117 protein-coding genes, 2 tRNA genes, 1 pseudogene, 1 CRISPR repeat array and 2 other annotated features (2 of these 123 running past the window's edge) are annotated in these 115,343 nt (G+C 43.2%); of the genes and pseudogenes, 107 read left to right on the top strand and 13 right to left on the bottom strand.

The features are described 5' to 3' along the window. The 16 genes from rplE to G414_RS0103670 all read left to right on the top strand — a co-directional run. Positions 1-349 carry the 3' portion of a 50S ribosomal protein L5 gene (rplE, locus tag G414_RS0103740; RefSeq protein ID WP_022791524.1) on the top strand. The gene continues 194 nt to the left of window position 1, outside the view, so 349 of the gene's 543 nt are visible here — the last part of the coding sequence; its start codon lies beyond the left edge, outside the window; its stop codon occupies positions 347-349. Positions 350-392: 43 nt separating this feature from the next. Continuing rightward, positions 393-791, top strand: a complete 399-nt coding sequence (rpsH, locus tag G414_RS0103735; protein ID WP_022791523.1) for a 30S ribosomal protein S8 — start codon at positions 393-395, stop codon at positions 789-791. Between the two features lie 32 nt (positions 792-823). Next, complete coding sequence (gene rplF / locus G414_RS0103730; protein ID WP_022791522.1) at positions 824-1,360, top strand: 50S ribosomal protein L6; 537 nt, start codon at positions 824-826, stop codon at positions 1,358-1,360. A 91-nt stretch (positions 1,361-1,451) separates the two neighbouring features. Next, positions 1,452-1,808: a 50S ribosomal protein L18 gene (gene rplR, locus G414_RS0103725; protein ID WP_022791521.1), complete on the top strand. Its 357-nt coding sequence runs from the start codon at positions 1,452-1,454 to the stop codon at positions 1,806-1,808. 18 nt (positions 1,809-1,826) lie between these two features. Beyond that, entirely contained in the window at positions 1,827-2,330 is a 504-nt protein-coding gene (rpsE, locus tag G414_RS0103720; RefSeq protein WP_022791520.1) for a 30S ribosomal protein S5, read from the top strand. An 11-nt stretch (positions 2,331-2,341) separates the two neighbouring features. After that, positions 2,342-2,527 (top strand): 50S ribosomal protein L30, encoded by a 186-nt coding sequence (gene rpmD / locus G414_RS0103715; protein ID WP_022791519.1) that lies wholly within the window; start codon positions 2,342-2,344, stop codon positions 2,525-2,527. A gap of 38 nt (positions 2,528-2,565) precedes the next feature. Continuing rightward, positions 2,566-3,000: a 50S ribosomal protein L15 gene (rplO, locus tag G414_RS0103710; RefSeq protein ID WP_022791518.1), complete on the top strand. Its 435-nt coding sequence runs from the start codon at positions 2,566-2,568 to the stop codon at positions 2,998-3,000. Next, the gene (secY, locus tag G414_RS0103705) at positions 3,000-4,307 is read left to right on the top strand and encodes a preprotein translocase subunit SecY (RefSeq protein ID WP_022791517.1); all 1,308 of its coding nucleotides are present in this window, start codon (positions 3,000-3,002) and stop codon (positions 4,305-4,307) included. Before rplO ends, secY begins: the two co-directional genes overlap by 1 nt. Further along, the gene (locus G414_RS0103700) at positions 4,304-4,870 is read left to right on the top strand and encodes an adenylate kinase (RefSeq protein WP_022791516.1); all 567 of its coding nucleotides are present in this window, start codon (positions 4,304-4,306) and stop codon (positions 4,868-4,870) included. The genes secY and G414_RS0103700 overlap by 4 nt, the downstream gene beginning before the upstream one ends. Before the next feature lie 89 nt (positions 4,871-4,959). Continuing rightward, positions 4,960-5,178, top strand: a complete 219-nt coding sequence (gene infA, locus G414_RS0103695) for a translation initiation factor IF-1 (protein ID WP_022791515.1) — start codon at positions 4,960-4,962, stop codon at positions 5,176-5,178. A 34-nt stretch (positions 5,179-5,212) separates the two neighbouring features. Continuing rightward, the gene (rpmJ, locus tag G414_RS07570) at positions 5,213-5,332 is read left to right on the top strand and encodes a 50S ribosomal protein L36 (RefSeq protein ID WP_081634560.1); all 120 of its coding nucleotides are present in this window, start codon (positions 5,213-5,215) and stop codon (positions 5,330-5,332) included. Between the two features lie 43 nt (positions 5,333-5,375). Next, complete coding sequence (rpsM, locus tag G414_RS0103690) at positions 5,376-5,741, top strand: 30S ribosomal protein S13 (protein WP_022791514.1); 366 nt, start codon at positions 5,376-5,378, stop codon at positions 5,739-5,741. Between the two features lie 31 nt (positions 5,742-5,772). After that, positions 5,773-6,159: a 30S ribosomal protein S11 gene (rpsK, locus tag G414_RS0103685; RefSeq protein WP_022791513.1), complete on the top strand. Its 387-nt coding sequence runs from the start codon at positions 5,773-5,775 to the stop codon at positions 6,157-6,159. Between the two features lie 50 nt (positions 6,160-6,209). After that, complete coding sequence (locus G414_RS0103680) at positions 6,210-7,154, top strand: DNA-directed RNA polymerase subunit alpha (RefSeq protein ID WP_022791512.1); 945 nt, start codon at positions 6,210-6,212, stop codon at positions 7,152-7,154. A 37-nt stretch (positions 7,155-7,191) separates the two neighbouring features. Beyond that, positions 7,192-7,578, top strand: a complete 387-nt coding sequence (gene rplQ, locus G414_RS0103675) for a 50S ribosomal protein L17 (protein ID WP_022791511.1) — start codon at positions 7,192-7,194, stop codon at positions 7,576-7,578. A gap of 178 nt (positions 7,579-7,756) precedes the next feature. Next, entirely contained in the window at positions 7,757-8,035 is a 279-nt protein-coding gene (locus tag G414_RS0103670) for an acylphosphatase (RefSeq protein ID WP_022791510.1), read from the top strand. Between the two features lie 63 nt (positions 8,036-8,098). Here G414_RS0103670 and G414_RS0103665 read toward each other — a convergent pair whose 3' ends face one another. The 5 genes from G414_RS0103665 to G414_RS0103645 all read right to left on the bottom strand — a co-directional run bounded on the left by G414_RS0103665 (position 8,099) and on the right by G414_RS0103645 (position 12,943). Then, entirely contained in the window at positions 8,099-8,797 is a 699-nt protein-coding gene (locus tag G414_RS0103665; RefSeq protein ID WP_022791509.1) for a methionine ABC transporter permease, read from the bottom strand. Continuing rightward, positions 8,790-9,845: a methionine ABC transporter ATP-binding protein gene (locus G414_RS0103660; protein WP_022791508.1), complete on the bottom strand. Its 1,056-nt coding sequence runs from the start codon at positions 9,843-9,845 to the stop codon at positions 8,790-8,792. The genes G414_RS0103665 and G414_RS0103660 overlap by 8 nt, the downstream gene beginning before the upstream one ends. 66 nt (positions 9,846-9,911) lie before the next feature. Further along, entirely contained in the window at positions 9,912-10,745 is an 834-nt protein-coding gene (locus G414_RS0103655; RefSeq protein ID WP_022791507.1) for a MetQ/NlpA family ABC transporter substrate-binding protein, read from the bottom strand. A gap of 70 nt (positions 10,746-10,815) precedes the next feature. After that, positions 10,816-11,083 (bottom strand) — a binding site (T-box leader). A gap of 80 nt (positions 11,084-11,163) precedes the next feature. Then, the gene (locus G414_RS0103650) at positions 11,164-12,120 is read right to left on the bottom strand and encodes a phosphoglycerate dehydrogenase (RefSeq protein ID WP_022791506.1); all 957 of its coding nucleotides are present in this window, start codon (positions 12,118-12,120) and stop codon (positions 11,164-11,166) included. Positions 12,121-12,151: 31 nt separating this feature from the next. Next, positions 12,152-12,943 carry a glucose 1-dehydrogenase gene (locus tag G414_RS0103645; protein ID WP_022791505.1) on the bottom strand — a complete coding sequence of 264 codons (792 nt, stop codon included), beginning with the start codon at positions 12,941-12,943 and terminating at the stop codon, positions 12,152-12,154. A 266-nt stretch (positions 12,944-13,209) separates the two neighbouring features. On the opposite strand from G414_RS0103645, the gene G414_RS07240 reads away from it, so the two are divergent. The 22 genes and pseudogenes from G414_RS07240 to rplL all read left to right on the top strand — a co-directional run bounded on the left by G414_RS07240 (position 13,210) and on the right by rplL (position 34,654). Further along, positions 13,210-14,760 carry a nicotinate phosphoribosyltransferase gene (locus G414_RS07240; protein ID WP_022791504.1) on the top strand — a complete coding sequence of 517 codons (1,551 nt, stop codon included), beginning with the start codon at positions 13,210-13,212 and terminating at the stop codon, positions 14,758-14,760. Beyond that, the gene (nadE, locus tag G414_RS0103635) at positions 14,750-15,577 is read left to right on the top strand and encodes an ammonia-dependent NAD(+) synthetase (RefSeq protein ID WP_022791503.1); all 828 of its coding nucleotides are present in this window, start codon (positions 14,750-14,752) and stop codon (positions 15,575-15,577) included. Before G414_RS07240 ends, nadE begins: the two co-directional genes overlap by 11 nt. 168 nt (positions 15,578-15,745) lie before the next feature. Then, positions 15,746-17,440 carry an alpha-glucosidase gene (locus G414_RS0103630; protein ID WP_022791502.1) on the top strand — a complete coding sequence of 565 codons (1,695 nt, stop codon included), beginning with the start codon at positions 15,746-15,748 and terminating at the stop codon, positions 17,438-17,440. Further along, positions 17,433-19,394 (top strand): annotated as a pseudogene (locus G414_RS07235) (PTS sucrose transporter subunit IIABC). The gene G414_RS0103630 and the pseudogene G414_RS07235 overlap by 8 nt, the downstream one beginning before the upstream one ends. Positions 19,395-19,472: 78 nt before the next feature. Next, positions 19,473-20,741 (top strand): glycoside hydrolase family 32 protein, encoded by a 1,269-nt coding sequence (locus tag G414_RS0103620; RefSeq protein ID WP_022791501.1) that lies wholly within the window; start codon positions 19,473-19,475, stop codon positions 20,739-20,741. A 47-nt stretch (positions 20,742-20,788) separates the two neighbouring features. After that, a complete protein-coding gene (locus G414_RS0103615) occupies positions 20,789-21,703 on the top strand; it encodes a LacI family DNA-binding transcriptional regulator (RefSeq protein ID WP_022791500.1) in 915 nt (304 codons plus the stop codon). 169 nt (positions 21,704-21,872) lie between these two features. Next, positions 21,873-22,877, top strand: a complete 1,005-nt coding sequence (locus tag G414_RS0103610) for an ABC transporter ATP-binding protein (protein ID WP_022791499.1) — start codon at positions 21,873-21,875, stop codon at positions 22,875-22,877. Continuing rightward, entirely contained in the window at positions 22,877-23,827 is a 951-nt protein-coding gene (locus tag G414_RS0103605) for an ATP-binding cassette domain-containing protein (RefSeq protein ID WP_022791498.1), read from the top strand. The genes G414_RS0103610 and G414_RS0103605 overlap by 1 nt, the downstream gene beginning before the upstream one ends. A 2-nt stretch (positions 23,828-23,829) precedes the next feature. Beyond that, a complete protein-coding gene (gene oppB, locus G414_RS0103600; protein WP_022791497.1) occupies positions 23,830-24,789 on the top strand; it encodes a murein tripeptide/oligopeptide ABC transporter permease OppB in 960 nt (319 codons plus the stop codon). A 10-nt stretch (positions 24,790-24,799) separates the two neighbouring features. Then, positions 24,800-25,690, top strand: coding sequence for an ABC transporter permease (locus G414_RS0103595; protein ID WP_022791496.1), 891 nt, complete (start codon positions 24,800-24,802; stop codon positions 25,688-25,690). A 104-nt stretch (positions 25,691-25,794) separates the two neighbouring features. Further along, positions 25,795-27,591: an ABC transporter substrate-binding protein gene (locus G414_RS0103590; protein WP_022791495.1), complete on the top strand. Its 1,797-nt coding sequence runs from the start codon at positions 25,795-25,797 to the stop codon at positions 27,589-27,591. 139 nt (positions 27,592-27,730) lie between these two features. Then, the gene (gene cysS, locus G414_RS0103585; protein WP_022791494.1) at positions 27,731-29,149 is read left to right on the top strand and encodes a cysteine--tRNA ligase; all 1,419 of its coding nucleotides are present in this window, start codon (positions 27,731-27,733) and stop codon (positions 29,147-29,149) included. A 15-nt stretch (positions 29,150-29,164) separates the two neighbouring features. Further along, positions 29,165-29,587 carry a Mini-ribonuclease 3 gene (locus tag G414_RS0103580; RefSeq protein ID WP_022791493.1) on the top strand — a complete coding sequence of 141 codons (423 nt, stop codon included), beginning with the start codon at positions 29,165-29,167 and terminating at the stop codon, positions 29,585-29,587. Further along, positions 29,571-30,380, top strand: a complete 810-nt coding sequence (gene rlmB / locus G414_RS0103575; protein WP_022791492.1) for a 23S rRNA (guanosine(2251)-2'-O)-methyltransferase RlmB — start codon at positions 29,571-29,573, stop codon at positions 30,378-30,380. The genes G414_RS0103580 and rlmB overlap by 17 nt, the downstream gene beginning before the upstream one ends. A gap of 113 nt (positions 30,381-30,493) precedes the next feature. After that, positions 30,494-31,036, top strand: coding sequence for an RNA polymerase sigma factor (locus tag G414_RS0103570; RefSeq protein WP_022791491.1), 543 nt, complete (start codon positions 30,494-30,496; stop codon positions 31,034-31,036). Between the two features lie 83 nt (positions 31,037-31,119). Next, on the top strand, positions 31,120-31,269 hold the full coding sequence (rpmG, locus tag G414_RS07565) for a 50S ribosomal protein L33 (protein ID WP_081634559.1): 150 nt from the start codon (positions 31,120-31,122) through the stop codon (positions 31,267-31,269). 14 nt (positions 31,270-31,283) lie between these two features. Next, positions 31,284-31,454 (top strand): preprotein translocase subunit SecE, encoded by a 171-nt coding sequence (secE, locus tag G414_RS0103560; RefSeq protein WP_022791489.1) that lies wholly within the window; start codon positions 31,284-31,286, stop codon positions 31,452-31,454. 108 nt (positions 31,455-31,562) lie between these two features. Next, the gene (nusG, locus tag G414_RS0103555) at positions 31,563-32,120 is read left to right on the top strand and encodes a transcription termination/antitermination protein NusG (RefSeq protein WP_022791488.1); all 558 of its coding nucleotides are present in this window, start codon (positions 31,563-31,565) and stop codon (positions 32,118-32,120) included. A gap of 149 nt (positions 32,121-32,269) precedes the next feature. After that, positions 32,270-32,695, top strand: coding sequence for a 50S ribosomal protein L11 (gene rplK / locus G414_RS0103550; RefSeq protein ID WP_022791487.1), 426 nt, complete (start codon positions 32,270-32,272; stop codon positions 32,693-32,695). Between the two features lie 97 nt (positions 32,696-32,792). Continuing rightward, entirely contained in the window at positions 32,793-33,485 is a 693-nt protein-coding gene (gene rplA, locus G414_RS0103545) for a 50S ribosomal protein L1 (RefSeq protein WP_022791486.1), read from the top strand. 55 nt (positions 33,486-33,540) lie between these two features. Continuing rightward, positions 33,541-33,667: a sequence feature (ribosomal protein L10 leader region), on the top strand. A 26-nt stretch (positions 33,668-33,693) separates the two neighbouring features. After that, positions 33,694-34,200 carry a 50S ribosomal protein L10 gene (rplJ, locus tag G414_RS0103540; protein WP_022791485.1) on the top strand — a complete coding sequence of 169 codons (507 nt, stop codon included), beginning with the start codon at positions 33,694-33,696 and terminating at the stop codon, positions 34,198-34,200. Positions 34,201-34,288: 88 nt separating this feature from the next. After that, positions 34,289-34,654: a 50S ribosomal protein L7/L12 gene (gene rplL / locus G414_RS0103535; RefSeq protein ID WP_022791484.1), complete on the top strand. Its 366-nt coding sequence runs from the start codon at positions 34,289-34,291 to the stop codon at positions 34,652-34,654. A gap of 51 nt (positions 34,655-34,705) precedes the next feature. Here the strand turns inward: rplL and G414_RS0103530 are convergent, their stop codons facing one another. After that, positions 34,706-35,041 (bottom strand): bacteriocin immunity protein, encoded by a 336-nt coding sequence (locus tag G414_RS0103530; RefSeq protein WP_022791483.1) that lies wholly within the window; start codon positions 35,039-35,041, stop codon positions 34,706-34,708. A gap of 138 nt (positions 35,042-35,179) precedes the next feature. Here G414_RS0103530 and msrB point away from each other — a divergent pair, with 138 nt between their 5' ends. The 9 genes from msrB to G414_RS0103485 all read left to right on the top strand — a co-directional run bounded on the left by msrB (position 35,180) and on the right by G414_RS0103485 (position 44,691). After that, the gene (gene msrB, locus G414_RS0103525) at positions 35,180-35,623 is read left to right on the top strand and encodes a peptide-methionine (R)-S-oxide reductase MsrB (protein ID WP_022791482.1); all 444 of its coding nucleotides are present in this window, start codon (positions 35,180-35,182) and stop codon (positions 35,621-35,623) included. 175 nt (positions 35,624-35,798) lie between these two features. Next, positions 35,799-36,536 carry a metal ABC transporter ATP-binding protein gene (locus G414_RS0103520; protein ID WP_022791481.1) on the top strand — a complete coding sequence of 246 codons (738 nt, stop codon included), beginning with the start codon at positions 35,799-35,801 and terminating at the stop codon, positions 36,534-36,536. Positions 36,537-36,539: 3 nt separating this feature from the next. After that, a complete protein-coding gene (locus tag G414_RS0103515; RefSeq protein ID WP_022791480.1) occupies positions 36,540-37,391 on the top strand; it encodes a metal ABC transporter permease in 852 nt (283 codons plus the stop codon). Beyond that, positions 37,384-38,328, top strand: coding sequence for a metal ABC transporter substrate-binding protein (locus G414_RS0103510; RefSeq protein ID WP_022791479.1), 945 nt, complete (start codon positions 37,384-37,386; stop codon positions 38,326-38,328). Before G414_RS0103515 ends, G414_RS0103510 begins: the two co-directional genes overlap by 8 nt. Positions 38,329-38,547: 219 nt before the next feature. After that, complete coding sequence (locus G414_RS0103505) at positions 38,548-40,233, top strand: NAD(P)/FAD-dependent oxidoreductase (RefSeq protein WP_022791478.1); 1,686 nt, start codon at positions 38,548-38,550, stop codon at positions 40,231-40,233. A gap of 140 nt (positions 40,234-40,373) precedes the next feature. Further along, complete coding sequence (locus tag G414_RS0103500; RefSeq protein ID WP_022791477.1) at positions 40,374-41,708, top strand: dihydrolipoyl dehydrogenase family protein; 1,335 nt, start codon at positions 40,374-40,376, stop codon at positions 41,706-41,708. Positions 41,709-41,804: 96 nt separating this feature from the next. Continuing rightward, positions 41,805-42,761, top strand: coding sequence for an ATP-binding cassette domain-containing protein (locus G414_RS0103495; RefSeq protein WP_022791476.1), 957 nt, complete (start codon positions 41,805-41,807; stop codon positions 42,759-42,761). Beyond that, on the top strand, positions 42,751-44,283 hold the full coding sequence (locus tag G414_RS0103490; RefSeq protein ID WP_022791475.1) for an ABC transporter permease/substrate-binding protein: 1,533 nt from the start codon (positions 42,751-42,753) through the stop codon (positions 44,281-44,283). Before G414_RS0103495 ends, G414_RS0103490 begins: the two co-directional genes overlap by 11 nt. Positions 44,284-44,355: 72 nt before the next feature. Then, entirely contained in the window at positions 44,356-44,691 is a 336-nt protein-coding gene (locus tag G414_RS0103485) for a MazG nucleotide pyrophosphohydrolase domain-containing protein (protein WP_022791474.1), read from the top strand. A 68-nt stretch (positions 44,692-44,759) separates the two neighbouring features. On the opposite strand, the gene G414_RS0103480 is transcribed toward G414_RS0103485, so the two are convergent. Beyond that, positions 44,760-45,362 carry a TrmH family RNA methyltransferase gene (locus G414_RS0103480; protein WP_022791473.1) on the bottom strand — a complete coding sequence of 201 codons (603 nt, stop codon included), beginning with the start codon at positions 45,360-45,362 and terminating at the stop codon, positions 44,760-44,762. Further along, entirely contained in the window at positions 45,355-46,377 is a 1,023-nt protein-coding gene (locus tag G414_RS0103475) for an acyltransferase family protein (protein ID WP_022791472.1), read from the bottom strand. The genes G414_RS0103480 and G414_RS0103475 overlap by 8 nt, the downstream gene beginning before the upstream one ends. 156 nt (positions 46,378-46,533) lie before the next feature. Here G414_RS0103475 and G414_RS0103470 point away from each other — a divergent pair, with 156 nt between their 5' ends. From G414_RS0103470 to G414_RS0103425, 10 genes are all read left to right on the top strand, one after another. Then, a complete protein-coding gene (locus G414_RS0103470) occupies positions 46,534-47,376 on the top strand; it encodes an energy-coupling factor ABC transporter ATP-binding protein (RefSeq protein WP_022791471.1) in 843 nt (280 codons plus the stop codon). Continuing rightward, positions 47,352-48,215: an energy-coupling factor transporter ATPase gene (locus G414_RS0103465; RefSeq protein ID WP_022791470.1), complete on the top strand. Its 864-nt coding sequence runs from the start codon at positions 47,352-47,354 to the stop codon at positions 48,213-48,215. Before G414_RS0103470 ends, G414_RS0103465 begins: the two co-directional genes overlap by 25 nt. Further along, on the top strand, positions 48,208-49,020 hold the full coding sequence (locus tag G414_RS0103460; RefSeq protein WP_022791469.1) for an energy-coupling factor transporter transmembrane component T family protein: 813 nt from the start codon (positions 48,208-48,210) through the stop codon (positions 49,018-49,020). Before G414_RS0103465 ends, G414_RS0103460 begins: the two co-directional genes overlap by 8 nt. An 84-nt stretch (positions 49,021-49,104) precedes the next feature. Further along, positions 49,105-49,854: a tRNA pseudouridine(38-40) synthase TruA gene (truA, locus tag G414_RS0103455; protein ID WP_022791468.1), complete on the top strand. Its 750-nt coding sequence runs from the start codon at positions 49,105-49,107 to the stop codon at positions 49,852-49,854. 171 nt (positions 49,855-50,025) lie between these two features. Continuing rightward, a complete protein-coding gene (gene rplM, locus G414_RS0103450) occupies positions 50,026-50,469 on the top strand; it encodes a 50S ribosomal protein L13 (RefSeq protein WP_022791467.1) in 444 nt (147 codons plus the stop codon). Positions 50,470-50,494: 25 nt separating this feature from the next. After that, positions 50,495-50,887, top strand: a complete 393-nt coding sequence (gene rpsI, locus G414_RS0103445; protein WP_022791466.1) for a 30S ribosomal protein S9 — start codon at positions 50,495-50,497, stop codon at positions 50,885-50,887. A 946-nt stretch (positions 50,888-51,833) separates the two neighbouring features. Beyond that, on the top strand, positions 51,834-52,214 hold the full coding sequence (locus tag G414_RS0103440) for a GIY-YIG nuclease family protein (protein ID WP_022791465.1): 381 nt from the start codon (positions 51,834-51,836) through the stop codon (positions 52,212-52,214). After that, complete coding sequence (locus G414_RS0103435) at positions 52,153-53,571, top strand: DNA/RNA helicase domain-containing protein (protein ID WP_156713244.1); 1,419 nt, start codon at positions 52,153-52,155, stop codon at positions 53,569-53,571. The genes G414_RS0103440 and G414_RS0103435 overlap by 62 nt, the downstream gene beginning before the upstream one ends. A gap of 110 nt (positions 53,572-53,681) precedes the next feature. Further along, complete coding sequence (locus G414_RS0103430; RefSeq protein ID WP_022791463.1) at positions 53,682-54,095, top strand: MutH/Sau3AI family endonuclease; 414 nt, start codon at positions 53,682-53,684, stop codon at positions 54,093-54,095. Positions 54,096-54,248: 153 nt separating this feature from the next. After that, a complete protein-coding gene (locus tag G414_RS0103425) occupies positions 54,249-55,154 on the top strand; it encodes a PDDEXK family nuclease (RefSeq protein ID WP_022791462.1) in 906 nt (301 codons plus the stop codon). A gap of 61 nt (positions 55,155-55,215) precedes the next feature. On the opposite strand, the gene dcm is transcribed toward G414_RS0103425, so the two are convergent. Further along, positions 55,216-56,526 (bottom strand): DNA (cytosine-5-)-methyltransferase, encoded by a 1,311-nt coding sequence (gene dcm, locus G414_RS07230; RefSeq protein WP_022791461.1) that lies wholly within the window; start codon positions 56,524-56,526, stop codon positions 55,216-55,218. A 642-nt stretch (positions 56,527-57,168) separates the two neighbouring features. Here dcm and G414_RS07225 point away from each other — a divergent pair. The 25 genes from G414_RS07225 (at position 57,169) to G414_RS0103290 (ending at position 84,164) form a co-directional block, all read left to right on the top strand. Next, positions 57,169-57,537 (top strand): GntR family transcriptional regulator, encoded by a 369-nt coding sequence (locus tag G414_RS07225; protein WP_022791460.1) that lies wholly within the window; start codon positions 57,169-57,171, stop codon positions 57,535-57,537. A gap of 1 nt (position 57,538) precedes the next feature. Then, positions 57,539-58,252, top strand: coding sequence for an ATP-binding cassette domain-containing protein (locus tag G414_RS0103410; protein WP_022791459.1), 714 nt, complete (start codon positions 57,539-57,541; stop codon positions 58,250-58,252). Then, on the top strand, positions 58,249-58,986 hold the full coding sequence (locus tag G414_RS0103405; protein WP_022791458.1) for a hypothetical protein: 738 nt from the start codon (positions 58,249-58,251) through the stop codon (positions 58,984-58,986). The genes G414_RS0103410 and G414_RS0103405 overlap by 4 nt, the downstream gene beginning before the upstream one ends. A gap of 165 nt (positions 58,987-59,151) precedes the next feature. Further along, entirely contained in the window at positions 59,152-60,486 is a 1,335-nt protein-coding gene (gene fucP, locus G414_RS0103400; RefSeq protein WP_022791457.1) for an L-fucose:H+ symporter permease, read from the top strand. Between the two features lie 30 nt (positions 60,487-60,516). After that, complete coding sequence (locus G414_RS0103395) at positions 60,517-62,037, top strand: FGGY-family carbohydrate kinase (RefSeq protein WP_022791456.1); 1,521 nt, start codon at positions 60,517-60,519, stop codon at positions 62,035-62,037. Between the two features lie 38 nt (positions 62,038-62,075). Then, the gene (locus tag G414_RS0103390; protein ID WP_022791455.1) at positions 62,076-63,002 is read left to right on the top strand and encodes a sugar-binding transcriptional regulator; all 927 of its coding nucleotides are present in this window, start codon (positions 62,076-62,078) and stop codon (positions 63,000-63,002) included. A 173-nt stretch (positions 63,003-63,175) separates the two neighbouring features. Then, positions 63,176-67,135: a type II CRISPR RNA-guided endonuclease Cas9 gene (gene cas9 / locus G414_RS0103385; protein ID WP_022791454.1), complete on the top strand. Its 3,960-nt coding sequence runs from the start codon at positions 63,176-63,178 to the stop codon at positions 67,133-67,135. Between the two features lie 206 nt (positions 67,136-67,341). Beyond that, positions 67,342-68,229 (top strand): type II CRISPR-associated endonuclease Cas1, encoded by an 888-nt coding sequence (cas1, locus tag G414_RS0103380; RefSeq protein ID WP_027694522.1) that lies wholly within the window; start codon positions 67,342-67,344, stop codon positions 68,227-68,229. Continuing rightward, positions 68,214-68,534, top strand: coding sequence for a CRISPR-associated endonuclease Cas2 (gene cas2, locus G414_RS0103375; RefSeq protein ID WP_022791453.1), 321 nt, complete (start codon positions 68,214-68,216; stop codon positions 68,532-68,534). Before cas1 ends, cas2 begins: the two co-directional genes overlap by 16 nt. Further along, positions 68,531-69,199, top strand: a complete 669-nt coding sequence (csn2, locus tag G414_RS0103370; RefSeq protein WP_022791452.1) for a type II-A CRISPR-associated protein Csn2 — start codon at positions 68,531-68,533, stop codon at positions 69,197-69,199. The genes cas2 and csn2 overlap by 4 nt, the downstream gene beginning before the upstream one ends. Before the next feature lie 27 nt (positions 69,200-69,226). Further along, positions 69,227-69,725: a CRISPR direct-repeat array (repeat unit 36 nt; unit sequence GCTTTAGATGTATGTCAGATTAATGGGGTTTATTCC). 221 nt (positions 69,726-69,946) lie between these two features. Then, a complete protein-coding gene (locus G414_RS0103365) occupies positions 69,947-70,720 on the top strand; it encodes a (S)-acetoin forming diacetyl reductase (RefSeq protein WP_022791451.1) in 774 nt (257 codons plus the stop codon). Between the two features lie 91 nt (positions 70,721-70,811). After that, a complete protein-coding gene (locus tag G414_RS0103360) occupies positions 70,812-71,558 on the top strand; it encodes a hypothetical protein (protein ID WP_022791450.1) in 747 nt (248 codons plus the stop codon). 222 nt (positions 71,559-71,780) lie between these two features. After that, positions 71,781-72,275, top strand: coding sequence for an RNA polymerase sigma factor (locus tag G414_RS0103355; RefSeq protein ID WP_022791449.1), 495 nt, complete (start codon positions 71,781-71,783; stop codon positions 72,273-72,275). Positions 72,276-72,521: 246 nt separating this feature from the next. Beyond that, a complete protein-coding gene (gene rbsU, locus G414_RS0103350) occupies positions 72,522-73,400 on the top strand; it encodes a ribose/proton symporter RbsU (RefSeq protein ID WP_022791448.1) in 879 nt (292 codons plus the stop codon). Between the two features lie 47 nt (positions 73,401-73,447). Then, entirely contained in the window at positions 73,448-73,852 is a 405-nt protein-coding gene (gene rbsD, locus G414_RS0103345; protein ID WP_022791447.1) for a D-ribose pyranase, read from the top strand. A gap of 29 nt (positions 73,853-73,881) precedes the next feature. After that, on the top strand, positions 73,882-74,814 hold the full coding sequence (gene rbsK / locus G414_RS0103340) for a ribokinase (RefSeq protein WP_022791446.1): 933 nt from the start codon (positions 73,882-73,884) through the stop codon (positions 74,812-74,814). A 2-nt stretch (positions 74,815-74,816) separates the two neighbouring features. Beyond that, entirely contained in the window at positions 74,817-75,515 is a 699-nt protein-coding gene (gene rpiA, locus G414_RS0103335; protein ID WP_022791445.1) for a ribose-5-phosphate isomerase RpiA, read from the top strand. Between the two features lie 229 nt (positions 75,516-75,744). Next, positions 75,745-76,656, top strand: a complete 912-nt coding sequence (locus G414_RS0103330) for an aldo/keto reductase (RefSeq protein WP_022791444.1) — start codon at positions 75,745-75,747, stop codon at positions 76,654-76,656. 142 nt (positions 76,657-76,798) lie between these two features. Continuing rightward, on the top strand, positions 76,799-77,503 hold the full coding sequence (locus G414_RS07220) for a helix-turn-helix transcriptional regulator (protein ID WP_022791443.1): 705 nt from the start codon (positions 76,799-76,801) through the stop codon (positions 77,501-77,503). A 100-nt stretch (positions 77,504-77,603) separates the two neighbouring features. Continuing rightward, the gene (locus G414_RS0103320; protein ID WP_269082722.1) at positions 77,604-79,307 is read left to right on the top strand and encodes an oleate hydratase; all 1,704 of its coding nucleotides are present in this window, start codon (positions 77,604-77,606) and stop codon (positions 79,305-79,307) included. 279 nt (positions 79,308-79,586) lie between these two features. After that, complete coding sequence (locus G414_RS0103310; protein WP_022791440.1) at positions 79,587-80,015, top strand: Hsp20/alpha crystallin family protein; 429 nt, start codon at positions 79,587-79,589, stop codon at positions 80,013-80,015. 298 nt (positions 80,016-80,313) lie between these two features. Then, positions 80,314-81,084 carry a helix-turn-helix domain-containing protein gene (locus G414_RS07505; protein ID WP_022791439.1) on the top strand — a complete coding sequence of 257 codons (771 nt, stop codon included), beginning with the start codon at positions 80,314-80,316 and terminating at the stop codon, positions 81,082-81,084. A 131-nt stretch (positions 81,085-81,215) separates the two neighbouring features. After that, complete coding sequence (locus G414_RS0103300) at positions 81,216-81,539, top strand: hypothetical protein (RefSeq protein ID WP_022791438.1); 324 nt, start codon at positions 81,216-81,218, stop codon at positions 81,537-81,539. Positions 81,540-81,570: 31 nt separating this feature from the next. Beyond that, positions 81,571-83,550, top strand: coding sequence for a hypothetical protein (locus tag G414_RS0103295; protein WP_022791437.1), 1,980 nt, complete (start codon positions 81,571-81,573; stop codon positions 83,548-83,550). Continuing rightward, positions 83,547-84,164, top strand: a complete 618-nt coding sequence (locus G414_RS0103290) for an ATP-binding cassette domain-containing protein (RefSeq protein WP_022791436.1) — start codon at positions 83,547-83,549, stop codon at positions 84,162-84,164. The genes G414_RS0103295 and G414_RS0103290 overlap by 4 nt, the downstream gene beginning before the upstream one ends. A gap of 85 nt (positions 84,165-84,249) precedes the next feature. On the opposite strand, the gene G414_RS0103285 is transcribed toward G414_RS0103290, so the two are convergent. Beyond that, positions 84,250-85,635: a gluconate:H+ symporter gene (locus G414_RS0103285; RefSeq protein ID WP_022791435.1), complete on the bottom strand. Its 1,386-nt coding sequence runs from the start codon at positions 85,633-85,635 to the stop codon at positions 84,250-84,252. A 217-nt stretch (positions 85,636-85,852) separates the two neighbouring features. Here G414_RS0103285 and G414_RS07210 point away from each other — a divergent pair, with 217 nt between their 5' ends. Next, a complete protein-coding gene (locus tag G414_RS07210) occupies positions 85,853-86,890 on the top strand; it encodes an acrylyl-CoA reductase family protein (RefSeq protein WP_022791434.1) in 1,038 nt (345 codons plus the stop codon). Between the two features lie 49 nt (positions 86,891-86,939). On the opposite strand, the gene G414_RS07205 is transcribed toward G414_RS07210, so the two are convergent. Together G414_RS07205 and G414_RS0103270 are read right to left on the bottom strand one after the other, a co-directional pair. Next, entirely contained in the window at positions 86,940-87,923 is a 984-nt protein-coding gene (locus G414_RS07205) for a LacI family DNA-binding transcriptional regulator (RefSeq protein WP_022791433.1), read from the bottom strand. 49 nt (positions 87,924-87,972) lie between these two features. Continuing rightward, positions 87,973-88,269, bottom strand: a complete 297-nt coding sequence (locus G414_RS0103270; RefSeq protein ID WP_022791432.1) for a hypothetical protein — start codon at positions 88,267-88,269, stop codon at positions 87,973-87,975. Between the two features lie 197 nt (positions 88,270-88,466). On the opposite strand from G414_RS0103270, the gene uvrA reads away from it, so the two are divergent. The 6 genes from uvrA (at position 88,467) to G414_RS0103240 (ending at position 95,200) form a co-directional block, all read left to right on the top strand. Then, positions 88,467-91,316 carry an excinuclease ABC subunit UvrA gene (gene uvrA, locus G414_RS0103265; protein ID WP_022791431.1) on the top strand — a complete coding sequence of 950 codons (2,850 nt, stop codon included), beginning with the start codon at positions 88,467-88,469 and terminating at the stop codon, positions 91,314-91,316. Positions 91,317-91,396: 80 nt separating this feature from the next. Then, positions 91,397-91,513 carry a putative metal homeostasis protein gene (locus G414_RS07615; protein ID WP_022791430.1) on the top strand — a complete coding sequence of 39 codons (117 nt, stop codon included), beginning with the start codon at positions 91,397-91,399 and terminating at the stop codon, positions 91,511-91,513. A gap of 133 nt (positions 91,514-91,646) precedes the next feature. Beyond that, positions 91,647-92,528, top strand: coding sequence for an RNase adapter RapZ (rapZ, locus tag G414_RS0103255; RefSeq protein ID WP_022791429.1), 882 nt, complete (start codon positions 91,647-91,649; stop codon positions 92,526-92,528). Positions 92,529-92,532: 4 nt separating this feature from the next. Then, positions 92,533-93,558 carry a gluconeogenesis factor YvcK family protein gene (locus G414_RS0103250; protein WP_022791428.1) on the top strand — a complete coding sequence of 342 codons (1,026 nt, stop codon included), beginning with the start codon at positions 92,533-92,535 and terminating at the stop codon, positions 93,556-93,558. Beyond that, positions 93,558-94,517 carry a DNA-binding protein WhiA gene (gene whiA, locus G414_RS0103245; protein WP_022791427.1) on the top strand — a complete coding sequence of 320 codons (960 nt, stop codon included), beginning with the start codon at positions 93,558-93,560 and terminating at the stop codon, positions 94,515-94,517. Before G414_RS0103250 ends, whiA begins: the two co-directional genes overlap by 1 nt. Positions 94,518-94,591: 74 nt before the next feature. After that, a complete protein-coding gene (locus G414_RS0103240) occupies positions 94,592-95,200 on the top strand; it encodes an ATP-dependent Clp protease proteolytic subunit (protein WP_022791426.1) in 609 nt (202 codons plus the stop codon). Positions 95,201-95,307: 107 nt separating this feature from the next. Here G414_RS0103240 and rpmF read toward each other — a convergent pair whose 3' ends face one another. Continuing rightward, entirely contained in the window at positions 95,308-95,478 is a 171-nt protein-coding gene (gene rpmF, locus G414_RS0103235; protein WP_022791425.1) for a 50S ribosomal protein L32, read from the bottom strand. Between the two features lie 350 nt (positions 95,479-95,828). Here rpmF and G414_RS0103230 point away from each other — a divergent pair, with 350 nt between their 5' ends. From G414_RS0103230 to G414_RS0103145, 18 genes are all read left to right on the top strand, one after another. Beyond that, entirely contained in the window at positions 95,829-96,299 is a 471-nt protein-coding gene (locus tag G414_RS0103230) for a MarR family winged helix-turn-helix transcriptional regulator (RefSeq protein WP_022791424.1), read from the top strand. A gap of 63 nt (positions 96,300-96,362) precedes the next feature. Continuing rightward, a tRNA-Gln gene (locus G414_RS0103225) sits at positions 96,363-96,434 on the top strand. A gap of 165 nt (positions 96,435-96,599) precedes the next feature. After that, a complete protein-coding gene (locus G414_RS0103220; RefSeq protein WP_022791423.1) occupies positions 96,600-97,550 on the top strand; it encodes an L-lactate dehydrogenase in 951 nt (316 codons plus the stop codon). Between the two features lie 242 nt (positions 97,551-97,792). Beyond that, positions 97,793-99,949, top strand: a complete 2,157-nt coding sequence (locus tag G414_RS0103215) for an ATP-dependent Clp protease ATP-binding subunit (RefSeq protein ID WP_022791422.1) — start codon at positions 97,793-97,795, stop codon at positions 99,947-99,949. Positions 99,950-100,178: 229 nt separating this feature from the next. Next, positions 100,179-100,817, top strand: coding sequence for a CHAP domain-containing protein (locus G414_RS0103210; protein ID WP_022791421.1), 639 nt, complete (start codon positions 100,179-100,181; stop codon positions 100,815-100,817). 64 nt (positions 100,818-100,881) lie between these two features. Beyond that, positions 100,882-101,424, top strand: a complete 543-nt coding sequence (locus G414_RS0103205) for a C40 family peptidase (RefSeq protein ID WP_022791420.1) — start codon at positions 100,882-100,884, stop codon at positions 101,422-101,424. Between the two features lie 13 nt (positions 101,425-101,437). Beyond that, positions 101,438-101,719: a GNAT family N-acetyltransferase gene (locus G414_RS0103200; RefSeq protein WP_022791419.1), complete on the top strand. Its 282-nt coding sequence runs from the start codon at positions 101,438-101,440 to the stop codon at positions 101,717-101,719. 150 nt (positions 101,720-101,869) lie between these two features. Beyond that, positions 101,870-102,412: a dCTP deaminase/dUTPase family protein gene (locus tag G414_RS0103195; RefSeq protein ID WP_022791418.1), complete on the top strand. Its 543-nt coding sequence runs from the start codon at positions 101,870-101,872 to the stop codon at positions 102,410-102,412. A 12-nt stretch (positions 102,413-102,424) separates the two neighbouring features. Continuing rightward, complete coding sequence (gene radA, locus G414_RS0103190; protein WP_022791417.1) at positions 102,425-103,798, top strand: DNA repair protein RadA; 1,374 nt, start codon at positions 102,425-102,427, stop codon at positions 103,796-103,798. A 14-nt stretch (positions 103,799-103,812) separates the two neighbouring features. Continuing rightward, the gene (locus G414_RS0103185) at positions 103,813-104,925 is read left to right on the top strand and encodes a PIN/TRAM domain-containing protein (protein WP_022791416.1); all 1,113 of its coding nucleotides are present in this window, start codon (positions 103,813-103,815) and stop codon (positions 104,923-104,925) included. A gap of 68 nt (positions 104,926-104,993) precedes the next feature. Beyond that, positions 104,994-106,487 carry a glutamate--tRNA ligase gene (gene gltX / locus G414_RS0103180; RefSeq protein WP_022791415.1) on the top strand — a complete coding sequence of 498 codons (1,494 nt, stop codon included), beginning with the start codon at positions 104,994-104,996 and terminating at the stop codon, positions 106,485-106,487. A gap of 216 nt (positions 106,488-106,703) precedes the next feature. After that, positions 106,704-109,067 (top strand): preprotein translocase subunit SecA, encoded by a 2,364-nt coding sequence (gene secA, locus G414_RS0103175; protein ID WP_022791414.1) that lies wholly within the window; start codon positions 106,704-106,706, stop codon positions 109,065-109,067. Positions 109,068-109,141: 74 nt separating this feature from the next. After that, entirely contained in the window at positions 109,142-110,257 is a 1,116-nt protein-coding gene (gene prfB, locus G414_RS0103170) for a peptide chain release factor 2 (protein WP_022791413.1), read from the top strand. Positions 110,258-110,336: 79 nt separating this feature from the next. Further along, a tRNA-Lys gene (locus tag G414_RS0103165) sits at positions 110,337-110,409 on the top strand. A gap of 145 nt (positions 110,410-110,554) precedes the next feature. Then, a complete protein-coding gene (locus G414_RS0103160) occupies positions 110,555-111,610 on the top strand; it encodes a WxLIP family cell surface protein (protein WP_022791412.1) in 1,056 nt (351 codons plus the stop codon). 21 nt (positions 111,611-111,631) lie between these two features. Further along, entirely contained in the window at positions 111,632-113,695 is a 2,064-nt protein-coding gene (locus G414_RS0103155; RefSeq protein WP_022791411.1) for a mucin-binding protein, read from the top strand. A gap of 50 nt (positions 113,696-113,745) precedes the next feature. Further along, positions 113,746-114,465, top strand: a complete 720-nt coding sequence (locus tag G414_RS07200; protein WP_022791410.1) for a WxL domain-containing protein — start codon at positions 113,746-113,748, stop codon at positions 114,463-114,465. Between the two features lie 303 nt (positions 114,466-114,768). Further along, positions 114,769-115,343: the 5' portion of a KxYKxGKxW signal peptide domain-containing protein gene (locus tag G414_RS0103145; protein ID WP_022791409.1), read on the top strand. The gene runs 559 nt beyond the window's last position; 575 of the gene's 1,134 nt are visible here — the first part of the coding sequence; its start codon is at positions 114,769-114,771; the stop codon falls past the right edge of the window.

The following is a 115,343-nucleotide window of genomic DNA, read 5'->3' as shown; positions in this document are numbered from 1 at the left end:
GCCAGTTATTACACGTGCTAAGAAGTCAATCGCTGGCTTCCGGCTACGTGAAGGAATGGCAATCGGTACAAAGGTTACTTTGCGTGGTGAGCGTATGTATGACTTTTTGGATAAGTTAGTCAACATTTCATTGCCACGTGTTCGTGACTTCCGTGGAGTTTCACCAAAGGCCTTTGACGGTCGTGGAAACTACACGTTGGGAATTCGGGAACAACTTATTTTCCCAGAAATTGATTACGATAACGTTAACCGGGTTCGCGGTTTGGATGTCGTGATCGTCACGACAGCTAACACTGATGAAGAGGGTCGTGAATTGCTTGCTCAAATGGGCATGCCTTTTGCTAAGTAATCAAAAACTGATTTTCAGGAATAAAAAATAGGAGGCAACATCAATGTCAATGACTGACCCAATTGCAGACTTTTTGACGCGGATTCGTAACGCCAACATGGTGCGTCACGATTCTGTCGAAGTACCTGCATCTAAGATCAAGATGGACATCGCCGAGATTTTAAAGAACGAAGGCTTTGTTCGTGACGTTGAATACATTGAAGATGACAAGCAAGGTGTCATCCGTGTTTTCCTTAAGTATGGTGCTGACAAGGAACGTGCTATCTCTGGTTTGAAGCGTATTTCAAAGCCAGGTTTGCGTTCATATGTTAAGTCAGATGCTGTGCCAGAGGTCTTGAACGGATTAGGTATCGCTATCATCTCAACTTCTGAAGGTGTTATCACCGATAAAGAAGCGCGCGCCAAGAAAATTGGTGGCGAAGTATTAGCTTACGTCTGGTAATAAAAATTCTATAAAAAGGAGGTGTCTATCTCATGAGTCGTATCGGAAACAAAGAGTTGACTTTGCCTGAAGGCGTTGAGATCTCTGTTGATGGTAACCACGTTACTGTTAAGGGACCTAAGGGTGAACTTTCACGTGAAATTTCTAGTGAAATCGAAATGGTTGTTGATGGTAACACTGTTTCATTTAACCGTTCTTCAGATGACGGTCGTACTAAGGCACTTCACGGAACTACTCGCGCCAATGTTGCAAACATGGTTGAGGGTGTTACAGAGGGCTTCAAGAAGACTTTGAAGTTGGTTGGTGTTGGATACCGTGCAGCAAAGCAAGGTAGTGATCTTGTTTTGAACGTTGGTTACTCACACCCCGTTACCTTTGCTGATCGTGAAGGATTGACTGTTGAAGTTCCTGACTCTTTGACAGTGGTTGTTGGTGGAAATGACAAGCAACGAGTTGGCGATTTTGCCGCTGAAATTCGTGCCGTTCGGTCACCAGAACCATATAAGGGTAAGGGAATTCGCTACGAGAACGAACACGTTGCACGTAAGGAAGGTAAGACTGGTAAGTAATTTAAACCGAGTGTTTAACTGGAGCAGGCAACGTCTCCAGATTTACTTATTTAGTATATCTTTCAAATAAGAAAAAAAGAGGTTACGAACAATGATTACGAAGTCAGACAAGAACAAGGTGCGCCAACACCGGCACACACGCGTTCGTGGTAAGATTTCTGGTACTGCGAAGCGCCCACGCTTGAACGTTTACCGTTCTAACAAGAACATCTACGCGCAATTAATTGATGACGTAGCGGGTGTGACGCTTGCTAGTGCCTCAACTTTGGATGCATCAATTGCTGATGCACCAAAAACTGAACAAGCTGCTCAAGTTGGTGCATTGATTGCCAAGAATGGTCAAGCTGCTGGAATCGAAGAAGTTGTCTTTGATCGTGGTGGTTATTTGTACCATGGCCGGGTTCGTGCATTGGCTGAAGCTGCTCGCGAAGCTGGTTTGAAGTTCTAAGGGAAGGAGGAAATTAAAATGGCTAATATTGATCCAAACACACTTGGAGAATTAGAAGAAAACGTTGTGGCCATCAACCGTGTTACCAAGGTTGTTAAAGGTGGACGTCGTTTGCGTTTCGCCGCTTTGGTAGTTGTTGGTGACCGCAATGGGCATGTTGGTTTCGGTACTGGAAAGGCACAAGAAGTGCCTGAAGCTATCCGGAAGGCTGTCGAAGATGCAAAGCGTAATATCATTTCTGTTCCTACAGTTGGAACTACCCTCCCTCATGATACAGTAGGTGTCTACGGTGGTGGACGCGTCTTGTTGAAGCCAGCCCTTGAAGGTGCTGGTGTGGCCGCTGGTGGTGCTACGCGTGCCATCTTGGAATTGGCTGGGATTGCCGATGTGACTGCTAAGTCACTTGGTTCATCAACACCAATCAACGTTGTTCGCGCAACTTTTGCTGCTATTCAATCATTGAAGAGCGCAGATGAAGTTGCAGATACGCGTCAGGTCTCACTCGAGCACTTGGCAGATTAAGGAGGCAGAAAATGACCGATCAAGTAAAGGTTACACTTGTTAAAAGTGCTGCTCACCGTAAGCCAAATCAGCGTGCGATCGTAAAGTCACTTGGTTTAAACAAGGTGAACTCTTCAGTCGTATTGCCTGACAACGCAGCAACGCGTGGTGCACTGTTTAAGATTGCTCATTTGATTACGGTAGAAGTAGTTAAATAAGTCAATAACTAGAATGCTTAAAAGGAGGTAGAACCCTAATGAAGCTTAATGAACTCCAAACTTCTGCAGGTTCACGTAAGGTCCGCAATCGTGTGGGTCGTGGTGAATCATCCGGAAATGGTAAAACTGCAGGACGTGGTCAAAAGGGTCAAAAAGCACGTGGTAAGGTACGGATGGGCTTTGAAGGTGGTCAAATGCCACTCTTCCGTCGTAAGCCAAAGCGTGGCTTTACTAACATCAGCCGTAAGGAATACGCTGTTGTTAACCTAACTGCATTGAACCAATTTGATAACGGCACTGAAGTAACGCCTGACTTGCTAAAGTCAGCCGGTGTTATCAAGAAAACTTTGAGCGGCGTTAAGATTTTGGCTGATGGACAATTAGACAAGTCATTAACTGTTAAAGCAGATAAGTTCTCAGCTAAAGCTGTTGCAGCGATCGAAGCTGCTGGTGGTAAGACTGAGGTGATTTAATGCTAAAAACCGTGCTCAACTCTCTAAAAGAAAAAGACATTCGTAAAAAGTTGTTTTTTACTTTGTGGATTTTAGTTGTTTACAGAATAGGTGCGTTTATTACAATTCCTGGAGTTAATCCAGCCGCACTTAGTGACGTTGCAAATTCTGGGCTCGGCAGCATTTTGAATATGTTTAGCGGTGGTGGTTTAACGAATTATTCATTGTTCGCAATGGGCGTATCACCATACGTTACTGCGCAAATCGTGGTACAGCTCCTGCAAATGGATATTGTGCCACGATTTGTTGAATGGTCAAAACAAGGGGAAGTTGGTCGACGCAAGTTAAACCAGGTGACCCGTTACCTAACGATTGTTTTGGCTTTTGTTCAGTCAATTGGTATTACTGCAGGATTTAATCAATTAAGCCAGGTCGATTTGGTGACCACACCAAATATCCAAACATATCTGCTAATTGGCTTTATTTTGACAGCTGGATCGATGTTTGCGGTCTGGTTGGGTGATATGATTACTGAACGTGGGTTAGGTCAAGGTGTCTCAATGTTGATCTTTGCTGGTATTATTTCACAAGCGCCAGCTGAACTATATCAACCAATTAAAGAACACATTCTCGTTGATCCTAGTCAAGCGCGTGGCTGGGCCTTCGTCTTGGGCTTATTGATTATCTTAATCATCGTGATTGGCTTCGTTACTTGGGTTAACCAAGCCATTCGTAAAATTCCAATGCAATATACCCGTCAATCAAAGGGTTCTGGTAGCACATCCTACCTACCTTTGAAGGTCAATGTTGCAGGTGTGATTCCGGTTATCTTCGCCTCATCGTTGATGGTGACGCCGCAAACAATTTTACAATTGTTTGCTGGTAAATTTGGAGATACTGGTTGGTATAATACGTTAATGCAGTTTCTTAACATGCAAACAATGCAAGGTGGTATAGTTTATACACTATTAATTGTCCTCTTTACTTTCTTCTATGCCTTTGTTCAGGTTAATCCGGAGAAGGTGGCAGAGAACTTGCAAAAGCAGGGTAGTTATATTGTAGGCGTACGGCCAGGGAAAGCGACTGAACGGTGGTTGTCTTCCTTATTGATGCGTTTGTCTGTTGTTGGGGCACTGTTCTTGGGATTTGTCGCATTGGCTCCCATCCTAGCCACATTTTACCTTGGGTTGAGTAGCAATCTTGCTATGTCAGGTACGTCTGTCCTCATTGTTATTGGGGTAACGATTGATTTGATTAAGCAACTCGAAGGATTAGTAATGAAGCGGCAGTATGTTGGTTTTATTCAAGAAGGAGTCAAAACAAAATGAGCAAGAATATCATATTGCTGGGATTACCCGGCGTTGGTAAAGGTACTCAGGCTGCAAAGATCGTTGAGACTTATGACTTACCCCACATCAGTACCGGGGACATGTTCCGTGAGGCCATGGCCAATGAGACTGAATTAGGTTTACAGGCGAAGTCTTATATGGACGCTGGTAACTTAGTACCTGATGAGGTAACAAACGGCATTGTTGAAGAACGTCTAGCACAACCTGATACGCAGCAAGGCTTTATTTTAGATGGATTCCCACGAAATATTGCACAAGCACAAGCATTGGAAGCAATGTTAGCTAAGCATGCACGGTCAATTGATGCAGTGCTATACTTTACTGCTGATAACGATGTTCTTGTTAAGCGGATGCTTGCACGGGGACGGGCAGACGACACTCCTGAAGTTATTCAGAATCGTCTCGATGTCAATGGTAAGTTAACAGAGCCGATTGCAGAGTTTTATGCCAACAAGAATGTGTTGCATAAAATTGATGGGGCACGTGCCCTTGACGATGTATTCGCTGATGTAAAAAAGGTATTAGATAGCTTGGACGCGTAATCTGTTAGGCAAAGATATTGAAAAAGTCTGATATCTTGTGTTATAATAACTTGTTACGTTCTCCAATGTCACACTAAGGAGGCAGCAACGTGGCCAAAGATGTTATTGAAATTTCGGGCATTGTTAAAGAAACATTGCCAAATGCCATGTTTACCGTTGAATTGGAAAACGGGGCGTCAATTCTAGCGCACGTCTCAGGAAAGATTCGGAAGAACTTTATCCGGATTTTACCTGGGGATCGCGTGACGGTAGAAATGTCACCATATGATTTGACGAAGGGCCGTATTACATACCGCTATATTAAGTAGTCAAGCATCAAAAATCCAAGGGGAGGTAAATATCATGAAGGTTCGTCCATCTGTAAAGCGTATGTGCGACAGTTGTAAGATTGTCAAGCGTAACGGTCGTGTTATGGTGATTTGCTCAGCAAACCCAAAGCACAAGCAGCGTCAAGGTAAGTAATTATTCTTGACACACAAATTTTAGAAATAAGGAGGTAATCGTAATGGCTCGTATTGCTGGTGTTGACTTGCCTCGCGACAAGCGTGTCGTGATCGCATTAACATATATATATGGAATCGGTAACGCAACGGCGCAAAAGATTTTGAAGGAAGCAAATGTTTCCGAAGATGTCCGTGTTCGTGACTTGACCCCTGACCAAGAAGATGCCATCCGTGCTGTTGTTGACAGCATGAAGGTGGAAGGTGACTTGCGTCGTGAGATCTCAATGAACATTAAAGCCTTGCAAGAAATTTCATCATACCGTGGTATCCGTCATCGTAAGGGCTTGCCTGTTCGTGGACAACACACGAAGAACAATGCTCGTACACGAAAGGGCCCAGCTGTTGCAATTGCAGGTAAGAAAAAGTAATTAATTTTTAAGGAAAGGAGATTACTTCAATATGGCAGGTCGTACTAATCGTAAGCGTCGTGTAAAGAAGAATATTGAGTCGGGTGTTGCACACATCCACGCAACATTCAACAACACTATCGTGATGATCACTGACGTTCAAGGTAACGCCGTAGCGTGGTCATCAGCTGGTGCTCTTGGCTTCAAGGGTAGCCGTAAGTCAACTCCATTCGCCGCTCAAATGGCTGCAGAAGCAGCTGCAAAGAACGCAATGGAAGATGGCATGAAGACTGTTGCAGTAACTGTTAAGGGACCTGGTTCAGGTCGTGAGGCAGCTATTCGTGCGTTAGCCGCTGCTGGTTTGGAAGTAACATCAATTACTGATGTTACTCCTGTGCCACACAACGGTTCACGTCCACCAAAGCGTCGTCGTGTCTAATTGTTATTGCAACTAGTTCACACAATGCTTTGAAAGGGGTAACAAACAGTATGCTTGAATTCGAAAACCCAAAGATTACACTGGTTGAAGAGGATAGTAATTACGGTAAGTTTGTGGTTGAACCGCTTGAACGTGGTTACGGAACTACTTTGGGTAACTCCCTACGCCGTGTATTGTTGTCTTCATTGCCAGGTGCGGCAATTAACTCAGTACAAATTGATGGCGTTTTGCATGAATTTTCAACGGTCGAAGGAGTTGTTGAAGATGTCACGCAAATCATCTTGAACCTGAAAAAGGTTTCAATGCGTATCGACAGTGATGAAGAGAAAACGCTCGAAGTTAACGTAAATGGTCCAGCTACTGTGACTGCCGGTGATATTACTGGTGATGCTGATGTTGAAATCTTAAACGAAGATTTGCCCATCGCAACGGTTGCAGCTGGGGCAACGTTACATATGACAATGACTGCAGTTAGTGGTCGTGGTTATGTATCAGGCGACCAGAATAAGGAATTGCATGATGAAATGCCAATTGGTGTTCTAGCAATTGATTCAATCTTTACCCCAATCGAACGCGTAAATTATCAAGTTGAGGAAACGCGTGTTGGTCAACGTAATGACTTTGATAAGTTAACATTGGACATTTGGACTGACGGTTCATTAACAGCAACTGAGGCGATCTCATTAGCTGCACGAATCCTTTCAGATCATTTGAAGCCATTTGTTGAATTATCTGAGCGTGCTGTGGACACACAAGTTATGTTAGACAAGGAAGAACCAACAGCAAGTAAGCATGCTGAAGTGCCAATTGAAGAATTGGACTTGTCTGTTCGGTCTTATAATTGTCTAAAGCGGGCCGGTATTAACACAATTCAAGAGTTGACAGATCGCACTGAAACTCAAATGATGGGTGTTCGTAACTTGGGTCGCAAATCACTTGACGAAATCCAGGATAAGCTGGCAGTGCTCGGTTTAGGGTTCCGCAAGGAAGATTAGATTAAAGATAGAATTCCAAGAAAAGGAGGAGACACTCATGGGATACCGTAAGTTGGGACGCAATAGCGCACAACGTAAGGCGATGTTACGTGACTTGACAACTGCTTTGTTGATCAATGGTAGCATTCAAACAACTGAGGCACGGGCGAAGGAAGTTCGTCGGACTGCTGAAAAGATGATCACTTTGGGTAAGCGTGGTGACTTGGCTTCACGTCGTAAGGCCGCTGCTTTCCTACGTAATGTTGTTGCAGATGTTGACGTTACCGAGGATGATAACGTTAAGATTCAAAGTGCATTACAACACTTGTTTGACGATGTTGCACCTCGTTTTGAAGGTCGTGCCGGAGGATACACTCGTATCTTAAAGACTGACCAACGTCGTGGTGACGCTGCACAAATGGTTATTTTGGAATTGGTTGACTAAGACCAGGGTAACGCTTGTAGTTAAATAAACTATCGAATCTCTCATGTTTTGGGGTATAAACCGTTACGATGATGGCAATGAGCCAAGTCTAGGTTGAATGGCTTTTGTCGCACCCCTTAGCGTGTGAGGTTTTTTTGTGGTTTGAGGTAGACCCGACATAAGCTGTGAAGGGAAGGTTATGATGCAACGAACAGTGGAAATACGTGTAAACGGTCATGTACAGGGTGTAGGTTTTCGATATGCAACGAAAATGATTGCTGATAGATTAAGTCTAGTTGGTGAAGTTTATAACGCTGTTGATGGTTCTGTTCATATTATAGCCAGTGGGCCGGCTAATATAATTGCTGAGTTTATTAAGCAAGTACAAAGCTCACCCAGCCCTTATGGACGGGTCGATGAGCTAACGGTAGAGAACTTAAGTCATCCACTCTCAAATACAACTTTTAGCATTAAATAAAAAACGATAACATGTAGCCGGACTTTAGTAGGCTACATGTTATCGTTTTTTTTAAAGGTGTGTTTAGCTTCCGTGGTGTTGATGGCGAGCTAGGAAATCACCAACAAATTGAATAATTAAAATAAAGAGCAAGACTAGGATAGTGGCTAACCACATGACATCTGGTTGGAAGCGTTGGTAACCGGTTACGATAGCGGTGGTACCTAGTCCACCGGCACCAATGGCACCAGCCATTGCAGTTAAACCAACCAAACTAATTAAGGTGACAGTAGAAACACGAATTAATTCTGAATGCCCTTCGCGCAGATAAACTTCGCGAATAATGTCTGTATTAGATGCACCAAAGGATCGGGCAGCTTCAACCTTTCCGGGCGCCACATCTAAGAGAGCCACCTGAACTTGACGTGCAAAAAAAGGGAAGACACCTAGTGACAGGGGAACTAAGGCAGCGGTAGCACCAATGGTTGTACCTACTAAGACCTGGGTCACTGGTGAAATAATAACCACCATGATAATAAAGGGAATCGCACGGCCAATGGAAATAACCTTATCAAAGATTTGATAGGCTAGGGGGTGTGGACTAATGCCATCATCAGCAGTTAAGACAATGCCAATCCCAAAGGCAAGTCCAAGTAGGCCGCCAATTAAAGCCGCACCAAAGGTCATGTATAGAGTTTGAAAGATAGCAGTTCCCCAACCACCATCGCCAGTCCAACCCAAGGCATATATATTTGGGAAATGAACTTGAATCCAGTTAAGCATTAGTAGCACCTCCAAGCGTTAGAAAGGTTGTCTTTACAGAATGGTCGTTCAAACTATCAACGACAGTTTGAATGGCGGCTGGCTTACCCTTGAAGACGGCAATGCAAAGGCCGACGGGAGTATTAGCCAAAATTTCCATGTTGGAATACAAGAGATTAATAGAGACACCAAAGTCGGCATAGATTTTTGAGAGTAGGGGCTGCGCTGTATTAGCACCTACATATTGTACCTGTACTAATTTCTCATCGGCTGCTAATGGTTGCTCAGCCAGGAGGGTTTGTACATTGACTAGGGCTTCATCAAGATTAGTGGCGGTGTTAATAAAGTCACGGGTGAGTTGCTTTTGTGGTTGGGTGAAGATATCTAGCAAACTACCGCGCTCAATAATGGAACCGGCTTCCATAACGGCCACCTTATTGGCGATGGCTTTAACAGCTTGCATTTCATGCGTAATGAGCACAATGGTTAAACCAAGTTCAGCATTCAACTTTTTCAGTAAGGCTAAAATTTGGTTGGTTGTGCGAGGATCTAAGGCTGAAGTTGCCTCATCCGATAGTAGAATTTGCGGGTCGTTAGCTAGCGCCCTGGCAATGGCCACCCGTTGCTTTTGACCGCCAGAGAGTTGAGCCGGATAATTAGTGGCGCGGTCTTTTAAACCTACAAGGTCTAGGAGATGGTTAACCTTCGCTGTCAAAGCACTTGTCGTAAGATCAGCATGTTGTAAAGGTAAGGCTACGTTACCGAAAACGGTTAACTCATCCATTAAGTTAAAGTGTTGGAAAATCATACCGATTTTCTTCCGCTCGGTCCGTAATTCAGTTTCTGATAGTGAAAGCATATTGGTACCGTTAACAGTTACACTTCCTGAACTGGGCTTTTGTAAAAGATTAATTGTCCGTACAAGCGTTGACTTACCTGCTCCTGAATAACCGACGATGCCATAAATATCGCCTTGTTCAACTTTAAGTGAGGCATTGTTGACCGCTGTAATCGTCTTGTCCTTTTGTTTGAACGTAACATTAATGTTTTTTAAATCAATTACTGGCATTGAAATTCTCCTTGTAATGCGTCAAATCATAACGCTGTTAAGCAGATGACTAGCAGGGCTAGATCATTACTTTAATTTGAGATTCCAGGCAGGTATTTCAGCTTCACCCCAGTGTTGCTTGAGCACCTGTTCTGTTTTCTTCGTTTGATAAGCCTTTACCACCTGTTGGTAGGCCTTAGTTTTGGCCTTTGACTTTTTAGCGGCAATGACGTTAATCCATGGTGCCGCCTTCTTATTAAGGGGCTCAACATAAATTGCTGAGTCTAAGGGAATTTTAGCTTCTTGAGCATAGTTAGTATTAACAACCGCGGCATCAACACTACCTGACTTAAGAGCCGATGCTGCTTGGTCGGCCGCAACTTCCTTGATTTTCAAGGCCTTTTTATTTGCCTTAATATCTTTGGTCGTTGGTAGTTTAGATGATTTAAGATCGATTAAGCCGGCAGACTCAAGCAGGATGAGGGATCGTCCTTCATTGGTTGGATCATTTGGAATGGCAATGGTATCACCCTTCTTTAAGCTCTTAACACTCTTATAATCAGGAGCATAAAGACGAATTGGCGTAATAAAGGTCTTACCGATGGCTTTGACTTGGTTATGATTATGTTGATTCCAATTGTCTAGAAAGTAAACGTGTTGGAAGGCATTGAGATCAATTGAACCATCAGCAACGGCCTGGTTAGGTTGGTTATAGTCAGTAAAGGTCTTGGTTTTCACGGTAATGCCATATTTTTGCTTGGCTGTTTTAGCGACTTCCTTCCATATTGCTTGGTCACTTGTACCAACAATCCCGACAGTAACAGTTTTATCATCGCTGTGACCAATGTTAGGAACGACCGTGGCAACGGCAACAACCCCGGCGACAAGAGCAAGTGTAGTAATCAGTGTTTTCTTTTTCATAGTATAAACTCCTTTAATGTTAGCGAATAAAAAACCCGTTCCTACTAACCAGCATTTTAGATGCCGGTTAAATAGAAACGGGTTGTCCGTGGTACCATTCTACTTCGTCTAAGTAATCACTTACTTAGACCTTACAACGAGCAGGCAGGGAGCGAAATGATGCTGTGCCGATTCGTGTGTCTTGATAACGGTGACCACCCCGTCGTTAACTCACAGACTTGCTGCTCATTAACGCCAATCACAGGCCATTTTCAAATTAGTCCTTGTGAACAACTCTCACCAGCCGTTGTCTCTCTAAACACAGTCCTCAATTCTACTTTCCTGCTCAACTTGTTTAATCTCTATCATATTCCTTGTCGAGAATGTTAAGTGATATTAACTAGATTGTCAACCCTAAACATGAAATTTCTAAAAAGGGTTAATCAAGGGGTGTTGCAATGGGGTGATTGATTGGCCAGTTTGGTTGCTGACCGGATAGCACTTGAACGACATCCTTAGCAGCATCGACAGCCATGCAATCCATACACTCTTTACTATTCGAAGCGATGTGAGGTGTTAGGAGAACATTATCCAAGCGGTAGAGGGGACTAGTTAGTGGAAGCGGTTCCTGGTCAAAAACGTCTAAGGCTGCGCCAGCAATGGTTTTATCTTGCAGTGCTTGAACGAGGTCAAGTTGATTAATCAAAGCGCCTCTAGCCATGTTAATTAAAACCGCAGAAGATTTCATTTGCTTGAATACTGCGGCATTAATACTATGCCGGGTCTGGCTATTTACCGGCATATGTAAACTTAAAATATCAGCTTCATGTAGTAGTTCTGACCGACTAACTGCTGTTCCATATTCTGGATGGGTTAAGTTTGGTGAGTAAATCTTAATCTGCATGTCCAGCATACTAGCCTTTTTAGCTAGTCGTTGACCAATTCGACCATAGCCCATGATGCCAAGCGTTTTTCCGGCCAGGTCAAAGCCAAGGTGGTCTTGTTTATAGGTGAAATCGCCTTGTCGCATGGCCATAGAATTAGCTGTCAGCTTTTTTGAAAGGTCTAATATTTCTGCCAGGGTCGTTTCCGCTACCGTATCAGCATTGGCATCGGCGGTAATGGTCACCCAAATGCCTAAGGCGGCTAGCGCCTTTGGATCCAGATTATCATAGCCAACACCATGCCGAGCGACAATTTTTAGTTCGGGTAATTGCTTGGCAACGGCGGTTGGAAAAGGATCAGTCATTAAAATCAAACCTTCAGCCGCTTTACCTTTGGCGAGGATTATGTCAGCACTGGTCTTAGGAACTTCAATCAGACGATAACCGTGTTGAACTAAGTAGTCTTTGCCGGCATTTGCTAAATTAACTGGAACAATAACTTTTTGTGTCATGAGTGACCTCCTAAAAAAATCTTATGCATGTTTAACGGAGTAGATAACCACCATCAACCGGGATGACAGCACCTGTAATGTAGTTAGCAGCTGAGCTAGCTAAGAAAACAATAACGCCCATCAATTCAGTCGGGTCCCCCCAATGCTGGGCAGGAATGTGGGCTAGAATTTCTTGATTGCGTTTGGGATCGGCTTGTAAACTAGCGGTCATCGGCGTATCAATATAACCGGGAGCTAAGGCATTTACTTGAATGTTATCAGGAGCTAGTGCATCAGCATAGGCCTTAGTTAAGCCCACAATGGCGTGTTTGCTGGCAGTATAAGGGGAGATAAACTTACCGGCACGAAAGGACTGCATTGATCCAATATTAATGATTTTGCCGGCATGTTGGGGGGCCATTACCTTAGCAACTGACTGCGAGAGTCGATAGACAGCCGTTAAATTAATCTGGATAATAGCATCCCAGTCTGTTTCTGGAAAATCGATCCAGGAGTGGCGTCGTTGCAAACCAGCGTTATTAACCAAGATATCAATTTGGCCAAAATTAGCTAAAGCTGTTTGCACAATAGTAGTTGGAGCTAAGTCAGCTGTGAGGTCCTGTTTTAGGAAAGCAACTTGACCATCGACGGCTTGAGCAAATTCTTTAACAGTTGGCCAAGCTTCTGCTTTGCGACTAACGACGAGAACTTTGGCTCCAGATAATAAAAGGGCTTTTGTATAATAAAAACCTAAGCCACTGGCACCACCAGTTACAATGGCAACTTTGCCATCGAGTCGAAAATTTGTATTAGTAAAAGCCGTTTGCTGATGAGTGCTTGTCATGATGAAAACTCCTTTAACTTAAAAAGTTGAATGTGAAGCTACGAAGGGGATAGGTAAACGCTTACCTTATTTGAATTCACGGCCCAGCATAGTCTCCTTAGTTGTGAAAGTCAATGAAGCGCTTACAAATAAATTGATTGTTCTATCCGCTGGGTTGATAAGGTAAGGAGATAAGGGACTAGCGAAGCAAAAGAAGTATGGTAAAATTAGACTGTTTAGATAAAAACAGTTAGGTCTAGTACTGATAAAGATTTGGAGAATCAATCATGACGCAACAATTACCCGATGATAGCTTAGCCTTGCACACGGATGCTTATGAACTATCTATGATGCAGACCTATTTTAAAGAAGGGGTTTATCAGCGGCATGCTGTCTTTGAAATGTATTTTCGTAAACTACCTTTCAAGAATGGGTATGCTGTTTTCGCTGGTTTAGAGCGGATTTTACATTATTTAGAAAACCTGCATTTTTCAGCTAGTGATATTGACTACCTTCGGTCAACTGGCAAATTTGATAACGATTTTATCGATTACCTAGCTAATTGGCGCTTTAAGGGCACGGTACGCGCTCCGCGAGAAGGCGAACCAGTCTTTAATAATGAGCCGATTTTACAAGTTGAGGGAACAGTATTTGACGCCCAACTGGTTGAAACACCTCTCTTGAATATTATTAACTATCAAACATTGATTGCTACCAAGGCGTCACGGATGCGGATGGTAGTAGGTGATCAAGGCCTTTTGGAATTCGGTACTCGGCGGGCTCAAGAGCTTGATGCTGCCTTATGGGGCACCCGGGCTGCCTACATTGGTGGTTTTGATGCTACCTCAAATGTTCGGGCTGGTAAGCTCTTTGGGATTCCAATTTCTGGAACGCATGCTCATAGTTTGGTACAAATTTATCGTAGTGACTATGAGGCCTTTAAGGCTTATGCTCAAACCCATCATGATTGCGTTTTCCTAGTTGATACTTATGATACCCTGCGCTCTGGGGTCCCTTCGGCCATTGAAGTTGCCCGTGAGTTTGGCGACCAAATTAATTTTCAAGGGGTCCGAATCGATTCAGGTGATATGGCCTATCTGTCAAAGGGAGTGCGTAAAATGTTGGATGCCGCTGGTTTTCCAGATGCAAAAATTTATGCCTCTAATGACTTAGATGAAGAAACGATTACCAGTTTAAAACAACAAGGTGCCAAAATTGACGTTTGGGGGGTTGGTACCAAGTTGATTACGGCTTATGATCAGCCTGCTTTAGGTGGTGTTTATAAGGTTGTTTCAATTGAAAATGACCAGGGTGAGATGACGGATACCATCAAAATTTCCAGCTCAGCTGAAAAAATCTCAACGCCTGGAAAGAAACAAGTTTGGCGGATCACTTCAAATGAGGACGGTAAGTCACAGGGTGATTATGTGGCTCTGTGGGATGAAGATCCGCGAAACTATCCGGATGGTCTTTATATGTTTAATCCTGATTATCCTTATCTGAATAAAACCATTCATAACTACACGGCCCGTCCCATTCTCCAAGATGTAGTTGTTGATGGCGAGGTTGTTTATCACTCACCGGCCTTGAGCGAAGTTAAGGCCTATGCAAAGGAACGTTTGAGTGCTTTATGGGCTGAGTATCGGCGTAATCTTAATCCTCAAGTTTACCCGGTCGATCTATCAAATAAGGCTTGGCAAAACAAGATGAACCTGATTGATGAAGTGCGTGATTATGTGAAGGTGGTTAGTGATGCCTATGCAGTCGAGGATGCTGCCTACCAGGCTGAACATAGTCAGGGGGATGAGCCAACAACGGGGGAAGATAATGCGCAATAAACAAGCAGCGATAATTAAAACATTAGGTGTGCAGCCAACAATCGATCCAGCCTTAGAATTTCGGCGTTCTGTGGAACTACTAAAAGACTATTTAGAACAGACTGGGCAAAAAAGTTATATGCTTGGTATTTCGGGGGGGCAAGATTCAACCTTAGCTGGTAAGATGGCTCAAACCGCAATTAATGAGCTCCGGGCCCAGACAGGCGATAGCCACTATCAGTTTATTGCGATGCGCTTACCGTATAATCAGCAATCTGATGAACAAGATGCATTAGATGCCATCGCCTGGCAAGCGGCTGATCGGGTCATTCGGGTTAATATTCAACCGGTAACAGATGCGGTGGTCAAGGAGTTAGAAGCAGCTGGCGAAACCATTTCTGACTTTAATAAGGGCAATATTAAGGCCCGCCAACGGATGATTATGCAGTATGCCGTAGCTGGTGAGCATCAGGGCTTGGTGATTGGTACTGATCATGCAGCGGAAGCAGTGACGGGCTTTTATACTAAATTTGGGGATGGAGCGGCGGATATTACCCCACTATATCGACTTGATAAACGTCAGGGACGTCAAATCCTAGCCTATCTTGGTGCGCCCAAACACTTATATGAAAAGGTACCGACTGCTGACTTGGAAGAGGACCGACCAGCCTTACCAGATGAACAGGCCTTGGGGGTTACGTATCAGCAAATTGATGATTACCTAGAAGGACGCACGATTGATCCAATCGCGGCCGATAAAATTGAAGCCTGGTATGCACGAACTGAGCATAAGCGCCAAGCGCCTGTTAATTTAGTGGATACTTGGTGGCGGAACTAAACTATATATTAAGAGTGATAATGAAGCCTAGTAGCTTAGCTACTAGGCTTTTTTGGTCCTAAGAAAAAAACTTGACTTTATGAAAACGCTTACTTATACTAAAAACATAATGCTAAACGTTTAACATTTTTGGTTCGGGTCCGTGAAGAAATTGATAAAATGAGGTAAATGGAAATGCAAGTGGCAAATGAGTGGTGGCAAAACGAAGTTATCTATCAGATTTATCCAATGTCTTTTCAAGATAGTAACGGCGATGGTATTGGTGATATCCCGGGAATTATTAGTAGGCTAGATTATTTGGCAGAGATGGGCATCACGATGATATGGTTATCGCCAGTCTATCAATCACCAATGGTCGATAATGGTTATGATATTTCAAATTACCAAGCAGTTAATCCCATTTTTGGCACTTTAGAGGATTTGGAGGAATTAATCAGGCAAGCCCAGGTACGTCATATAAAAATCATGCTTGATTTAGTCGTGAATCATACATCTGACCAACATCCTTGGTTTAAAGCAGCCTTAGCTGATCCTAAATCTAAGTATCACGATTACTATATCTTTAAGCCTGGTCAGGGAGTAGGTGGTGAAAAGGCGCCAAATAATTGGCGGTCTAATTTTGGTAATGGTTCATCGTGGACTAAGGTTTCTGATCGTAATGAATGGTACCACCATGTGTTTTCACCACAACAACCAGATCTTAATTGGGAAAACCCAGCATTGCGACAAGCTATCTATGACATGATTACCTGGTGGTTGAAAAAAGGAATTGCAGGTTTTCGTGTTGATGCAATTACCTTTATTAAAAAAGATCAAGATTTTGCAGATATCACGCCTGACGGTAATGATGGATTAGGCAAGGTCAAACGAAAGGCGGAAAATCGGCCCGGCATTGCTGACTTTTTGCAAGAGTTAAATGCGACCACCTTTGCCCCCTACGGTGCAGTGACGGTTGGGGAAGCTTCGGGTGTGCCTTATGAGGAATATGATGAATTTATTGGAGCTAATGGCTACTTTTCAATGATTTTTGACTTTCACTATGCTGATATTGATATCTATTCTGGATCGGAAATGTATAAGCAACGTCCTTGGTCCATTAAAGAGTGGCGTGATCGTATTTTTAAGAGTCAACTGGCGATTCAAAAAGTTGGATGGGGAGCAAATTTCTTGGAGAATCATGATCAGCCACGTTCGGTTTCCAAGTTTATTAAAGATCCTGTTTGGCGAAATTATTATGGTGCTACTAGCCTTGGAGTGTTGTATTTCTTCTTGCGTGGTACACCCTTCATCTACCAAGGAGAAGAGATTGGTATGGAAAACGCTAGCCGGCAAGGGATGAATGAGTTTAATGATATCTCAACCCATAATAACTACGACCGAGCCAGGGCGGAGGGATGGTCAGCTGATGAGGCACTGGCAGCAGTTAATAAACGGTCACGAGATAACGCCCGGACACCAATGCAGTGGAATGCTAGTCCACAATGTGGATTTACTACGGGAATTCCTTGGCTAGCGCCAGCCGGTAACCAGCCAGAGCATAATGTTTTAGATGAACAGGTAGATCAACGAAGTACGTTGAATTTTTATAAGGCAATGATTCAGTTGCATTATCATTCTCGGTGGGCGACAACCTTAACCACGGGGATGTTTGAACCGGTATTAGATACACCGGACTCTGTCATTGCCTATCGGCGGGTAGATCGAGAACATGATTTATTAATCATGGTTAATTTATCTAGTCAGGTGCAAGCCATTAATGTGGAAGGCGGACCGATTTTATTAACGAATTGGGACCCTACATTGGTTAAACCTGGTATATTGCAACCTTATCAAGCACTAGTAATGGAGAGAAAACATGGCTAAGGATTATCAAGCAGAGGCACAAGCCTTAATCAATTTAATTGGACCAGATAATGTCATCAGTGTTACCCACTGCCAAACTCGGTTACGATTCGTCTTAAAGGATCGCCAACAGGTTGACGATCAAGCGATTGAACAGTTACCAGATGTGAAGGGGATTTTTGATGGTTCTGGCCAGTACCAAGTTATTATTGGCACGGGAACAGTGAACAAGGTCTATGCCGCCATTGAAGATTTGAAACAAGTCAATACAATTTACGGGCAGGATGATGATCAAGGACAGTCAAGCCCAGCTAATGAACAGGATCAATCCTGGGTTAAACGATTAATGGCGATGCTATCAGGTATTTTTGTACCAATCGTACCAGTGATTGCGGCGACAGGGCTCTTTTTAGGACTAAAGAGTATGCTTTTCAATCCTAACGTATTGGCTTTGATTGGTGCTCAACCAAGTGATATTCCACAAGCGATTCAGCAAGTTACCTCAGTTTTGACGGATACTGTTTTTGCATTTCTACCAGCCTTAATTGTTTGGTCAACTTTTCGTTATTTTAAGGGAACACCCATTATTGGACTTGTCATTGGATTAATGTTGGTATCACCAATTCTACCAAATGCTTATGCGGTGGCTGACGGCTCAGCCAAAGCCCTTTATCTTTTTGGCACTATTCCAGTGGTAGGAGCGCAAGGATCAGTCTTGACGGCAATGGTTGCCGGAATAATTGGTGCGAAGCTGGAACTCTTTTTCAGAAAGCATATGCCTGATGTAGTAGAACAAATTTTTACGCCATTTTTTACTATGTTAGTGACCTTTATGATTATGATTGTGGGAATTGGTCCGTTAATGCATGGTATTGAATTGCAGATGGTTTCAGGGGTTGAAGCCTTAATTCATATTCCATTTGGAATTGGGGGCTTCATTATTGGTGCCCTTTATCCTTTGATGGTCTTATTAGGTGTTCACCATACCATGATCATGGTTGAGACATCACTCTTAGCGAATACTGGTTTTAATCCTCTCATTACGTTAGAAGCAATGTATGGATTTGCTAATTTGGGCGTGGCCTTAGCGATGATGGTTCGGGCACGTAATGATGATGCTAAAGCCAATGCCAGTGGTGGTTTTATGTCTCAATTATTTGGGGTAAGTGAGCCGACTTTGTTTGGCGTATTGATTCGTTATAACTTAAAGCCCTTAATGGTGACAGTTCTAACATCAGGGTTAGGGGCTGCCGTATTAAGTATTTTCCATGTACAAGCCAACACATATGGCTTAGCGGTCCTACCCTCTTACCTAATGTACATTTATAACATGCGGATGTTAGTTATCTAGCTGATTGTTTCGTTAGCGACCATTTTAGTGGCCTTTTTACTGACTAATGCTTTTGCTATGCCTAAGGCTGTAACGACGAGGACCGATAAGCATGTCCTGCCTGAACCAGTAGTGATGGTACAGACTGAGGTTGAAGACAATGTTGTATATGCTCCGGTTGACGGTCAAGCAATGCCTTTGGCTAAGTTACCAGATCCAGTCTTTAGCTCAGGCATGATGGGTCAAGGCCCGGCTATTGAGCCAGCCAAAGATGGTGTGTTGAATGTATTGGCCCCTCAGCAAGGACATATTTCCTTGGTAGCAGATACTGGTCATGCATACGGCTTGATAACAGATCAGGGCATCGAACTCTTGCTACACATTGGCATTGATACTGTGAATCTAAAAGGGAAGGGCTTTACCACTGCAGTGACTGTGGGGCAAGAAGTAAGCCAAGGCACTGTATTGGGAACAGTTGATATCGCCCAGATTAAAGCCGCTGGCCTCAATCCAGCTATCATGACGATTGTAACGAATACACCTGATTTTGATCACATTGAGGTGACGGGTCAAACCAAATTAGCAGCAGGAGACCCTATGTTAACCTTACAAAAGGCAATTTTTAAAAAGGAAAATGACAATTAGAGTGTAAATGGCCGTAAGTGACGGCCTTTTTGTATGTGCATGGATGAAGGTAAATAATGTAGTGAGGAGGCGTACTGAATGAACCAGAACGGGATGTTTTTATCGGAACAGGATGGCTATGAAAAATTTCACATTTACCCACAGTGGGGGCTCTTAAATGACCCCAATGGCCTCTGTTATTTTAAAGGTCGTTATCATGTGTTTTACCAGTGGAATAATCAAGCAGTAAATCACCACCATAAAGTATGGGGGCACGTTACTTCATCAGACTTGCTTCACTGGGAACGCCAACCCATTGCCCTCGCTGCAGATCAACCCTACGATGCTGGAGGTGTTTACTCAGGTAGTGCCTTGGTCTATCAAAATAAGCTTTACTTATTTTATACAGGGAATATTCGGGATAACAAAGGAGAATCAGTAGCGAGTTGTCAGTGTTGGGCAGTGTCAACAGATGGCATTCATTTTACCAAGTTAGGACCATTAGTTGATGTTCCTAAAGGCTATACACGTCATGTAAGAGATCCCAAAATTTGGCGCGTTGAAAATACCTTTTATCTTCTCTTGGGCGCCCAACGCACTGACTTAGTGGGAGATGTCATTTATTATGAATCTCAAGATTTAAAAAGTTGGGTGTTTAAAGGGAGTTTATTGCAAGATCAATTGTTGGATCAACGAGGGTATATGCTAGAATGTCCCGACATTATAACCTTAGGTGAGCAACAAGTACTAGTAGTATCACCACAGGGCCTATCAGCTCAGGGTAATCATTGGCAAAATATTCATAACACAGCTTATGTTGTGGGTAATTTTGATGCAAAGGCAAACAAGTTTAAGTGTACAAGCGCCCTGCAAGAACTTGATGCTGGTTTTGAATTTTATGCACCACAGACATTAACCCATCAAGATCGCACTTTGATGTGGGGATGGGCGGGTATGATGTCAGCAGAACGGGAGGCTAACTTACCGACCGTCAAAACGGGTTGGGCACATTTGCTGACTACTCCCAGACAGTTAAGTTTAGTAGATAAGCAATTGAAGCAGCTTCCGCCAGCAGAATTATTGGTTAAAGCGAGACCCCTGCCAGAAAATGAAACTACGTTCTTAGAACCAGGGGTTTATACTGCAGTTATTAAACCTGGATGGCACTTGAAATTGGGTTCATTGACGCTAACTGTGGATGCAAATCACTTAAGAATGATCAGGAAAAATTGGGAAAATGATGGGGAAGATGAGCGGTCAATTCCTCTTTCGCCTGAGCAAAAAGGTCTTTATTTGATCATTGATCAGTCAATTGTGGAAGTTTTTGCTCAAAATGGTGATTTTGCGATGACTGCCCGCTTTTTTTAGAATGGGGTATAATAAAAGATATTAAGCAGTCAAAGGATGTTAGCAAAATGGTAGTGAAATTAGGTGATGTGGCTGAACGGGCAGGTGTTTCAGTTACAACGGTCTCTCGGGTGATTAATCGATATGGCTCCTTGAGTCAAAAGACTATCAACAAGGTTGAGCAAGCGATGCGTGACTTGCATTATCAACCCAATGCAATGGCCCGGGCTATGCAAGGTAAACGTTCTAAAATTATTGGGCTAATTTTCCCCAATATTTTAAACCCCTTCTATGCTGAGCTAGTCAATAGGATAGAACAGCAATTATTTAGTCGTGGTTATCGGATGATGTTGGTTTCTTCGGCTGATAATCCAGCCCGGGAAGAAGGAGCATTAGCGATGTTACAGGCCAACCAAGTAGAAGGGATTATTACCGGCTCACATAACTTAAATATCCGTGAATACCACGACTTACACTTACCCATCGTGTCTTTTGATCGCTATTTGTCAGACCAAATTCCCATTGTTCAAGCTGATCATAGTCAAGCGGGACAGTTAACGGCACAGTACGTGCTTAGTCAGGACTGTACTAATGTGCTCATTGTTGTCGATCCGGACATGTCATCATCGCCTACCTTGGCTCGGATTGAATGTGCAGAGAAAGTTTTACATGATTACCAGGTAGCAACGAAGCGGGTCACGATGGCAAATGTTTATGAAGAAATAGCAAGTCAGGATTATGATGCTATTATACCGACAAATGACTTAGATGCCGTTGATTTAATTCGTTATATACAAGGAAGTCAGCAGGACTGTCTGGTCATCGGATATGATGGTACTCAGTTAATGCGGCGCCTTTTTCCCAATTTGGTTACCATTCAACAGCCAATTACGGCTTTAGCACAACAGCTAATTGAGACATTATTAGCCGTTATTGATCAGCAAACAGTGCCAAAGGTCACGAAGGTACCTTTTATAGCATAGAAATAAAAAACCGCCACGGTTCCATACCAGGCGGTTTTTTCGTGCCGTTATGATAGAAAATTAAGATATACCCTTGTAATTATGAATGTTTTATTAGAAAATAAACGAAACATTCTAATCTTAGAAGGTGAAAGCAGAACGCTGTGAGCTGTGAAGGGAGACAGAGGGTATGGAGAAGCAGTTGTTACTAAGCGGCAAGAAGGTCACCGTATCTTTTATGATTAATGGTGACTGGCAAACCGCCATTTACCAAGTAGATTTAGATATTCATCGTGATGAGGTAGTGGCTCTAGTTGGTGAATCTGGTTCAGGGAAGAGTACCTTTGCTACGGCAGTGATGGGGCTGCATAAAGCAAATCAATCAAAGGTGACGGGAAGCATCACGCTGGCAGATCAGGAATTGATCGGTCTATCGAATTTAGAAATGGCTAAATTACGCGGTGAGAAGGTGGGAATGATTTTTCAAGATCCATTGGCTGCGTTAAACCCCTTAATGCGGATTGGGGACCAAATTAAAGAGGCTATGGCGATGCGCGATGTGTATCAACCCAGCGAATATAAGCAACGGGTGCTTGAATTATTGGACCAGGTGGGTATTGTGAACCCGGCCCGGACTGCACGTCAATTTCCCCATCAACTTTCAGGGGGGATGCGACAACGGATTATGATAGCCTTAGCAATTGCGAATAATCCTGATTTAATCATTGCAGATGAGCCAACGACTGCTTTGGATGTGACGATTCAAGCACAAATACTTGATTTGATTAAACGCATCCAAGAAAAAAAGCACGCTGGGGTGCTCTTGATTACCCATGATTTAGGCGTGGTAGCTGAAGTGGCAGATACCGTGGCTGTGATGTATGCCGGTCAACTTGTTGAAAAGGCGCCAGTAGCAGAGCTATTTGCCCACCCTAAGCATCCTTATACGCGTTCACTTTTGAAGTCAAATCCATCAATAGAGCAAGAGCAGGATGATTTGTATGTGATTCCAGGAACAGTCCCCGCTTTGGCCGAAATGGACCATCACAAGGATTTATTTTTACAACGGGTTCCTTGGATGCAGGAGCTGGCAGATCAGCCGATTGCTGATGAGTTAGTCGAAGTTGCTCCCCAACACTTTGTCAGGGGTGAAGCATGGCGGACGTTTGAATTTCCAGAAGAGCAGGTGCAGTGATGAAAGAACCAATAGTAACATTAAAGGATTTAAAGGTGCATTATCCCATTCGATCAGGCTTTTTTAACCGAGTTACGGATCGGGTAAAAGCAGTAGATGGAGTTACCCTTAGCCTATATCCGGGCCAAACGCTGGGGCTGGTTGGTGAATCAGGGTCAGGAAAGTCAACGATTGGTAAAACCATTGTCGGTTTGGAAGCCATGACCTCCGGACAATTACTCTACCAAGGACAGGATGTTAGTCGCCCTCGGCAACGGAAAGAAAAACATTATAATCGCGATGTACAGATGATCTTTCAAGATTCATTATCGAGTTTAAATCCTCGTAAAAATATCTATGACATCATTGCCGAACCAATTCGAAATTTTGAACGTCTAGATCCAGTTGCAGAGAATAAGCGGATTAGAGAACTCCTATCAATTGTTGGCCTGCCACAAAGGACCCTTTTTCAGTATCCATTCCAATTTTCAGGTGGTCAACGTCAACGAATAGGGATTGCCCGGGCTTTAGCCACCAACCCGAAACTTATTATTGCTGACGAGCCCGTATCAGCCCTTGATTTGTCAGTCCAAGCACAAGTATTAAATTTCATGAAGCAAATTCAACGCGATTTAGGGATTGCTTTTTTGTTTATTTCGCACGATTTGGGTGTTGTTCGCCATATGACCGATGACATTGCGGTTATGCATCGGGGAAGGTTGGTAGAGACGGGAAGTCGAACGGATATCTTTGACCATCCTGCCCATATCTATACCCAGCGTCTCTTAGCCGCCATTCCCTCCATTAATGTTGCCGCCCGACAGACGCATCGTCAGCAGCGCCAAGCCATTGAACGGGTCTTTGATGAACAATATACGGATTATTATGATGGTGACGGACTGCCCTTGCCCCTACGTAAGTTGAGTGCAACACACGCAGCAGCCATTAAGCAACCCGAAGGGAGGGACTAATCATGTGGAAAGTAATCATACGGCGGCTATTAATGATGATTCCGCAACTTATTATTTTGAGTGTGCTCATCTTTTTGCTAGCCAAGGCCATGCCCGGTGACCCTTTTTCCGGTTTAATTGGGCCTAAAACAGATCCTAAGCAAATCGAAGCCCTGCGGGAAGCAGCTGGGTTGAATGATCCTTGGTGGCAACAGTATACCCACTGGATGTCGAATGCCCTACATGGTGACTTTGGTATGTCCTATACAATGCATTTGCCAGTTTCAGAATTAATTGGATCTAGAATGATTAACACTTTCTGGTTGTCATTATTGGCGGTAATCCTAACCTATTTGATAGCCATCCCAATGGCAATCTTTGCAGCGAAAAATGAAGGTAGTTGGAAGGACCAAGTCTTGTTAGTATATAACTCCATTACCTTTGGTATTCCAGCCTACGTCATTTATCTATTTGCGATTTTTGTATTCGGCTTTGTTTTAGGCTGGTTTCCTACCGGTGGTACTGTCAGTCCAGAAGCATCGGGCTGGCTGGCAGAACTAGGCAGCCGTATCTATCACATGATTTTGCCGGCTACAACGATGGCTCTATTGGGGACAACGGGTATTTTCACTTATCTACGATCCGGTATCTTAGATGAGCAAAATCAGGATTACGTTAAAACTGCACGGGCAAAAGGAGTGGGGGAAAACGCGATTTTTACTAGACATATTTTTCGTAACGCCCTCCTGCCGATTGCTGCCAATTTCGGTTTTGTGATTACGGGTCTCTTGGGTGGCGCCATTTTTGCTGAAACTATTTTTGGTTACCCTGGCCTGGGACAATTATTTATCACTGCGATTACCAGTCGTGATTATTCTGTTATCACTGCCTTGATTTTGTTAAATGGTGTGCTGGCCCTGATTGGCGGTATGCTATCTGATATTATTATGGCCATTGTAGATCCACGAATTCGGATTGAGTAGGGGGGAACTGATGTTTAAGCAAATAAAAATTAAAAAAAATACGGGTTTGCTCTGGGAGACCATTAAACGTGAATTTAAACATGACCAAGTGGCAGCTTATTCATTTTATAGTCTGGTAGCTTTCTTGCTTATTATTTTTATTGGGGCCGCTTTTGTTCCTAAAAATATGTATGTGGACGTTAGCATTATGGATCAATACATCGCTCCATTTGTCGATGGGCATTTGCTAGGGACTGATGCGGGCGGCCATGATGTCTTAATCATGTTGCTGGTAAGTACGCGTAATTCACTGTGGATTGCGATTGCTGTGACCCTTTTAACCTTGATCATTGGAATTACCTTCGGGACGATTACGGGCTATTTTGGTGGTAAGTTCGATTTAGTATTCATGCGAATTACCGACTTTATCATGATCTTGCCAGTATTGATGATTATCATTGTCTTGGTAACCATTATTCCTCACTATAATGCCCTTACTCTAATTTTACTGATGAGTGCCTTCTATTGGATTGGCACGATGCGTTTAATACGGTCTAGGGTACTGACGGAGTCACAACGCGACTATGTCAAGGCCTCTAAAACATCAGGGACACCTAATTTAGTGATTATGTTTCGAGAAATAGTGCCCAATCTAACATCTTTAATTATTGCCGAATCAACCCTAATGTTTGCCGGTAATATTGGTATTGAAACGGGGCTGAGTTTTCTAGGGTTTGGGTTGCCAGCTGGAACCCCCTCCTTAGGGAACATGATTAATGAAGCAACGAATCCAGAGACCATGACTCAACGACCATGGACCTGGATACCGGCAGCAGTGGTAATTTTGTTTGTGGTATTGGCTATTATTTTTATCGGTCAAGCTTTAAGACGAGTTGCGGATAAACAACAGGCAAGCCTATAAAATTAAAATAAAATAAGAAAAGTTGTTGTTTTATTAGAAAGATTATGTATAATAAAAACCATACTTATTTACTTGTTCGGGCGTAATTTTGGGAGGAATGATATATGAGTAAGGGAAAATGGATTGCTGGTTTAGCAGCGGTGGCAGTTTTGGGAGGTGGGGGCTATTATGCTTATCATCAAGCACAAACTAAGGGTAATGAAACAGGGGGTAAGGTTGGTAAACTAGATATCGCTTATCAGAATGATAAGTCTCTAGTAAAAGGACAAAATTTAAAGATGGCCTATGCAACTGAGACCCCTTTCAAGCCCCAATGGGATATGCAGTTATCAGATGATGCAATTATGGCTAAAATGTCGCATCCAAGTTTACCAAATGCTGCCGAGAGTCTATTTAATGTTGATAATGAATTTAAGATAGAAGATGGTGGCCCAGCAGAAATTTGCTTCGATAAGGAAGCGAAAACGGCCACGGTAACCCTGCGTGATGATTTGAAGTGGTCGGATGGACATTCAGTGACGGCTAAGGATTATGAATTTGAATATGAGATTGTGGCTAATCCAGCCTATGGATCTAGTCGTTGGTCCAGTAGTTCTGAAAACCTAGTTGGGATGAAGGAATACCATGAAGGGAAGGCTGATCGCATTTCCGGAATCTCCTTCCCGGATGGTGAGAATGGGAAGACGATTAAGTTACAGTTCAAGGAAATGAAGCCAGGCTTTAATACCTCTGGTAATGGATATTATCTGGAGTCTGTGGCCCCTTACCACTACTTGAAGGACATTAAGCCTGAAAAGTTAGCCTCTGATGAACGGACAACTACGAAGCCCTTAGTGATTGGGCCATACAAGCCCGCCAAGGTCGTTGCCGGTGAATCCATCTACTATGTGCCCAATAAGTACTACTTTGGGGAGAAGCCTAAGTTAAAGTCCATTACCTACACTACGGTTGCACCAACCAAGGTAGCAGCAGCTGCGAAGGCTGGCAAGTACGATGTTGTTACAGACTCGCCAAACTCAACCTTTAAGCAAATTAAGCAGTTGGACAATGTAAAGATTACCGGCCAGCAAGACCTATATATTTCCTTGATGTATTTCAACTTGGGTGAGTATGATAAGCAAAAGTCTGAGAATATCCAGAACCGTAAGACGCCTTTGCAAGATGTTCGAGTTCGCAAGGCGCTGGGATATGCCCGAAACGTTGACCAAGTTAATAAAAAGTTTTCAAATGGCTTAAGCCAACGAGCTACAACGTTGATTCCAACGGTCTTTAAGGATTACCATGACGATAGTCTAAAGGGTTATCCAGAGGATTTGGATAAGGCAAATCAGCTACTTGATGACGCTGGTTACAAGTGGGATAAGGACAAGAAGTTCCGGCTAAAAGACGGCAAGCGACTGTCTTTCACTTACTTAGCACGTAGCGGAGGTCCTAATTCTGAGGCGGTTGCCCAGAACTACATTCAGCAGTGGAAGAAAATTGGTGTTGATGTTCACCTTTATAAGGACCGCTTAGCTGACTTTAACTCATGGCTTGAAATTACTGATTCGCCAAAGGGTGATTGGGATATCACGGATGGAGCCTGGTCTTTGTCTTCCGATCCATCACAAATGGATCTCTTTTCTAAGGCTGCTCCTTATAACCTTGGCCACTTTACCAGCCCTGAGTTAACAGCTAAATTGAAGGCGGTTGATTCACCAAAGGCTGACACACCTAAGAAGCGGGCCCAGGCCTTTAAGGACTATCAGGCTTATATGCAAAAGCAAGCCTATGTTATTCCAACCTCTTATAACATTTCTTATGCACCAGTTAATAAGCGGGTTGCAAACTGGTCTATGGCTTATGGAGATGACGATCTTTGGGCTAAGATTGGCGTAACTGCTAAGCAACCAGTGAAGTAAGTTTAAACCTGAAATTAGTCAAATATCATTTAAGATCACTCAGCAAAAACTGGGTGATCTTTTTAGTTGGGAAAACCTGCAAAGGGTCAAGGTATGCTAAACTAGAACTATTAGTGAAAAGTGGTAAGGAGGATTACCAATGATGAAAGTATTTAACACGATGACGTTGGCCAAGGAAGATTTGGTTCCACTGCACGACCATACGATTAACATGTATGTCTGCGGGCCAACTGTCTACAATTATATTCACATTGGCAATGCTCGTTCGGCCATTGCCTTTGATACCATTCGTCGGTATTTAGAGTATAAGGGCTATGTGGTTAATTTTGTTTCAAACTTTACAGATGTAGATGACAAGATGATTAGTACGGCTAAAAAGGAGGGGGTCACCGTACCAGAATTAGCAGACCGCTACATCGCAGCCTACTTTGAAGATACTAAAGCCCTGAATATTAAGCCGGCCACCATTCAACCTCGAGCAACGGATAATATTCCTGAAATCATTGAATTCGTTCAGGACCTGATTGACAAGGACTACGCCTATGAAGTTGAAGGGGATGTCTACTATCGGGCACGTAAGTTTAAACATTATGGTGCACTAGCACATCAGGATATGGCTGAGATGGAAAGTAATGCGGCTGGGCGCCTAAATGACGCCGAACAGGCCCGCAAGGAAGATCCCATGGACTTCGCTGTTTGGAAGGCTCAAAAGGCAAGTGATGAGATAGCCTGGTCATCTCCTTGGGGAATGGGACGCCCGGGCTGGCACATTGAATGCTCAGTGATGTCAACTAAGTATCTCGGTAATCACTTTGATATTCATGGGGGCGGAATTGATCTAGCCTTTCCACATCATACAAATGAAATTGCACAATCTGAAGCACGAACCGGCGAACCCTTTGTTAATGAATGGTTGCATAATGGTTTTGTGACAGTTGGCGATGCTGGCGAAAAGATGTCTAAATCCTTAGGTAACTTTACGACGGTGCATGATTTATTGGCAGAATTAAAGGATCCAATGGTATTACGTTTCTTTATGGCTAGTACGCATTATCGGCGACCAATTGCATATACGGAGCAAAATATGCAACAAGCCGCCAATAATTTGACTCGGATTCGAACAGCCTATCGGAACCTTGCCTTTCGTTTAACGACGTCTCAGCCAGGTAGGGATAAGGCCTTAGATGATCAGGTGCGCAAGATTAAAGACCGTTTTGAAGCAGCCATGGATGATGACTTTAATGTTCAAAATGGACTGGTGGCCATTTTTGAGCTAGTTGAATTGGCCAATGTAAGTGCCCAGGATGAGCAGGTTTACCAGGATTCGGTTACTGATCTTCTTACGACCTTACAGACCTTTATGGCCATCTATGGTGTAACTGAATTAGGACAGGCCAAGCTAGCTGATGAGCATATTCAAGCCTTGATTGACGAACGGGAAGCTGCTCGTGCAGCCCGCGATTTTGCAAGGTCAGATGCTATTCGTGACCAGTTGGCCAGTGAACATATTATTTTAGAGGATACCCCCCAAGGTACCCGTTGGCACCGAAATGAGTAAGGACAGATAGAGTAAATGGAAGTAAGTTTAGATTATCAACAAATGAATGGCTTAGACCTGGCTTATCTCGGTGATGCGGTATATGAGCTGTATGTACGGCAACACTTATTGGCCTTAGGGATTACACGACCACAAAAGCTGCAGCGGCGGGCGAAACGCTATGTATCAGCTAAGGCGCATGCTGCTATTATGGCGCTAATGGAGGACGATCAGCTCTTAAATACTGTTGAATTACAGTACTTTAAGCGGGGCCGCAACGCTAATTCGCACACTAAGGCTAAAAATACGGACGTCGTAACCTATCGCATATCAACGGGATTTGAAGCCCTGATTGGGTACCTGTATGCTAGTCACCAAATTGAGCGCTTGGAGACAGTCATTACCTGGGTCTTTGAACAAGTAGAAAGTGGACGGACAGAAAATGGGACAAAAAAATAAACATCAGGGTAAGCAGGAGCGGGTTAAGCGACCTACTAGTAAGCCCCTGGATGAAACAAGCGAATTTGTATACGGATTGCATGCAGCAGTTGAGGCTTTGAAGGGGGGAACTGAGATTAATAAGGTCTGGCTGCAGGCTGGTCTACGCGAACGGACCCACCAAGAAGTATTGGCACTTGCTAAGCAGCGGGGGCTGGTGGTTCAAGATGCGCCTAAGGCTAAGCTAGATGAATTGACGAATGGACAAAATCATCAGGGAGTTGTGTTATCCATTGCAGCTTATGCATATGCCTCTTTGGATGAACTGTTTGCTAATGCTGCTAAGCAGGATGAAGCGCCTTTCTTTTTAATCCTAGATTCAATTGAGGATCCACACAATTTAGGCTCTATCCTGCGGACTGCTGATGCGGCCGGTGTGCACGGCATTATTATTCCTAAGCGCCGGGCTGTCCAGTTGACTTCTGTGGTAGCCAAAACATCTACGGGGGCCATTGAGCATGTGCCAGTGGCTCGGGTTACTAATTTAGTAAAAACCGTAGCGGAACTTAAAGAGCGTGGGTTGTGGATTTTTGGTACCGATATGGATGGAAAAGATTACCGTCGTTGGGATGCTAAGGGACCAACGGCCTTGATTATTGGTAATGAAGGTAAGGGCATTGCGCCACTCTTGAAGAAGACAGTAGATGAGACTTTAACCATCCCCATGGTTGGGCATGTGCAAAGCCTCAATGCTTCTGTGGCAGCTAGCTTATTAATTTATCAAGGATTTAATTCACGGCATCCCTTAGCTTAGAAAATATAATGAAAAAAGATTAGCGTTAACCGGCGTTAATCTTTTTTGTATGCATAAAGTTGTCAATTTCAGTCTCGTTTTGGCAAGCTGTAAAAAAACAGTGAGGTAAAAACATGACAACAGAAATTGAACGGGTGGCCTTGTTGCAAGCGGCTAAGACTGGTGACGAAGAAGCCTTTAAAAAACTTGTTGCCTGCTTTGATGGTCTTATTTGGCGAACTTTTACAGAACAAAACCTACGTCAGCAACCGGATGATTGGTATCAGGAGTGCCGGATTGTTATGTTCCGCTGCCTCATGCGATTAGAAACAGAGCATTGGGGTGTATTGACGAATTACTTTCGCCGCGCGCTGTTTCATCATCGGACCAGTTTGTGGCGCAGCGAGTTTAAACGAGCTACAGCAACCCCTTTGGCGGAAGAGGCGGCTAGTTATGATATTGAAGCACCCCAATTGGCGCCAGGCCATAGAGTTGAATGGGCTGATTTAGTACAATGTGTTTACGATAGTTTAAACCCGCGGCAACAGCGACTTTTACGATTATGGCTAGCTGGTTATACTATGCAAGAATGTGCCAAAGCGCTAGACCGATCACCATCTTGGTGTTACCAAAACTGGCAGTTGATTCAAAAATATTTCAAGTTTTTTAGACGTTGACCATGTGTTTTCCACTGGGAAAAGCCGATGTTTCGTGTTAAACTTAGGGTTATTAATGAGATAGATAGAAAGCGGGAGATAAAATGGCAGGTAAAAAAGTCGCCCTGGCCTGTAGCGAATGTGGTGCCAGAAATTATATGGTTGCAAAAAAGCCTGATCGAGCGGTCCGCTTAGAAATGATGAAGTACTGTAAGTTTTGTGATCGGCACACTATGCATCGCGAAACCGTCTAATAGAGGGGGAAAAGATGAAATTTATTGATAGTGTTATTGATGAAATGCATAAGGTCACGTGGCCAACCTTTAATGAAAATGTCCGTGACACAACAATTGTTCTTTTAACGAGTGCCTTCTTTGGTCTCTTTTTGGGTGGTGTCGATTGGCTCTTGCAACAAGGAATTACTTTCTTGTCTAACTAGCCGGGCTACGGTATACTGAAGGTATTGATTGGTATTAAGGTTAGTCGGGGAGCTCTCTATTTGTTGGGGGGCTTTTTATTTACGCATAAACAATGTTGAGGAGGCATCATGGCAGACGAGTCATTTGATAAGCAGTGGTATGTTATTCATACCTATGCCGGTTATGAAAATAAGGTAAAGCAAAACCTGGAATCACGAATTGAAACAATGGGGATGACGGATTATATTTTTCGTGTCGTAGTTCCCGAACAAGAGATTACGGTGAATGAAAACGGAGAAGAAAAGACAGTAAAGGAAAATGATTTTCCTGGCTATGTACTTGTGCAAATGATCATGACAGACGAGGCTTGGTATGTCGTTCGAAATACACCTGGTGTAACCGGATTTTTGGGTTCACATGGTGGAGGCTCAAAGCCTACATCCTTATTGCCAGACGAAGTTGATAAGATGTTAGCTCGGATTAATGGTGCCCCACAAATTGCACCCCAAACTTTGGATGCTGAAGTTGGCGATGCTGTTAACATTATTTCTGGGTCAATGGCTGGCTTTGAAGGTACGATTACCAAAATTGACAATGAAAAGCATCAAGTGACAGTCTTAGTTAACTTCATGGGCCGTGAAACGCCCGCTGAAATGGACTTTGCTGATGTTAAGTCCGTTATCTAAAACGGTAAAAATATAAAAACATGGGCTCCTTACTTGCTATTAGTAGGGAGTTTTGCTATTATATTAGGGTATGCCTGGTAACAGGTATATGTGGGAGGCGGAAATCGAAACTCGCCATTTATACCACAATCACGAAGGAGGAAACAATCGTGGCTAAGAAAGTTTCAAGTATTGTTAAGTTGCAGATTCCAGCCGGTAAGGCTACCCCTGCACCTCCAGTTGGACCTGCCTTGGGTCAAGCTGGTGTTAACATCATGGGATTCGCAAAGGAGTTTAATGCTCGGACTGCTGATCAAAATGGCATGCTCATCCCTGTTGTTATTACTGTTTATGAGGATCGTTCATTCGAATTCGTTACTAAGACACCTCCAGCAGCTGTTCTATTGAAGAAGGCTGCCGGTGTTGAAAAGGGTTCTGGTGAGCCTAATACGAATAAGGTTGCTACTGTGACTGCTGATCAAGTACGTGAGATCGCAGAAACAAAGATGCAAGATCTAAACGCGGCTGATGTAGAAGCAGCTATGCGCATGATTGAAGGTACTGCTCGTTCAATGGGCTTCACTGTTGAAGGCTAATTCGAATCCGTCAGTACGGATCGCGTAGGAAACTAAGCATGATCAAGCGGAAGGTCAATGACCGTTTGACCGCAATTGCAAGGAGGAATAGCTACCCATGGCTAAAAAGTATGGTAAGAAGTATTTAGCAGCTGCCGAAAAAGTCGATCGTGACAAGTTGTACTCAATCGACGAGGCTGCTGCCTTGGTAAAGGATATCGCCTATGCCAATTTTGATTCAACTGTTGAAATTGCATTTAATTTAAACGTAGATACGCGTCAAGCAGACCAACAACTACGTGGCGCCGTGGTTTTGCCTAACGGAACTGGTAAGGACCAAACCGTTGTAGTCTTCGCCCAAGGTGATAAGGCTAAGGAAGCTGAAGCAGCTGGTGCCGATGTTGTCGGTGGTGCTGACTTGGTTCAACGGATTTCAGATGGTTGGATGGATTTTGATGTTGCCATCGCAACCCCTGATATGATGGCTCAAGTTGGTCGTGTCGGCCGTGTCTTGGGACCTAAGGGCTTGATGCCAAACCCTAAGACTGGTACGGTTACTTTTGATGTCGCTAAGGCGGTTTCAGATGCTAAGTCTGGTCAAGTAACTTACCGGACTGACCGTGACGGAAACGTTGCCGTTCCAGTTGGTAAGGTATCATTTGATGCCGACAAGCTTGCCGGTAACATCAAGGCTTTGGCTGACTTAATTGTAAAGTCACGCCCAGCTACGGTTAAGGGAACTTACGTGCAACACGTATCACTTTCTTCAACCTTTGGACCTGCTGTCAACCTTGATCCAACTTCTTTGTAAGCTAACAGTTATAAAGAAGGTTGACGCTTTCTCGGATAACTGGTATAGTAATTCGAGTAATATATCGATTCTACCTAAGACGCCGGTGTCGTAAGACTTAATAGCCTGCCGAGGAAGTGAAAACGCGTAAGCGACTTTTGACCCCCGGTACAAGCTTGTACTGGGGGTTTTAGTTAGGATCAAATCTAAACAGGAGGAATAACGACCTATGAGTGAAGCAAGTGTTGCTTTAAAAGCACAACAAGTTGCTGAAGTCGCTGATAAGTTCAAGGATGCAACCACTGCCTTAGTTGTGGATGTTCGTGGCTTAACAGTTGATGAGTCAAACAGCTTGCGTGCTGATTTACGTAAAGAAGGCGTGCAATTAAAGGTTATCAAGAACAAGGTATTGACGCGTGCTGCAGAAGCCGCTGACTACGCCGAATTGAATGACCTTTTTGCTGGCCCTTCTGCGATTGCCTTTTCTGATGAAGATGCAATTGCCCCAGCTCGTGTATTAAAGAAGTATGCGGATGAAATCGATGCCTTAGAAATTAAGGGTGGTTTCGTTGACGGTAAGGTTGCATCAATTGAAGAAATCAATAAGTATGCATCATTGCCAGACCGTGATGGTTTGCTATCAATGTTGTTGTCAACATTGCAAGCACCTATCCGTAACGTGGCTTACGCTATTAATGCGGTTAAGGATGCCAAGGACGAAGCTGCTGAAGCTTAATGTCGCTTGGGTGTAATCATTAGGGTTAAATCCTAAGAAACTTAACACTATGCCGTTTAGGCAAACTAATATTTGGAGGAAATTTATCATGGCTTTTGATAAGGATTCAATCATTGCTTCATTGAAGGAAGCTTCAATCATGGACTTGGCTGACTTGGTTTCAGCTATCGAAGAAGAATTTGGCGTTTCAGCTGCTGCTCCTGTTGCCGCTGCTGGTGCTGCTGGTGCCGACGCTGCTGCTAAGACGTCATTTGACGTTGAATTGACTTCAGCTGGTTCAGCTAAGATCAAGGTTATCAAGGCAGTTCGTGAAGTAACTGGTTTGGGCTTGAAGGACGCTAAGGACCTTGTTGACAACGCACCATCTGTTGTTAAGGAAGGTTTGTCTGAAGATGACGCCAACGAACTTAAGGGTAAGTTGGAAGAAGCTGGTGCTTCAGTAGAATTGAAGTAATTCAATTAAAGCAAGTTAAAAGCAGGTTGACGATTTCGTCAACCTGCTTTTTTAGTGTCCCAACCACATATTAGCATTGGTTAATAAACCTAGTGCTTGCCATAGTGATTGAGGACGGGCCAAGGCTTTAAGTGAAGATAGGTCAGCTAATAAAGAGGGTGTTAAGACTTCCTGTTCAGCCAGAACCAATGTATGGATATTCTGATAAAGTGAACGCGCGACTAACTGTGGTGTTTGCTGACCCTTAGTTGCTTTGAACAGGCCTGTAGCGACCATTGCGAGTGCTTGAGTTTGAAAGGGTGAGTCCTTAAGTGTTGTTAAATGACTTTCTAGGTTTTTAAGAGTAGTCATTAGGTTGGATTTAATTTGTGCTTGATGTTGTCCCATACCTACCTCCTTAGTTTAGCTATCCTAGTGCTACATTTCACTTTAGTATAGCATTAACCGTTTATTGACTAAATGTAAGTTTATGCTATAGTGAGAGCAAGTTCATTGAGAACGGTCTTTGAAGGAGGTAAAAACAGGATGGCAAAAAGTAAGGAAGAATTAGCAGCACTCAAAGAAACACTTACCCCAGCTGCCTATGCTGTAACACAAGAAGCAGCGACTGAACGGCCTTTCACAGGCAAGTATGATAACTGGTGGGAAGATGGTATTTTCGTTGATGTAGTCGACGGAACCCCCTTATTTAGTTCGACTGATAAATATGATGCTGGCTGTGGCTGGCCTTCGTTCACCAGGCCAATTGATAATCATGAAATTAATGAATATGAGGACCGTCAACTAAGCCTCCCGCGCACTGAAGTTCGGTCACGACAGGCTGATTCGCATCTGGGACATGTTTTTCCTGATGGCCCGGTAGATCAAGGTGGTTTAAGATATTGTATTAACTCTGCCGCTTTACGTTTTGTACCGAAAGCGGAACTCGAAGCTCAAGGTTATGGTAAATATCTACAGTTATTTGAATAAGCATAATGTTTATAAGGAGACCGTTGTCGGTCTCTTTTTTTGTTGGCAAACTGTAATATGATTACAGTCTTTTTTCATCATAGCTAAAAAGATTGTTTCAGCTTGGCTAATCTGGTATTTTTAATGAGCCGACTAATTAAAAGTTTAGGCAAGACTAAATTTTAGGAGGGGACCGATGTTACAAATACATCATCTCACAGCAGGCTACGCAGTGAAGCCTGTCTTTGAAACATTATCAGTTGATTTTTCACCCGGAGCAATAACCGGCATTATAGGCCCAAACGGCGCGGGGAAATCAACCTTGATTAAGGCCGTATTAGGGTTAATTCCCCGCCAAGCGGGCACGGTAACGTTCGCTGGACAGCCAATTAAAAAATTGCGCCGGCAAATTGCCTACGTAGAGCAACGGGCTGATTTAGACCTTTCTTTTCCAATTAATGTGGAAGAATTAGTTTTGACGGGGACCTATAGTAAATTAGGGCTGTTTAAAACGCCAGGTAAAGCAGAGCGCCAAGCGGCACAGGCAGCCTTGGCTCAGGTTAAACTGCTAGATTTTCGCAAACGACAAATCGGCGAATTGTCGGGGGGACAATTACAGCGAGTGTTTGTTGCCCGGGCTATTGTTCAAGAGGCACAGGTTGTGATTTTAGATGAGCCCTTTGTGGGGATTGATATGCATTCGGAAGCAGAGATTATGAAAATTTTACAGGCCTGGCGTGAAGCGGGGAAAACGATTATTGTCGTACATCATGATTTAAATAAGGTTAGACAGTATTTTGATGATTTAGTCGTAATGAATCATGGCATTATCGCCGCTGGACCAGTTGAACAGGTATATCAGCGGGAAACCATCCAACAGGCTTTTTCTGCTGATTTGGGAGCGGTACTTTTTCAAACCGTAGTGGAGGCTTAAACAATGACGAGTATACAATCCTTTATTATGGCGCTGGGCCACTACAACTTTTTGCAAAGCGCTCTATTGGCGTCAATCATGGTTGGTTTAATGTCTGGTGTGATTGGGTCATTCATTATTTTGCGCGGAATGTCTTTAATGGGTGATGCCATATCACATTCTGTGTTGCCAGGCGTCGCCCTTGCCTACATGTTGGGCATTAATCTGCTGTGGGGGGCAGCTGGTTTTGGGCTCTTTGCTGCATTACTGATTGGCTTTGTAGCCAATCATAGTCGCTTAAAAAATGACACCGCCATTGGTATCGTTTTCTCTGCTTTTTTTGCATTAGGCTTTATTCTTATTTCAATGGCAGAGTCGTCAACCAACTTGCACCATATATTATTCGGTAACGTTTTAGCTGTTTCGGACCAAGATCTTATGACGACGGCCTTTATTTTAGTCATTGTGCTCTTGTTTGTTGTGCTCTTATTCAAAGAATTACAAATAACGTCATTTGATCCACATTTTGCCCAGGTTTACGGGTTGAATACACAAGCCATTCAGTATGCCTTGATGATTGTGCTGACCTTAGTGACGGGCTCAGCCTTACAAACAGTGGGGATTATTTTAATTGTGGCGATGCTAATTACACCTGCTGCGACTGCCTTCTTATGGACTAACCGTTTGGACTGGATGTTAGTCTTGGCGGCTAGCTTTGGTCTACTAGCATCTGTGGTTGGCTTATATTTCTCTTATACCTTCAATTGGGCCTCTGGCCCAGCAATCGTTTTAATGGCGGCACTTATCTTTTTAGTGTCCTTTATTCTGGCACCAAAGCAAGGTTTTATTCAAAAATTAGGGGGACAACATGACTAAAAAATTAGGTGGATTAATCATTGCATTGGCAGTCTTTGTCGGTGGCTTGATGTGGTTTGTGAATAGTCGGGGGCATCAAACACACCAGCAGACCGGCAAACTGCGTGTTGTCACGACAAATTCTATTTTAGAAGATATGGTGCAACAGGTCGGGGGACCAGATGTAAAAGTGTATAGCATCGTAAAGCGGGGGACGGACCCACATGAATATGAGCCACAAACAGAAGATGTGCGGGCTGCTACAGATGCTGATGTGGTCTTCCATAATGGGTTAAATCTAGAGACGGGTGGCAATGGCTGGTTTAAGAAATTAATGAAAACAGCCAACAAGAAAGATAATCAAGAGGTCTTTGCTGCATCAGCCCAGGTTAAACCGCTTTATCTAACCGGCAAGGGCCAAGAAAATGAGACGGATCCCCATGCCTGGTTAGACCTACAAAATGGGATTAAATATGTACAAACGATTACCAAGGTGCTAAAAGATAAGGAACCTAGGCGGGCAGCAGCTATTCAGGAACGTAGTGATGCCTACGTTAAAAAATTAACAGCCTTAGATAATGAGGCAAAACATAAATTTGCGGATGTTCCTGAAAAACAACGGCTATTAGTTACCTCTGAAGGTGCTTTTAAGTATTTTTCTAAGGCTTATGGCATTCGCCCAGCCTTTATTTGGGAAATTAATACGGAGGCGCAGGGCACACCAGCCCAGATGAAGGCAGTCTTGCAAAAAATTAGGCAGTCGGATGTAAAATCTCTGTTTGTTGAAAGTTCGGTATCACCAAAGTCAATGGAAAAGGTTGCCAAAGAAACTGGCTTACCTATTTACGCTAAAATCTATACTGATTCCTTGGCTAAACGCGGTAAACCTGGGGACACCTATTACTCCATGTTGAAGTGGAATATTGATCACATTCATGATGGTATGTTAACTAAGTAAACGATTAAGGAATTTTTTGGGGTAAGTAAGGCGATATTTTCAAATTAACGCAAAACCTTGTGAAATTAATGGAAAAACTTGATACAATGAAAGAGTAGGTACCTGCGGGTTTTGTTAGAGGTACAGCGTTTAAATAAGTGGTTCAACGTTAAGGGAAGATTCAAAGACGCGGGCCCTTGTTTCATTATTTTTTCATTATATCTAAGGAGAGTTAGTGGTATGGCAGCTAAAAATATTGTTGTCGCCGGTGCAGGTTTTGCTGGTGTCATGGCAGCACGTAAGTTGGCTAAACAGTTACGAGGGACTGATTATCAAATTGTCTTAGTTGATAAGCACTCTTTCATGACTTATAAAACAGAATTACATGAAGTGGCAACGGGACGAGTTGAGCCTAGTGAAGTACGTAAGGACTTACGAACTTTATTGAAGCCCTTCTCTAATATCAAATTAGTCACAACCAAAATTACAAACATCGATAAGGATGCTAAGGTTGTTTCAACAATGGATGGTGACATCTCTTATGAAAAGTTAGTCATCGCTACGGGTGGTACTACGAATACCTTTGGCACACCAGGAGTTGAAGAGTATGGCTTTACTTTGTGGTCTTATGAAGAAGCCATCCGCCTGCGTGAACACATTGAGAGTGTTGTGCATGATGGTGCATTAGAATTAGATCCTGTTAAGCGAGCTGCTAAGTTAAGCTTTGTGGTAGTTGGTTCTGGTTTCACTGGAGCTGAACTGGCTGGTGAGTTATTAGATCAGCGTCATGGCCTAGCGGTGGAGAACGGACTTGATGAATCAGAAATTAAGATCCATGTGGTTGAGGCTGCACCAAGTATTTTGAATATGTTGTCAGACCGTAAGCTAGCCGACAAAGCACAAGCCTACTTTGAAGAGCATGACGTGACCATCCAAGAGAGTACGGCGGTGGTTGAAGTCAAGGAAAGTGCAGCTGTTTTGAAGGATGGTAGTGAGATTCCTACCGAGACCTTAATTTGGACAGCTGGCGTTAAGGCTAAGCCACAAGGCGCTAAGTGGAACCTAGAACAGGGTCCTGGTGGTCGTTTCATGACGGACCAGTATTCACGTGCTGTTGGCGAGGATGATATTTATGTTGTTGGTGATGTCGCCGCTTACCGTGAGCCAGACTTGATTGTAGAAGATAATCCGCGTTCTGGTTGGACTCCACAGACAGTTGAAGGTGGTGAGTCAGCGGTTAATACGGCTGTACCAAACATCGTCTTTGATTTGACGGGTAAGGGTCAGCGGGTCGACTTTAAGGGCCGCTACCAAGGTTATGCCGTTTCAATTGGTTCACACTATGCGGTTGCCGTTTTGGATCAAATCGGTAATGTTAAAATTGGTAAGAAGGGACTTTCGATGTCCGGTTTCTTTGCCAACATGTTTAAGTACATCATTAACATTTACTGGTACCTACAAGTGCATAGTTGGTACTATTTGGGCCACTATCTCCGGGATGAATTCTTTGAGACTCCTGATGGACGGAATCCTTTCTATGGTTGGACCTCACGGAATGCAAATGTACTATTTAGTTTGCCTTTGCGCTTTATTGTTGGGTTAACATGGATGTCATTAGGACAGGGTCAACCATTCTACGGTACCTGGGTTGGAACGGTTGAAATCATTATTGGTTGGTTGATTGTCTTTGGTATGTTCACTTCAGTGGCCGGCTTTATTGGTGTTTTGATTGGCCTTTACTTGACGATTCAAAGTGGGTCAGAAGTGATGGCATTAATCTTTGCTGCTTCTTCATTGGCCATTATGAACGGATCCGGTCGTGTATTAGGTGTTGACTTCTGGTTGATGCCATATCTGGAGCGTAAGTTTGATTTGCTCTTACATGGAAAAGAAAAAACAATTTATAATGATTTAGGTAAAAAGTAATTTAGTTAAAAGAGCCAGCATTGTGTAAGCAATGCTGGCTCTTTTTTATTGGTTCAAGCAAAGTTCTTACTAAAAGTAATGTGCTTTATGGTAAGCTAAATGACGTAAAAGACGTGTCAGTAATGGTATAGGGGGAAGTAATGACTGAATTTGACTATGATGTTTTGTATTTAGGAAGTGGCCACGCTACCTTTGATGGAGCCTTGCCTTTAGCGGAAAGAGGTTTTCGAATTGGTGTCATCGAGGCTGATCGTATCGGCGGGACCTGTCCTAATTGGGGCTGTAATGCCAAGGTAGCCTTAGACGAACCTGTTACCTTACAACGGGAATTAGAAAGAATGCATGGAACGGTTGCTGCTAGTGGACAAATTGATTGGCCAAAGAATCAAGCTCATAAGCAGACGGTCATTGAGGATATTCCTACTGGTTTAGCAGACTCAATGGAAGCGGCTGGTATTGATTTAATTTTTGGCAAGGGACGGTTAGTTGATGCACATACGATTGAGGTAGCTGGACGAACCTACCAAGCTGATAAATTGGTCATTGCAACGGGAATGCATCCACATATTTTAGATATTCCAGGTAAGGAGTATTTACATGACTCAACAGATTTTCTAGCATTAAAGAAAATGCCTAAGCAGATAACCATTATTGGTGGCGGGTATATTGCCCTAGAATCAGCCACACTGGCAAATGCGGCTGGCAGTGATGTGACGGTATTATTGCATCATGACCGAGTACTACGTGCGTTTGATCCAGCCTTTGTTGATTTGATGGTTGCTGATTTAAAAAAACGTGGGGTACGGTTTATTAAGTCGGCCCAGCCTAAAGCAGTGACAGCAGCGGCTAGTAACTTGCAGGTACACACAGCAGCTGGCATAGTGACAACGGATTGGATATTAGATGCGAGCGGTCGGATAGCAAATACTAAGGGGCTAGGTCTCGCAGAGCTAGGTATTGAGACTAATGAAGATGGCATTGTGGTCAATGATTACTTACAAACAACAGTACCCAACATCTATGCGAGTGGCGATGTACTAAGTAAAGATGTACCAAAGTTAACGCCAACCGCCATGTTTGAGTCTCGTTACTTGATGCACTTATTTGCGGGAGATGAAAAAGCACCGATTCGTTACCCGGCTATTGCGACGACTGTTTTTACATCGCCTCGGATTGCACAGGCCGGAGTCGATATTGCCACTGCACAAGCAAACCCAGCTATTTATCGGATTGTTGAGCGCGATTTAAAGCAAAACTGGTACCGACAGGTAAGTTATGAAGATATCGCCAAGGTCAAATTGATTTTTAACCAGCAGAATCAATTAGTTGGTGTGACTGAAATTTCAGAGCAGGCAGTGGATGTGGTAAACAGTTTGTTACCAGCTATTGAATTTGGCTTCACCCCGGACCAGTTAGAACGGATTATTAATATTTTCCCCTCTATCTCGGCATCTGCTTACAGTAAGTTAGCTTAAGGCTAGTTTGGACGCATAGTTAAGGCCGTTGCGTGAATAGGGCATTTTTGGTAAGCTCTTTTTAATTGTAGTGATGGGAAATGATGGGGTGGTAAGGTGTCAGATACAGAAATTATTCAGTTTCACCAAGTAAGCAAGTTTTATCAACAGCGACCCGTTGTTCAAGACCTTAATTTGACGGTTAAAATGGGTGAACTATTTGTCTTAGTTGGTCCAAGTGGTAGTGGTAAAACAACCACACTTAAAATGATTAATCGACTAGTTGAACCTAGTCAGGGAAACATTAGAGTAGCTGGTAAAGATAATCAGCTGCAAGCTTTAACCCAGTTAAGGCAGTCAATTGGCTATGTTTTACAAGAGATAGCTCTTTTTCCGAATATGACAATTGGGGAGAATGTGATGTTACCATTACAGGCAGCTCATCGGGATAATGCTACCAGTCGGCAACAAGCTGAACGCTTACTTAATCAGGTGGGGCTGTCGGCCAGTGAGTATTTTGACCGAAAACCCGCTGATTTATCTGGGGGTGAGCAGCAACGGGTAGGTATTATTCGAGGTTTAATCGCCCGTCCACAGATTGTGCTCATGGATGAGCCCTTTAGTGCCTTAGACCCCTTATCGCGTCGTCAGTTACAGGATTTAGTGCTAACCCTGCATCAAGAATATAAGATGACCATCGTCTTTGTGACTCATGATATGACGGAGGCTGTTCGTTTAGGTCAGCGAATCGGAATTATGCAAAATGGGCATTTATTACAAGTAGGTAGCCCAAGTGACCTCCTAATGCAGCCAGCTAACGAGTTTGTGCGTGATTTTATGGCTCAAGCACAGGTGCCCGCGGTTAAAGCAATGGTAATGGCTGGCTTTGGTCAGGCGGTAGGAGCAGATCAAGTGGGCCATCAACCTCAGCTACCGATTAGTGCTAGTCTTGCAACCTTAGCCAGCAAGTTGCAGCAACAAACACAGGTCGTGGTTGAGGGAAATCGTGTTCTAACTCAGGCGGATGTGATGGCCTTTTTAGCCAGTCAAGAGGAGGACCGCCATGTGGACTAATCTAATGAACATGTTACAAACCCGGCAGGCTGAAATTTGGGCGGCCTTACAGGAACATATCTTTTTATCCCTGCTATCGGTAGTGATTGCGACAGTTTTGGCGCTTTCCCTGGCCATCGCCCTCTTTGGCCACCGGCGCTTGGGGAATGCCGTTTTGCAACTAGCTGGGATTATTCAAACCATTCCCAGCCTGGCTGTTTTAGGGGTGCTAATTCCGCTGGTTGGTATTGGGACGGTGCCAGCTACGATAGCCCTGGTTTTATATGCATTAATGCCAATTTATCAAAATGCCTATGCAGGTTTAATCGGAATTGACCCAAGTTTAGATGAGGCGGCTGATGCATTTGGTCTAACCTACTGGTTTAAACTAATTCATATTCAATTGCCCCTGGCTATGCCAGCAATTTTATCGGGCATTCGTATTGCCATGGTGATGGTTATTGGTACGGCAACCTTAGCCGCTTTAATCGGTGCCGGTGGGCTTGGCACTCTGATTCTCTTAGGTATTCAAACCAATAATAATGCCCAATTATTGATTGGAGCCGTGCTAGCCGCCTTACTAGCCCTCGTCTTCTCATGGGGGTTGAATGGACTAGCTAAGTTACCATTGAAGCAGGGTTTGCTTGTTTTACTAGTCCTAACTGGAGGTATCCTAGGCTATGCAGGTTGGCAAACAGTACAGGCGCGTAGTGAAAAGATTGTCATTGCCGGTAAGCTGGGGTCTGAACCGGAAATTTTAATTAATATGTACAAAGAATTAATTGAACAAGACCAGCCCCAACTGAAAGTGCAATTAAAGCCAAATTTTGGCGGAACAACTTTCCTCTATAAGGCCCTTCAACGTGGTGATATCGATCTTTACCCTGAATTCACCGGGACAATCTTACAAACAATTAGTCATAAAAAGGTGCCCGTTAATCATGACCCTAAGCAGGCTTATCAAAAGGCTAAGCAGATTGTAGCCCGTCAAGATGGTTTTATTTACTTAAAACCTATGCGTTATCAGAATGGTTATGCCTTGGCTATGAAAGATGAGGTGGCTAAACATCAGCACCTGCAGACGGTATCAGACTTAGTCCAGCAGGCCCATCATGAAAGTGCTGCCTTTGATCCAGACTTTTATCAATCAGCGGACGGCTATCCAGGTTTGAAAAAAGCGTATGGGTTGAATTTAATGGCGGTGAATATGATGGAACCTAGTTTGAAATATGATGCCCTGCGGCAGGGACAGGTAGATGTGATTGATGCCTATACGACTGATCCTCAATTAAAGGTTGATCACTTAGTGGCGTTAAAAGATGACCGGCATTTCTTTCCACCCTACCAAGGAGCGCCCTTAGTTCGGCCAGAATTGCTGGCGAAATATCCACGGGTTGAGGCCAGCCTGAACCGACTGGCCAACCGGATTACAACGGCAGAGATGATCGACATGAATTACCAAGTAACTGTTCAGCACCGCAAGCCTGCTCAGGTGGCTCACGCTTACTTGGTTCAGCATCACTTGGTAAAAGCGGGGGATTAAATCATCGTTAAGGCCGAAGAAAATGGCATGCGTTAAACCGTTGTATAAGCACATGTAGGTGGAGGTAACAAGATGACTATAGGAGAGCACCAAACTTGGCTGGTTGATTTTTATCGTTCCCGGCAGTGGTATGACTTGTCTTATGCCATTCGGTTAAATTTCCTTAGTGAAGAGGTGGGAGAAGTTTCACAGGCTTTGCGGGCCCTCGAAATAGGTCGTGATCATCCAGGCGAGCCTAGCCGGTCCTTAACTGATAAAGAAAACCAAGTCCGTGAAGAATTAGCAGATGTCTTGGACCAGGTTTTGATTCTAGCGGCTAAGTATGGAATGACACCCACTGATTTAATTAAACAGAGTGAGACAAAGCTAGCACAACGCTTTATAGCAGTTGAAGAACCTTTAGAATAGGTTGCAGAGTAAGAAAAAAGCAGTACCTAGCGCTTCAAGCTAGGTACTGCTTTTAGTTTGTTATGCTCTTAGTGGTGAGACATATGTTGGCTAGCATAAAAGGCAGCCACAATGCCATTAGCAACACTGACGTTGACCGAACGCACGCTACCATATTGGGGGATGTAGAGCATGGCATCACTGGCCGCAATTAAGTCATCGGCTAAGCCCAGTTGCTCCTCGCCAAATAAGAAGGCTGACTTTGCCGGTAAAACTTCATCATAGAGAGAACGGGGTTGGTACGCACTGATATTATCAACTGCATAAATGGTGTAGCCTTCAGCGTGGAGCTGGTCAAAAATGGCTTGATAGTCAGTGATTCGGTGGTGCTCGATATGTTCATAGTGTTGGGTACCTAAGGCGCCGCGACGGTCCCATTTTTTGATACCGCTCTGAGCATCTGGGAGGGCAGGATTTTCAGGATTCAAAAAAATAAGCTTTCGAATGGCAAAAGCATTGCTGTTGCGGACAGCTGAGGCCTTGTTAAAATCGTGACTTAAAGTTTGCATAATGGCAACCATCGGGCTCCGCTTAGCATCAAGGGCGGCTCGAATTTCAGCATCGCTCTTCCCCTTATAGTAGTCAGTGACATTACGGTAATCATTGGAACGGGATAAATCAATTTTAGTCATGCAGTTTTCCTTTCTGAGTATGAGAAAACGAGGGATAGAGTAACCAGGCTAATAATGGTACTTTTTGCCAAAGATGAACGAGGTAGCGGGTGCCAAACCAGCCCAAAAGCAAGCCAAGGCTAAGTTGAATACCTAACTGGTGCAGGTTAAGGGCGTTTAAAATCCAGCGACAGGCACTAACTACTGGTACATGAAAGAGGTAGATGCCTAAAGATGTCTGTCCTGCCTTGGTGAAGTAGGGATGGCGGTCAGCAAAGGCCTGGCCTTTGGGGAAAATTGTAAATGCGATGAGAATGGCAATTAAGAAGAAACAGGTTTGCCAACCAGGTTGGGCGTAACTAATGCGATTAGTCGGGTTAGTTTGCCACCAAAGGAAGAGTAATAGGCAGTAGCTAATAATTAGCATGCCAGCAATCGTTTTCTTTTGCGGTAAGGGGTAGCGACGACAAAGGGTTCCCGCAAGGAAGCAGGGGCTCCAAATAGCTACTTGCTGGACGCAGAAAATGGAGCTCGGCCATATATTAGCAAGTAGGCTAGCAGTCAGTGCTAGCGCAAAAAGCCAGCGGATATCTTTAATCCAAAGGGCGAGGGCTCCGAACACAACATTTAATGCCCAGAGAACATACAAAAACCACATGAGTCCTAGTGGCCGTTGCCAGATGTTAAAGAGGGTGGTCCAAGAAACCTGTGTTCGGACCTGATTACCACCAAGTAGCATCAGGATAAAGATGAAAATGCTGAAAAAAAGGTAGGGGATACCTAAGGCGAGGCTACGCTTTTTTATGAGCTGACCATAGTTTGCCCAGGAGCTTGGTGTTTTAAAGAAGTAGCCAGACAGGGCAAAGAAGACCGGCATATGAAAGCCATAGAGAGCCTGAACTAAGATTAGGAGCAGGTCTTGTTTAAAACCTGTGTAGTAGTGCTGGTCAAAGAGGCCAATGGTGACATGACCGCAAACAACTAATAAAATGGTCAGTCCTTTCGCCCAATCAACCCAAGTGATGCGTTTTTTCATAAACCCCGCCTTTCGCCTTTATCTTATAAAGGTATTTTAGCTTAATTCTTTGTTCATTTGTAAGGGGAAGCTGGCATAAAGTAAACATTAGTCTGCTTTTTTGGTATGATAGTAACAATATTAAAAGTAAATGTTAAATAAAGGAGGGCGTGGCCAATGACGCCCATCATTGAAATAAATGATTTATCGTATACCTATCCTGAGGGTCAGGTAGCAGCCATCAAGAATTTGAGCCTAACAATTGAAAAAGGAGCCTGGGTGGCCTTGATTGGACATAATGGTTCTGGTAAATCGACCTTAGCCCGCTTATTAAATTATTTATTACCAGCCCAAGCGGGTACCATCAAAATTGCTGGGCTACCAGTTGATGAGGAACATGTTTGGCAGATTCGTGATTTGATTGGCATGGTTTTTCAAAATCCTGATAATCAATTTGTAGGGGCCACCGTGGCGGATGACATTGCGTTTGGTCTGGAAAACCGGGCTGTTCCACGGACTGAAATGATTCCGCGAGTGCAAGCGGCCATGGAAAAGGTGCGGATGGCGCCCTTTGCTGAGCGTGAGCCAGCCCATCTATCAGGTGGCCAAAAGCAACGGGTTGCGATTGCCTCGGTATTGGCCATTCAGCCACAAATCTTAATTCTTGATGAAGCAACTGCGATGTTAGATCCACAGGGCCGCCAAGAGATGCTAGACCTAGTTAGGGAACTTAAAGCTCAGGCTGGTGAAGACTTGACGGTGCTCTCAATTACGCACGATATTGATGAAGCAGCCCTGGCTGACCAGGTCCTTGTCTTAAATGATGGGCAATTAGTAGAAAGTGGGCGTCCAGCTGACATTTTTGCGGATGCCGCTAAGTTGACACAATTAGGCCTAGCCGTTCCTTTTGCTGAACAAGTAAAACAAAGCCTGGCCCAGGCGGGCATTACAGTTCCCAAGGGCTACATGACAACAGAAGGGATGGTTAATTGGATATGGCAATCCATTTCGAAGCAGTAGATTTTACCTATCAAGCAGACAGCCCCTTTGCCACAGCTGCCTTACATGATGTCAATTTTACCATTCCAGAACACCAATTTACGGCTGTGATTGGGCATACAGGGTCGGGAAAATCAACGATGGTGCAGCTTTTGGAAGGGTTATTAGTTCCAACCAAGGGTGTCATAACCGTTGGTGATAGGCAGATTACCCCTAAAACGAAGAAAAAAGAATTGAATCAATTACGTAAGCATATTGGCATGGTCTTTCAGTTTCCTGAGGCCCAATTATTTGAACAAACGGTGCTGAAGGATGTTATGTTTGGACCAAAGAACTTTGGTCAGTCCGATACCGAAGCGCAGGCCTTAGCTCAACAAGCCTTGCGTACCGTTGGGATGGGGCCTGAATTTGATCAACACTCACCCTTTGAGCTATCTGGTGGTCAAATGCGCCGGGTTGCGATTGCGGGGGTCTTAGCTATGCAGCCGGAAATGCTCATTTTAGATGAACCAACGGCTGGCTTGGACCCAGTAGGACAGGCAGAACTTATGCAGCTCTTTGCCCGATTACAGGCGGAAGGAAATCTGACGCTGGTCTTAATTACGCACCAAATGGACTTTGTTGGCCAGTATGCAGACCATGTTTTGGTTTTTGATCAGGGCACCGTCATTAAGGAGGGCAGTCCGGAGAGTATTTTTGCCGATAGTGACTGGTTACGGAATCACCAGTTAGACCTGCCCATAGCTAAACAATTTGCTGATGCCTTAGCAGCGAAGGGGATGGATCTAGACCATGTCCTTGATTTAGATCAGTTAACAGCCCAACTTGCCCGAGCATTGAAGGGAGGACCACATGAATGAATTAATTATTGGTCGATACCTGCCCGGTAATTCCTGGGTTCATCGCTTGGATCCACGTACAAAATTTGTCTTAAGTTTAATTTTCATTTTTGCAATTTTTCTAGCAACCAATGTTTGGGGATATCTGTTAGCCACAATTTTCACCCTGTTGGCGGTCGCCCTAACTGGGCTTGGGTTTAGGGTCTTCTTGCGGGGCTTACGACCACTCTTACTCTTGATGTTGATTACCACCGTTCTGCAGCTTTTTTTTGTACAAACAGGAACCGTTTTGTGGCACTGGTGGATTTTTACTATTACCACGGATGGGTTACTTTCAACTGGTATCATGTTTATGCGGTTTGTACTGATTATCATGTTTTCAACGATCTTAACTCTGACGACGCCACCACTTGCGATTGCGGATGCCATGGAATCACTGATGGCGCCCTTAGCTAAGATTGGGGTCCCAGTCGGAGAGCTGGCCTTAATGGTTTCCATTGCCCTGCGGTTTGTACCAACTCTGATGGATGAGGCGACGACGATTATGAATGCACAACGGGCAAGGGGAATGAATTTTAATGAAGGTAACCTTATTCAACGGGCGAAATCCTATATTCCCTTACTCATTCCACTCTTTATCAATGCCATTAAGCGGGCCATTGAACTAGGGGATGCCATGGAAGCTCGTGGCTACCGAGGTGGTGATAACCGTACGAAGTACCGTCAATTGCAAGCTGGACCTAGAGATTACATAGCCTACTTAGCCTTTGCCCTCTTCGTCTTGTTGTTGCTGGGGACGCATTGGCTACCAGGGATGGTTTTTTAAACAAAGATAGCAAGTTACAACAAGCTAAGCATCTGCTAGGTCTAGTATGACCAACAGATGCTTTTATCAGGAAAGGAGCAGGTTATGCCACGGTATAAGGCAACCATTGCCTATGATGGAACGGATTTTTATGGTTGGCAGGTTCAACCAGGAATGCGGACGGTCCAGTTAGAACTGGAGAAGGCGGTCAATCAAATGGCTAAGCATCCAGCTGAACATATTCGCGTGCAGGGCTCGGGCCGGACCGATGCCCGGGTACATGCAGTTGGTCAGGTCGCTCATTTTGACTTGCCATTTGATATTCCAGCAGATGCTGTAAGAAAGGGCTTATCGACTATGTTGCCCTATGATATTGGTATTAAACAGGTTGAAATTGTACCTGAAACCTTCCATGCTCAATATTCTGCCCATCATAAAACCTACCGTTATCGGCTCTCAACGACTGAGTTTATTGATCCCTTTAAACGTAACTATACTGGTCATTGGCACCGGCGCTTAGATCCGGCCTTAATGCAGGCTGCTATCGGTGATTATCTGGGTGAGCATGATTGGTTAAGTTTCGTGGCCTCCGGTTATCAACAAAAGACCACTGTCCGAACAGTTTACCGAGCTCAAATGTGGGAAAAGCCAGCTGATGATGAAATTTGGTTTGAGTTTTCTGGCAACGGCTTTTTATATAATCAGATTCGGATTATGGTGGGCGTACTTTTGGAAATTGGTAATGGTGCCCGGCCGGTCGATGACATTCCACGTTTGTTTGCCGTTAAGGACCGGCAACAGGCCTGTTTTACCGCACCTGCGCAAGGACTATATTTGATGTCGGTAGACTATTAACTAACTTTTGGTAAAGAGGACATTCCCGGCTAGGTTTTCATTGACGGACAGCTAAATAAGCGGTATTATAAAAGTCGGTATTGTTTACCAACCGCAATTGGGAATTGTCCTGGTACGACTATTGAACATTTTGGTAAAGTAAACAAACAGAATTATCGGAGGAAATATTCCATGCGTACAACTTATATGGCAAAGCCAGGTGAGATCGAGCGTAAGTGGTATATTCTTGACGCAACTGATGTCCCATTGGGTCGTTTATCAACGGTCGTGGCTTCAATCTTGCGTGGTAAGAATAAGCCTACTTTTACGCCTAATGTAGACACTGGCGACAACGTAATCGTTATCAATGCAGGTAAGGTAGCCTTGACTGGTCACAAAGACAAGAACAAGATTTACTACCACCACTCAAACCATCCTGGTGGTTTGAAGGAACGTGCTGCTGGTGATTTGCGCGAGAAGAACCCACAACGTTTGATTGAACTTTCAGTTCAAGGTATGTTGCCAAAGGGAACGCTCGGTCACCAACAAGCTTTGAAGTTGCATGTATTTGCTGGCTCAGAGCATAACCACGAGGCCCAAAAGCCTGAGTTGTTGGACATCAACAGCTTAATCTAAATTAACGAAAGGAGAATAGTTTAATATGGCTACTGTACAATATTACGGAACTGGTCGTCGTAAGGACTCTGTTGCTCGTGTGCGTTTAGTACCTGGTAACGGTACCATTACAATTAACGGTCGTTCTGCTGAAGATTACATTCCTTTCGCTAATTTGCGTGAGGTTATGGTGCAACCCTTTAACGCTACTGAAACATTGGGTCAATACGATGTCTTGGTTAACGTTAACGGTGGTGGTTTCTCAGGTCAAGCTGGTGCCATCCGTCACGGTATCGCCCGTGCCTTGTTGCAAGTTGATCCCGACTTCCGTGCAGCCTTGAAGTCAGCTGGTTTGTTGACGCGTGACTCACGTATGAAGGAACGTAAGAAGCCCGGTCTTAAGAAAGCCCGTAAGGCTTCACAATTCTCAAAGCGTTAATATCTCTTTGCTATTACCGTTTCGAAAATTGGCTGGACTTGGCGGTGTAAGCTGCCTAGTCTATTAGCAAGTTAAAGTCAAAAGCACCTATCACTTCGGTGGTAGGTGCTTTTTTTGTGCAAGATTGATTTTAAAAGAGATGAAGACCTCATTTTAGGATAGTTTAAAAGACGCTTAGTTAAGAATACGTCCATAGATATCAAATAGACTAAATCTTGTACTTGATTGTGATAATATATTAGATGAGTAAGTATTACATGAAGTGAAGGGAAGTAAAGGAGTAGTGATGGGATGCGAAGCGATAAACATAAGTAAGAAAAAGGAACTTAATTTTCCTTAGTTTAGGCATAATCGTACTTTTAGTGCTAGTAGTGATTGGATTCTACAGATTTGAGCACTAAGTGTTAAATCAACAAAAGAAAATGAATCATCATTAGTAACGAAAAAGACGATTAGTCATAAGGTTAAAGCTGACAGTAAAGTTAGTTTAACATCAGTTTCAAGTCAATCAAATGTTGATGATGTTAGAACAAATACATTTGACCTGGATACATTGAGCAATGCACTGAAACAAAAAATAGTAGCATACGCTGTATCTATGAAAGCCTTTATTGATAAAAAACCGCAGCCATAACAGTTTGATAAGCGTCTCTTCGAATTTTCTGTGCGGGGTAATCAAGCCCAAGCTACTTATTATGAGTAAATGAATGCTTACGGTACATTATCAAATCCCGTTGTGAAATGACAGTGGGGCCATTAGATAATAAGGGGACATTGTTGAACTAAGATAGTAATACAGGTAAGATGTCGAAAATTAGTTTAGACCAAATAGAGGAGGATGGGGAGACCTATCTGGATACGCATAATGAGTTAAGTAGTCTCGAATAAGATGTTATTCAACTCATTATGAAAAATTTCATAAAGCAGAGAAAGGTGGAATTGTATAATGACGGATTTATATATTGGAAAGATAGATTATAATGAAGCGGCGATTAAGAGATTTAAAGAGGAAATATTAAGGAAAGACAAAGAGGAAAGATTTCCTGTTGAATTTCCATCAGTTTATATAGGCGAAGTGAGGAATGGAAGAAATTCACGTGATAGCAATTTGAAAGAGGCTTATGTAGGTGAAACAAATTGGATTGTACAGCGTACACTTGAGCACTTGAAAAGTACAAATGAAGATAAATTAAATCAGCTTAGTAAGAAAGGACAAGTATTATTATATATAATTGCTCACAAACTTTTCAATAAAAGTGCAACGATTGTTAATCGAACAAAAATTTATGGATTATCTATTAGGAGACCCGAAGTTTTCAGGGATTAATAATGGAAGGTCTAATGTGCAACCCAATTTCTACAAACGTGAGGTTTACGAAAAAGATATTTTCCCAACTATTTGGAATGAATTACATGAACTAGATATTGTATCCTCTGAGGAAGTGGTGAAAAACTCAACATTATTTGCTAACTCACCATTTAAAAGCTTATCAAATGCACAGCTAGAGGCCAAAGAACAAATCATAATGAGCATAGACAAAAAGTTGAAATCAAAGTCAAATGACGCAGTGATTCTCAAGATTACAGGTGTAGCAGGAACAGGTAAGACAATATTACTTTCTAATATATTTTGGGATCTTTTTAAAAATGAACATTTAGTACAAGAAAATGGTATGCAACATGATTCAAGTGTCGCCTTATTGGTAAGACACGAACAACAGTTACGAACATATAAACAAATTGCAAATAAATTAAATATGAGAGAAACTGTGTTTGATGTGCCTGGATTTATTTCAAATAAAAAAGAATATGATGTTGTTCTAGTTGATGAAGCTCATTTGTTATGGACTGGTAATTATGGGCGCGTAAAAAAAGATAAATGGCAGCCTGACTTAGAAGCAATTAAGCGACTAGCAAAAGTAGTTGTATTAATTTATGATCCAAATCAAGTAGTTTCATCTAAATCTTATTTACCAGAACGAGTGAAGGAAGAACTTAATGATGCAGAAGGTGTACAGTTAAAGCAGCAATGGCGCATTCAAGCATCAGAGGAGACTAGAAAATATATAATTAATTTGGCTCAATTTTCACACAATTCAATAGTTCACCCCCCTTTTGATGAAAATTATGAAATAAAAATTTTTAATTCTGCATCTGATATGTTTTCTAAAATTAAACAAAGTGATAATGAATTTGGATTATCACGGTTAGTGGCAACTTATGATTGGCCATATTCTCAAGGAAATCATCCAAAGAATGAAAGTAAGTACTGGATGGTTAAAACGAAAGATGGGTTACAGCTGCCTTGGAATTTACAATTGCCTGAAGTAAAGCAAGCACAAAAAGCAGGTAATCCTTGGCAATCTATCCCGAGTTCCCTCTATGAAGTGGGTTCTAATTATACTGTGCAGGGTGCGGATTTAAATTATGTGGGAGTGATTTTGGGACCTTCTATCATATACGATGAAAAAAATAATTCTCTTGAAATTGATATATCAAAATCAAAAGACTCGAGTGCACATATAAAACCAAAGTCTGCAATTGAATGGACAGAGAAAGATATTGAAAAAAATTTAAAAAATATCGTAAATGTTTTAATGACACGAGGAGTTAAGGGGTTATATATATACGCAGATGATGATAATCTTAGAGAAAAACTAAAAAAATTAGATTTGAGAGTTTGAGATTTTAAACAATCTAGATGCTGATTAAAACAATATAGTCATAAGTTTTTAAGCCAATTTTTTAAATTGAATATTAAAATAAAGAATCTTTTTATAGAAAGTAGTAATTTATGCTAAAGCACGAATATACAAAAGAAACATTAAATAAAATTTTGGCCAATGTAAAAGGAAAATCACTAGGCACAGTTGATAAGAACGGTGTTTTTCAGGAAACAAAAGTTAAGCGGGTTAATGGTATTGCAGGCAATGTTATAGAGCAGTCTGTTTTGGGTTATCCCAGCAATTCTGATCAAAATCCAGATTTATTAGTTGATGGTATAAAAGTTGAACTTAAAACTACAGGGATAAAAAGAACGAAAAGGCCACCATATTACGGAGCTAAAGAGAGATTGACTATAACCGCTGTTTCACCCAAAAACATTGTAGATGAATCTTTTGAAACTTCACATTTTTGGAGTAAAGCAAGTTACTTGTTGTTTGTTTACTACCTATATGATTCAGTGAAGCCGGTTCCTGCGATTTAATATAAAAACTTTATAATTCAAGACTACCAATTTTTTTCTTTTTCTAAAAATGATCAATTAGAGATACAGCGCGAATGGGAAAAAATAAAAGAAATTTATACTCGATATCAAGACGATTATAAGAGTGAAGAAGCACGAAATGCTCTTAGGGGATTGGGATATCTTGAAGTAGTAGCCAAAGAAACTAATCCAAGAATTGCCTTATCACAAAAATATTTTAATGTTATTGTAAGGCAATTTTTTGGTGAATCGTTTGAACCAATTCTTAAAGAAGATGAACAAACCCAGACTGTTGAGCAGAGCGTGATGGGGCTATTTAGGCCCTATGTTGGTTTATATAGAAGCGAACTTTGTAGGCAATTTAAAGTTTCTATTCCTGAAAAAAATCCTAAAGCAGTTAATTCAACACTTGCAAGAAAAATGTTGAGGTTGAATACGGATATACAAAATTCAGCAGAATTTCAAAAAGCGAATATTGCAGTAAAGGTTTTGACTGTCAAGAGTGATAATGTCGGCTCAGTTAATACGCATCATCAAAGGACAAAAGGGTCATTAAAAATTCAGAACTATTTTGATTTTGGAAAGATTTTAAATGAAACATGGGAAGAATCAGATTTGAGAACTTACTTATTTGACACTAAATTTTTATTGGTCCTTTTTGAAGATACTGGCGATGATCAAATATTTAAAGGGGCTAAATTCTGGCAAGTGCCATTAGAAGATTTAGATGGTCCTATTAAGTATGTATGGGAAAGAACGCGTCACATTTTAAGAGAAGGTGTTACGTTATCATATATACCATATAACAATGCTAATGGTTATAGGATTTTAAACAACTTACCCGCTGCATCAGACCACAATGTTTTGCATGTGAGACCGGATGCAAAGAAATCATCCTACAAAGTTGGCGATGTAAATTCACTACCTTTACCTGCCCCAGTGAAGTGGAAAAATAGACCTAAACATCTAATTAATGAATTAAGTAATAACTGGATGACTAAGCAAGCTTTTTGGTTGAATCCTGATTACATGTATCAACAGGTGGCAGATTTAATGTAGAAGTCTAATTATAATCAACAAAGCACCCGAGTTAATTTTAACTCGGGTGCTTTGCTTACTTTTAAATATCAAGGCTTGTTTGTTGATTGAACGTAGAATGTTCTATCTCATCAATATGGCCGTGAGCATAATTTTTACCTAAGGGTAGTGTTTTTTCGATTGAAATAATGTCATCTATGCCAGAGCCAATTGCTGAAACTACACCTACAACTAATGCATTTCCCATGGTGAAGTAGCGAAAGTTATTAGGCATGCCTGTGTTTGTCCAATTATCAGGGAACATGTTTAAACGTTCAGCTTCAATTGGAGCGAGGAAACGAAGTCGTCCGGTTTCTTTATCCCTTACGACATGAGTAGAACGATTGGTGCTTTTCTCTGACGTTAGCATTGTTCTTCCTGGCCGGTCCCAAGGGTCGGGGAATGCCATTCCACCTTCAGAATAAACATACTCGTGACCATCAGCACTTTTACGATTAATCTTTTTTGAACCTTTTAAATATTCAAATTTTTTTAAGCGCTCAGGTTTAGTATCAATATATAAACTTTCATCTTCAATATGAGGTAGTAAAATATCGCCAATTGTTGTCTTTTGCCCTTTGTAATTTGGTTCATACTTCGCTGAATAAATTACATTATCATGCATTATACCAGCATTTTTAAAGTCAAATGAAAAGTTATCAGAAAAATCAACAATATTTTTAAAACCATTTAAAGAACCGGTGATTTCCTCTTTAAGAACTGGTTGAATAGGCAACTTCTTGTTGTAAGGAGCCAAGTTTAAGACTGCTGCTTTGAGGTTTTCAGAATTCTGAATTTTACTGTAGTAGTTAGTGTCCTTTCTATATGCAAATATAAATACTCGCCGTCGCCTTTGTGGAAAGCCATAATCAGCTGCATTTATAACACGCCATTGAACCCCATAACCTAACTGCTGTAATGTATAGAGAATCATACCAAAATCTCTACCTCGTTGTTTAACACCTGGAGAGTGAAGTAGACGATCAACGTTTTCAAGAAAGATAAAAGGAGGAAACTTTTCTTTTATCATGTCTCGAATGTCCCACCATAAGGCACCTTTTTTGCCTGTAATTCCCTGTGCTCCGGATTGGGCTACAGAATAATCTTGGCAAGGAAAGCCACCGACTAGTAGTTCAAAATCAGGAACTTGTGACTTAACAATGGTGCTGATGTCCTTATTAGAGTAATTTTCGTTAGCACCAAAATGGTAAATATACGCATCATAAGCATGTTGAGCCTTTTTACCAGGCTCCCATTGGTTAGCCCAGATAGTATCCCATCCTGAATTAAGGGCTTCTAGCCCTACTCGGAAACCACCCACTCCAGCGAACATTTCAGCAACACGCTTTTGCATAAAATTAGCTTCCTTTCATGTTTTACGCTTTTAAAAGTAACTAGTTTATTATAGCCTCTTTCAAACTAAAGATCAAGAGCATTTAAATATAAATTAATTTACACCTGATTCAAGCTTTGAAATAAGGATAAAATTAACCTTAAAGCTAAGTTTATTAGATAATACAAGAAAAAGTAATATACAAAATTTAAAAATCGTTAAATTAATGGTTTTGGGTTCTTGAAATTAAAGTGTTCTCAATATCATTGAACAATGTTTTTAAGCAGCCTTATTGCTTTGTGGCAGCCGTTACCAAAGCAAAGTGAAATCCACTCGCTTATAATTATTGCTGATTGTTCTTACAAAATGTATTTTTTACGGCGAATTGTGCCCCGAAAGCTAAATTAACTTTCGGGGTTTTTCTTATGACTAAAAAATTAACAGAAAACAAATATTAAATAATTCAAGGTCGCAAATTGAGTAATCATTCAGGTTAATTGGGAATGGTTGCCTTTCCAATATTGTTAGGAAAGAATAAAAATCATCTTTGTTAAAGTAGGATACTAATTAATCTGAGTAATGTATTTTCAATGTTTATTTTGTAAATATAGATGTGTTTTAAGTGTAGTAGTGTTATACTACACTATATCAGGAGGAAGTCATATGGAATTTAAAGGCACAGAGCCCTTGTATATTCAGGTAGCAAAGTATTTAGAGGGAGAAATTTTTAGTGATAAGTATCCTTTAGGGACAAAGATTCCAGGTGTCCGTGAACTATCAGCTGATTTAGTGATTAATGGGCGTACAGTGCAAAGTGCACTAAACAAACTTGTTGATGAGGGATTACTTGAAACAAAACGTGGGTTGGGAAATTTTGTAATTACTGATAAAGCAAGATTTAATGAAATCAAGCATCAAAAAATCGAAAAAATGACGCAAAGCTTTATTGAAGAGAGTTTGACCTTAGTATCTAGTGCAGAGCTTAGCCGCATTTTTCTTAGTGCTCTAGAGCAAAGTAAAGGAGATGAGTAGGATGTTAACCGTAAAAAACTTAAGCTATCGACAGGGGATGAAAAGAATATTATCGGATATTAGTTTTCAAGTGGAGACTGGTGAATTTATTGGTTTATTAGGTGAGAATGGTGTTGGAAAAACGACATTAATGCGAGCGTTAACGGGGTTGGTTATCGCTTCCAAGGAGACACAAATATCCCTTGATGGACACAGGGATTGGGGTTCTATTTTAGCGCATACAGCATTTGTCCCCAATTTGAACTGGGCGAGTCAAGGAATGACAATTTGGAATGTCGTCAGCTTTTATCAAGCGGGATATCCTGATTTCAACCAAAATCGGTGGCAGGAGATTGCTGAAGAATTACAAATTAATAGTAAGGACAAAGTAGGCCATCTATCAAAGGGTCAGCGTGAGCGACTAGTCTTCGCCTTAACAGTTTCACGCGATGCTAGCCTATTTTTATTGGATGAACCATTTGGTGGTGTGGATGTGATGACGCGACGGAAATTATTGCAAAGTCTTTTACGATGGTTACCTGATGGGGCAATGGTATTGATGTCAACTCATGAAATAAGTGAGATTGAACCTGTCATTGATCGGGCAATCATTTTAAAACATGGTTGTTTAGTTGCAGATAAAGAAATTGAAGTTATTCGTGAACAGTATCAAATGACTTTGGAACAGTATTTTATGAAACAGCATGCTATGAATCGGAAGGGAGTAGAAGCATGATATCTAATAAAAAATTGATTCAATTAATTGGGCGTGACAGCTATCGTCCGCTTTGGCAGATGGTAAAAATTTTTAGTTTGATTTTGGTGATAGCTACTGTTATTGTGTTTCATAGTCAATGGGACAAAGGGGGAAATAGCATATTAGATGCTTGGCTAATAACTACTTGCACCCTTCTTTTTTTAGCCACCTTTCTCTATATAGTAATGGCAATAAAACAAGTAGTGACATCCTGGCAAGCATCACAATTTGTTTTATTGCCGGTATCTCGTTTTAGATTGTTCACAGTGAATCTATTTGTCCGTTGGCTAGTCTTCTTTTCCAATTTACTATTAATATCAGCTATTATTCTTAGTGGTGGTTATGCTGGTAGGCACGATGGAAAATCAATTCAAATTTTTGTTGAGATGACTAATCTAAGCTTAATTTGGTCACAACTAGGATATAATTTTGTAATGTTCACTGATTCATCGATAGGTCTCTTTTTGTTTATCAATTTCGTTGGCTATGCGGTTGCTCTAGGGGTTCGACAACTTTTGGGGACTTCATCGAAGCTGGTGCAGAGCTTGATTTTTATCATTGTATTACTAGGTGTGGTTATAGTATTGGCTAGTCCCCAACTATCATATGGTGGTGATTCTCTCTTAATCACGATATTGATTGATTTTATTGGCGATATGGTGATAATAGCCTTAACTTACCTACTTTTCACAAAATGGAATACCGCTAATTAAAGTATTCAAAGTCTTTCTATAATTAAATAGAAAGGCTTTTTTATTATTAAAAACATGAAAATGTTTTCTCCTTGGCTATGTACATATGTTCAGTAAGGTGGTATAACATATATGTGATGAAAGCGCTAACACGATAAAATCAAGGATGAATGGAGTGATGTCATAATGGAAGAGACAGGAAAAAGACGATTTGGTTGGATCAAGTTTAGGGGGCGTGAACTATCGGATGGCTATATTAGTCAAACACCAAAGCTTCAATTTATTTTGGTTTCGCTGTTGTTTCCCATGTGGGGAGCGGCGGCAAGCTTAAACGATATTTTGATTACCCAATTCAAGACGATTTTTAACTTAAGTAACTTTGCGTCGGCCTATGTACAAAGTGCCTTTTTTCTAGGCTACTTTGTGATGGCTATTCCGGCTTCTTATCTGATTAAGCGTACATCCTATCGTTTTACCATTGTGGTCGGTTTAGCCCTGTACTTAGTGGGAAGTGCCTTGTTCTTTCCGGCTTCGGCTGCAGCAACTTATGGTTTCTTTCTACTGGCGCTTTTTGTGTTGGCAACGGGGTTGAGTTTGATTGAGACGTCTGCTGATACCTATTCAGCCTTGTTGGGACCTGAGCGGGGACGCACTCTGCGTTTGAACATTTCGCAGACCTTCTTGCCGGTTGGTTCTATTGTGGGAATTTTACTAGGGAAGTACCTAATTTTTACTGACGGAGACAATTTAAAAACCCAGCTCGCCGGGTTGAATGCCAGTGAGCGCATCCATTTTGGTGAGCAAGCTTTGCAACAGACCTTGCTACCTTACCGCTATATGATTATGGCCTTGGTAGTGATGATGATTATTTTCTTAGTCGTCCAGTTTCCAAAGTGTAAGCCTGTTATTGCAGCTAGTACCCACAAAGATAGTCTTTGGCAGACCATCCAGGACTTGTTGAAAAATAAAAATTACCGTTATGGCTTATTCACACAGTTTATGTATGTTGGTTTACAGGTGTCGGTTTGGTCCTTCACAATTCAATTAGCCCTTAGTCTGAATCCAGCTTTGAATGAGCGTAGTGCATCGAACTTTGTGATTTATAGCTACATTGCCTTCTTCTTGGGCCGGGTATTAGCAGATTATTTGATGCGGACTATTCCTCATTTGAAGGTTTTACTGGCCTACGCTAGTCTGGGATTTTTAGCGATTGTTTATATGCTAATTGATCACAGCTTTAATGGCGTCTATGTGGCCATCTTGGTTTCTGGTTTGATGGGTCCGGGATTTGCCACGATTTACACCGAAACGCTGAGTTTTGTTAAAAATCCACAACATACCGAAACGGCGGGAGCTATGCTCGTTATGATGGTAAGCGGGGGTGCTTTTTGGCCCTTGGTGCAAGGCTGGTTGGCGGATGTGACCGGTTCAATGTCACTGTCCTTTGCAGTGCATCTATTGACCTTTGGTGCGATTGCAGCCTTTGCCTATCGCTACCTGAGGTTTCCCGTTAAAGACTGAGCTAAAAGTAGATAAGAGAGGATTACAACCATGACAAAGTATATTTTAGGAATTGATATTGGGACATCGGGTACCAAGGCCATGCTCTTAACCACAACTGGTGAAGTGATAGCACAAAAGAAGGATACCTATGGTTTTGCAACTCCACATCCTGGGTGGGCAGAGGCTAAAGCTGAAGATTGGTTAAACGCCGTGACTTCCCTGATTAGGACGCTATCTGCACATGTTGATGATGACGATATTGTCGGCATTGGCATCGACGGCCTCTATGGCGGGTCTGGGATTCCGGTGAATGAAATGGGTGAGGCAATCGGACCGGCTTTAATTTGGATGGATCGGCGAGCCACCAAGGAGACCGAACAGGTGAAAAAAGAAGTAGCCGCGGCAGACCTGATGGAAACAACTGCGAACTTGGCTGACCCCTACTATGGCTATACAAAGTTGATGTGGTTGAAGAAGCATCGACCTGAACTTTACCAGACAACGAAAACCTTTTTACCACCTGAGTCTTACGTTATTGCCAAACTAACAGGGCAAACCAGCATTAACTATTCAGCGGCTGGTAACTTAGGCGGTGTTTATGATATTAATCATGGTACCTGGTCGAAAGCAATGGCAGACAGGTTAGGGCTGGATATTGATAAGTTACCTCAAACCTTTGTCACTAGTACGGAACCAGCGGGTTATGTCTTGGAGTCCTGGGCGGAACGACTAGGTTTAAAGGCAGGCACACCCGTCTTTAATACCGGGGTTGATGTTGGACCAGCGACAGTGGGCACCGGAGTCTTGGCCCCTGGCAAGGTGACAGTAGCCCTAGGGACGTCAATGAATGCGGCTTTGGTAACGAAGGAACCAGCCCGTGATAAAGATTTGATTGTTTGGCCCTATGCTTACAAGCCCGCTGAATATTTTTATAATTTTGCTGGCGCTAATACAGCTGGTGCCATTATTGCCTGGTTTGTCGAGGAGTTTGCCAATGAGTTCAGTAAGGAGACGGGGCCAGCTGAGCTAGATGTTTTGAGTCAACAAGTCCCAGCTGGTAGCAATGGTCTTTTGGTACTGCCTTACTTTATGGGTGAACGCAGTCCCCTCTGGGATTCAACTGTGCGGGGGACAATCTTTGGTCTGTCACTAAAGACGACCCGAGCAGAGGTCTATAATGCCTTTCAGGAGGCGATTGCGTATTCAGTACGCCAGAGTATCGAACAATTTGGTACTGAAATTGGCGATACCATTACCTTAGTTGGTGGAGTTAGTGCTTCAAGTAAAATGGTTCAGTTGATTGCTGATGTGACCGGTAAAACTGTTTTGACTACGGAATCCGGTGGTGAAGCTAATCTGGGGAGTGCCATCCTAGCCGGTATTGGGCTTGATTTGGTTGATCCGGCGGATGTATCTCAGTGGATTAAAATTGATCAACAGGTTAGTCCCAACCCTGAGCTTAGGGCAACCTATGATGCCTATTTTAAAATGTACAAAAAGGCCTATAATGATATAAAGGATTTTTATCATGAATTTAGTATGGTAAATGCTAGTCAATCATTGTCATAGAAGAGGATAGACCCATTAATACTAACCGTAGAGAACAAATGTTGCGTGTGGCGCGACTATATTACATTGATGGCCTTGAACAGGGAGAAATCGCTAAGCGTGAGCAGGTATCCCGACCAACGGTATCCCGTCTCTTAGCCTTAGCCCGGGAACAGGGTTTTGTGTCCATTACCGTTAATGATGATTTGCGTGATGGTCAAGTATTAAAGGAAGCCTTAGCTCAAACCTATCCAACCGTTGCCTTTACGGTAGTATCCACCGCCCAAGATGATCAAAAGACCAAAATAACGAAAGTCGGTGCGGCGCTGGCCAAGGACTTGCAAACCATCATTAAGAGTGGTGATATTATTGGCGTTGGAACGGGCCAGACTGTTAAATCGGTTGCGGAACAACTAGAGCACAAAATGGTTACCGATGTGGAAGTGCTTCCCTTAGTGGGTTTGTGTGACAATGTCGACTTGCCAACTTATCAGGCCAAAATTGTGGCAAACTTTGCTCAGGCTTACCAGGCTGAACCTCGTTCATTACCTTTACCAGTAGTTTTTACGGAGTTAACGGCTAAGGAAGCGCTCGAAAAAGAACCCTATGTGCGTTATTTAAAGAAGCTGGGGCGGTTAGCTAATGTGGTGGTCTTTTCGGTGGAGGCGATAGAAAAAAGTGCTCTTTATCAGAGCGGACACTATCTAGGTGAAGATGAAAAAAAGCTGTTGGCTGATAGGGGTGTTGCCGAGGTGCTGGCTCATTTTATTGACCAGGAGGGGCAAGTGGTTGATCAATCCTTAGACCAAAGAACGGCTACCGTTTCATTTAAGAACTTGCAGTACAAGGATCATGTTATGGTTTTGGTTAGTGATTTAAAGGCAGTTAATGGCTTGGCAGCCCTTTTAAAACGGCAGGTCATAACAGATGTATTCATTGACCAGCAATCGGCTCAAGCATTGTTAGAGCTAGAGGGATCGGTCTAAATAATAATATAACTAAAAGGCAGGAACGCTTTGTTGCGGGCCTGCCTTTTTCTGTGTTGAATGAAAGAAATATCGATGTGATAAATCGCTTACATTTGATAAAATAAGAATGAGTTTGCTGTTAAACTTGATGAACTACTATTTTTAAGGCTTAGTAAGAAAGCGGGGAAGGTATGGCATATAGTGTAGGTCTTGACATTGGTGTGGGTTCAGTTGGCTTTGCTGGGATTGATAATCAATACAACCTAGTTAGAACGAAGGGTAAAAATGTGATTGGGGTGCGCCTATTTGATGAGGCAGACTCGGCAGCAGAACGAAGGGGGCATAGGACTAATCGGCGGCGTTTGCAGCGCCGACGTTGGCGACTACGCTTGTTAGATGACATCTTTGCAAAACCCTTACAAGCGGTTGATCCTAATTTCTTAGCTCGTTTGAAATATAGCTATGTCAATAAAAAGGACCAGGGGCAACAGGACCATTATTATGGTGGTTACGTATTTGGGAGTACCGCAGCGGATCAAGCATATCATCAAGCGTATCCAACTATTTATCACTTGAGAAAGAGATTAATGGAAGATGACCAAAAACATGATTTGCGGGAGGTATATCTGGCAATCCATCATATTGTGAAATACCGGGGTAACTTTTTGAATCCTCAATCCTCCTTGGATATTGATCAACAGTTTGATGTTACTGATTTTGCTCAGGCATTAGCTCGTTTTGCGGATCATCAGGCATTAAGCTGGGCCTTGGAAGCTCCAATACGTTTCTTGGAGGCTGAATTAGCGACTGGCTTGAGTAATAGTGCCCGGGTAGATGCCGCCATAGAAGCCTTTAGCTTTGATACTAAAGTGGATCGAGCTGCCATCAAGGAAATGCTGAAGGGACTTAGTGGTAACCAAATTGACTTTACTAAACTCTTTGTGAATGTTGATTCAGCTGATTGGGATCAGGAAGAACGAAAGCAATGGAAAATGAAACTTTCTGAAGAAGACTTTGATGAGCAGGCCTTGCCAATCTTAGAACGACTTAGCCAGGATGAAACAGAATTCTTTTTGGCCATTAAACGAGCATATGATGGGATTGCTTTGATGCGTTTTTTGGGAGATGAGCAATCACTGTCATCAGCTATGATTAAAGCCTATGAAGATCATCGACGGGATTTAACTTTTTTAAAAACACAAGTGCGAACACCGCAGAATCGACAAGCTTTATCTGAAGGCTATACAAACTACTTAAGTGTAGACGATAAAAAACATAAACGGGGGGCTAAGGAGCTAGCTCAATTGATCGAAGCTAGCGATGCCAGTGAGCAAGACAAAGCAACGATGTTGGATCGCATTGCGAATGACCAGTTTGCCCCTAAGCAAAGGACTAAAGCTAATGGATTGATTCCTTATCAGTTGCATTTGGCTGAACTAAAGAAAATTCTAGCTAAGCAGGGTCAGTATTATCCATTTTTACTGGATACCTTTGCTAAACAGGGCCAGTCCGTAAATAAGATCGAGGAATTAGTTCAGTTTCGAGTTCCATATTATGTGGGTCCGATGGTACCGAAGTCTGAAACAGCCGGGAATGCCGAAAATCATTGGGTAGAAAAAAATGATGGCCAAACGAAAGTGTCGGTGACACCATGGAACTTTGATCAAGTTTTTAATCGTGATCGGGCAGCTAAAAGTTTTATTGACCGATTAACGGGCACCGATACCTATTTAATTGGTGAACCAACTCTTCCCCGGCATTCACTGACGTATGAAACATTTACGGTTTTGAATGAGCTGAATAATATTCGGATTGATGGTAAACGGTTACCGGTGGAAACGAAACAAGCCATTGTGGAGGACCTTTTCAAAAAATATCGATTAGTCACTAAGAAACGCCTTCAAGATTATTTTGCAAGCTTTGGAAAACGTGAGGTCGAGTTAACGGGTTTGGCAGATGAAAGCCGCTTTACTAGTAGTTTGACCAGTTATCATGACTTGCAGGGCCTGCTAGGGACTGATTTTATAACTAATCCTCAAAATCATTCACTGTTGGAAAAGATAGTTGAAATTCAGACAGTCTTTGAAGATAGTGACATTGCAGAGCGTGAATTAGGCAAGTTAGGCTTAGAGCAAAAACTTATTCCCCGCCTGGCTAAAAAGCACTATACCGGCTGGGGTAATTTGTCACGTAAGTTATTAGACACTTCCTTTATTCACGATCCAGAACGGCCTGAAGAGCCAGTTTCAATCATGGACTTACTCTATACAACGAATAAAAATTTCATGGAAATCCTACATGATTCAGAATATGGGGTAGAGGAATGGCTAAAAAGTCAAAATATGATTGATGACCAAAAAGATATTCAAATGCGAATTGATGAATTAACCACCTCACCAGCTAATAAACGGGGAATTAAGCAAGCCTTTAATGTCTTGGACGATATTACTCAAGCGATGGGGGAGGAACCAGCTTACGTCTATCTGGAATTTGCCCGCGAAAAACAGGCATCAAGACGAACGGTTTCACGTAAGAAGCGACTGGAGACCCTATATAAAAATGCAGCTTTGAAGACTGAATTCAAGGCTATTAAAGAAGCACTGGCCGAAGAATCAGATGACCGAATGCAAGATGACCGGTTATACCTGTATTATGCGCAGTTGGGTCGTGACATGTATACCGGTCAAAGTATCAGTATTGATCAGCTGTCAAGTCACTATGATATTGATCATATCGTGCCCCGTGCTTTCATCAAGGATGATTCCTTGGAAAACAAGGTCTTAGTTAATCGAACTGATAATGCACGGAAGACAGATTCAGCCACCTTTACGGCCGATGTTAAGGCTAAGGCTTTTCCGCTTTGGCAACAGTTAAAAAAATTAGGACTCATTTCGGCTAAAAAATTTAGGCTTCTAACACGAACTGGCGATTTTACAGAGATGGAACGCGAGCGGTTTATTGCTCGACAGTTAGTTGAAACCCGCCAAATTATTAAAAATGTGGCGGCTTTGATAGAAGGCCATTTTAGTCAAACCCAGGCGGTCGCCATTCGGGCTGAAGTGACTGGTGAACTGCGACAGTTGACGCAAATTAAGAAGGACCGGGATATTAATGATTATCACCATGCCCAGGATGCTCTGCTAGTAGCGACAGCAGGAACTTACCTGCACCGTCATTTTCCTAAACGAGATGCCCGGTTTATTTATAATGAGTTTGATTATTACACCCAGCACTGGCTCAAGAATCAGGGAGAGAACCGCCGCCGGCATCCTTACAGCTTTGTAGTCGGTACAATGAGCAAAGGTAATGAAGATTGGACACCAGATAATTTAAATTATCTGCGAAAAGTTATGCAGTACAAGACCATGCTAATGACTCGGAAACCAGTAGGACCAGAAGGCGCCCTATATAAGGAGACTTTAATCGCGGCTGACCCTAAGAAACGCTTGGTAGGGGCCAGTAAGGAACGGCAGGATCCAACTATTTATGGTGGCTACACTAAGGAAAGTTCGGCCTATATGTCTTTAGTTCGGGCTGGTGGGAAAAATCAGTTGGTAAAGATTCCGGTACGGATTGCTAATGAAATTCATAGTGGCCAACGAAAGTTAGACGACTATGTGCAAGCAAAGGTAAAAAAGTTTGAGCGAATTCTGTTACCCAAGATTTCATTAGGGCAACTCGTAGAAGATGAGGGTCAACGTTTTTATCTTGCAACCAATGAAATGAAACACAATGCTAAGCAGCTCTGGCTGGATCAAAAGGTGGTGACAACTTATAAACGTTTAACTGCTGAAAGTCCAGTTGAGGATTTTTTGACTGTTTTTGATGCTTTGACTAGTTCGGCTACTATCCACCATTTTAAGTTTTATCAGCGGGATCTTGAATTACTTAGGGACAATCGTGCTGGCTTTCAAGACTTAGCTAAGGCAACGCAATTAAAGGTGTTGAAGGATGTGTTGTATGAGCTTCACGATAATGCTGGTTGGCGAGATCCAATTAAGCAGTACTTTAAGGAAATAGGATTAAAAGTACGCATGTGGACAAAACTTCAGAAGGAAGGTGGCATTAAATTAACAGATCAAGCAGAACTTATTTATCAATCACCAAGTGGTTTGTTTGAAAAGCGACGCCGCGTTCAGGATTTGCTGTAAAAAGAAAAGCGGCGATGTTTGAATAACAAACACCGCCGCTTTTTGGCCAAATAAAAAAGGCCATAAGGCCGTCTAAAAGATATTGAAGCTTGATTCAAAGAATCTTGCGTTACTTTAATTTATGCATGTCAGATTAATGGGTTTATTCCCGTGGTAGCTAACCACGAGTTAAGTATAACATACTAGTTGGGAGAAGGGGAAGAGGAATGGCTTGGAGAACAGTAGTGATTACTTCGCATGCTAAATTAAATTACCGAATGAATGACTTGAAGGTTCAAACGGACCATGGAGCTGAACAAATCCCCATTGATGATATTAAGGTTTTAATCATCGCTACCACGCGGGCGGTTATTACTGCCTATGCCATGAATGAGTTAAGTCGGCGGGGAGTGAAGGTAATTTTTTGTGATGAGCGGGGGATGCCTGCGGGAGAATTAATGCCTTACCGGGGAAATGGAGCACAAAACAAGAATATTGCTAAGCAATTATTATGGGATCAAGCCCATCGTGATCGCATCTGGCAACAGATTGTTAAGACTAAGATTTTGAACCAAGATCGGGTTCTTAACCATGAATTAGTAGAAGCTTATCCTGAATTAATGCGTCTAGCGGGAGAAGTAGAGTTAGGTGATGAGCATAATCGTGAAGCGCAAGCGGCGCGTTTGTATTTTCCCCGTCTGTTTGGAAAGGGGGTTGTTCGTAGTGACGAGCGGCAAGCAATTAATGGGCACCTTAACTATGGTTATAGTTTATTATTGGCTACCTTTAGTAGAGAGATCGTAGCCAATGGCTATTTAACTCAACTTGGCATTCATCATACAGGTTGGGAAAACGCCTTTAATCTGGCATCGGATCTTATGGAACCCTTTCGTCCTTTTGTCGATGCCTGTGTTCTTAAGCAGAAGGATCAGCCGCTAACGTTAGAGACTAAATTAAACCTAATAGGTGTATTGGACCAAGTGATTACCTATCAAGGGATGCAAATGGATTTAACGCAGGCGGTCCAACGATATGTAAGGGACTGTCTTAACTATCTTAATGGTGATACAAAAGTAGTGACAGAAATGGAGTTTGAAGGATGCGGTACCGAGTAATGCGTTTAATTGTGATGTTTGATTTACCGGTGGAAACAGCTGAACAGCGCAGACAATATCGATTATTTCGTAAATGCTTATTAAATGAAGGCTTTTTAATGATGCAGGAAAGCATTTACGTACGAATTACAACTAACCGTCAGTCAGCAGCCTTACTGGAAGAACGAATTCGGCATGCTTTGCCATCTACAGGTTTGATACAAACCCTATTAACCACTGAAAAGCAGTATAATAGCATGCATTTCTTAGTAGGGAGTCCAAAAACAGACATTAAAAATCGAGATGATAAGGTGGTTGTTATATGACTGAACGGAAAATAACGATTGAGGGAATTGCAACCTTCACATTAACTGCTGGTTTAAATGTTATTGCCTTGCAAAATGCTTCTTTATTTTTTAGGACGGTGACTGGTATTCAAGCCAATTATCCAGAAATTGTTTATAGTGAGGATTTGAAGGTCGTGTCCTTTAGTAATGGAAGCATTTTTATCGGGGATGCCCTTGGTAGCTTTAATGTAGCAGATTTCTACGCGCGCCAGGTAATGAAAGCCTTTCAGGCGGCCTTGACGGAAGAAGACTTAGCTATCTTTTACCAGTTGAACCAGCAATTACAGACTAAAATAGAAGAAGTCATTATTGATGCTAATTTACCTTTTTCGTTGGTAAATACCTGGGATTTGAATCAGTTTTTAAAAGGGCAAGTCATGGCAATAGAAACAGTGCAAGTAACCTCTATTTTTGATAAAATAGTAAGTATAATAGAAGTGATGGCTTTAATGTCAGAGAGCCGTTTACTGATTATGACAAATTTACATCTCTATTGTACTTTTTCAGAATTACAACAACTGCACCAAATTCTTTTAGCTGAAGATTTAGTGTTGTTAGATTTAGATCTGGTTGAGGATAAACCACATGCAAATGACACATTTACGGCCTATTTCATTGATAATGATTATGTTGTTTTTTCGTAAAATCGCGATAGAACAACAAAGCTATCGGCTTTAGATGTATGTCAGATTAATGGGGTTTATTCCTTATATAGCAAACCTAGCGCACCCAAAATCGCTTTAGATGTATGTCAGATTAATGGGGTTTATTCCTGGTGGCATGAGCTATGGAAAATGCTTAAAGCTTTAGATGTATGTCAGATTAATGGGGTTTATTCCAGGTATAGCGAAGTAGCTCCTAAGGCACTTGCTTTAGATGTATGTCAGATTAATGGGGTTTATTCCACCTTTAACAAAATTACCAATAGCTTTACCGCTTTAGATGTATGTCAGATTAATGGGGTTTATTCCCAGACATTGAAGATGCTGACAAACCTGTTGGCTTTAGATGTATGTCAGATTAATGGGGTTTATTCCCAAAGAAGAGAAGCGTGTGTAGCATTAAGGGCTTTAGATGTATGTCAGATTAATGGGGTTTATTCCTAGGCAAACCTGCCTGACCATCGTCAGAAGAGCTTTAGATGTATGTCAGATTAATGGGGTTTATTCCCATGTCCGTTCTTCTGTTCAAAACGTGTGAGCTTTAGATGTATGTCAGATTAAGGTTACCTTTCATTAAGCAAGTAGGCCAACTAAAACCGAAAATCGCTGTACTTAGGTGCAGCGATTTTTCTTTTCTCTTCAAAGTTGCTTGAAGCCCTAGACTAGATTTAGTAAAATAAAGTAAGTTAATTTTTTCACAAATCAAAGTCAAACATGAGGAGATAACACATGAAACAAGTTGCCTTAATTACCGGGGCGGGTCAGGGAATTGGCGCCGCCATTGCCAAACGCTTAGCCGATGATGGATTTGCCGTAGCAGTCTTAGGTCGGACTTTAAGCAAGGTAGAGAAAGTAGCTGGTGAAATCAATGCTAGCCATCCTGATCAGGCACTGGCACTCAAAGCTGATGTGGCCAAGCGCGATGAAGTTTTTGCTGCCGTAGCAGCCACTGTGGATCGTTTTGGTGATTTAACAGTTATGGTTAATAATGCTGGCGTAGCACCAACGACACCAATTATGGAAGTGGATGAAGAGACCTTACAGTGGGCCCAGGCCATTAATGTCAATGGAACGGTTTGGGGAATCCAAGCAGCGGTGCAAGCTTTTGAACAAGCCGGTCATGGCGGCAAGATTATCAATGCTACGTCTCAGGCAGGGATTGAGGGTAACCCAGAGTTAACTGTTTATGGGTCAACTAAGTTTGCTATCCGTGGGATTACTCAAACAACAGCGAAGGAATTGGCGCCTAAGGGTATTACGGTAAACGCCTTTGCCCCTGGTATCGTAAAAACACCAATGATGTATGACATCGCGCATGAGGTAGCTCAAAATGCTGGCCAAGATGATGAATGGGGGATGGCCCAATTCTCTGATGGAATTGCGCTGGGCTATCTATCTAGTCCCGAGGATGTTGCAGCTGGTGTAGCCTTCCTTGCCGGACCTGACTCCAACTACATGACTGGTCAAACCTTGGTCGTCGATGGTGGCATGGTCTTCCACTAAACAGGTTGTATATTATCTTTTAAACTAGAACTGGTCTTAATGGGACCAGTTCTTTTTTTATGCTGGCTTGGTTAACACTAAGGAGGGCTTTATGGAAAATTTAGCACAAGGGCTAAAGCGGATTAAACCAGTTTTCGATCTACTAGGATCAATTGATTTATCACTAACTGAAACAGAATTAATTCGGCCAGTCCGCGTTATGAATAAGGAGCAGGCGACGGCTGTTTATGCAGCTCATAATGATGGGAAACCCGTCTTAGTTGCCCGCTCAACGAATCACTGGATAAAGACGCTGGCTAAACGTCATCAGTGGTTTATTGAACGGGATGTTCTTCCCTATTATTGGGCCATGGACCAACGGCAGGGGCCATTTCCATGGCTTCAGGGCCAGGATGGTTTTTGGCCGGTGGCATCTAATTTAGCAGGAGCTGTAGCCTGGGTGAATATTGCTTACTTAGATGGGGTCGATCAGTATGGCAGCGGTAGCCAGCTTTTAGTGGCTGGCCGCCCCTACTATTTACCGCGTTCGAGTAATCAGGTGAAAAGGCAGTTGGCGCGACTAAAGGTGGTTAGCTGGCAAATGCAGTTACTACACCGCTACCATTGGTTAAGGGCCGCACCGGCGCAAGAAGTGTTACCCTGGCTGCCTTATCCAGCGGGTGAACCTGGTAGTATAGAGCCAGCGCTGCTGCGCCGGTACCAACTGCTAGTAGAGTTGGGCCACTTTGCGCAGACCAGAGACGGGGGCAAAGAAATCCGAGAGGCAGCAGCTTTTGTAGCTACTGCCAGTGAACCTGAATATAGTCAACGTATCCAGCCAGATTGGTGGTGGCAATGAATATAGCCAGCAGGTCACGATGCAAATAAAAGCTAAGGGCTAAGCACCAATGCATGTCGTAGTATGTCTACTAAGTTAAGTCTGTATTATTATGGCTGGGCCAGTGAGGAAGGGAAGGCGGCCTGGCGTACAGCCGGAACTAAGTCTGGCCTTACAGCTGATAAAGATGACGGGACACGCTTTAGAGGTATGCTTTAATCGCCTCTAAGGAGGTGGAAGTCTATGCAGACAGATTTACAAGTATTTAATCCCTTGATTGGCGGTGTCTTAAAGGCTGCTGGTCTAAGTCCCTGTGACGTACAGTATGAAGACTATCGTCAGGAACTTTATCTTTTAATTTGGCAAAGGTTAAAAGCAGGTGAAGATTTAGCGCCGGTTAATAACCCAGCCCTTTTTCGCTGGCTCTTGTGGCGGTTACGAGATAAGCAACGGCAGACTTGGCGTCACCAGACGCATAGTTGCTTGACTGATAAAGGGGATTTAGATGGAGTAGTTGATCCCAGGCAGCGACTTGACTGTTACCTGTTAATTGAGGGGTTAGCCAAAAAGTTAACGCCAAATTCAACTGCAGCGCGAGTTTATCAACTTTATTTACAGCAACCAGGACTCAGTCAACGAGCGTATTGCCAACACTTAGGGATCCATCGCACGACGTTGCATCGATGCCTAAAGCGAATGCGCCAGCAAATCATACTAACGGACAGGGAAGGTAATTAAAGGGTAAAGCCAAGGTCAGATAGAAACATTGTGAAATTTATCTCTTTTTTTAATGAAGCAACAAGAGCATTGAAAGCGATAACACTGCGGTTTTTCCATATTAATTACAGGTTTATAGTATGTGACCTCATAAAATGCTTAGAAAATAAAGCTTGCAATGTGAAGTAAAACGTTTTACTATAAAGAATGTAGAAACCGCTTTCTTACACTAGCTGTTAAAATGGACATATACTGGAGGAGTATACGATGAATATGACTGCCTTGTTAATTGGTTTAGGGCCCCTGTTAGGTTGGGGACTTTATCCTACGATTGCCTCTAAGTTTGGTGGTAAGCCTACCAATCAAATTTTGGGTTCAACGATTGGTACTTTGATCTTTGCCTTAGTGCTTGTCTTAGTGATGGGACTGAAGATACCAACGGGAATGAATTTTGTTTACGCGTTGATTTCTGGAATTGGTTGGGCTGCTGCTCAAATTTTGACCTTTAAAGCCTTTGAGTTGGTGGGTTCATCACGGGCAATGCCAGTGACGACAGCCTTTCAATTGCTGGGAGCATCCCTTTGGGGAGTCTTCGTATTAGGAAATTGGCCTGGTCTTACCAATAAGATTATTGGTTTCGTTGCCTTGGCTGTCATTATTCTGGGGGCTTACTTTACCGTATGGTCACAGGATAAGAAACCAGCTGATGCGAGTCACTTAAAGCGGGCCGTAGGGATTTTAGCAGTTGGTGAAATTGGGTACTGGTTGTATTCAGCTGCCCCCCAAGCAGGGTCCATCGATGGAATGCATGCCTTCTTACCACAGGCAATCGGAATGGTCTTAACGGCTGCAGTTTATTGCCTCTTCAATCGGCAAAACGGGAATGCCTTTACGCAAGCCGTTTCATATAAGCAAATTATTTCGGGATTCTTCTTTGCCTTTGCCGCATTGACCTACTTGATTTCAGCTCAACCTAATATGAATGGTCTGGCAACTGGTTTCGTCTTGTCCCAGACATCGGTTATCTTGGCAACATTGACCGGTATTTACTGGTTGCATCAAACCAAGACCAAGAAGGAAATGGTTGTTACCATGATTGGGCTGGTGCTTATCTTGGCGGCTGCCACAGTCACCGCCTTCTTGTAAATCGGGTTAGCTAGGAACCATCTATCATATCCTAAAAGGAGATTATTATGAAAAAATCTGCAGTTTTAAATAGTCATGTGTCAGCCGCTATTGCGACTTTGGGCCATTTTGATCAAATTACCATTAATGATGCGGGGATGCCTATTCCAAATAATGAGCGTCGCATTGATTTAGCGGTGACCAAGGAGCTACCAAAATTCATCGATGTTTTAGCTAACGTCTTATCAGAAGTAGCCATCCAACGGGTTTACTTGGCTGAAGAGATTAAAACTGAAAACCCTGATCAACTGGCAGCCATCAAGGGCTTAATTGGACCAGCTGTTGAGATTGTCTATATGCCACATGAAGAATTAAAGGCTAACTTGAATAACCCAAAGAATAAAGGGAACATCCGGACGGGTGAAATTACCCCCTACTCAAATATTGCTTTAGAATCAACAGTTACCTTTTAACGAAGGTCTATTAAAGGAAGGAACACATCATGACAAAGAATATTGTAGTAATTGGCTCAACAAACGTGGATAAAGTCTTAAATGTTGAACGGTATGCCCAACCTGGTGAGACCTTGTCTGTTGATGCCCCACAAGGAGTTAAAGGTGGTGGTAAAGGGGCTAACCAAGCCATTGCAGCTGCGCGGTCGGGCGCGCAAACGACTTTCATTTCTAAGTTAGGTACAGAAGGAAATGCTGACTTCATGGTGGAAGGCTTCAAGGAAGACGGCATCAACACGGATTCTCTAATCTGGACGGATAAGTATGAAACTGGTCAAGCCTATATCACAGTTGAGGCTAGTGGCCAAAATACGATTTATGTTTATGGTGGTGCAAATATGGCGATGACCCCAGCTGATGTTGATCAACTTGGTGAAGTGATTGGGCAAGCAGACACGATTATTGCACAATTAGAGATTCCAACTGATACCATTATCGAAGCCTTTCGCATTGCCCGTGAGCACGGTGTGAAGACCATCTTGAACCCAGCCCCAGCTAAGCAATTACCAGAGCAATTGATTGTTTTGACGGACATTATTGTACCTAATGAGACTGAGGCTGCCTTGTTGTCTGGGATTGAAGTTACGGACGAACAAAGTCTTATGGATAATGCCCACTACTTCTTTGATAAGGGTATTCAATCGGTCATTATTACTTTAGGTGATAAGGGATCGTTCTATGCTAGCGCAGATGACCATGGGATTGTGAAGCCACAAAAGGTCACCAATGTAGTTGATACCACGGCGGCTGGGGACACCTTTATTGGTGCCTTAAGCACGCGCTTAGCCGATGACCTAAGTAATTTGACGACGGCGATGGCCTATGCAAGTAAGGCATCGGCACTAACCATTCAAACGCAAGGGGCACAGAACTCAATTCCAACTACTGCTCAAATTGAAGCTGTTTATGGGGAGATGAATTAATCATGACTGAGCATGTATTAACACAGGATCAACAAAAGCAATTGGCCGCTCAGACGGCTGTCCAGTATATTCAAGATGGGGATGTAGTTGGCCTGGGAACGGGAAGCACAGCCGCTCACTTTGTACGAGCCCTTAGTGACCGGGTGCAAGCAGAGGGTCTGCACCTAACGTGCACGACGACCTCTAACCGGACTACTGCTTTGGCCCAAAGCTTAGGATTACCCGTTTATCCTCTTGAACAAGTAGCAACGATTGACGTAACGGTTGATGGGGCTGATCAAGTTGACCCAGCCTTGAATGGTATTAAGGGTGGTGGGGCCGCTCTCTTGCATGAGAAGGTCGTCGCCCATAATTCGAAGCGTAATATCTGGATTACGGACGAAAGTAAGTATCAGCCAAAGTTAAATGGTTATTCCTTGCCAGTTGAAGTGATTCAATTTGGTAGTGAACATCTCTGCAAGGAATTAGCTGCCGAAGGTTTGGCGCCACATTTCCGTTTGACTGAAAATGAGACAAAACTGGTTACGGATTCCGGTAACTATATTATTGACATTAAGATTCCAGCAGAAGCTTCCTTGACTGAATTAGCCGCGGCTTTAGAGATGAAGGTAGGCGTTGTTGAGCAGGGGCTCTTCTTAAATATTTGTGATCAGGTAATCATCGGTCATGCCGATGGTACCGTGAAGACATTGACCCGGTAAGGGCAAAAAAACTAGTCGCGTCTCGTTTGAGATGGACTAGTTTTTTAGTTGGCAAGCCTGGTCTTGAAAAACACTATCAATTTGTAAGAGTTCGTTGCTTAGTGTTATACTGAAGTCGTCTTACAGTTAATTCAACTCTTAAGAAGACCGGGGGTATTCATATAGCATCGATGTTATTAGGAAGTTGGATTGCTGATGTCACAACACAATGGGTTACGGAGGTGTACGAATGACGACAGAAAGTTTAGCTAGTACCGTTACATTAAATAATGGTGTCAAGATGCCTCGCTTAGGATTAGGGGTTTGGAAAACGGACAATGCAAGTGCCGCTAAATCAGTGAGCGCAGCGATCCAAGCTGGGTATCGTTTGATTGATACTGCCAAGCAGTATGGTAATGAAACTGGCGTTGGTGCAGGAATTCTTGAAGGACTGGAAAAGACCGGTTTGAACCGTAAGGACCTTTTTGTGACCACCAAGGTCTTTAATGGTGATCAGGGTTATGAAAGTACATTGGCAGCTATCAATGGCAGCCTAGAACGGTTGGGACTAACGTATCTTGACCTCTACTTAGTTCACTGGCCGGTTGATGGTAAATTTGTGGACACATGGAAGGCCTTAGAAGAACTCTATTATGCTGGTAAGGTGCGGGCCATTGGCATTTCGAATTTTGATGTTGAACGGACCCAGGAACTTTTGGAATATGCGAACGTAACGCCAGTTATTAACCAAATGGAATTTAACCCCTTGAACCAGGAGGCCGATGTCTTGGCCTTTGCTAAGTTGACGGGGACGGTCCTAGAAGCATGGTCACCGCTTGGTGGTGGAGCAGCCTTAAACAATGAGACTATTCAGACGATTGCACAGCGACATGGAAAGTCAGCCGCCCAAGTGATCATTCGCTGGGACTGGCAACGTGGGGTGGTAGCAATTCCTAAGTCAAGCCATATTGAACGGATTAAGGAAAACGCCGATATCTTTGACTTTAGCTTATCAGCTGAAGAGATGCAGGCTATTAATGAGCTTGATGAGGCTAAGCGGGATTTGTGGTACAGTGATTTTGCCTGGCATAATGCAGACGGTCATGGCTTTAAGGATTCAGTTGATACTTGGCCTGATTCACCCGAAAATTATGCAGATTAAGTGAAATAAACCAGAAGCACTCAAGTAATTGAGTGCTTTTTTCTTGTCCACCTGTGATGAAGGGCATGTAACACTTTAGTTGCTTGCTGCTCAAGGGCAAATTGGTTAGGCTAAGAGCAAAGATAAGAAGGAGTTAGTAAACATGGATATTGGTGAACAGTTAAAGCGGCTTCGCTTAGCCCATAAGTATTCGCAAGCGGATCTCGCACTAGCCTTACATGTCAGTCGGCAGGCCGTTTCTCGTTGGGAGAACAATAATGTTTATCCTAGTGTGACGACGTTAATGGATTTGGCAGACTTGTACGGGTTATCACTTAGTGAACTGCTAAAGGAAAATGACTATCAGTTGGTAGATCACCTAGATCATGCCGTCAAATGGGAACGCTTGAGTAAGTGGGGGTTAAGGATTGTTTTAGTGCTAGTCGTGATTGGCGGAATGGGGGCTAGTGTGTTTGCTTATGGCCGGGCGCACCAGATTGATGTTCTTAATCGCGTTAATCCCTTTCTTAGCACGCAAATCAGTTATGCCCGGGTACCAGCAAAAGTGCCAACCAAAAAAGAAATAGTCCGGTCTCAAAATGGCAAGCACACCAGTCAACGACAGGTTCCACAACCAGTGGATGTTTGGGTGCCAGAGGACCGTTTTGGGGGTGGGGAATGGATTAAGGTGGCGATTGGTATGATTCCAACAAAAACAGACCGTTATCTGGTGTTAGAACATAAGGGTTCTTATGTTCATCGGGCACGCCTTATTAAAGCCGAATCAGTGCCCAAAACCATCCTTCCTTTGCTAGGCGAACACTATCACGCTTATAATCCTGCTTTTGATGGACCACGAGTTCACTAGGCTTAAGAAGGAGGTTTGTTAACGGCTTAAACCATTGATATAAAGGCGTTTAAAGCGCTTGCATTATTTATCCTTTGGCGTTATCTTTGACATGTAAAAGTTGTCATGGTCAAGGTCAAAGGAGGCCCATATGAAACAACAAGCGTATATGATTGGTGCTGGTATCGGTAATTTAGCCGCTGCTCTATATCTCATTCGTGATGGGGGCTGGTCAGGTGATCAGATTACCATTATGGGTCTAGACACGCATGGCGCTAATGATGGTGCACCAGTGGCGGATTACCAGAAGGAATATGCTAATGCTGAATTAGCCAACCACCGGGGTTATTTAACCAAGGGTGGTCGAATGCTCAATGAAGAGACATATGAAAATTTGTGGGATCTTTTTGCTGATGTGCCTTCTTTGGATAGCCCGGATAAGAGTGTGACTGAGGAAATTTTGGACTTTGATCATGCTCATCCAACACATGATGTGGCACGGTTAATTGATCGACAGGGCCCTCGGATTGGACCGAATGCTAATAATTATCGCCACATGCAATTTTCAAATAAGGATCGCGCTCTATTAACTAAATTGATGTTGCTACCTGAAAAAGATGAACAAACGCTGAATGATATGAGCATTGAAGAGTGGTTTAAGAATAGTCCCCACTTCTTTACGACTAACTTTTGGTATATGTGGCAAACTACCTTTGCCTTTAAGCGGGCTAGCAGTGCCATGGAATTACGACGGTACATGAATCGGATGATTTTAGAGTTTAGTCGAATTCAAACCTTAGCTGGCGTCACACGTACCACCTACAATCAGTATGAGAGTCTAATTTTGCCCCTACGACAGCATCTGGCAAACCTTGGTGTTCACTTTATTAATAATCGTAAGGTGACGGCGTTCGATTTTGATCAAACGCCTTTGCAAGATGACATTATCGTGACAGGCCTACATTATGAAGATGTTAAAACGGGAACCAAAGGACACTTAGATTTACGTCCAGATGACTTGGTCTTTGATACAAACGGTGCCATTACGGATTCATCTTCTATTGGTGATTTAGATACGCCAATTACTGAAAATATGGAGTATGCGCCTAGTGCTCAACTCTGGAAACAAGCAGCGAGTCGTTTTTATGATTTAGGACATCCTGATAAGTTCTTTGGTGATCGTTCGCAAAGTGAGTGGATGAGTTTCACCGTTACTTTAGATAATCATTACTTGCTTGATCAAATTGCCCGCATTACCCAACAAGCACCCGGGAATGCATTAAATACTTGGATTGACAGTCGGGGGCTGATGTCAATCGTAGTAGCCCATCAGCCACATTTCCATGTGCAAAAGCCAAATGAAACAATTTTCTGGGGCTATTTTATGTATCCACGCCGCAATGGTGATTATGTCGATAAGCCGATTAAAGATATGACAGGCCGAGAAATCCTCGAGGAATTTTTGGGTCACCTAGCGCAAACCGACCAAAGCAATGATAATGTCGCTAACCACCATGACGAAATAATGGATTCGGTCGTCAATGTAGTGCCAGTCTGGATGCCTTATGCCTCTGCATTGTTTAATCAACGCGCTGTTGGTGATCGACCAAAGGTAGTGCCTGACCATAGTCGTAATTTGGCCTTTGTCAGTCAATTTGCTGAACAATCCTTTGATATGGTCTTCACGGAACAGTATTCAATACGAGCTGCTCAGCGGGCTGTGTATACCTTCTTAGGCATTCCACTGAGTGAAATGACCCCCGTTCACCATTATGAAAAGGATCCGCGGGTCCTTTTGCGAGCCACTAAGACGATGTTTAGGTAAAAAGGAGACTGGACTGATGAAAAGAACCCATCCCATTTTAAAAGGACTGTTAGGCCTAACCCTATTGGGTATAGCGGGTCTTTGCCTGCTAGAAAACTACATGGCCAAATTAAATGATTGATATTAGCACTCTAACTTGACAAGTGCTAATTATATGCTACAATAAGAATTGTAAAGAGATGAGGGAACTAAAGGAAAGTAAGCGATAGGTTGCTTTCCTCCTCACCCCCTGAATTGGATTGTTACTTAGTAATATTTATGAAGGGAAGGTAGTTAATTATGGCTAATGAAATGAATTTTTATCGTGGTGGACGTGCACCTTTGTTGGATGCTTTAAGTGAGGCTTTCTTTGAGCCAGTGACTAACGTGGCTGGTGATTCGAATATGTCTTTTAAGACCGATATTAAAGAAACTGATAACGATTATGTGGTAACGGCTGAGTTGCCCGGTCTACAAAAGAGTGATATTGGGTTGAAGTACCAAGATGACACATTGAGCATCGCCGTTAAGCGGGAGAGTCAAGAGGAAACAAAGGATGATGATGGTAAGGCAGTACTGTCAGAGCGCTATTATGGTGCTATGAGTCGTTCTTACGTTCTACCACATGTGGCGATTGATGACATTAAGGCTTCTTATGAGAACGGTATTTTAACCGTTACCTTGCCTAAGGCTGACGAAGCACAAGTAAATAATATCGATATCCAGTAAGACTAAACGTGGATCTACGAAAGTAAAGGACTAACGGTGACGTTAGTCCTTTTTTTGTAGTGTTAACTATTAAGGCCGGTAAGAATAGTCATCATGTCACTAATAGAATAAGGTTCGGTCAGTAAAGAGTCTTTATTAGTGGGGTGGCTTAGGCGACTGAAGTGATTAGTAAAGGCTAGTACGTAAAAAGTTAGGTCAGCGGCTTTCATTAAGGTTGGTTAGTTTGATGTGCAGACTTGTTGTGTGGATGTTCATTTGCTAGGCTAAAAAACAAGTTAGAGATAAGGAACTAAAAGGGATGTTGGGTAAACAAATTAAAAAACTGCGGTCATCATTAGGAATGAGTCAGGCGGCCTTTGCCGACGAACTCTTTGTCAGTCGACAAGTTATCTCCAATTATGAACGGGATTTAAGAGCGCCAGATTTAGCCTTCCTTTTAAGGCTAACGGAACGTTTTGGGATTGATTTAACGACACTTATTCAAGAATCACATGGTGGTTCTTCCCTTAGCCAAGGGAAGGTAAACCATTTGTATTGGGAAGGTTTCATGCAGTTGCTTATACATGAAAAGGTACGCCCAACGCAGACGGCTATCCATCAGTGGGCTAGTCAGCATGAGCCGGTACTGGCCCAACGCCCATTAGATGATCATCACCACTTTTGGCGGAGGTTGATGGAAGAAACAAAAGGGCGTATTGATCGTGACCTGGTAGCCACTACGGCGGGACAAAATAGGATCCGGGATGTGTTTTTGCCGGTGGTCTGCGGTCATGGGCGCCTTTTGCAGTTTTTTTATTTAGAACATGAGTTAGAGCCTGAATGGTCCCAGTTTATTGGTCAAGCTTGTCAACAGTGGGCCAACTTCTGTTTATCAGCTAACCAAGGTGAATTGGCACAACGGTGGCAACTTCTTTTTTTAACTGCACTGTTAAAAACGCTGTTAGCAAATTGGTTTGGTGGTACTTATCTAGCCACCCTGAAAGAAGTGCAGGGATTGTACGATCATTTAGCGACCTTAACGTTAACTGGGTTAATGGTGGGTACAGTGGGTACAAATGAAGATGATTGAAATTAGGGCAAACACGATGGGGGTTTGCCTTTTTTTGTGGCAAAAACTGGCGCGCTGACCTGCTAAGATAATAGTCAGTTGACACTGCAGGGTTAACGACTGTCTCTAGGTAAATCAAAGGAGGTAATAGGATGAACAAAGGTAAGCTAGTACTGGGATTGGCCATTGTCATGACGACCACGGGACTAGTCGCTCCGGCTATGCAAGCGGCTGTTCGACACCCCCATCCAACCTTTCCTGATATTTGGAAATATGGCATTACGAAGCGGGGGTATGCCTATTCACAGTATTGGTTAAAAGCGCCCATTCGCCTAGGAAGTTCAGCCTCAATTACGGATGCTTGGGGTAATCTGAAAGCCAAAGACCGTGCCAACTATGGCTGGGCCTACGCAGGAGCCCAAAAGAAATGGTATTGGGGAACTGCCAAAGCCTTTTATGGTTGGTATCGATTTTAAAGTGGGGAAAAGTGAAGAAAAATGGTAACTTATGAAAGTTAAAGGTCTGTTAATTACGGTCATGGTCATATTGTTTTCCGGCCTAGGCTTAAGTGAGGTTAAGGAATTTGGCAGTGACGTGAAGGTACCGGCTGAGGCTGCCATGAATGTCAGTCAGGTAACTAAGCACCAGTCTAAAGTAGCGCTTTATCAGCAATTAGGTAGGTTGGCCAAGCAACACCACTTAGCTATTTATAAGCCCGTCATTGATACCAAGGGGAAGCTAACCTATCCCTGTCTGTCTAAGACGGTTCTTAGTCAGCAAGTGCCAGCAGCCTTAGTAACAAGTTCAGTAAATGGGATGTATTATCTGACCAAACTTCCCGGCCCATCATTTGCAAAACAACTGCAGCAGCTTGGCTTAGATGTTAAGGTAGCCGCCTTACCATGGCAGTTAATTGTGGCAGATTTTTTATTTGGGAACGAACGCTCTGTAGCCGTCTGGGCTCTCTTACTTACCTTTGCCTTGTCTCTACTGGCTTTAAAAGTACGACAACTTAAGGCAGCTATGTTAGCCCGTAGTCTTGGGGGCCTAGCACGGCATAGTTGGATGAACTTAGGGCAGGAGCTTGGCTTTTTACTTGTAGCAACAAGCGGCTGTCTGGCCATCGTGGTCCTAGGAGTGGATGGTGGACAGTGGACCTTATTGGGGAAAGCCTTTGCCTTACAAGAGCTAGTGTTGACTGGTCTGTTAGCGGTCATCATTATCATGGTTAATGTCTTTTTTACTGCGGTTATTAAAGTCTTAAAACCAGTGGCTGTTATGAAGAACCGCACCTATTCTGCACTGTTGGGCAATACTTGGCTTTTAGGAATTCTAGTTGCCAGTTTTCTAGTTTTAGTTGCAGCCGAGGCAGGCTTGAATACGGGACAGCAGGTGACGAGACAACTACAAGAATTAAGCTGTTGGCGTCAGGTTGCGAATTTTGCTAAAATCACCTGGCGAGACCGAGAAAGTACCCACATGGACGCTAATAGTCATGAAATTGATGCTCAGTTCGTAAAAACGAATGAACACCAGCATTGGCGGTTTTTAAAGCGTTTCACTGGTGACGAACTAGTTTATGCTAGTGCTAGTCGCTTGGCATTGGTACCAGATCCAAAACAACAGTCCAAGGAAGAGCTGAGACTGGCTAAGCGCCTTATCTATGGCAATCGGGGGTTCCAAATAAAAAATAGCCGGCTAGGGCAACAGTATACCTACCCTAAAGTAACCGGGTCAGCGCCCATTACCATTTACTTACCAGCAGATGTGCGCTATCAGGAAGATATGATTAAAGATCTGGTCCTAACTGAATGGTTTAGTCATACTGGATTACGGTCAAGTGATTTCCAAGTAGTTGTATTGAAGGAGAAACGAAAACTCTTTACCTTCAATCAGGCTAATCAAGAAACATCGGGACAAAGGAGCTCAATCATAAAGAATCCGATTTTTGTTCTTTTGCATTTTGAGAAATTAGACCGATTTGCAGAAGGGACCACGTTAGGATCAACAGTGTCACAGCAAGCCCTTTTTAAGCAGGCTCTCATTCAGAAGCATGGGTCACGAAGCGGATTAGATCGTGATATGACTGATTATGAAAATGTAGCGCAGACTGCTGAGCTAGCCCTACAACATGCTAAGAATCGCTTAGTTGGTATCCAAATGGCTGGGATAATCTTATTTATAATTCAAGCCTTTACCCTTTACCACTATCTGGGCTGTCGATACGAAGTACAACTACGTGCCATCATGTTGTACCGTCTGTTTAGGGCAAGTAGCAAGCAACCACTATTGAAATTAGTGGCACCCTTACTAACTGGATTAGGCATGTTGTTTCTCTTAGCTCATCATCAAGGGCTTAATCAGTGGCTGCTGTTAGCCTTGGGCGGAATATATGGCCTAATGACGGTAAGCTTACTATTACTGGTTCATTGGCGTTTTAGCCAGCAGTTGACCACCGTATTAAAAGGAAACAATGATATTTTATGATTGAACTAAAAAATGTGAGTAAATCTTTTGCTGGGAAAGCACTTTATCAAAATTTTTCAACTTGTTTTGAACGCCAACGGAGTTACGCCCTTACAGGACCTTCAGGAAGTGGCAAAACTACCTTGCTTAACATGCTAGGCCGTTTAGAACGACCAGATGTTGGACAAGTGCTGATTGAGGGCCAGGATATTTGGCACTTAAAAGAGAGCATGTATTTTCGTCGGTACCTAGGTTATGTATTTCAAAATTATGCTTTATTGGAAAACCAAACGGTTCAAGCTAATTTAAAGATTGCTGGTTTTCAAGCTAAGGATGTGACTATTCTTGAACAAGTAGGGTTAAATGCGTCCTATTTGAAACGGTACGTATACGAATTATCGGGGGGCGAAGCGCAACGGGTAGCCATTGCGCGCCTAATGTTAAAAAAGCCCAAGGTTATTTTAGCTGATGAACCTACCGGGGCCCTGGATAGTCGAACTGGGGCTGATATCATTAGCATTTTGTTGAAATTAGTATCACCAAGTACAGTCTTGATTATTGCTAGTCATGACCCAGCCGTGTATCAAGCGGTTGATGAGGTAGTCACTATTCAAGATGAACAAATAATAAGATAAAAAACCGCAGTCCTACGGTGTGGACCTCAAGTTATGATAACTTAGAGTACACTGTAAAGGCTGCGGTTTTTAATGATTTTAATGGTTAAAGTAAGACAATGGCCATAATAACAACGACTAACAGACCAGTGAAGGACAGTAATGTTTCCATAACGGTCCAGATTTGGAACGTTTGTTTGATGGATAGATCAAAGAATTCTTTGAAAATCCAGAAACCAGCGTCATTGACATGCGAGAAGACTAAGGAACCCGCACCGATGGCAAGCGCAACCAACACTGGTAGAATAGGATCAGAACCAGCTTGGCTAGCAACGACGGCGGTAAAGATTCCGGCAGCCGTAATACCAGCCACGGTAGCAGAACCAACAGACACACGCAAGATGGCAGTTACGAACCAGGCAAAGAGGATTAGCGTTACGGGGGACATAGCACCGTTGGCACTAAAGAGCTTTGCAACTGTGTCAGAGAAACCACTGGTTACCAGGACACCACGCAGGGCACCACCACCACCAACAATTAACAAGATTCCAGCAACGGCGTTAATTGCTTCAGTCATTGACTCATTAACTTGGGCCATCGTCCGCTTTTGGAAGACACCCATCGAAAAGATTGCAAAAATCAAAGAGATGGTCATGGCTACCGCTGGGTTGGCCATGAATTCAATGACAGAATCTAACATGGATGGGTTTTTGGGTGTAACACCACCTGTATAAACCATCTTGTAGATTGTCGCGATAATCATAAAGATTAGTGGGAAAACAGAGGTTAAGACTGAAAGCCAGAAAGAAGGAGCTTTGTCTAAGTCATACTCTTTGACAGTACCCACTGCTGGTAATTCAGTTTTAAATTGAAAAGCATCTGGGGCATACTTTTGGGCCAACCTAGTGAATAGTGGACCGGCCACCACTGCGGTAATAATTGAGACAATCAAACCTAGAATCAAGTTTAATCCAATGTTGGCACCTAAGGCGGTAGCAACCGCTGTAGGCGCAGGCTGTGGTGGTAAGAACCCTTGGGCCGAGGAAAGCGCAGCGGTCATTGAGATACCAAGGTAGAGCAAGGGTACCTTGGCTTCAAGCGCAACGGCGAACACAATGGGGATCAATAAGATCATACCTACGCCAAAGATCATGGAAATCCCAATGACGAAAGAAGCAATCAAAACGGCCCATTGTAAACGCTTAAGACCAAACCAATCAATTAAGGTATGGGCAATCTTGTATGAACCACCAGCATCAGCCACCAAACGGCCAATCATACCACCAAAAATAAAGATAACGGAGTTTGATCCGAGGATGTTTCCAACCCCTTGGTCACCCAAAACGGCGTTGGGGATGTCCATCGGATTCATTCCTAGTAATAAGGCCAAGACAAACGCAGTAATAATCAATGACACGAAGGTATTGACTTTGAACTTAACAATCAGAAGTAACAGGACCCCGATTGCTAGTGCTAACATTAAAAATTCCATAATGCCTCCTAAAAAAAGAAAATAACTGTTCAATTATAAACGCTGGCTCTGAGAAAATGTGACATTCTGAACTAATTTAGCTATTCTTAATAAAATTTAAAGGTAGGTCGGATAAGACAACTGATTAGGGAGGGGAGTTATGGAAGTTGTGCTAGCTAAATCTCCATAACTAGTTCTAGGGTGCAGGGATTGTAATGAAGATGGATGGGTTATAATAGTGGTGAAGACTGAGAATGGAATCTTTTATGAGAAAGTGGGTAAACAGATGCCAAAAGCGCTCCAGGTCCAATTGGTGGATCAAGCAGTTATTACACGGTTAGTGGACCTAGCGCCACGCCCTTTGCTGCCGGGTCAAGTCCGGATTGCGGTGGCTTATTCGTCGATTAATTTTAAGGATTATTTGGCCTGCCAATACCAGGGTGGGGTTATCCGGCATTATCCAATGGTACCTGGAATTGATGCTAGTGGGGTAGTGATTGAGACTGCTGATCCGCACTTTCATGTTGGTGATCAGGTCTTAATTTCTGGTTACGAATTTGGAGTTAGTGAACCAGGTGGCTATCAAACGGAAGTGGTCATTGAGGCAAGACGAGTCTTAGCACTTCCAGATGGGCTAACCTTGCGGACGGCGATGGTCGTTGGAACAGCTGGTTTGGCAGCCTGGTTGGCGGTAGATGCAATTAGCAATCAGGGTGTGCTTGATCATCAGGCACCACTCTTAGTGACAGGTGCTAGTGGGGGCGTCGGATCGCTGGCCTTAGCCTTTCTGAGTGCCTTGGGCTACCAAGATAATACAGCCTTAACCCGGCAGACCAAGTTAGATGAACAGTTGACCAATTTGGGGGCCACGGAATTGATCGATGCTAATCAATGGCAAGCTTTACCAGCTAAACCGCTTTTGACGGGACGTTACCAAGCTCTGATTGACACCATAGGTGGAAAGTTAACGGGCCAAGCATTGGCGCAATTAAAGCCACGGGGGTTAGCTGCCTTAGTAGGGAATGCAGCTAGTAATGAGTTGCCGACTACGGTGTTGCCCTTTATTTTACGGGGGATTTCTGTAGCTGGAATAGATGTTGTGAACCTTCCAATGGTTGAACGTGTGGCCGCTTGGACAGCAATTGGCCAAATTTGGGGCCAAGTCAACTATCCCTATGTGCAGGAAGTGGCCTTAGCTGACTTATCAGCAATGCTGGCTCGATTTAACAAGCAGACCCATTTTGGCCGCTTTCTGGTTAAGGTCAACGATATTTAAGGATTCAAAAAAGCATGACCAGTTGTAACTGGTCATGCTTTTAAAGTTGCTAGAAGGAATGGCGTAATGTTAACTTGCTAGCAACTTCCGCATCCTCGTGCCCACGTTTACCACCAATATACTCAAAGAGTAAACGGGCAGTTGCCTGGCCAATTTCTTGAGGATTCTGATCAATGGTGCTAATGCCTGGGCTTAAGACAGCCCCTAGTTCAGAATCATCATAGCCAGTAATGCCGATGTCATTAGGAATGACATAGTGGTGTTCTTGTAGCCATTGCAGACAAGCAATCAAGAGTTGACCATTGACGGCAAATAGGGCGGTTTTTGTGTGCGGTGTTGCTTTCAGAAGACGATCTAAATCAGTTAAATCATTATCTGTTACCTCTAAAGCATCTAAGAGTATCGACTTTTGCTGGGCTACCTTTTGGAGGCCCTCGTAACGCAGGGCGTGGGTGGTCGAGCTATCACTGGCTAACGAAATAAAAATAATACGTTGATACTTTTGCTTAGCTAGTGCCAGGGCCATTTCCCGTGAGGCACTGAAGTTATCAGCTGTTACACTACTCCAAACGGTTGGCCGAGTCTGGCGATCGACGAGGACGACGTTAGTGTTGCTTTCCACTAGAAACTGGTAGTCCTGGCTGTTAACGGATAGCGGTTGCAAAATAATGCCGTCAACATTAGAAGCCATGAGCTGGGTTAGCGCCTTCTTTTCATTAGTGAGGCTGTTCGCTGAATCTACGATGAGCAAGCTGTAATCATGTTCACGTAGCACGTTTTGAATACCACGGATTAAAAAGGATGAGTAAAGATTAGCCATATCCGCGACGACTAACCCAATTAAGTGGGAATGTTTAGCTTTGAGGGTGCGGGCCTGTTGGTTAGGCACGTAGCCCATTTCATCGATAGCTTGTTTAATCTTTTCTCGTGTGTGGGCATTGATGCGATCAAAATGTCCATTTAAATAGCGCGAAATGGTTGTTTTAGAGACCCCAACCTCATTGGCGACGTCCATAATTGTAACTTTATCCATATTAAGGCTCCCAGTTCTTTGCCAAGGTGACCAGCTAAGGACTTAGTGGTCAGATTTCAGTGTTTTTTGGCTCAGGAGTAAAAGTGTCTAATAAAGCCCAATAGGCAACCACCGTAAAAACAAGTAAAAAGTGCCAGAGGACCGTTTGAAAGGCATTTCCATATGCATTGGCATAGGTGTTAATGGGACGGTGAGCTACTAGCAAGACTAGAGCTTCTTCTACACCAATGATTAAGGCGGTAAGGGTTGCTGTGGCAACGACAATTACAACCAACAGGAGTAAGAAGGAGGCTAAGTGCTGGCTCAGCCACCGCCAGGTCCAGGGTTTAGTTTTAATATTTTGCATGAGATTTCCTCACAGTTCCTGAGTCAAATATGGTTCTTAAGCCCTATTATAACCAATCTAATGGAATTTACTCAAATTACCTAGGAACATTAACCGTAATTTAACCATAAAAGGCCAGTGTTAAGTTTTAACTAACTTATGTTGACACAAACGTGTATAATAGTGACTATGAATAAGCAGTAAAGGGGGCAGCTAGCATGCCAAATGATTGGATAAAAATCCGTGGTGCACGTGCACATAATTTAAAAAACATTGACGTCGATATACCACGTGATCAGTTTGTGGTTGTGACCGGCTTGTCGGGGTCGGGTAAGAGCTCGCTCGCCTTTGATACGCTCTACGCTGAAGGGCAACGCCGTTATGTTGAGAGCTTGTCAGCCTATGCTCGCCAATTTCTGGGACAAATGGACAAACCGGATGTTGATTCTATTGAGGGGTTAAGTCCGGCCATCTCAATTGATCAAAAGACGACGTCAAAAAACCCCCGGTCAACGGTGGGTACGGTAACTGAAATTAATGATTATTATCGTCTTTTATTTGCCAGAGTGGGCCAACCTGACGCCCCCAAAGATGGCACTATTGTACAGCCATCCATTGATCAAATGTTGAATTATGTGGATGAAGAGTTGCCGGAAGGGACGCGGTTACAAGTACTAGCACCAATTGTGCGTCATAAAAGGGGCTCGCATGCGACTATCTTCGACCGTATCCGAAAAGAAGGCTTTGTTCGGATGATGGTTGATGGCGAATTACATGAAGTATCTGATGAGCTAAAGTTAAATAAAAATAAGTATCATGATGTAAGCGTTGTGGTTGACCGGATTATCTTGAAGGAGGGTTCACGGGCCCGTCTATATGAAGCAATGGAAACAGCCCTGCGGATGGCAGATGGATTGGTAACGCTGGATGACATCCATGGCGGTGCATTGACTTTTTCTGACCATTATACGGGGGCCTTGAAGCACTACGCTGTGGGCCATTTAGAGCCTCAGCTGTTTTCTTTTAATTCTCCAGAAGGGGCCTGCCCTGTCTGTGGTGGCCTTGGGTTAACCTTAGAGGTGGATATTGACCGGGTGGTGCCCGATAAAACAAAGACCTTGGCCCAGGGGGCGATTGCGGCCTGGAACCCAATCTCCTCTCAATACTATCCAGAGTTGCTACGTCAATTTTGTGAACAGGCAGGCATTCCGATGGATAAGCCCTTTGAGGACTTGTCAGCAGAACAACAGGAAGTCATTCTGCATGGTTCAGATGAACCCTTTCATTTTCACTATGAAAATGACTTCGGTGGCGTAAGGGATGTTGATACAACCTTTGAGGGTGTGGTTACCAATATTAACCGGCGCTATAAAGAATCTAATTCTGATTTTACGCGTGAACAGATGCGATCCTATATGGATGAGTTAACCTGTTCGGCCTGTCATGGCTATCGGCTGAGTCCGGCAGCTTTGTCGGTTAAAGTGGGCGGCCACAATATTGGTGAAATTGTTGAATGGCCTGTTGATCAGGAATTAGCATTTTTTGAAGGGTTGTCATTTGGTGAACAGGACGGTCAAATTGCGCAACCGATTGTAAAAGAAATTACAGACCGGTTACGGTTTTTGAAGAACGTAGGGCTGGACTACTTGACCTTGGCGCGTTCGGCCCGGACGCTTTCGGGTGGTGAGGCACAACGGATTCGGTTAGCCACCCAAATTGGGTCTAATCTATCAGGAGTCATGTATGTGCTTGATGAGCCCTCAATTGGTCTTCATCAACGCGATAATGACCGATTGATTCATTCCCTCAAAGCCATGCGTGATTTAGGTAATACGCTGATTGTGGTCGAACATGACGAGGATACGATGCGAGCTGCTGATTACATTGTCGATGTTGGTCCGGGAGCAGGAGCCCATGGTGGGCAAATAATGGCTGTTGGTAGTCCAGCAGATATCGAGGCCAATCCTGTTTCCTTGACTGGTCAATATTTGGCGGGTAAAAAATTTATTCCAGTACCCACCAGTCGTCGAACCGGCAACGGTCAGGCGATTACCGTTTTTGGGGCGCAAGAGAATAATTTGAAAGATATCACGGTTAACTTCCCACTGGGTGATTTTATTGTTGTAACCGGAGTGTCTGGCTCGGGTAAATCTACCTTAGTCAATACGATATTAAAGCGGGCTTTAAAGGCCGAACTTAATCATAATTCGGAGAAACCGGGTCGTTTTAAAAAGATAACCGGGGTCGATAATATTGATAAAGTTGTGGATATTGACCAAAGTCCAATTGGACGGACTCCGCGCTCTAACCCGGCCACCTATACTGGCGTGTTTGATGACATTCGAACGCTTTTTGCTCAGACGAATGAGGCCAAACTACGTGGTTATGCCAAGGGGCGGTTCTCTTTCAATACCAAGGGCGGACGCTGTGAGGCCTGCAAGGGGGACGGGGTCCTTAAAATTGAAATGAATTTTCTGCCAGATGTCTTTGTAACCTGTGAAGTGTGTGGGGGAACCCGGTATAATTCTGAAACCTTAGAAGTTAAGTACCGTGGGCTGACCATTGCAGATGTCTTAAACCTAACAGCAGAAGAGGCAGTCGACTTCTTTGCGCCGATTCCTAAAATTCGACGTAAGCTTCAGACAATTGTTGATGTGGGTCTAGGTTATGTTAAGTTAGGGCAGTCAGCGACGACGCTATCCGGTGGTGAAGCCCAACGAATGAAGTTGGCGGCCGAACTACAACGGCGCTCGACTGGGAAGACCTTCTATATCCTTGATGAGCCAACGACAGGCTTACATGTGGATGATATTAAACGCCTCTTGGAGGTGTTAGAACGTCTTGTTGATGGTGGTAATACGGTTTTGCTGATTGAACATAACCTTGATGTCATAAAAACAGCTGATTGGCTGATTGATATGGGACCAGAAGGTGGTGAAGGTGGTGGACAAGTGATTGCGACGGGCACACCGGAAGAAATTGCGGCGACGGCACAGTCTTATACAGGGCACTATTTGAAAGATATTATGGACCGAGATCGTCAGCGGGCGGTCAACAAAGAAGAATAGTTGCCAAAACAGCGAACAAGCGTTATACTTACTTTTAGTAACTTATAGCATTGAGCATATTAAATGAAATGAGGGATATGATGGCTGAAAAACTAGATTTAGCTTCTGCACGACGTAAGATGCACAGTCCTAACATCAAGACCCGGAAGCGGGCTTTGAAGGCCTTGCATGACTTAAAGCGTCAAGGTGGCAAGTAGCGCATAGAAGTAGACAATTCGCTTTAGCGGGTTGTCTTTTTTTGTGGAAAATTATAGATGGGAAGTCCGCGGCTAACCAGTAAAAAATGATATAATGACGCATGATATGAAATGTTTGAAAGAGGGCGGATAGATGGCAAAGAAAGAGTTAGTAATCTTAACTGGCATGAGTGGGGCTGGTAAAACGGTAGCCATGAGTGCCTTTGAGGATCTAGGATATTTTACCGCACAAAATTTGCCGGCCGAAATGTTACCCCGGGTTTGGGAATTAATTTCTGAAGAGCCCAATATCGAACGGGCGGCGATTATGATTGATAGCCGGTCAGGAGACTTTTTTGCTGACCTGGATGATCAGTTGTCACAGATGAAGGCCAGGAACACTGGTGATTATCAGTTGCGCATTATCTTTTTAGATGCTTCGGATCATGAATTGGTTGCGCGCTATAAAGAGACGCGGCGTTCTCATCCGCTAGCAGGTGAACATGGTACCTTAGCCGGCATTCAAAAGGAACGCCAGTTATTGACTGATATGCGGGGGATGGCTAATCAGGTTATCCGAACGGATGAATTTACCAGTAAGCAATTACGGAATTATCTTTTTGAACAGTTTGGTTCTAAGAGTGACCAACAGGCTATTTTTTCTGTCCAAGTGATGAGCTTTGGTTTTAAATACGGGTTGCCGGCCGATGCGGACTTAGTAATGGATGTCCGTTTTTTGAAAAACCCTTATTATGTGCCTGAATTACAGCCCCAAACTGGTTTAGATCAAGCTGTGGCTGACTATGTTTGGCAAAATGCGGATGCCAATGACTATTACCAGCAGGTCTACCAAACCATTACCTGGTTATTGCCTCGCTATAAGGCAGAGGGAAAAACAACTTTGACGATTGCCTTTGGTTGTACAGGTGGTCAACATCGGTCAGTAGCGTTTGCCCATCGGTTAGCGACGGATTTAAAAGCAGCCAACTGGCACGTTAATGAATATCACCGGGACAGTGACCGTCGGAAAGGATAAGCTAATGATTGAACTAGCAGAAAGTACGCCAGCCCAAGGCCCTAAAATTGTAGTGATTGGTGGTGGTTCTGGTCAACCGGTTATCTTAAAGGGGTTAAAGTCTTATCAGGCTGATTTAACAGCTATTATTACGGTGGCCGATGATGGGGGCTCATCTGGTACGTTGCGGGACTATCTCAACATTATTCCGCCTGGTGATATTCGAAATGTCATTGCTGTATTAGCGGATGTATCAAGCGATTTGATTGATCTTTTTCAATATCGGTTTAAAAAAGAAGATGAAATGTTAGCCGGACATGCCTTAGGCAATTTGATTATTGCGGCGATTGCGGAGAAGAAACAGGACATTTACGGAGGTGTGCAACAGCTTTGTCAGCTAATGCAGGTGGATGGACATGTCTACCCAGTTGCTAAGGAACCCTTGGTCTTACACGCGCGGTTTAAGGATGGCAGTGAATTATCAGGGGAGGCTGAAATTACGGCGGCACATAATGCTATTGACCGCATTTGGGTCACTCCGCAGGCTGATTCTGCTAATCAAGTGGCGCAAGCACCCACAGCCGTGGTTGACGCGATTTTGGCAGCCGATGAGATTGTCTTAGGGCCAGGCAGCCTTTACACGAGTATATTGCCTAATTTAGTTGTACCTAACGTGGCGGCCGCGATGAAGATGACCCGGGCTAAAGTAACGTATATTGCCAATATTATGACGCAAAAGGGGGAAACTGATGGTTATTCAGAGGCGGACCACGTGCGGGTTATTAATGAACATTTGGGAGCACAGGTGGTTGATGCTGTTTTGATGAATACAGGGGTTGTACCCGAGGATTATATTGATTGGCATCGTTGGAATGAGGTTTCGCATCAGGTGCGGTTCGATCCTGATCAAGTACGAAAAGAGGGGGCAGTCCCCATCTTAGGTGACTTCCTAGCCTTGCGTGAGAATGGGGCCTTTCATGATGGCGACCTGGTGGCTAAATTAATTATGCAGATTGCTGGCACACCAGCTGACGATGCTGGAGGAGAATGATGTCTTTTGCTAGTGATGTAAAAAAAGAATTAACTACCTTGGAAATTACCAATCCTGATAATGCGCGTGCAGAATTAGCAGCCTTGTTGCGTATGAATGGGTCATTAGGGTTGGCACCACAAGGGTTTACCTTGAATGTGCAAACGGAAAATGCAGCCACAGCTCGGCGCATCTTAAACCTACTTCAACAGTTTTATCAGTTGCCGGCTGAAATTTCGGTGCGGCGGCAAATGAAATTACAAAAGCACAACCTTTATGTGGTTCGTATTTTGCAGGATGTTCGGCAGTTACTGGATGATTTACATATTATTGAGCATGGTGAAATGGTACCAACTTTACCTGAGGATTGGTTGGCAGATGAAGGCATGGCCCGGTCGTACTTACGGGGCGCCTTTTTGGCAGCTGGTTCAGTTAATAATCCTGAAACGAGTCGCTACCATTTGGAAATTTATTCCTTATATGAAGAACAGGCACAACAAATTGAGCGCTTAATGAATCGTTTTGACTTAAAGGCCAAAACGGTAGAACGGCGGGCTGGTTACATTGTCTATCTTAAAGAAGGTGAAAAGATTGCTGATATGCTCAATTTAATGGGGGCCACGACGGCGATGTTGAAACTGGAGGATGTGCGCATCATGCGTGACATGCGCAATTCAGTTAATCGGCTTGTGAATGCCGAGAATGCCAATATCGATAAAACGGTAACGGCTAGTCAAAAACAAATTGATGATATTCATTTCTTAGATGAAGAATTGGGTTTGCACCGTCTTCCTGAAAAGCTGCGCGAAATAGCTCAGGTGCGTCTGCAACATCGCGAAGCACCGTTATCAGAACTTGGTCAGTATGTACCTTCGGGACCGATTTCAAAATCAGGTGTGAACCATCGGCTTCGAAAATTAACCAAATTAGCAGACGAAATCCGGCAAACCGGGCATTTACCCAAGCAGTTCGAAAAATAAGCTTTGCTTTGACTATGCTTGACTAATAGTTTGAGATGGCATAAGCTATGTGTTATTAAAAAGGAGGACGTATTATGTTACCAATTCCATACGTGATTGAGCAATCATCACGCGGTGAGCGGTCCTACGATATTTTTTCGCGCTTACTGATTGATCGTATTATCATGGTGACTGGTGAAATTAATTCACAAATGTCAACTTCGATTATTGCTCAATTACTTTTTTTGGATGCACAAGATCCAGATAAAGACATTTATATGTATATCAACTCACCTGGTGGGGAAGTGATTGCCGGCTTAGCAATTTATGATACTATGAATTTCATTCATGCTGATGTGCAAACGATTACCATTGGGCTAGCCGCATCAATGGCCTCCGTCTTGGCTTCATCTGGAGCTAAAGGGAAGCGATTCATCTTGCCTAATTCTCAGTTTATGATTCATCAACCTTCTGGGGGCGCCCAAGGACAACAAACTGAAATCGCGATTGCTGCTGAAGAAATCATGAAGACCCGTAAGCGGTTAAATGATATCTTAGCAAAGAATACCGGTCAAAAGTTAGAACGAGTTGAACGTGACACGGAACGTGATCACTGGTTGGATGCTCAACAATCCCTAGATTATGGTTTGGTTGATCAAATCATGACGAATGTTGATGAGCGTGATCCAAAAAAGAAAGCTTAATAGCAAAAAAAGATGGCTGTTGGTCCTTAAAGACTGCTGGCCTTCTTTTTTTATAGATATACACAAAAAGCGCTGGAACAAAAATGTTCCAGCGCTTTTTATTAAACTTACTTTGAAGTAACTTGTTGGCCCTTGTAAGTACCATCAGAAGCTACGTGATGGTTACGTACGTAAACACCATTTTCATTCTTGTGAATAGCAGGGGTCTTTAGACCACCTTGACCACCACGACGTGAACGCTTCTTCATCTTTGAAACTTTACGTGCAGGAACTGCCATAAGTAATATCCTCCCTTACACCGCCGTGTTCGAAAGAAGGCAGTGTTTATTAATAATCGATTATTTTCAACTGTTCTAAATTACCTGAATTTTGGCCGTTTGTCAAGGTAAACACTAACAAAAAGAAATAAATCAAGGTCTTCTTACTATAAAATAGGTAAGTTAATAGGGAAATAGGTGGATTTTATATTTACAAACACTGGGGGCAAGGCCATAATTTAAGAGTGCTTAACTATTATTTGTTAATGGTCGTAATGTTTAAGCACAGGGCGTGTGGGGGCATGCCTAATTAACACAATGGGGACCATGGTTAATGACGTTAGGAATTACTAAGGTGGAGATAGAGAACAATGAAGAATAAGGAAAGTGTTACCTTACTTAATGAATATATTAATGCTTACTTAGCCACGCTCAAATATTTGGATGAGGTGATTTCAGAACCAGCTGACGAGTACGGCTTATCCTTTGAGCAGTACCTCATTATGCATAGCATTGCTGAATGTGATGGGATTACCTTGACTGATATAGTAGCCTCGCGCCACGTTACCCGGGCTGCGGTATCAAGACAGATTAAGATGTTATTGAAAAAGGAATATGTTTATCAGGAGGCGGACGCCAAGGACCGTCGCCGGATGTTGTTACATTTAACTGAAGGTGGGTTGGCCATTGAAGAGATTGTCACACAAAGAGTAACGGATCGTTTTGATGGCTGGGTTGAAGCCTTTGGTGAGGAACGTGCACGTGACATCTTGCAATTTATTCAACGCTTTGATGAAAAAGTGGTATCAAAGTCACGTGCCAAGGCCCGAGGTTTGATTTAGAAAAAATGGAAAAACCCCTTGTCAACTCTCTATCGGTTGTTGTATGATAAGAAAGTTGATTTTTGGGCATTAGCCAAGCGGTAAGGCAACGGTTTCTGGTGCCGTCATGCGCTGGTTCGAATCCAGCATGCCCAATGGTTATAAGCAAAGGCAGGTACTATTCTAGTACCTGTCTTTTTTTTGTGGGTTTTGCCAGTAAAGGTAGATTGAACTGGTGGGTGCGGTTGTAAGCCCTTAATTATGGTATAATGTGACTGTAAATCGTTAATGTAGGATAGAAAAAGTGGAGGATTAGTTAATATGGCGCAACATCATCAAAAGGTAGTTTTGGTCGGCGACGGTGCCGTGGGTTCTTCTTACGCCTTTGCCTTGGCGCAACAGGGGATTGCAGAAGAATTAGTAATCGTTGATGTGGCTAAGGAGCGGACACAAGGAGATGCCTTGGATTTGGAAGACGCAACTCCTTGGACCTTTAATAAGCAAATTCGGTCTGGTGAATACTCTGATGCTGCTGACGCTGATCTCGTAGTCATTACGGCCGGTGCACCACAAAAGCCTGGGGAAACCCGTTTGGATTTGGTTGATAAGAATTTGAAGATTATGCAAAGTATTATCACCCCTTTGATGGCCTCAGGTTTTGACGGCATCATTTTGGTAGCTGCTAATCCAGTTGATATCCTAACGATGGCTGCCCAGCGGTTCTCAGGTTTGCCTAAGAATCGGGTCTTTGGTTCAGGAACATCATTAGACACAGCCCGTTTGCGGGTTGCCCTTGGCCATAAATTTGGCGTAGCCCCAGCTGATGTGAATGCCTACATTCTAGGCGAGCACGGTGATTCAGAGTTTGCAAACTTTGATGAAGCAACTATTGGTGGTCGCCCTATTCTGGACTGGGCTAAGGAAGCTGGTCTAAGTGAACAAGACTTAGAAGATATCCTTTATAAGACAGCCCATAAGGCCTATGACATTATCAACTTGAAGGGTGCTACCTTCTATGGGATTGGTACTGCCCTCGCCAGGATCACACGGGCTATTTTCCGTGATGAGAAGGCGGTTTTGCCAGTTGGCGCCTATATGGACGGTCAGTATGGTCTGCGTGATGTTTACATTGGTACCCCTGCGGTCATCGGTGCTAACGGAGTTGAAATGGTAATCGAAACAACGCTCTCAGCACGTGAACAAGCACGTTTTGATAAGTCAGCTCAAACCTTGCAAGAAGTTGCTAATGATGGCTTTGCCAAGTTGAACTAAGAGCTGCCCCTAGCTGGTAATGGCTTCCTAGTTTAAAGAAATCGCGGTTTTTCGTAATGTTACAATAAGATTAAAATTATTTCAAAATAAGCTTGCACTCTCGTAGATAGAGTGCTAATATAGAAGGTGGAGTTTGGGAGTATGAGTACTTGCAAACGACGATACCTTCTACTTTGGAAGCAAAAAGTAATATGAAGAATTAGTAGATAGTAAAAACGTAAACTGTAGGAGGATAGTTAATCATGGCACAAGATTCATTTGGATTTTCAGATTTTGATGATATTTTTCGTATGATGAATAATGATGCTGCTCGGATGCAGCGTGATCCTCGTCGTGCACAACAAGGACAAGACCCACGTCAAATGCGTGGACAACAACAAGGACAGCAACAAGAAAAGAGTTTGTTGTCACAATACGGTATTAACATGACCGACTTGGCCCGCCGGGGTAAGTTTGATCCTGTCATTGGTCGTGATGAAGAAGTTGACCAAACAGTAGAAGTGTTGAACCGTCGAAACAAGAATAATCCAGTTTTGATTGGAGAACCTGGTGTTGGTAAGACAGCGATTGTTGAAGGCTTGGCCCAGGCAATTGTTAACGCCAAGGTACCCGCAAAGCTACAAAATAAAGAAGTAATTCGTTTGGATGTCGTTTCGCTAGTACAGGGAACTGGTGTCCGTGGTGAGTTTGAAGAGCGGATGCAAAAGTTGATGGATGAGGTAACTAAGCGTAAGGATGTTATCTTATTCATTGATGAAATTCATGAAATCATGGGTGCTGGTGGTACTGGTGAAGGGTCAATGGATGCTGGTAACATCTTGAAGCCTGCTTTGGCTCGTGGTGATTTCCAATTGATTGGTGCTACGACCTTAAACGAATACCGTCAGATTGAGAAGGACGGTGCTATGGCCCGTCGTCTCCAACCAGTTATGGTTGATGAGCCAACGACTGAAGAAGCATTGGAAATCATTAAGGGTATTGCCCCACGTTATGCTGATTACCATAAGGTAAAGTATTCTGAGGGTGCCTTAGAAGCTGCTGTTAACCTTTCAAATCGTTACATCCAAGAGCGCTTCCTACCTGATAAGGCCATTGACTTAATTGATGAGGCTGGTTCAGTTAAGAATCTTTCTTTGAAGGTCGGTGATCCAAAGGAAATTCAAAAGAAGATTGATGACGCTGAAAAGCAAAAGAAGGCGGCCGCTGATGCTGAAGACTTCGAAAAAGCTGGATACTGGCGTGATCAAGTTAACCAGTTGACCTTACAGCTACAAGCAGTTAAGGAACAAAAGCCTCAAAATGAGGCTGCCCAAACGGTTACCAAGCGGGATATTGAAAAGGTTGTTGAGAAGAAGACTGGTATTCCCGTTGGTGAGTTAGCTGAGTCTGAGCAAACACAACTTAAGAACTTGGGCGAAGATTTGGCCAAGCACGTTATTGGTCAAGATGAGGCCACAAACACGGTTGCCCAAGCTGTCCGTCGTAACCGGGTTGGCTTTACCAAGGAAAGTCGTCCAATCGGTAGTTTCCTCTTTGCTGGTCCTACTGGGGTTGGTAAGACTGAGACTGCTAAGCAATTAGCCAAGGAGCTCTTTGGTACTGAAGAGAGTATGATTCGCTTTGATATGTCAGAGTACATGGAGAAGCATTCCGTATCTAAGTTGATTGGTGCTCCAGCTGGTTACGTTGGCTACGATGAAGCTGGTCAATTGACTGAGGCTGTTCGTCGTCATCCATATTCATTGATTTTGCTTGATGAAATTGAAAAGGCACATCCTGATGTCTTGAATATGTTCTTGCAAATTCTTGATGATGGTCGTTTGACGGATGCCCAGGGACATGTTGTGTCCTTCAAGGATACTGTTATTATCATGACTTCTAACGCTGGACAAGGTGTTCCGGCTGATGAAGATGGTAAGAAGCCAGCATTGATGCAACGTTTGGCCCCATACTTCCGTCCAGAATTCTTGAACCGGTTTGATGCCATCGTTGAGTTCAATTCTTTGAGCAAGAAGGACTTGCTAAAAATTGTTGATTTGATGTTAGATGACATGAACTTGACCATTTCACAAAAGGGCTTGCACATCGATGTAACTGACGCTACAAAGCGTAAGTTAGTTGAACTTGGTTATGATCCAGACATGGGTGCTCGTCCACTACGTCGAGTTATCCAAGATCAGTTAGAGAACCAAATCGCTGACTTCTACCTCGATAATCCTAGTGTTAAGGATCTCCGGGCTGAAGTTCGTAAGGGTGAAATTAAGGTTGTGGCTGATTCTGATCCAAAGCAAGAAGATGCTGAGGATGAGGCTGAAGAAAAGGATGCCAAAGAAGAAGCACAAATTAAAGCAGATGATAAAGACGCCAAGGAAGCACGTGACTTAACGAAGGGCAACTAAAGATTGTCATTGTCAAGCTATTGCTTTTAAGGTAAAATAAAGGCTGTCGCGAGTTTTAGCGGCAGCTTTTTTGTTTGGTATAGGAAGGTTGCTCAACGTAACACAAATGTAACCTTAATTAAATATTAAGAAAACCTATCTGAAACCTCAAAGCGGTACACTAAGGCTTGTAATAAATTAAAGACTATTAAATCATCAATAAATGAGTTCAATGGGGGAGAAAGTTAGCATGAAAAACACGACTAAAAGTACACTATTAGCAGCTGCTGGTGCGGTTGCCGTCTTTGGGGGCACAACGGTTGCTGCGTCAGCTGATTCTGTAACGGTTAAAGCTGGGGATACATTGTCATCAATTGCTTCTGCAAATAACACTACAGTTGACGCTATTGTGGCGGCCAACAAGTTAGATAATGCGGATTTGATTTTTGTTGGTGACCAACTTGAATTAGACGGGCAAGCAGCATCAGCTGATACGCAAGCCGAAGCACAAACTACTGAAGCTACTGCACCTGCTGCACAACCAGTTGCAACTGCTAGTTCACAAGCTAACACACCTAACACATACCCAGCCGGACAGTGCACTTGGTATGTAAAGAATGCCTTGGGTTGGGTAGGTAACAACTGGGGTAATGCTGCTGGTTGGGGTGCTTCAGCCGCTGCTGCTGGTCGTGTTGTTAACGGAACACCTGCCGCAGGTTCAGTTGTTGTCTTTGGACCTGGTGTCGGTGGTGCCGGTGCCTTTGGTCATGTGGGCGTTGTTGAATCTGTAAATGCTAACGGTACAATCAACATTTCAGAAGGTAACTATGCTGGTCTAATGTTCCATGAGCGGACAGTATCTGCAGCTGGTTTGACTTTCATTCATTAAGATTGAAACCTACCAAGAGGGACTCGAATATTTCGGGTCCCTCTTTTTTTAAAGGAGGAGCGTTATGCCTTATCATTTAGAGGACGGCCGAGTCACCCATACAGATGACTATGGTGAGGTAGATAGTGAAATTGTTTTTACTCCGGCGAGCGGGGAGACCCCTTTTCAGATTGTATCGGCAACTATTAAGCAGGGGGCCAATGCTGGTTTTATCCAACGGGTACTCATGAAAATGATCATGAATAGTATGCATGCTGCCCTTTGGGACGTGGTTGCAGAAGTTGAGGGTAAACCCTATCAGCTTCAAGGGCGGCAACCAACCAATGGCTTTGATCTAGCAGGCCTAATTCAGTATATCTATAATAAAATTTATGGGGTCGCCTTTCCGGCAAACTTAAAACAACAGATGCACGCTGTACAATTAGTACCGGTTGATCAAGTCATGCCAGGGGATATTGTATTTTGGGTGAACAATCGTTTAATCACGAATGCTGGTATCTATTTGGGCGGTGGCCGTTATTTAACAGTTGATGTTTTAGCTGGTCAGGTGCAGGTCAAGGAAATTGGGTCCGCTTGGATGCCTAATTATGTGGGTTCGCTACGTTAAAGGGGGGGTCAAGATGCAATTTACGTTTGAGCCAGGGCGCTTGTTTTACGAGCAAGATGGACAGGTATTAGCCGAAATTTTGTTTCCGGCAATTGATAACGGTCGGGTTTGGTCCATTAACCATACCTACGTTAATCCAGCCTTGCGCGGACAGGGTGTTGCGGGACAAATGTTAGCTGAAGTGGTAGAACGAGCTCAGCAGGCTGGTGTGCAACTCAAGCCAGTATGTTCATATGCGCGTGAGGCCTTCCTTCGGCATCCTGACTATCAGGCCCTCGAGCGGCGTGATGTCTAGTTAAGGATAGATAGATATAAGCTAAGTTAATGGTCACCCATAAAGTCCGCTAGGGAATCTTTATGGGTGCTTTTCTGATTAAGGACTCTTTTTAATTGGATAGAAGTTCGTTATAATCGGAGGGAGACCCAAATTGAGGAGTATAACAACATGACCAGAAAATTTGCACGCGTAAGTAAATATGATGCAAGGACGCTTGAGTTGCCAAAACGTGCCACCAAGGCTGCAGCCGGATATGATTTTCAGGCGGCAGAAGATTTCCTATTGCCATCAATTTGGCGGTTACCCTTTCTAAAAATTTTAAAACGGTTAAGACAGGCTGAAACAGTGGTGGCCAGTGATTATCAAGCGGCTGATTTAGTTTTAAAACCACTTTTGGTACCGACCGGCATTAAAGTTTATATGGAGCCGCAGGAGTTTCTTTTAATTGCCAATCGTTCATCAAATCCCTTAAAACGTGGGCTTTATTTGCCTAATGGGGTGGGCATTATTGATGCTGACTATGTTGATAACGCGGCGAATGAGGGCGAAATTTTTATTCAAATGATTAATTTTGGGCTACATGACCGCCTGATTAAAAAGGGCGAGCGGATTGGTCAAGGAATTTTTATGCCCTATCTCTTAACTGACGATGACGAGAAGACAGAAAAGGCTGAGCGAACTGGTGGTTTTGGTAGTTCGGGAATGAAATGATGAGGTAGCATAATGGCGAAAACAAAGACCCAATTTGTATGTTCAAATTGTGGTGCAATTTCACAGCGATATATGGGCCGCTGTCCCAATTGTGGGGCTTGGGGAACTTTAGTCGAAGAGGTCCAACGACCTGAAAAAGCTGATCGGAAATCACGTGTGAATCTAGCAGGCCAAATGGCAAAGGTTGAGCGGCTAAACGAGGTTGACTTGGCTGAAACCCCTCGGATTGCAACCCAGTTAGCAGAATTCGACCGGGTACTAGGGGGCGGCATCGTCCCTGGTTCGTTAGTCTTGATTGGTGGCGATCCTGGTATTGGTAAGTCTACCTTGCTCTTGCAAGTTTCAGGTGCCTTGTCTAAACAGGGCCGCCGTATTTTGTATGTCTCCGGGGAGGAGAGTGCTGCGCAGATCAAACTCCGTGCAGAACGTTTAGGGGTTGACGGAGAGTCCGAATTTTATCTTTACCCAGAAACGGATATGGGTCAAATCCGCAAGGCAATTGACGAAGCGCAACCGGATTTAGTTGTGATTGATTCAATTCAAACGATGCAGCAGCCAGATGTACAATCTGCCGTTGGGTCAGTAGCGCAAATTAGAGAAACCACGGCCGATCTGTTACAAATTGCTAAAACTAATAACATTACGATTTTCATTGTGGGGCATGTTACCAAGGAAGGCACTATCGCTGGGCCTAAAATTCTAGAGCATATGGTAGATACTGTTCTTTACTTTGAAGGCGATAATCAGCGTAGTTTTCGGCTTTTGCGGGCGGAGAAAAACCGGTTTGGGTCAACCAATGAACTAGGTGTTTTTGAAATGGTGCATGAAGGCTTAGCTGAAGTCACCAATCCATCCGAAATGTTTTTGGAAGAGCGGTTAGCGGATGCGAGTGGGTCGGCTGTTGTGGTGGCCTTAGAAGGGACGCGGCCTGTCTTGGTAGAAATTCAAGCCTTGGTGACGCCAACTGTTTTTGGTAATGCGCAACGCACGGCTGCCGGTATTGATCGTAATCGGGTCTCTGTCTTGATGGCCGTACTAGAAAAACGAGCTAACTTACTCTTACAAAATCAGGATGCTTATGTCCGTGCAGCAGGTGGGGTTAAGCTTGATGAACCTGCCCTTGATTTAGCCTTGGCGGTGGCGATTGCCTCTAGTTATCGTGATCAAGGTACGCGACCTACCGATGCCTTCATTGGTGAAATTGGGTTGACCGGCGAGTTGCGACGGGTACCACGCATTAAAGATCGCGTTTTAGAAGCACAAAAATTAGGCTTTAAGCGGGTGTTTTTACCTAAGCAAGCCCTTGATGCCAGTTTTAAGGGTTTGTCGATAGACTTGGTTGGCGTTAAAACATTGAGTGAAGCATTAGAGCAGGCTCTAGCATAGGAAGGAGGGTTAACATGCGTAAAAAAATTATTCAATTAGCTTATGCGCTTTTCGGTGGTGCCTTGGCCTTGACCTTGTTACCCTATGTGTGGCGCCTAGTAGGTGATGGCAACTTTAAGTGGTTAGATAACGGGCTGGTAAATTTTATTATTGGTGCACTCATCTTCTTTATTTTGAGCATACCAACCTGGCAGCTGGTTGATCAACAGATCAAACGGCTAGAAAATTATCTTTTTAAGCAGTCTCCATTGGCCCTGCTGATTGGCTCTTTAACGACCTTAATTGGCTTGGTGCTGGCAGTGGTTATTACAACGCCGCTGCAACGGGCTGATAATTTTTTGTTAAATGCAGTCGTTCCTGTTTTAACCATGCTGGTCATGGGTTACTTAGGTTTTCGTTTGGGGACGACACGCTTAGATGAATGGCGGTCAATTTTAGCTAACCTAAATACAAGGGGGCGTCGGACACGGATTAGGAAAAAAAGTGCCGATAATCAAAGTGATGTACTGACGGATGAAGAAACGAATTATCATCATTATAAGATTCTGGATACGAATATTTTGATTGACGGTCGGATTGTCGATATTGTTAAGACTGGTTTTATAGAAGGAACGCTCTTAGTCCCTAATTTTGTCCTCTATGAATTGCAATACATTGCGGATCAAGGGGATGATTTAAAACGTGTCCGGGGTCGTCGCGGTCTAGATATGCTAAATGAACTTCGTGAAACGGATTCAGTCCCCCTAGAAATGTGGGAGGGTGACTACGATGGCATCAAGGAGGTTGATGAAAAATTAATTCAACTAGCCCGGGATGTAAATGGAATTCTTATTACAAATGACTATAACTTGAATAAGGTGACCCAGTTTCAAAATATTGAGGTATTAAACATCAATGCACTGGCCGGGGCGCTTCGTCCGCGGGTAATGGTTGGTCAACAGTTCGAAGTGAAGTTAGTTAAGAAGGGAACTGAACGGCAACAGGCGGTCGGGTATTTGGATGATGGAACCATGGTGGTGGCCGAAGAGGGCCGTAACCATTTGCAGGAGAAAGTAAAGGTAGAAGTGACATCTACAATTCAAACAGATGCAGGGCGTATGATTTTTGCCAGGGTGATTGCTGATTAGTGATTGAAACCCAACCATGGGCGCGGTATATTAGAAGAGACAGATTTAGAAAAAAGAGGGAGTATCAAATGACTGAGCAAGCTGAAAAGAAGATTCGTGTCCGGTATGCACCATCACCAACCGGACACTTGCATATTGGGAATGCCCGGACGGCACTCTTTAATTGGTTATATGCCCGCCATTATAATGGTGAGTTTATTATCCGGATTGAAGATACGGACCAGGCGCGTAACGTTGCTGATGGTGAACGTTCCCAATTGGATAACTTGGCTTGGTTAGGTTTAGACTGGGATGAGTCACCTGCTAATCCAGGTAAGTACGGACCTTACCGTCAATCAGAGCGTTTGTCTATTTACCAACCACTTGTACAGGAATTGTTGGCTAAGGGCTTAGCCTACAAATCTTATAAGACTTCAGAACAATTGCAGGCTGAACGTGAGGCGCAAATCGCTGCCGATGAGGCCCCACACTATGTCTACGAATATGAAGGCATGTCAGACGAAGAAATTGCTGCTTTCCAAGCTGATGCTGAAGCCAAAGAATTACCTTATGTGGTGCGTTTTCGGGTTCCTGATAAGACCTATGCTTGGGATGATATCGTCAAGGGCCACATCTCAATTAACGCTAATACCCTAGGTGGTGATTGGGTCATTCAAAAGGCTGACGGCATGCCAACCTATAACTTTGCGGTGGTGGTAGATGACCACATGATGGAAATTACCCAGGTGCTACGTGGGGATGACCATGTATCGAATACACCTAAGCAATTGATGATTTATGAAGCCTTTGGTTGGGAAGCACCTGAGTTCGGCCATATGTCATTAATTATTAATGCTGACACAGGTAAGAAGCTATCTAAACGTGATGAAACCATTTTGCAATTTATTGAGCAATACCGTGAGCTGGGGTACTTACCTGAAGCAATGTTAAACTTTATTGCCCTCCTCGGCTGGTCACCAGTTGGTGAGGATGAAATCTTTAACAAGAAGCAATTGGTCAAGCGTTTTGATGAAAAGCGGCTGTCAAAGTCACCAGCCAAGTTTGATAATAAGAAACTTGCCTGGGTCAATAACCAATGGATTAAGAATGCTGATCAAAATATGGTCTTTGACAAGATGCTCCAACAGTTAGTAAAGTCTGACCTTGTTACTGCTGATGAGTTGACCCGTGAGAAGGTACAGTGGTTGCGGACAGTTATCAACGTTTACATGGATGGCGTTTCCTATACCTCACAGATTGTCCCCTTAGTAAAGCCAGTCTTCTTTGACTTGCCTGGTAAGGACACATTAACGGACTCTGAAAAAGAATGGATGGCCGGTGAAGATGTCCCTATGCTCTTGGAGAAATTTGTGACGAAGTTAGAAGCGTTGCCACTCTTTACTGCCCAAGCGATTATGGGTGCTATTCGTGAGATCCAACATGAAACCGGCATTCGTGCCCGGGCCTTGTGGAACCCATTACGGATTGCTTCAACTCGACAAGAACAGGGACCCAACCTGGGTGAATTGTTAGAGTTACTTGGCCGTGATGAGACCATTGCTAACGTGAAAGAGTTCATGTAAGCGTGCTCTTAGATTGCTACATTAAAATTAAACAGACATCTGATGACTCATTATATTACTCGTCAGATGTTTTTTAATTTAAGCAAAAAACGCGCTTAGCTGGTAAGCAAGGCTAGGTATCTCCTATAAAAAATGTTAGAATGCTAATAAGAAACTTCTGCAGTTTAATTAAAACATGCAAAAGGACAGTATCAGGATGAGTAAAGGAAGATAAAAATGGCAAATCCCTTAAAAAAAGTAATTGAAAGTGATCGGGGGACGCTACGCCGGCTAGAAAAGACAGCTAAGCAGGTTGAAAGCTATGCCGACGAGATGGCAGCCCTCTCTGATGATGAATTAAAAGCAAAAACACCCTATTTTCGTGAACAGTTAGCAGCTGGGAAGACCCTCGATGATATTTTGCCTGAGGCCTTTGCGGTTGTTCGTGAAGCTGCTCGGCGTGTATTGGGACTCTATCCTTTCCCAGTGCAAATTATGGGGTCAGAGGTTTTACATGGTGGTAATATCGCAGAGATGCGCACTGGTGAGGGTAAAACGTTAACCGCCACCATGGTTGTTTATCTTAATGCCTTACCTGCCAAAGGGGTACACGTGGTGACGGTTAATGAGTATTTGTCACGGCGTGATGGTGAAGAAATGGGTGAGCTTTATAAGTGGCTTGGCTTAACAGTCGGCATTAATACGGCTGATATGACACCAGAAGAAAAGCGGGCTGCTTATAACGCGGATATCACCTATTCAACTAATTCGGAAATTGGCTTTGACTATTTACGTGATAACATGGTCACCCGTAAGGAAGATCGGGTGCAGCGACCACTTAATTTCGCCTTGGTCGATGAAACTGATTCAATTTTGATTGATGAAGCCCGGACACCATTAATTATTTCGGGCGCCCCTGCTCAAGAAAGCACGCAACTTTATATGCGGGCCGACCGTTTTGTAAAGACATTGACTGAAGGCGAAGACTATAAGGTTGACCATGAAACCAAGTCTGTGCTGCTATCAGCTGAGGGAATTCGCAAGGCCGAAAAGTACTTTAACTTGCCAAACCTATATGCTGAGGGAAATTCAGCCTTGACCCATCACATTGACCAGTCGCTACGTGCTAATTACACGATGTTTAATAATAAGGACTATGTGGTACGTGATGGTGAAGTCGTCTTAGTCGATGCCTTTTCTGGTCGTATTCAGGAGGGACGTCGTTTCTCTGATGGTCTCCACCAGGCCTTAGAGGCTAAGGAAAAGGTCGAAATCCAAGAAGATAATCGGGCGATGGCCTCAATCACCTATCAAAACCTCTTCCGTCAGTATAGTAAGTTAGCTGGAATGACCGGAACTGCTAAGACAGAAGCCGAGGAATTCCGTGAGATTTACAATATGGAAGTGGTAACAATTCCAACTAACAAGCCAATCAAGCGGGTGGATGAACCTGATTTGCTCTACCCATCATTGGAAGCTAAGTTTGATGCGGTGATTGCCTTGGTTAAAAAACTACACGCAAAACAACAGCCAATTTTAATTGGAACGGTGGCGGTTGAGACGTCCGAATTAATTTCAAGGAAATTGGATGAAGCTGGGATTCCGCATAATGTTTTGAATGCGAAGAACCATGCCCGTGAAGCAGAAATCATTGCCAACGCTGGTCAAAAAGGGGCAGTCACGATTGCCACTAATATGGCCGGTCGTGGAACAGATATTAAACTGGGACCGGGTGTGGCTGACCTAGGTGGTTTGGCGGTAATTGGAACTGAACGGCATGAGTCACGACGGATTGATAATCAATTACGTGGACGTGCTGGTCGTCAAGGGGATGCTGGTTATTCACAGTTCTTCCTCTCCTTACAAGATGACTTGATGATCCGCTTTGGTGGTGAACGTATTAAGGCCTTGATGGACTCAATGAATCTTCAAGATGAAGATGCCGTTATTCGCAACCGTTGGATTACGCATTCAGTAGAGTCAGCCCAGAAGCGGGTTGAAGGTAATAACTATGACTCTCGTAAGAATGTTTTGCAGTATGATGATGTGATGTCCCAGCAACGAGCTGCCTTTTATGGTAATCGAAACCAGGTAATTGATGAAGAAGAAAGCCTGGAAAATGTGATAATGCCAATGGTTAATCGCACCATTGACCGGGTCGTCGATTTTCACACAGTCGGCCGGGAAGATGAATGGGATTTGAATGGCTTAGTTGATTTTGCACGGTCGGCCTTAGTACCAGAAGATAGTATTGCGGTACCTGATTTGCGTCACAAGGATCGTGATGCCCTGAAAGACTATTTGAAGGCCCGTGCGCGGGAGATGTATCAAGAAAAGCGGAGCCTGCTTGAAAATGATCAGCAGCTCCTACAATTTACGCGGGTTGTTATATTGCGGGTTGTTGATAGTCATTGGACCGATCACATGGAAAATATGAACCAGTTACGTGATTCAATTCAGTTGCGTGGGTATGGTCAATTGAATCCGTTGATTGAGTATCAAAATGAGGGCTATCGGCTCTTTAATGACATGATTTCTGAAATTGAGTATGATGCTACCCGTCTCTTCATGAAGTCTGAAATCCGACAGAATTTACGTTAAGTTGCAGAGAATAATGAGTTGGGTTGCGACCCAACTTTTTTCTTAGCATTAACGTTGATGAAAGGAGCAATGATATGGAATTAGCTGAAGCACGGCATTTATTTGAAGAGGCAGCCCAGGAAGTGACTGCCTTTGGTGATAGTCTTGACCTGCCAGCATTAAATGATGAAATTGCGGCCAATGAAGACGATATGAGTCACCCTGATTTTTGGAATGACCATGAAGCCGCCCAAAAGGTGATTGATGCTAATAATGCCCTTAAGGAACGCCGGGATAACTATCTGAAACTGGTCCAAGAGGTAGAAGAGGTAACAACGGCTTTAGATCTCTTAGCTGAGTTACCGGATCCTGATATGCAGGCCGAGATGGAAACGACCCTGCAAACACTTTTAACTGATTTAGAGGCTTATCGGTTAGGCCAATTATTAGATGGTCCCTATGATCAAAATAATGCCATCCTCGAGATTCACCCGGGTTCTGGGGGAACTGAATCCGCTGACTGGGGGGCTAATATGCAACGGATGTATACCCGTTGGGCAGAAAAGCATGCCTTTAAAGTAGAATTAATGGATTATCATCCCGGCGATGTGGCTGGGATTGATTCAGCGACCTTGAAAATTAGTGGCCATAACGCCTACGGTTACTTACGGTCTGAGCGTGGAGTGCACCGCTTTGTACGGATATCACCCTTCGATTCAGCAGGTCGGCGCCATACATCCTTTGTTTCTATTGATGTGATGCCAGAGCTTGATGATTCAGTGGAGGTAACGATTAACCCTGCTGATGTTAAAATGGATGTTTACCGGGCCTCTGGGGCAGGGGGACAACACATCAATAAGACCTCATCGGCGGTGCGTTTAACCCACTTGCCAACTGGTATCGTGGTCGCTTCTCAGCAAGAACGGTCCCAGTTTCAAAACCGGGATGTAGCTTATAATATGCTGCGAGCTAAGTTATACCAGCGGGAACTCGATCAAAAAGAGGCTGAACGGGCTAAAATTGCGGGGGAACAATTGGAAAATGGTTGGGGTTCACAAATTCGTTCCTATGTTTTTCAACCCTATCGCATGGTTAAAGACCATCGGGATAACTACGAGTCTGGAAATCCCCAAGCCGTGATGGATGGCGACTTAGATCCTTTTATCGATGCGTATTTACGGTGGAAATTAGCACAAGAAAATCCAGAATAAAGTTAAATTGACCCTTTATTTTTTTTCTGAAACCTGTATAATATATTGAGTAAGTTGTTGCAAGATGATTTACTCATATGTCTCCTTAGCTCAGTTGGTAGAGCAGAGGACTTTTAATCCTTGGGTCCAGGGTTCGAGCCCCTGAGGGGACATGATATAAGAGCGTTACCAGTTTGGTGGTCGCTCTTTTTTTATGCAAAAAATTATAAATACACCTTGGCATATCCTGTCTAAAAACATACAAAAAATAGGTAATGTGGTATACTTTAATTAGATATTTTAACTAGGAGAAATAAAATGATTAGAAAAGATATAACGCTAGGTGGAGTAATGGCAGTCCTTACGTTACTTCTCAGCCTAGTAGGTACACCCACTCAAGCCAGTGCCGATAATGGTTTAGCTTTGGGAGTAAATCCACAACTCCCTGCTAATCAAGTCGACCCTAAGCACGGCTATTTTGATTTACAGGTAAAGCCAGATGCTAAACAAACCTTGGTCGTTGCGCTCTCAAATGGAACGAAGGCCCCAATTGATGTTTCAACATCTGTTAATACTGCTAAGACGAATCAAGCCATGCAGATTGAATATGGACCAAATAAGCTTAAAAGTGATCATTCTTTGCAATATGACTTACCTAGCTTACTAAAGGGTCCTAAGAAGGTTACTATCCCAGCCCGGACCACCAAAGAGGTGCGTTATGAATTAACGGTTCCTAAAACGGCTTTTCGGGGCAGTTTAGCCGGTGGGATAACCTTCACAGTAGATCACCAAACTGATGGGGCTGATCAACAGAAAAAGACGGGGGTGCTTAATCGCTATTCCTATGTGGTCGGAGTGGTATTAAGGGAAGATACCCACACTAAAGTTAAACCTAAGTTAACAATGCCAAAGGTGAAGGCTGGTAGCTACAATGCGCGTAATGCTATTTTAGCCACCCTAGTGAATGATCAGCCAACCTTTATTAAGCAGTTATCAACTAGGGCGGTCGTAACCAAGCGTGATAGTGATAAGAAAATCATCGACACAAAGCAAAAAGGGCAAAATATCGCTCCTAATAGTCGTTTTACCTATGCACTTGGGCTAGGCGATAATAAAAAGCTCGACCCAGGTAAGTATCGTTTGCAATTAACAGTTAAGAACCAGGATTATACCTGGCATTTGAAACGTGATTTTACGATTACAGATGCTCAGGCTAAACAGCTTAACAAGCACGATGTCTCTATTGAACGGCCAAATTACTTAATGATTATCTTAGTCCTACTCGTTTTGGGTGGTCTACTGGCCTTACTTATCTATTTGATTAAGAAAAATAGGGAACAAAAACGAGATATTGAAACATTGCGGAATAAATAAGTGTTATTAGGGGGAGTAGTAATGAATAAAAACATAAAAACCCTAGTCGGAGTTGCCCTCACCACGCTAATGGCCTTTGCCGGAAGTTCAGTTGGGGTTGAGGCAGCTACCCTGCAGCCCGGGGACACGTCCTATCTAGGGCCACAAAAGGCAACCTATATCGACTTTGCAAACAATAATGTTAAGCCAACGAAGACTGGTACAGCCGTGGCCGAACAAACAAATCCTGGAACATTAGGATCATGGTGGCGCTTTATTGATTCTTCTACCGATATAGGTGTTGGAACGGCCACTATTCGGTATCCATTGGATTTATCAAAAGACTTCTCGATGGAAGTTGGTAATAGTACGGGTGGAACTGAAAATGATAAATGGAGTACTGATTTTATCGGAATGATATTGTCTACCTCAGGTCCAGAGGAACTAGCTGCCCATACTTATACTAGTCCTGCAAAACGGTATGAAGGAAGCAAAGAGGTTGATGTTCCTTATACAGACACCTCAGGTCCAGCGGGTTATGCGGATCCAACAGTGGACTGGCAATTGGCCTTTGGAACCAATGTCTATGGAATAGCCGATCAGTTTCTTAGTTCTACCCGGACACCCTACAACGTGATTCGGTTGACGCAAAAAGGTTCAGCTAAAGCTCTAGATGGAAATAATTGGCAAGCGTATAATAACGCCGGGAAGAATTTTTTTGACACTACTTTAGAATTATCCTATTCGGCAGCTACGCGGGAAATAACGTTAAAAGCTGAAGATGCCCATCAGGGTCTTTTGAACAATAGAGGTACCCGTACTGAAAAAACGACCGTGCCTGCTGATGTATCAAAGTTATATTTAGCGATTGCAGGAGCCATAAATGGTAATAAGCAAAAAAATTCATCAACCGTAGGATTGAAGCAAATGAATGGTTATTACCAGATGACCGATTCACCTGTTGATTTTAAAAAGGTAACTGGTGAAACCATGGGTGCCCAAAGTACGGTCCATTCACCAATTGGACTAAAATTTTCAATTGCTGGAGCAGCCCCCTATAATTTGACTGAGCCTGCGATGCCAGGTTATGCAGTGACGGCTGATGCGGCACCACGAACGGGAACAGCTGGGGAGATTAGTCAACCCCTGCAAGTCCTTTACGAGGGTGCGACCCAGCAATTACCAGTTGAAATTCGCGATCGCGACAATGGCGACCAGCTAGTGACGACCAAAAGCACGCCCGTGAAGACCGATGCAACCTATAATTTGACTGAGCAAGACCTTTCGTCATTAGTACCGGAAAACTATGTTTATGCGTCCGCGGAACATTTAACTGGAACGCTAACCGTTGATGCTAGTGGAAAGGTAACAAATGATCCAGTAATCGTCTACGTGAAACATAAAACAGAAGTCCAGACCCATACCTATACACGAACCATTAACTATGTGACACCAGATACCATTACGGCACCAGATCCAGTGGTACAGACTCTTGAACAGCGGCGCGAAGTAGATATGGTAACAAAGGCTGAGACGATTTTGGATAAGGGCCTTAGCTTTCCAGCAGTGGAGACACCAAACCTAACAGGTTATGTACCAGATGTGTATACAGTCCCTGAGAAGGCAATTGATAATGCCCAGGAAAACTATACAGTGACGGTGACATATTCAGGAACTGTTGGACTTTCTGTGCCAACCAGTGTGGACTTTGGAAACGTCCCAGTGGAATCAGGGGTCTTTCGTGGACAAGCAACCCAGCCAGCACAGGTCGTTAATGGTCAGTTAGCGGTAATTGATACTAAGTCAGTGAGTGATAGGACTTGGCATTTAGAAGCGCAGGTTACGCAAGCACCAACTGATCACTTGACGTCTTCAACGTTGACGAATGTATCTTACCTCATTAATGATCAGCAAGTGTCGGCCACGACCCCAACTACCATCTTTAATGGTAGTCAGATGACGGGGACGGAACACGAATTATTTAGTTCTAGCAATCCTAACTTTTTGCAATTACGCTTTCCTAAGGATTTAAATTTCCAGAACTATCATATTGATTCGCCATACAATTCACAGATTAAGTGGACATTAGCCAATGTTCCTGTATAATTAAAGACGTTAATAGTTTATATGTATTAAATATTTAGGAGGATGACAAAATGAAGTTAAGTAAAGTCGTAGCGGCTGCTTTAATCAGTAGTGGTTTTTTGATCACTTCAGCAAGTGCAGCTACTTATACAACTGATGGGTTGGGGGGAACAACGGACGGTAAGGTTGCCTTTACCGCACCTACAACCAACAATGATAAGCCTTCAATTCCTGGAACTGGAAACGATGAAAATCCTGATACCCCAACTGATAACCCAGGTACAAGCAGTGATGCCCTGTTGAAGTTGGTTTATGCTTCAGATTTGGACTTTAATACGCATGATATTTCATCAGCTAACCAAACTTACGATGCAAAAACAATTACCAGTGCCCAGGGTAGTCAAGTAGCGCCTTATGTTCAGGTATCTGATGCCCGTGGTACGGGTTCAGGTTGGAATCTAGCGGTTAAACAAGACAAGGAATTTACTAACGATACATCAGATGTATTGAAGGGGGCTTATGTCAAGTTTGCTGCACCAACCCTACAGGACTTGAATAGTGTTGCCCCAACTGGTGTGACCGGTAATGCGGTTACCTTAGTGGCTGGTGGGGCTGCCCAAACTATTATGAATGCAACCAGTGGTAATGGTCGTGGTGTGACTTACGGAATTTTTGGAACTGTTGCTGACGGTACTGCCAATGGAGCCCAATTGGTTGTCCCTGGTGGTTCAGCTTTGGCCGGTGTTTATAACACAACGTTGACTTGGACTTTGGGTTCAACGCCTGCTTAATTATATTTACAAATAATTGAAAGAAACCATACAGTCACTTGTATGGTTTTTTTATTACAAATAACCGTTAAAATATTGAAAAGGATATAAATTACCAGGTAAATGTTGAGGTAATCATATTTTAGACCTATAATAATTAGGTAGAAGTCTTGTTTAAGTTATCACAAGTTAAACTTATGTTTATCTCATGGTAAAGCTTTATGAGCTAAAGCGATAAGGAATGTAGGTTAGCCTGTATTGGATAAGGAATGTTTTAAGAGGGTTTTTATTTAGATAGTTGGGTTAGAAATTGGAGGGATAGACATGACTAAGCACGATAATCTGGTGAGCAATAGACGTTATAAGATGTATAAGGATGGTAAGCACTGGGTTTTTGCGGGCTTAACAACAGTTGCATTAACACTAGGTGGCATTTCTGTCACCACTGTGTCAGCGGATGTAACACAAAATGATAAGGTGACTGAGAGCACACAGTCAACTGAGGTGCCTGAGAAGACAAATCAAGTTACCTTAGCAACTGATTCCACTAATACAACTGACCCAACGACACCTGATACAGTGACCGGCACAACGCGTACTGATCCTACTAATTCTGATGTGGATTCGAATACGGATCTTAATACAGAGACTAGTACGACGGACACAACGACTACTAACATAGTGAGTGCTGATACAACGGTCGATAACGCGGAAACTACTACCGATTCCACTAATACAACCGACCCAACGACGCCTGATACAGTGACCAATCCAACACGTACTGATCCTACTAGTTCTGATGTAAATCCACATACGGATCTCAATACAGAGGCCAGTGCGACTGACACAACAACTGCTACTAACACGGTGAGCGCTGATACAACGGTCGATAAAGCAGA

The sequence above is a fragment of the Weissella halotolerans DSM 20190 genome, from assembly GCF_000420365.1.
Lineage (GTDB): Bacteria > Bacillota > Bacilli > Lactobacillales > Lactobacillaceae > Weissella > Weissella halotolerans.
The sequence above is the reverse complement of the archived record's forward strand: the minus strand, read 5'-3'. Positions and strand labels throughout refer to the sequence as shown.

Bases quoted from the DNA above. Each gene is read 5' to 3' on its own strand.
- rpsH (WP_022791523.1), top strand. From the start codon at position 393: ATGTCAATGACTGACCCAATTGCAGACTTTTTGACGCGGATTCGTAAC.
- rplF (WP_022791522.1), top strand. From the start codon at position 824: ATGAGTCGTATCGGAAACAAAGAGTTGACTTTGCCTGAAGGCGTTGAG.
- rplR (WP_022791521.1), top strand. From the start codon at position 1,452: ATGATTACGAAGTCAGACAAGAACAAGGTGCGCCAACACCGGCACACA.
- rpsE (WP_022791520.1), top strand. From the start codon at position 1,827: ATGGCTAATATTGATCCAAACACACTTGGAGAATTAGAAGAAAACGTT.
- rpmD (WP_022791519.1), top strand. From the start codon at position 2,342: ATGACCGATCAAGTAAAGGTTACACTTGTTAAAAGTGCTGCTCACCGT.
- rplO (WP_022791518.1), top strand. From the start codon at position 2,566: ATGAAGCTTAATGAACTCCAAACTTCTGCAGGTTCACGTAAGGTCCGC.
- secY (WP_022791517.1), top strand. From the start codon at position 3,000: ATGCTAAAAACCGTGCTCAACTCTCTAAAAGAAAAAGACATTCGTAAA.
- G414_RS0103700 (WP_022791516.1), top strand. From the start codon at position 4,304: ATGAGCAAGAATATCATATTGCTGGGATTACCCGGCGTTGGTAAAGGT.
- rpmJ (WP_081634560.1), top strand. From the start codon at position 5,213: ATGAAGGTTCGTCCATCTGTAAAGCGTATGTGCGACAGTTGTAAGATT.
- rpsM (WP_022791514.1), top strand. From the start codon at position 5,376: ATGGCTCGTATTGCTGGTGTTGACTTGCCTCGCGACAAGCGTGTCGTG.
- rpsK (WP_022791513.1), top strand. From the start codon at position 5,773: ATGGCAGGTCGTACTAATCGTAAGCGTCGTGTAAAGAAGAATATTGAG.
- G414_RS0103680 (WP_022791512.1), top strand. From the start codon at position 6,210: ATGCTTGAATTCGAAAACCCAAAGATTACACTGGTTGAAGAGGATAGT.
- rplQ (WP_022791511.1), top strand. From the start codon at position 7,192: ATGGGATACCGTAAGTTGGGACGCAATAGCGCACAACGTAAGGCGATG.
- G414_RS0103670 (WP_022791510.1), top strand. From the start codon at position 7,757: ATGATGCAACGAACAGTGGAAATACGTGTAAACGGTCATGTACAGGGT.
- G414_RS0103665 (WP_022791509.1), bottom strand. From the start codon at position 8,797: ATGCTTAACTGGATTCAAGTTCATTTCCCAAATATATATGCCTTGGGT.
- G414_RS0103660 (WP_022791508.1), bottom strand. From the start codon at position 9,845: ATGCCAGTAATTGATTTAAAAAACATTAATGTTACGTTCAAACAAAAG.
- G414_RS0103655 (WP_022791507.1), bottom strand. From the start codon at position 10,745: ATGAAAAAGAAAACACTGATTACTACACTTGCTCTTGTCGCCGGGGTT.
- G414_RS0103650 (WP_022791506.1), bottom strand. From the start codon at position 12,120: ATGACACAAAAAGTTATTGTTCCAGTTAATTTAGCAAATGCCGGCAAA.
- G414_RS0103645 (WP_022791505.1), bottom strand. From the start codon at position 12,943: ATGACAAGCACTCATCAGCAAACGGCTTTTACTAATACAAATTTTCGA.
- G414_RS07240 (WP_022791504.1), top strand. From the start codon at position 13,210: ATGACGCAACAATTACCCGATGATAGCTTAGCCTTGCACACGGATGCT.
- nadE (WP_022791503.1), top strand. From the start codon at position 14,750: ATGCGCAATAAACAAGCAGCGATAATTAAAACATTAGGTGTGCAGCCA.
- G414_RS0103630 (WP_022791502.1), top strand. From the start codon at position 15,746: ATGGAAATGCAAGTGGCAAATGAGTGGTGGCAAAACGAAGTTATCTAT.
- G414_RS0103620 (WP_022791501.1), top strand. From the start codon at position 19,473: ATGAACCAGAACGGGATGTTTTTATCGGAACAGGATGGCTATGAAAAA.
- G414_RS0103615 (WP_022791500.1), top strand. From the start codon at position 20,789: ATGGTAGTGAAATTAGGTGATGTGGCTGAACGGGCAGGTGTTTCAGTT.
- G414_RS0103610 (WP_022791499.1), top strand. From the start codon at position 21,873: ATGGAGAAGCAGTTGTTACTAAGCGGCAAGAAGGTCACCGTATCTTTT.
- G414_RS0103605 (WP_022791498.1), top strand. From the start codon at position 22,877: ATGAAAGAACCAATAGTAACATTAAAGGATTTAAAGGTGCATTATCCC.
- oppB (WP_022791497.1), top strand. From the start codon at position 23,830: ATGTGGAAAGTAATCATACGGCGGCTATTAATGATGATTCCGCAACTT.
- G414_RS0103595 (WP_022791496.1), top strand. From the start codon at position 24,800: ATGTTTAAGCAAATAAAAATTAAAAAAAATACGGGTTTGCTCTGGGAG.
- G414_RS0103590 (WP_022791495.1), top strand. From the start codon at position 25,795: ATGAGTAAGGGAAAATGGATTGCTGGTTTAGCAGCGGTGGCAGTTTTG.
- cysS (WP_022791494.1), top strand. From the start codon at position 27,731: ATGATGAAAGTATTTAACACGATGACGTTGGCCAAGGAAGATTTGGTT.
- G414_RS0103580 (WP_022791493.1), top strand. From the start codon at position 29,165: ATGGAAGTAAGTTTAGATTATCAACAAATGAATGGCTTAGACCTGGCT.
- rlmB (WP_022791492.1), top strand. From the start codon at position 29,571: ATGGGACAAAAAAATAAACATCAGGGTAAGCAGGAGCGGGTTAAGCGA.
- G414_RS0103570 (WP_022791491.1), top strand. From the start codon at position 30,494: ATGACAACAGAAATTGAACGGGTGGCCTTGTTGCAAGCGGCTAAGACT.
- rpmG (WP_081634559.1), top strand. From the start codon at position 31,120: ATGGCAGGTAAAAAAGTCGCCCTGGCCTGTAGCGAATGTGGTGCCAGA.
- secE (WP_022791489.1), top strand. From the start codon at position 31,284: ATGAAATTTATTGATAGTGTTATTGATGAAATGCATAAGGTCACGTGG.
- nusG (WP_022791488.1), top strand. From the start codon at position 31,563: ATGGCAGACGAGTCATTTGATAAGCAGTGGTATGTTATTCATACCTAT.
- rplA (WP_022791486.1), top strand. From the start codon at position 32,793: ATGGCTAAAAAGTATGGTAAGAAGTATTTAGCAGCTGCCGAAAAAGTC.
- rplJ (WP_022791485.1), top strand. From the start codon at position 33,694: ATGAGTGAAGCAAGTGTTGCTTTAAAAGCACAACAAGTTGCTGAAGTC.
- rplL (WP_022791484.1), top strand. From the start codon at position 34,289: ATGGCTTTTGATAAGGATTCAATCATTGCTTCATTGAAGGAAGCTTCA.
- G414_RS0103530 (WP_022791483.1), bottom strand. From the start codon at position 35,041: ATGGGACAACATCAAGCACAAATTAAATCCAACCTAATGACTACTCTT.
- msrB (WP_022791482.1), top strand. From the start codon at position 35,180: ATGGCAAAAAGTAAGGAAGAATTAGCAGCACTCAAAGAAACACTTACC.
- G414_RS0103520 (WP_022791481.1), top strand. From the start codon at position 35,799: ATGTTACAAATACATCATCTCACAGCAGGCTACGCAGTGAAGCCTGTC.
- G414_RS0103515 (WP_022791480.1), top strand. From the start codon at position 36,540: ATGACGAGTATACAATCCTTTATTATGGCGCTGGGCCACTACAACTTT.
- G414_RS0103510 (WP_022791479.1), top strand. From the start codon at position 37,384: ATGACTAAAAAATTAGGTGGATTAATCATTGCATTGGCAGTCTTTGTC.
- G414_RS0103505 (WP_022791478.1), top strand. From the start codon at position 38,548: ATGGCAGCTAAAAATATTGTTGTCGCCGGTGCAGGTTTTGCTGGTGTC.
- G414_RS0103500 (WP_022791477.1), top strand. From the start codon at position 40,374: ATGACTGAATTTGACTATGATGTTTTGTATTTAGGAAGTGGCCACGCT.
- G414_RS0103490 (WP_022791475.1), top strand. From the start codon at position 42,751: ATGTGGACTAATCTAATGAACATGTTACAAACCCGGCAGGCTGAAATT.
- G414_RS0103485 (WP_022791474.1), top strand. From the start codon at position 44,356: ATGACTATAGGAGAGCACCAAACTTGGCTGGTTGATTTTTATCGTTCC.
- G414_RS0103480 (WP_022791473.1), bottom strand. From the start codon at position 45,362: ATGACTAAAATTGATTTATCCCGTTCCAATGATTACCGTAATGTCACT.
- G414_RS0103475 (WP_022791472.1), bottom strand. From the start codon at position 46,377: ATGAAAAAACGCATCACTTGGGTTGATTGGGCGAAAGGACTGACCATT.
- G414_RS0103470 (WP_022791471.1), top strand. From the start codon at position 46,534: ATGACGCCCATCATTGAAATAAATGATTTATCGTATACCTATCCTGAG.
- G414_RS0103465 (WP_022791470.1), top strand. From the start codon at position 47,352: ATGGCAATCCATTTCGAAGCAGTAGATTTTACCTATCAAGCAGACAGC.
- G414_RS0103460 (WP_022791469.1), top strand. From the start codon at position 48,208: ATGAATGAATTAATTATTGGTCGATACCTGCCCGGTAATTCCTGGGTT.
- truA (WP_022791468.1), top strand. From the start codon at position 49,105: ATGCCACGGTATAAGGCAACCATTGCCTATGATGGAACGGATTTTTAT.
- rplM (WP_022791467.1), top strand. From the start codon at position 50,026: ATGCGTACAACTTATATGGCAAAGCCAGGTGAGATCGAGCGTAAGTGG.
- rpsI (WP_022791466.1), top strand. From the start codon at position 50,495: ATGGCTACTGTACAATATTACGGAACTGGTCGTCGTAAGGACTCTGTT.
- G414_RS0103440 (WP_022791465.1), top strand. From the start codon at position 51,834: ATGACGGATTTATATATTGGAAAGATAGATTATAATGAAGCGGCGATT.
- G414_RS0103430 (WP_022791463.1), top strand. From the start codon at position 53,682: ATGCTAAAGCACGAATATACAAAAGAAACATTAAATAAAATTTTGGCC.
- dcm (WP_022791461.1), bottom strand. From the start codon at position 56,526: ATGCAAAAGCGTGTTGCTGAAATGTTCGCTGGAGTGGGTGGTTTCCGA.
- G414_RS07225 (WP_022791460.1), top strand. From the start codon at position 57,169: ATGGAATTTAAAGGCACAGAGCCCTTGTATATTCAGGTAGCAAAGTAT.
- G414_RS0103410 (WP_022791459.1), top strand. From the start codon at position 57,539: ATGTTAACCGTAAAAAACTTAAGCTATCGACAGGGGATGAAAAGAATA.
- G414_RS0103405 (WP_022791458.1), top strand. From the start codon at position 58,249: ATGATATCTAATAAAAAATTGATTCAATTAATTGGGCGTGACAGCTAT.
- fucP (WP_022791457.1), top strand. From the start codon at position 59,152: ATGGAAGAGACAGGAAAAAGACGATTTGGTTGGATCAAGTTTAGGGGG.
- G414_RS0103395 (WP_022791456.1), top strand. From the start codon at position 60,517: ATGACAAAGTATATTTTAGGAATTGATATTGGGACATCGGGTACCAAG.
- G414_RS0103390 (WP_022791455.1), top strand. From the start codon at position 62,076: ATGTTGCGTGTGGCGCGACTATATTACATTGATGGCCTTGAACAGGGA.
- cas9 (WP_022791454.1), top strand. From the start codon at position 63,176: ATGGCATATAGTGTAGGTCTTGACATTGGTGTGGGTTCAGTTGGCTTT.
- cas1 (WP_027694522.1), top strand. From the start codon at position 67,342: ATGGCTTGGAGAACAGTAGTGATTACTTCGCATGCTAAATTAAATTAC.
- cas2 (WP_022791453.1), top strand. From the start codon at position 68,214: ATGCGGTACCGAGTAATGCGTTTAATTGTGATGTTTGATTTACCGGTG.
- csn2 (WP_022791452.1), top strand. From the start codon at position 68,531: ATGACTGAACGGAAAATAACGATTGAGGGAATTGCAACCTTCACATTA.
- G414_RS0103365 (WP_022791451.1), top strand. From the start codon at position 69,947: ATGAAACAAGTTGCCTTAATTACCGGGGCGGGTCAGGGAATTGGCGCC.
- G414_RS0103360 (WP_022791450.1), top strand. From the start codon at position 70,812: ATGGAAAATTTAGCACAAGGGCTAAAGCGGATTAAACCAGTTTTCGAT.
- G414_RS0103355 (WP_022791449.1), top strand. From the start codon at position 71,781: ATGCAGACAGATTTACAAGTATTTAATCCCTTGATTGGCGGTGTCTTA.
- rbsU (WP_022791448.1), top strand. From the start codon at position 72,522: ATGAATATGACTGCCTTGTTAATTGGTTTAGGGCCCCTGTTAGGTTGG.
- rbsD (WP_022791447.1), top strand. From the start codon at position 73,448: ATGAAAAAATCTGCAGTTTTAAATAGTCATGTGTCAGCCGCTATTGCG.
- rbsK (WP_022791446.1), top strand. From the start codon at position 73,882: ATGACAAAGAATATTGTAGTAATTGGCTCAACAAACGTGGATAAAGTC.
- rpiA (WP_022791445.1), top strand. From the start codon at position 74,817: ATGACTGAGCATGTATTAACACAGGATCAACAAAAGCAATTGGCCGCT.
- G414_RS0103330 (WP_022791444.1), top strand. From the start codon at position 75,745: ATGACGACAGAAAGTTTAGCTAGTACCGTTACATTAAATAATGGTGTC.
- G414_RS07220 (WP_022791443.1), top strand. From the start codon at position 76,799: ATGGATATTGGTGAACAGTTAAAGCGGCTTCGCTTAGCCCATAAGTAT.
- G414_RS0103310 (WP_022791440.1), top strand. From the start codon at position 79,587: ATGGCTAATGAAATGAATTTTTATCGTGGTGGACGTGCACCTTTGTTG.
- G414_RS07505 (WP_022791439.1), top strand. From the start codon at position 80,314: ATGTTGGGTAAACAAATTAAAAAACTGCGGTCATCATTAGGAATGAGT.
- G414_RS0103300 (WP_022791438.1), top strand. From the start codon at position 81,216: ATGAACAAAGGTAAGCTAGTACTGGGATTGGCCATTGTCATGACGACC.
- G414_RS0103295 (WP_022791437.1), top strand. From the start codon at position 81,571: ATGAAAGTTAAAGGTCTGTTAATTACGGTCATGGTCATATTGTTTTCC.
- G414_RS0103290 (WP_022791436.1), top strand. From the start codon at position 83,547: ATGATTGAACTAAAAAATGTGAGTAAATCTTTTGCTGGGAAAGCACTT.
- G414_RS0103285 (WP_022791435.1), bottom strand. From the start codon at position 85,635: ATGGAATTTTTAATGTTAGCACTAGCAATCGGGGTCCTGTTACTTCTG.
- G414_RS07205 (WP_022791433.1), bottom strand. From the start codon at position 87,923: ATGGATAAAGTTACAATTATGGACGTCGCCAATGAGGTTGGGGTCTCT.
- G414_RS0103270 (WP_022791432.1), bottom strand. From the start codon at position 88,269: ATGCAAAATATTAAAACTAAACCCTGGACCTGGCGGTGGCTGAGCCAG.
- uvrA (WP_022791431.1), top strand. From the start codon at position 88,467: ATGCCAAATGATTGGATAAAAATCCGTGGTGCACGTGCACATAATTTA.
- G414_RS07615 (WP_022791430.1), top strand. From the start codon at position 91,397: ATGGCTGAAAAACTAGATTTAGCTTCTGCACGACGTAAGATGCACAGT.
- rapZ (WP_022791429.1), top strand. From the start codon at position 91,647: ATGGCAAAGAAAGAGTTAGTAATCTTAACTGGCATGAGTGGGGCTGGT.
- G414_RS0103250 (WP_022791428.1), top strand. From the start codon at position 92,533: ATGATTGAACTAGCAGAAAGTACGCCAGCCCAAGGCCCTAAAATTGTA.
- whiA (WP_022791427.1), top strand. From the start codon at position 93,558: ATGTCTTTTGCTAGTGATGTAAAAAAAGAATTAACTACCTTGGAAATT.
- G414_RS0103240 (WP_022791426.1), top strand. From the start codon at position 94,592: ATGTTACCAATTCCATACGTGATTGAGCAATCATCACGCGGTGAGCGG.
- rpmF (WP_022791425.1), bottom strand. From the start codon at position 95,478: ATGGCAGTTCCTGCACGTAAAGTTTCAAAGATGAAGAAGCGTTCACGT.
- G414_RS0103230 (WP_022791424.1), top strand. From the start codon at position 95,829: ATGAAGAATAAGGAAAGTGTTACCTTACTTAATGAATATATTAATGCT.
- G414_RS0103220 (WP_022791423.1), top strand. From the start codon at position 96,600: ATGGCGCAACATCATCAAAAGGTAGTTTTGGTCGGCGACGGTGCCGTG.
- G414_RS0103215 (WP_022791422.1), top strand. From the start codon at position 97,793: ATGGCACAAGATTCATTTGGATTTTCAGATTTTGATGATATTTTTCGT.
- G414_RS0103210 (WP_022791421.1), top strand. From the start codon at position 100,179: ATGAAAAACACGACTAAAAGTACACTATTAGCAGCTGCTGGTGCGGTT.
- G414_RS0103205 (WP_022791420.1), top strand. From the start codon at position 100,882: ATGCCTTATCATTTAGAGGACGGCCGAGTCACCCATACAGATGACTAT.
- G414_RS0103200 (WP_022791419.1), top strand. From the start codon at position 101,438: ATGCAATTTACGTTTGAGCCAGGGCGCTTGTTTTACGAGCAAGATGGA.
- G414_RS0103195 (WP_022791418.1), top strand. From the start codon at position 101,870: ATGACCAGAAAATTTGCACGCGTAAGTAAATATGATGCAAGGACGCTT.
- radA (WP_022791417.1), top strand. From the start codon at position 102,425: ATGGCGAAAACAAAGACCCAATTTGTATGTTCAAATTGTGGTGCAATT.
- G414_RS0103185 (WP_022791416.1), top strand. From the start codon at position 103,813: ATGCGTAAAAAAATTATTCAATTAGCTTATGCGCTTTTCGGTGGTGCC.
- gltX (WP_022791415.1), top strand. From the start codon at position 104,994: ATGACTGAGCAAGCTGAAAAGAAGATTCGTGTCCGGTATGCACCATCA.
- secA (WP_022791414.1), top strand. From the start codon at position 106,704: ATGGCAAATCCCTTAAAAAAAGTAATTGAAAGTGATCGGGGGACGCTA.
- prfB (WP_022791413.1), top strand. From the start codon at position 109,142: ATGGAATTAGCTGAAGCACGGCATTTATTTGAAGAGGCAGCCCAGGAA.
- G414_RS0103160 (WP_022791412.1), top strand. From the start codon at position 110,555: ATGATTAGAAAAGATATAACGCTAGGTGGAGTAATGGCAGTCCTTACG.
- G414_RS0103155 (WP_022791411.1), top strand. From the start codon at position 111,632: ATGAATAAAAACATAAAAACCCTAGTCGGAGTTGCCCTCACCACGCTA.
- G414_RS07200 (WP_022791410.1), top strand. From the start codon at position 113,746: ATGAAGTTAAGTAAAGTCGTAGCGGCTGCTTTAATCAGTAGTGGTTTT.